101 protein-coding genes, 2 tRNA genes, 2 pseudogenes and 3 riboswitches (2 of these 108 cut by a window edge) are annotated in these 115,343 nt (G+C 45.0%); of the genes and pseudogenes, 22 read left to right on the plus strand and 83 right to left on the minus strand.

Features of this window, described 5'->3' with window-relative positions; all coding sequences use genetic code 11:
• The 7 genes and pseudogenes from purB to NC238_17055 form a co-directional block, all read right to left on the minus strand.
• Window positions 1-1,145 carry the 5' portion of an adenylosuccinate lyase gene (gene purB / locus NC238_17025; GenBank protein ID MCM1567614.1) on the minus strand. 154 nt of this gene lie to the left of the window's left edge, so only the first 1,145 of its 1,299 coding nucleotides appear in the window; the start codon lies at window positions 1,143-1,145; its stop codon lies off the left edge, out of view.
• 27 nt (window positions 1,146-1,172) lie between these two features.
• Complete coding sequence (purE, locus tag NC238_17030) at window positions 1,173-1,667, minus strand: 5-(carboxyamino)imidazole ribonucleotide mutase (protein ID MCM1567615.1); 495 nt, start codon at window positions 1,665-1,667, stop codon at window positions 1,173-1,175.
• A 294-nt stretch (window positions 1,668-1,961) separates the two neighbouring features.
• Window positions 1,962-3,029: an HD-GYP domain-containing protein gene (locus NC238_17035; GenBank protein MCM1567616.1), complete on the minus strand. Its 1,068-nt coding sequence runs from the start codon at window positions 3,027-3,029 to the stop codon at window positions 1,962-1,964.
• Window positions 3,030-3,319: 290 nt separating this feature from the next.
• On the minus strand, window positions 3,320-4,105 hold the full coding sequence (locus NC238_17040) for an ABC transporter ATP-binding protein (GenBank protein MCM1567617.1): 786 nt from the start codon (window positions 4,103-4,105) through the stop codon (window positions 3,320-3,322).
• Window positions 4,098-4,796 carry an ABC transporter ATP-binding protein gene (locus NC238_17045; protein MCM1567618.1) on the minus strand — a complete coding sequence of 233 codons (699 nt, stop codon included), beginning with the start codon at window positions 4,794-4,796 and terminating at the stop codon, window positions 4,098-4,100. The genes NC238_17040 and NC238_17045 overlap by 8 nt, the downstream gene beginning before the upstream one ends.
• On the minus strand, window positions 4,793-5,161 hold the full coding sequence (locus NC238_17050) for a GntR family transcriptional regulator (protein MCM1567619.1): 369 nt from the start codon (window positions 5,159-5,161) through the stop codon (window positions 4,793-4,795). Before NC238_17050 ends, NC238_17045 begins: the two co-directional genes overlap by 4 nt.
• 169 nt (window positions 5,162-5,330) lie before the next feature.
• Window positions 5,331-5,708: pseudogene (locus NC238_17055) on the minus strand (bacteriohemerythrin).
• Window positions 5,709-5,961: 253 nt separating this feature from the next.
• On the opposite strand from NC238_17055, the gene NC238_17060 reads away from it, so the two are divergent.
• On the plus strand, window positions 5,962-7,416 hold the full coding sequence (locus tag NC238_17060) for a M20/M25/M40 family metallo-hydrolase (GenBank protein ID MCM1567620.1): 1,455 nt from the start codon (window positions 5,962-5,964) through the stop codon (window positions 7,414-7,416).
• 11 nt (window positions 7,417-7,427) lie between these two features.
• Here NC238_17060 and NC238_17065 read toward each other — a convergent pair whose 3' ends face one another.
• From NC238_17065 to NC238_17095, 7 genes are all read right to left on the minus strand, one after another.
• Window positions 7,428-8,519, minus strand: a complete 1,092-nt coding sequence (locus tag NC238_17065) for a DUF4097 domain-containing protein (protein ID MCM1567621.1) — start codon at window positions 8,517-8,519, stop codon at window positions 7,428-7,430.
• Window positions 8,516-9,406 carry a hypothetical protein gene (locus NC238_17070; GenBank protein MCM1567622.1) on the minus strand — a complete coding sequence of 297 codons (891 nt, stop codon included), beginning with the start codon at window positions 9,404-9,406 and terminating at the stop codon, window positions 8,516-8,518. The genes NC238_17065 and NC238_17070 overlap by 4 nt, the downstream gene beginning before the upstream one ends.
• Window positions 9,407-9,410: 4 nt before the next feature.
• Window positions 9,411-9,965 (minus strand): zf-HC2 domain-containing protein, encoded by a 555-nt coding sequence (locus tag NC238_17075; protein ID MCM1567623.1) that lies wholly within the window; start codon window positions 9,963-9,965, stop codon window positions 9,411-9,413.
• Window positions 9,962-10,420, minus strand: coding sequence for an RNA polymerase sigma factor (locus NC238_17080; protein MCM1567624.1), 459 nt, complete (start codon window positions 10,418-10,420; stop codon window positions 9,962-9,964). The genes NC238_17075 and NC238_17080 overlap by 4 nt, the downstream gene beginning before the upstream one ends.
• Window positions 10,421-10,817: 397 nt before the next feature.
• The gene (locus tag NC238_17085) at window positions 10,818-11,528 is read right to left on the minus strand and encodes a 4Fe-4S binding protein (protein MCM1567625.1); all 711 of its coding nucleotides are present in this window, start codon (window positions 11,526-11,528) and stop codon (window positions 10,818-10,820) included.
• A gap of 165 nt (window positions 11,529-11,693) precedes the next feature.
• Window positions 11,694-12,122: an acyl-CoA thioesterase gene (locus NC238_17090; GenBank protein MCM1567626.1), complete on the minus strand. Its 429-nt coding sequence runs from the start codon at window positions 12,120-12,122 to the stop codon at window positions 11,694-11,696.
• 54 nt (window positions 12,123-12,176) lie between these two features.
• Window positions 12,177-12,635 (minus strand): YdeI/OmpD-associated family protein, encoded by a 459-nt coding sequence (locus NC238_17095; protein MCM1567627.1) that lies wholly within the window; start codon window positions 12,633-12,635, stop codon window positions 12,177-12,179.
• Between the two features lie 153 nt (window positions 12,636-12,788).
• On the opposite strand from NC238_17095, the gene NC238_17100 reads away from it, so the two are divergent.
• Complete coding sequence (locus NC238_17100) at window positions 12,789-14,948, plus strand: PepSY domain-containing protein (GenBank protein MCM1567628.1); 2,160 nt, start codon at window positions 12,789-12,791, stop codon at window positions 14,946-14,948.
• 48 nt (window positions 14,949-14,996) lie between these two features.
• Here the strand turns inward: NC238_17100 and NC238_17105 are convergent, their stop codons facing one another.
• Entirely contained in the window at window positions 14,997-15,323 is a 327-nt protein-coding gene (locus tag NC238_17105; GenBank protein ID MCM1567629.1) for a hypothetical protein, read from the minus strand.
• Between the two features lie 190 nt (window positions 15,324-15,513).
• Here NC238_17105 and NC238_17110 point away from each other — a divergent pair, with 190 nt between their 5' ends.
• Window positions 15,514-16,437 (plus strand): lytic transglycosylase domain-containing protein, encoded by a 924-nt coding sequence (locus NC238_17110; GenBank protein MCM1567630.1) that lies wholly within the window; start codon window positions 15,514-15,516, stop codon window positions 16,435-16,437.
• Between the two features lie 78 nt (window positions 16,438-16,515).
• On the opposite strand, the gene NC238_17115 is transcribed toward NC238_17110, so the two are convergent.
• From NC238_17115 to aroF, 6 genes are all read right to left on the minus strand, one after another.
• On the minus strand, window positions 16,516-16,863 hold the full coding sequence (locus NC238_17115) for a cupin domain-containing protein (GenBank protein MCM1567631.1): 348 nt from the start codon (window positions 16,861-16,863) through the stop codon (window positions 16,516-16,518).
• Between the two features lie 64 nt (window positions 16,864-16,927).
• Window positions 16,928-18,115: a prephenate dehydratase gene (pheA, locus tag NC238_17120; protein MCM1567632.1), complete on the minus strand. Its 1,188-nt coding sequence runs from the start codon at window positions 18,113-18,115 to the stop codon at window positions 16,928-16,930.
• Complete coding sequence (aroC, locus tag NC238_17125) at window positions 18,103-19,200, minus strand: chorismate synthase (protein ID MCM1567633.1); 1,098 nt, start codon at window positions 19,198-19,200, stop codon at window positions 18,103-18,105. The genes pheA and aroC overlap by 13 nt, the downstream gene beginning before the upstream one ends.
• Window positions 19,181-20,476: a 3-phosphoshikimate 1-carboxyvinyltransferase gene (aroA, locus tag NC238_17130; protein ID MCM1567634.1), complete on the minus strand. Its 1,296-nt coding sequence runs from the start codon at window positions 20,474-20,476 to the stop codon at window positions 19,181-19,183. Before aroA ends, aroC begins: the two co-directional genes overlap by 20 nt.
• A 12-nt stretch (window positions 20,477-20,488) precedes the next feature.
• Window positions 20,489-21,352: a prephenate dehydrogenase gene (locus NC238_17135; GenBank protein MCM1567635.1), complete on the minus strand. Its 864-nt coding sequence runs from the start codon at window positions 21,350-21,352 to the stop codon at window positions 20,489-20,491.
• 21 nt (window positions 21,353-21,373) lie between these two features.
• Entirely contained in the window at window positions 21,374-22,387 is a 1,014-nt protein-coding gene (aroF, locus tag NC238_17140; protein ID MCM1567636.1) for a 3-deoxy-7-phosphoheptulonate synthase, read from the minus strand.
• 757 nt (window positions 22,388-23,144) lie between these two features.
• On the opposite strand from aroF, the gene NC238_17145 reads away from it, so the two are divergent.
• Complete coding sequence (locus NC238_17145) at window positions 23,145-23,339, plus strand: hypothetical protein (GenBank protein MCM1567637.1); 195 nt, start codon at window positions 23,145-23,147, stop codon at window positions 23,337-23,339.
• A gap of 124 nt (window positions 23,340-23,463) precedes the next feature.
• Window positions 23,464-25,845: a histidine kinase gene (locus NC238_17150; protein MCM1567638.1), complete on the plus strand. Its 2,382-nt coding sequence runs from the start codon at window positions 23,464-23,466 to the stop codon at window positions 25,843-25,845.
• Between the two features lie 125 nt (window positions 25,846-25,970).
• Here the strand turns inward: NC238_17150 and NC238_17155 are convergent, their stop codons facing one another.
• From NC238_17155 to NC238_17170, 4 genes are all read right to left on the minus strand, one after another.
• Complete coding sequence (locus NC238_17155) at window positions 25,971-26,582, minus strand: FmdE family protein (GenBank protein MCM1567639.1); 612 nt, start codon at window positions 26,580-26,582, stop codon at window positions 25,971-25,973.
• A 323-nt stretch (window positions 26,583-26,905) separates the two neighbouring features.
• Window positions 26,906-27,748, minus strand: a complete 843-nt coding sequence (locus NC238_17160; GenBank protein ID MCM1567640.1) for a metal ABC transporter permease — start codon at window positions 27,746-27,748, stop codon at window positions 26,906-26,908.
• The gene (locus NC238_17165) at window positions 27,729-28,556 is read right to left on the minus strand and encodes a metal ABC transporter ATP-binding protein (GenBank protein ID MCM1567641.1); all 828 of its coding nucleotides are present in this window, start codon (window positions 28,554-28,556) and stop codon (window positions 27,729-27,731) included. Before NC238_17165 ends, NC238_17160 begins: the two co-directional genes overlap by 20 nt.
• Window positions 28,553-29,536, minus strand: coding sequence for a metal ABC transporter substrate-binding protein (locus NC238_17170; GenBank protein MCM1567642.1), 984 nt, complete (start codon window positions 29,534-29,536; stop codon window positions 28,553-28,555). Before NC238_17170 ends, NC238_17165 begins: the two co-directional genes overlap by 4 nt.
• A 297-nt stretch (window positions 29,537-29,833) precedes the next feature.
• Here NC238_17170 and NC238_17175 point away from each other — a divergent pair, with 297 nt between their 5' ends.
• Complete coding sequence (locus tag NC238_17175) at window positions 29,834-30,283, plus strand: transcriptional repressor (protein MCM1567643.1); 450 nt, start codon at window positions 29,834-29,836, stop codon at window positions 30,281-30,283.
• On the opposite strand, the gene NC238_17180 is transcribed toward NC238_17175, so the two are convergent.
• From NC238_17180 to recQ, 4 genes are all read right to left on the minus strand, one after another.
• Entirely contained in the window at window positions 30,247-34,329 is a 4,083-nt protein-coding gene (locus NC238_17180) for a UvrD-helicase domain-containing protein (GenBank protein ID MCM1567644.1), read from the minus strand. The two genes, NC238_17175 and NC238_17180, sit on opposite strands and share 37 nt — an antisense overlap.
• The gene (locus tag NC238_17185; GenBank protein MCM1567645.1) at window positions 34,322-37,885 is read right to left on the minus strand and encodes an exodeoxyribonuclease V subunit gamma; all 3,564 of its coding nucleotides are present in this window, start codon (window positions 37,883-37,885) and stop codon (window positions 34,322-34,324) included. Before NC238_17185 ends, NC238_17180 begins: the two co-directional genes overlap by 8 nt.
• A 68-nt stretch (window positions 37,886-37,953) precedes the next feature.
• Window positions 37,954-38,406, minus strand: coding sequence for a YaiI/YqxD family protein (locus tag NC238_17190; GenBank protein MCM1567646.1), 453 nt, complete (start codon window positions 38,404-38,406; stop codon window positions 37,954-37,956).
• Complete coding sequence (gene recQ, locus NC238_17195; GenBank protein ID MCM1567647.1) at window positions 38,390-40,180, minus strand: DNA helicase RecQ; 1,791 nt, start codon at window positions 40,178-40,180, stop codon at window positions 38,390-38,392. The genes NC238_17190 and recQ overlap by 17 nt, the downstream gene beginning before the upstream one ends.
• 173 nt (window positions 40,181-40,353) lie before the next feature.
• Here recQ and NC238_17200 point away from each other — a divergent pair, with 173 nt between their 5' ends.
• Window positions 40,354-40,554 (plus strand): hypothetical protein, encoded by a 201-nt coding sequence (locus NC238_17200; GenBank protein MCM1567648.1) that lies wholly within the window; start codon window positions 40,354-40,356, stop codon window positions 40,552-40,554.
• 147 nt (window positions 40,555-40,701) lie between these two features.
• Here the strand turns inward: NC238_17200 and NC238_17205 are convergent, their stop codons facing one another.
• The 9 genes from NC238_17205 to NC238_17245 form a co-directional block, all read right to left on the minus strand.
• Window positions 40,702-42,534, minus strand: coding sequence for a M56 family metallopeptidase (locus NC238_17205; GenBank protein MCM1567649.1), 1,833 nt, complete (start codon window positions 42,532-42,534; stop codon window positions 40,702-40,704).
• Window positions 42,531-42,890 carry a BlaI/MecI/CopY family transcriptional regulator gene (locus NC238_17210; GenBank protein ID MCM1567650.1) on the minus strand — a complete coding sequence of 120 codons (360 nt, stop codon included), beginning with the start codon at window positions 42,888-42,890 and terminating at the stop codon, window positions 42,531-42,533. Before NC238_17210 ends, NC238_17205 begins: the two co-directional genes overlap by 4 nt.
• Before the next feature lie 104 nt (window positions 42,891-42,994).
• Window positions 42,995-44,473: an ABC-F type ribosomal protection protein gene (gene abc-f / locus NC238_17215; protein MCM1567651.1), complete on the minus strand. Its 1,479-nt coding sequence runs from the start codon at window positions 44,471-44,473 to the stop codon at window positions 42,995-42,997.
• 411 nt (window positions 44,474-44,884) lie between these two features.
• On the minus strand, window positions 44,885-45,802 hold the full coding sequence (locus NC238_17220) for a SufD family Fe-S cluster assembly protein (protein MCM1567652.1): 918 nt from the start codon (window positions 45,800-45,802) through the stop codon (window positions 44,885-44,887).
• Window positions 45,796-46,545 (minus strand): ATP-binding cassette domain-containing protein, encoded by a 750-nt coding sequence (locus NC238_17225; protein MCM1567653.1) that lies wholly within the window; start codon window positions 46,543-46,545, stop codon window positions 45,796-45,798. Before NC238_17225 ends, NC238_17220 begins: the two co-directional genes overlap by 7 nt.
• 192 nt (window positions 46,546-46,737) lie before the next feature.
• The gene (locus tag NC238_17230) at window positions 46,738-47,268 is read right to left on the minus strand and encodes a DUF2284 domain-containing protein (protein MCM1567654.1); all 531 of its coding nucleotides are present in this window, start codon (window positions 47,266-47,268) and stop codon (window positions 46,738-46,740) included.
• 295 nt (window positions 47,269-47,563) lie between these two features.
• Window positions 47,564-47,755: a hypothetical protein gene (locus NC238_17235; protein MCM1567655.1), complete on the minus strand. Its 192-nt coding sequence runs from the start codon at window positions 47,753-47,755 to the stop codon at window positions 47,564-47,566.
• A gap of 247 nt (window positions 47,756-48,002) precedes the next feature.
• Window positions 48,003-48,079, minus strand: a tRNA-Val gene (locus NC238_17240).
• A 169-nt stretch (window positions 48,080-48,248) separates the two neighbouring features.
• Window positions 48,249-48,878, minus strand: a complete 630-nt coding sequence (locus NC238_17245; protein MCM1567656.1) for a site-2 protease family protein — start codon at window positions 48,876-48,878, stop codon at window positions 48,249-48,251.
• 188 nt (window positions 48,879-49,066) lie between these two features.
• On the opposite strand from NC238_17245, the gene NC238_17250 reads away from it, so the two are divergent.
• Complete coding sequence (locus NC238_17250; protein MCM1567657.1) at window positions 49,067-49,414, plus strand: cupin domain-containing protein; 348 nt, start codon at window positions 49,067-49,069, stop codon at window positions 49,412-49,414.
• A gap of 150 nt (window positions 49,415-49,564) precedes the next feature.
• Here NC238_17250 and NC238_17255 read toward each other — a convergent pair whose 3' ends face one another.
• From NC238_17255 to NC238_17275, 5 genes are all read right to left on the minus strand, one after another.
• Window positions 49,565-51,508, minus strand: a complete 1,944-nt coding sequence (locus NC238_17255; protein ID MCM1567658.1) for a carbohydrate-binding domain-containing protein — start codon at window positions 51,506-51,508, stop codon at window positions 49,565-49,567.
• A 247-nt stretch (window positions 51,509-51,755) separates the two neighbouring features.
• The gene (locus NC238_17260; protein MCM1567659.1) at window positions 51,756-52,643 is read right to left on the minus strand and encodes a cation diffusion facilitator family transporter; all 888 of its coding nucleotides are present in this window, start codon (window positions 52,641-52,643) and stop codon (window positions 51,756-51,758) included.
• Between the two features lie 361 nt (window positions 52,644-53,004).
• Window positions 53,005-53,433, minus strand: a complete 429-nt coding sequence (locus NC238_17265; protein MCM1567660.1) for a hypothetical protein — start codon at window positions 53,431-53,433, stop codon at window positions 53,005-53,007.
• Window positions 53,411-54,355 (minus strand): phosphodiester glycosidase family protein, encoded by a 945-nt coding sequence (locus NC238_17270; protein MCM1567661.1) that lies wholly within the window; start codon window positions 54,353-54,355, stop codon window positions 53,411-53,413. Before NC238_17270 ends, NC238_17265 begins: the two co-directional genes overlap by 23 nt.
• Window positions 54,356-54,455: 100 nt before the next feature.
• Window positions 54,456-57,002, minus strand: a complete 2,547-nt coding sequence (locus NC238_17275; GenBank protein MCM1567662.1) for a cation-translocating P-type ATPase — start codon at window positions 57,000-57,002, stop codon at window positions 54,456-54,458.
• Window positions 57,003-57,055: 53 nt separating this feature from the next.
• A riboswitch (NiCo riboswitch) is annotated at window positions 57,056-57,153 on the minus strand.
• 216 nt (window positions 57,154-57,369) lie between these two features.
• Here NC238_17275 and NC238_17280 point away from each other — a divergent pair.
• Window positions 57,370-57,861 carry a DUF2127 domain-containing protein gene (locus NC238_17280; GenBank protein ID MCM1567663.1) on the plus strand — a complete coding sequence of 164 codons (492 nt, stop codon included), beginning with the start codon at window positions 57,370-57,372 and terminating at the stop codon, window positions 57,859-57,861.
• Between the two features lie 24 nt (window positions 57,862-57,885).
• On the opposite strand, the gene NC238_17285 is transcribed toward NC238_17280, so the two are convergent.
• The 3 genes from NC238_17285 to NC238_17295 all read right to left on the minus strand — a co-directional run bounded on the left by NC238_17285 (window position 57,886) and on the right by NC238_17295 (window position 63,328).
• Window positions 57,886-59,712, minus strand: coding sequence for an APC family permease (locus NC238_17285; GenBank protein ID MCM1567664.1), 1,827 nt, complete (start codon window positions 59,710-59,712; stop codon window positions 57,886-57,888).
• 240 nt (window positions 59,713-59,952) lie between these two features.
• Window positions 59,953-60,654, minus strand: coding sequence for a response regulator transcription factor (locus NC238_17290; protein ID MCM1567665.1), 702 nt, complete (start codon window positions 60,652-60,654; stop codon window positions 59,953-59,955).
• Window positions 60,647-63,328, minus strand: coding sequence for a sensor histidine kinase KdpD (locus tag NC238_17295; protein ID MCM1567666.1), 2,682 nt, complete (start codon window positions 63,326-63,328; stop codon window positions 60,647-60,649). Before NC238_17295 ends, NC238_17290 begins: the two co-directional genes overlap by 8 nt.
• 97 nt (window positions 63,329-63,425) lie before the next feature.
• On the opposite strand from NC238_17295, the pseudogene NC238_17300 reads away from it, so the two are divergent.
• Window positions 63,426-63,596, plus strand: a pseudogene (locus NC238_17300) (ABC transporter permease).
• 193 nt (window positions 63,597-63,789) lie between these two features.
• Here the strand turns inward: NC238_17300 and NC238_17305 are convergent.
• Window positions 63,790-64,218 carry a DNA-binding protein gene (locus NC238_17305; GenBank protein ID MCM1567667.1) on the minus strand — a complete coding sequence of 143 codons (429 nt, stop codon included), beginning with the start codon at window positions 64,216-64,218 and terminating at the stop codon, window positions 63,790-63,792.
• Between the two features lie 196 nt (window positions 64,219-64,414).
• Between NC238_17305 and NC238_17310 the strand changes: the two genes are divergently transcribed.
• Entirely contained in the window at window positions 64,415-65,683 is a 1,269-nt protein-coding gene (locus tag NC238_17310) for an Nramp family divalent metal transporter (protein ID MCM1567668.1), read from the plus strand.
• A gap of 14 nt (window positions 65,684-65,697) precedes the next feature.
• On the opposite strand, the gene NC238_17315 is transcribed toward NC238_17310, so the two are convergent.
• Entirely contained in the window at window positions 65,698-66,897 is a 1,200-nt protein-coding gene (locus tag NC238_17315) for an MFS transporter (protein ID MCM1567669.1), read from the minus strand.
• Between the two features lie 258 nt (window positions 66,898-67,155).
• Here NC238_17315 and NC238_17320 point away from each other — a divergent pair, with 258 nt between their 5' ends.
• From NC238_17320 to NC238_17340, 5 genes are all read left to right on the plus strand, one after another.
• On the plus strand, window positions 67,156-68,754 hold the full coding sequence (locus NC238_17320; GenBank protein ID MCM1567670.1) for a spore germination protein: 1,599 nt from the start codon (window positions 67,156-67,158) through the stop codon (window positions 68,752-68,754).
• 36 nt (window positions 68,755-68,790) lie between these two features.
• Window positions 68,791-69,972, plus strand: a complete 1,182-nt coding sequence (locus NC238_17325) for a Ger(x)C family spore germination protein (protein ID MCM1567671.1) — start codon at window positions 68,791-68,793, stop codon at window positions 69,970-69,972.
• A 3-nt stretch (window positions 69,973-69,975) separates the two neighbouring features.
• Window positions 69,976-71,058, plus strand: coding sequence for an endospore germination permease (locus tag NC238_17330; protein MCM1567672.1), 1,083 nt, complete (start codon window positions 69,976-69,978; stop codon window positions 71,056-71,058).
• An 11-nt stretch (window positions 71,059-71,069) separates the two neighbouring features.
• Entirely contained in the window at window positions 71,070-71,291 is a 222-nt protein-coding gene (locus tag NC238_17335) for a hypothetical protein (GenBank protein MCM1567673.1), read from the plus strand.
• 192 nt (window positions 71,292-71,483) lie between these two features.
• Window positions 71,484-71,786 carry a zinc-ribbon domain containing protein gene (locus tag NC238_17340; protein ID MCM1567674.1) on the plus strand — a complete coding sequence of 101 codons (303 nt, stop codon included), beginning with the start codon at window positions 71,484-71,486 and terminating at the stop codon, window positions 71,784-71,786.
• A 105-nt stretch (window positions 71,787-71,891) separates the two neighbouring features.
• Here the strand turns inward: NC238_17340 and NC238_17345 are convergent, their stop codons facing one another.
• On the minus strand, window positions 71,892-72,761 hold the full coding sequence (locus tag NC238_17345; protein ID MCM1567675.1) for an IS3 family transposase: 870 nt from the start codon (window positions 72,759-72,761) through the stop codon (window positions 71,892-71,894).
• An 11-nt stretch (window positions 72,762-72,772) separates the two neighbouring features.
• Window positions 72,773-73,066, minus strand: coding sequence for a transposase (locus tag NC238_17350; GenBank protein ID MCM1567676.1), 294 nt, complete (start codon window positions 73,064-73,066; stop codon window positions 72,773-72,775).
• 300 nt (window positions 73,067-73,366) lie between these two features.
• On the opposite strand from NC238_17350, the gene NC238_17355 reads away from it, so the two are divergent.
• Together NC238_17355 and NC238_17360 are read left to right on the plus strand one after the other, a co-directional pair.
• Window positions 73,367-73,885 carry a CarD family transcriptional regulator gene (locus tag NC238_17355; protein MCM1567677.1) on the plus strand — a complete coding sequence of 173 codons (519 nt, stop codon included), beginning with the start codon at window positions 73,367-73,369 and terminating at the stop codon, window positions 73,883-73,885.
• Window position 73,886: 1 nt separating this feature from the next.
• Window positions 73,887-74,051: a hypothetical protein gene (locus NC238_17360; GenBank protein ID MCM1567678.1), complete on the plus strand. Its 165-nt coding sequence runs from the start codon at window positions 73,887-73,889 to the stop codon at window positions 74,049-74,051.
• 228 nt (window positions 74,052-74,279) lie between these two features.
• On the opposite strand, the gene NC238_17365 is transcribed toward NC238_17360, so the two are convergent.
• From NC238_17365 to NC238_17385, 5 genes are all read right to left on the minus strand, one after another.
• The gene (locus tag NC238_17365) at window positions 74,280-75,458 is read right to left on the minus strand and encodes an iron-containing alcohol dehydrogenase (GenBank protein MCM1567679.1); all 1,179 of its coding nucleotides are present in this window, start codon (window positions 75,456-75,458) and stop codon (window positions 74,280-74,282) included.
• Window positions 75,459-75,485: 27 nt separating this feature from the next.
• Entirely contained in the window at window positions 75,486-75,965 is a 480-nt protein-coding gene (locus NC238_17370) for a hypothetical protein (protein MCM1567680.1), read from the minus strand.
• Window positions 75,966-76,056: 91 nt separating this feature from the next.
• Window positions 76,057-76,824, minus strand: a complete 768-nt coding sequence (pflA, locus tag NC238_17375; protein MCM1567681.1) for a pyruvate formate-lyase-activating protein — start codon at window positions 76,822-76,824, stop codon at window positions 76,057-76,059.
• Between the two features lie 12 nt (window positions 76,825-76,836).
• Window positions 76,837-79,071: a formate C-acetyltransferase gene (gene pflB, locus NC238_17380; protein ID MCM1567682.1), complete on the minus strand. Its 2,235-nt coding sequence runs from the start codon at window positions 79,069-79,071 to the stop codon at window positions 76,837-76,839.
• Window positions 79,072-79,144: 73 nt separating this feature from the next.
• Window positions 79,145-79,227, minus strand: a riboswitch (ZMP/ZTP riboswitch).
• 83 nt (window positions 79,228-79,310) lie between these two features.
• Window positions 79,311-80,033 carry a DUF421 domain-containing protein gene (locus NC238_17385; protein MCM1567683.1) on the minus strand — a complete coding sequence of 241 codons (723 nt, stop codon included), beginning with the start codon at window positions 80,031-80,033 and terminating at the stop codon, window positions 79,311-79,313.
• 413 nt (window positions 80,034-80,446) lie between these two features.
• Window positions 80,447-80,529: riboswitch (ZMP/ZTP riboswitch) on the minus strand.
• A 313-nt stretch (window positions 80,530-80,842) separates the two neighbouring features.
• On the opposite strand from NC238_17385, the gene NC238_17390 reads away from it, so the two are divergent.
• The gene (locus NC238_17390; GenBank protein ID MCM1567684.1) at window positions 80,843-81,385 is read left to right on the plus strand and encodes a hypothetical protein; all 543 of its coding nucleotides are present in this window, start codon (window positions 80,843-80,845) and stop codon (window positions 81,383-81,385) included.
• A 184-nt stretch (window positions 81,386-81,569) separates the two neighbouring features.
• On the opposite strand, the gene NC238_17395 is transcribed toward NC238_17390, so the two are convergent.
• The 17 genes from NC238_17395 to NC238_17475 all read right to left on the minus strand — a co-directional run bounded on the left by NC238_17395 (window position 81,570) and on the right by NC238_17475 (window position 97,232).
• The gene (locus NC238_17395) at window positions 81,570-82,979 is read right to left on the minus strand and encodes a phosphoglucomutase/phosphomannomutase family protein (protein ID MCM1567685.1); all 1,410 of its coding nucleotides are present in this window, start codon (window positions 82,977-82,979) and stop codon (window positions 81,570-81,572) included.
• A gap of 11 nt (window positions 82,980-82,990) precedes the next feature.
• Window positions 82,991-84,241 carry a transaldolase gene (tal, locus tag NC238_17400; GenBank protein ID MCM1567686.1) on the minus strand — a complete coding sequence of 417 codons (1,251 nt, stop codon included), beginning with the start codon at window positions 84,239-84,241 and terminating at the stop codon, window positions 82,991-82,993.
• Window positions 84,242-84,249: 8 nt separating this feature from the next.
• Window positions 84,250-85,668: a mannose-1-phosphate guanylyltransferase/mannose-6-phosphate isomerase gene (locus NC238_17405; GenBank protein MCM1567687.1), complete on the minus strand. Its 1,419-nt coding sequence runs from the start codon at window positions 85,666-85,668 to the stop codon at window positions 84,250-84,252.
• On the minus strand, window positions 85,665-86,729 hold the full coding sequence (locus NC238_17410) for a glycosyltransferase (GenBank protein MCM1567688.1): 1,065 nt from the start codon (window positions 86,727-86,729) through the stop codon (window positions 85,665-85,667). Before NC238_17410 ends, NC238_17405 begins: the two co-directional genes overlap by 4 nt.
• Entirely contained in the window at window positions 86,730-87,938 is a 1,209-nt protein-coding gene (locus NC238_17415) for a glycosyltransferase family 4 protein (protein ID MCM1567689.1), read from the minus strand.
• A 95-nt stretch (window positions 87,939-88,033) separates the two neighbouring features.
• Complete coding sequence (locus NC238_17420) at window positions 88,034-89,044, minus strand: glycosidase (protein ID MCM1567690.1); 1,011 nt, start codon at window positions 89,042-89,044, stop codon at window positions 88,034-88,036.
• A 111-nt stretch (window positions 89,045-89,155) separates the two neighbouring features.
• Window positions 89,156-89,503 (minus strand): hypothetical protein, encoded by a 348-nt coding sequence (locus NC238_17425; protein ID MCM1567691.1) that lies wholly within the window; start codon window positions 89,501-89,503, stop codon window positions 89,156-89,158.
• 110 nt (window positions 89,504-89,613) lie between these two features.
• Window positions 89,614-90,132 (minus strand): class D sortase, encoded by a 519-nt coding sequence (locus NC238_17430; protein MCM1567692.1) that lies wholly within the window; start codon window positions 90,130-90,132, stop codon window positions 89,614-89,616.
• Between the two features lie 88 nt (window positions 90,133-90,220).
• On the minus strand, window positions 90,221-91,972 hold the full coding sequence (locus tag NC238_17435) for an ice-binding family protein (GenBank protein MCM1567693.1): 1,752 nt from the start codon (window positions 91,970-91,972) through the stop codon (window positions 90,221-90,223).
• A gap of 480 nt (window positions 91,973-92,452) precedes the next feature.
• Complete coding sequence (locus NC238_17440) at window positions 92,453-92,947, minus strand: hypothetical protein (GenBank protein ID MCM1567694.1); 495 nt, start codon at window positions 92,945-92,947, stop codon at window positions 92,453-92,455.
• 81 nt (window positions 92,948-93,028) lie between these two features.
• Window positions 93,029-93,388, minus strand: coding sequence for a YggT family protein (locus NC238_17445; GenBank protein ID MCM1567695.1), 360 nt, complete (start codon window positions 93,386-93,388; stop codon window positions 93,029-93,031).
• Window positions 93,389-93,560: 172 nt separating this feature from the next.
• Complete coding sequence (locus NC238_17450) at window positions 93,561-94,016, minus strand: hypothetical protein (protein ID MCM1567696.1); 456 nt, start codon at window positions 94,014-94,016, stop codon at window positions 93,561-93,563.
• Between the two features lie 10 nt (window positions 94,017-94,026).
• On the minus strand, window positions 94,027-94,203 hold the full coding sequence (locus NC238_17455) for a hypothetical protein (protein ID MCM1567697.1): 177 nt from the start codon (window positions 94,201-94,203) through the stop codon (window positions 94,027-94,029).
• 12 nt (window positions 94,204-94,215) lie between these two features.
• Window positions 94,216-94,431, minus strand: a complete 216-nt coding sequence (locus tag NC238_17460) for a YtxH domain-containing protein (protein MCM1567698.1) — start codon at window positions 94,429-94,431, stop codon at window positions 94,216-94,218.
• Window positions 94,432-94,722: 291 nt separating this feature from the next.
• Entirely contained in the window at window positions 94,723-95,007 is a 285-nt protein-coding gene (locus NC238_17465) for a hypothetical protein (protein ID MCM1567699.1), read from the minus strand.
• A gap of 496 nt (window positions 95,008-95,503) precedes the next feature.
• The gene (locus NC238_17470) at window positions 95,504-96,778 is read right to left on the minus strand and encodes a divalent metal cation transporter (protein MCM1567700.1); all 1,275 of its coding nucleotides are present in this window, start codon (window positions 96,776-96,778) and stop codon (window positions 95,504-95,506) included.
• Window positions 96,779-96,899: 121 nt separating this feature from the next.
• The gene (locus NC238_17475; protein ID MCM1567701.1) at window positions 96,900-97,232 is read right to left on the minus strand and encodes a hypothetical protein; all 333 of its coding nucleotides are present in this window, start codon (window positions 97,230-97,232) and stop codon (window positions 96,900-96,902) included.
• A gap of 567 nt (window positions 97,233-97,799) precedes the next feature.
• On the opposite strand from NC238_17475, the gene NC238_17480 reads away from it, so the two are divergent.
• Window positions 97,800-100,163: a Ryanodine receptor Ryr gene (locus NC238_17480; GenBank protein MCM1567702.1), complete on the plus strand. Its 2,364-nt coding sequence runs from the start codon at window positions 97,800-97,802 to the stop codon at window positions 100,161-100,163.
• Between the two features lie 593 nt (window positions 100,164-100,756).
• Entirely contained in the window at window positions 100,757-102,559 is a 1,803-nt protein-coding gene (locus NC238_17485; protein MCM1567703.1) for a multicopper oxidase, read from the plus strand.
• A 411-nt stretch (window positions 102,560-102,970) separates the two neighbouring features.
• Here NC238_17485 and NC238_17490 read toward each other — a convergent pair.
• Window positions 102,971-103,046, minus strand: a tRNA-Ala gene (locus NC238_17490).
• A 253-nt stretch (window positions 103,047-103,299) separates the two neighbouring features.
• Between NC238_17490 and NC238_17495 the strand changes: the two genes are divergently transcribed.
• Complete coding sequence (locus NC238_17495) at window positions 103,300-104,619, plus strand: ferric reductase-like transmembrane domain-containing protein (GenBank protein ID MCM1567704.1); 1,320 nt, start codon at window positions 103,300-103,302, stop codon at window positions 104,617-104,619.
• A 17-nt stretch (window positions 104,620-104,636) separates the two neighbouring features.
• Here the strand turns inward: NC238_17495 and NC238_17500 are convergent, their stop codons facing one another.
• The 10 genes from NC238_17500 to NC238_17545 all read right to left on the minus strand — a co-directional run.
• On the minus strand, window positions 104,637-105,458 hold the full coding sequence (locus NC238_17500; GenBank protein MCM1567705.1) for an aminotransferase class IV: 822 nt from the start codon (window positions 105,456-105,458) through the stop codon (window positions 104,637-104,639).
• The gene (gene pabB, locus NC238_17505; protein ID MCM1567706.1) at window positions 105,439-107,652 is read right to left on the minus strand and encodes an aminodeoxychorismate synthase component I; all 2,214 of its coding nucleotides are present in this window, start codon (window positions 107,650-107,652) and stop codon (window positions 105,439-105,441) included. The genes NC238_17500 and pabB overlap by 20 nt, the downstream gene beginning before the upstream one ends.
• A 284-nt stretch (window positions 107,653-107,936) precedes the next feature.
• Window positions 107,937-109,367 carry an NADH-quinone oxidoreductase subunit N gene (locus tag NC238_17510; protein ID MCM1567707.1) on the minus strand — a complete coding sequence of 477 codons (1,431 nt, stop codon included), beginning with the start codon at window positions 109,365-109,367 and terminating at the stop codon, window positions 107,937-107,939.
• The gene (locus NC238_17515) at window positions 109,367-110,905 is read right to left on the minus strand and encodes an NADH-quinone oxidoreductase subunit M (GenBank protein MCM1567708.1); all 1,539 of its coding nucleotides are present in this window, start codon (window positions 110,903-110,905) and stop codon (window positions 109,367-109,369) included. The genes NC238_17510 and NC238_17515 overlap by 1 nt, the downstream gene beginning before the upstream one ends.
• Window positions 110,905-112,878 (minus strand): NADH-quinone oxidoreductase subunit L, encoded by a 1,974-nt coding sequence (nuoL, locus tag NC238_17520; protein MCM1567709.1) that lies wholly within the window; start codon window positions 112,876-112,878, stop codon window positions 110,905-110,907. Before nuoL ends, NC238_17515 begins: the two co-directional genes overlap by 1 nt.
• A gap of 37 nt (window positions 112,879-112,915) precedes the next feature.
• Window positions 112,916-113,251 (minus strand): NADH-quinone oxidoreductase subunit NuoK, encoded by a 336-nt coding sequence (nuoK, locus tag NC238_17525; GenBank protein ID MCM1567710.1) that lies wholly within the window; start codon window positions 113,249-113,251, stop codon window positions 112,916-112,918.
• Window positions 113,248-113,748 (minus strand): NADH-quinone oxidoreductase subunit J, encoded by a 501-nt coding sequence (locus NC238_17530; protein MCM1567711.1) that lies wholly within the window; start codon window positions 113,746-113,748, stop codon window positions 113,248-113,250. The genes nuoK and NC238_17530 overlap by 4 nt, the downstream gene beginning before the upstream one ends.
• Window positions 113,749-114,162: an NADH-quinone oxidoreductase subunit I gene (locus NC238_17535; GenBank protein ID MCM1567712.1), complete on the minus strand. Its 414-nt coding sequence runs from the start codon at window positions 114,160-114,162 to the stop codon at window positions 113,749-113,751.
• Window positions 114,163-114,174: 12 nt separating this feature from the next.
• The gene (nuoH, locus tag NC238_17540) at window positions 114,175-115,221 is read right to left on the minus strand and encodes an NADH-quinone oxidoreductase subunit NuoH (protein ID MCM1567713.1); all 1,047 of its coding nucleotides are present in this window, start codon (window positions 115,219-115,221) and stop codon (window positions 114,175-114,177) included.
• Between the two features lie 36 nt (window positions 115,222-115,257).
• Window positions 115,258-115,343 carry the 3' portion of an NADH-quinone oxidoreductase subunit D gene (locus NC238_17545; GenBank protein ID MCM1567714.1) on the minus strand. It continues 1,024 nt past the right edge of the window, so the window shows 86 of its 1,110 coding nt (coding positions 1,025-1,110); its start codon lies off the right edge, out of view; it ends in the stop codon at window positions 115,258-115,260.

The raw sequence follows: 115,343 nt of genomic DNA on the forward strand, positions 1-115,343 counted from the left end.
GCTCTCATTGCGTTTTTCTGTACCAGCGCATAGGATATTTCCCTGCTCATACCCTTTTCAATCAGCGAAAGCAGAACCCTTTGGGAAAAGATCAAACCATAGACCTTTTCAATGTTTGCCATCATCTGTTCGGGGAACACTCTTAATCCTTCCAAAGTTTGGATCATCTTATGCAGCATATAATCCAGCGCAATCGTGCTGTCGGGAAGGATTACGCGTTCAGCTGAAGAATGGGAAATATCTCTCTCATGCCAGAGTGCGACATTTTCAAAAGCGACCTGGGCATTCCCGCGGATTAGACGGGCCATTCCGCAAATTCTTTCCGAAATAACCGGATTTTTCTTATGCGGCATCGCTGAAGAGCCTTTTTGTCCCTTGCCAAAAGGTTCTTCGACCTCATGGACGTCCGTCCGCTGCAGATTACGAATCTCCGTGGCAATTTTATCAAGTGAAGAAGCGATTCCGGCCAACACACCTACATAGAATGCGTGCCTGTCCCGCTGGATAATCTGGGTTGACACTGGAGCCGGCTTTAAACCCAGGCTCTCACAGACCCATTCTTCCACAGCAGGATCAACATTCGCAAACGTGCCGACTGGACCAGAAACCTGGCCTACCCGGATCTCTTCGCGCGCATATCTCAGCCGTTCCTTCTGCCGTTTCATTTCGTCATACCAAAGTGCGAATTTCAGGCCGAATGTAATCGGTTCGGCATGAATCCCGTGCGATCTTCCCATTTGCAGCGTATCTTTATATTCAATGGCTTTCCTGCCTAAAACATCAATCAGCTTATCCATCTTCTCGAGCAGGATATCGGAAGCCTCAACCAACTGCAGCGAGAGTGAAGTATCCAGCACATCGGAAGAAGTCAGTCCGTGATGGATATATCTGGCCTCATCGCCGACGTTCTCAGCGACATTGGTCAAAAAGGCCAGCACGTCATGCTGGGTGACTTCTTCAATTTCCTTGACCCTGTCCCAGGAAAAAGCGGCCTTCTGACGGATTACTTCGACAGCCTCTTGCGGGATCTTTCCTTTTTTCGCCCAACCTTCGCAGGCTGCAATTTCTATCTTCAGCCAGAGCGTTAGACGGTATTCATCTTGCCATATTCTCCCCATAGCGGGAAGCGTGTACCTTTCTATCACAGAAATTCTCCTTTATTTAAATATTTTCTAAGCTTTCAGCTTATCCTGAAGCGCACTATCCTTGGCTTCAACATCTGCCGCCATTTTTTGTCTAAAAGCTTTCAGCTGGTTCTGCAGTTCCGTATCAGCGATCGCCAGCATTTCCACAGCCAAGAGCGCTGCGTTGCGGGCACCGTTGATCCCGACCGTGGCGACCGGGATACCGGGAGGCATTTGTACAATCGCATAAAGCGCATCTACACCCTCCAAAGCGCCACTCTTGATCGGGACACCAATAACAGGGAGCGTCGTGGCTCCGGCAATCACACCTGGAAGATGCGCGGCCATACCAGCTCCGGCGATGATCACCTTTCCTCCCTGTTTCTCAAAACTTTCCACCCATTCCACGGTTCTTTTCAGCGTGCGGTGAGCAGAAGATATTTTCATTTCAAAGGGTACTGAGAATTGCTGCAGGATTTTTGCTGCTTCTTCCATGATGGAAAAATCAGAATCGCTACCCATGATTACACCAACAGAGATCATTCGTTCATTTCCTCCTTTAAATGTTTTTCTTATTTGTGAGCAGAAATAATCACAAATTCACCATATTATCTGCAATAAATTCTAAACATATTTTACCCGACAACAAATACAGGGTCAATCAGAATCCGAACATTATTTTGTTTTTTTGTTCTAATGTTCGGAATATAACCAATAATAAGGAGACCTCCCACAGCAATGCTACGAAAGGTCTCCTTATCGGTTCATACATTTAGGCCTTGGATATCCATATTCTTGCCGCCTTCGTTCCAATTTTCGTAGAGGAATAATACTTCATCAATGATCCACAATGCTGGTGATCATCGTAGATAAATGCTTGGATAAATCCAGGTCGTCCGGATTGTCCAGGGCCTGATCGCCTTGAGTGATTACCCTGACCACCGGTCTTGTTGGCAAAATAGGGTTTTGTTTGATAACAACACCGCGCAAACCATTGCTAAGCTCTATACCGGTCCCTGTCGGATACGGCGCCACAGACTGAGCAAAAATGCGGACAATTTCAGGATCAAACTGCAGCCCTGAATGAACAATGATATATTCGTATGCCAGATAAGGCGGCATTGCATCGCGATAAGGGCGCTTGCTGGTCAAGGCCTCATACACGTCGGCGACAGAGGCGATCCTAGCGTATTCATGAATTTCATTCTCTCTTAGTTCCCTGGGGTAGCCCCCGCCCTTCCATTTCTCATGATGCTGCAGCGCAACATGGGCAGACAGGATGCTGAAATCGCGATTGCCGCGGATATATTCATAACCATGCAACGGATGGGTCTTAATCTGCTCAAATTCTTCTTTTTCCAATTTACCTTTTTTGTTTAGAATTTCTTTCGATATTTTTGTTTTTCCGATGTCATGCATCAGAACTCCCATCCCGAGCTCCAAAAGCTGGTTTTGGGTAAAACCTTTGCCGATTCCGAGCATCAAAGCCAGGACTGTGGTATTGATCGAATGATGATACGTATATTCGTCGTAGCCGTTAATATCAGTCAGATTACTAAGGATATCAAAACTGTGCAACAAATCCTGAACAAGATTGAGAACCGCCAAACGGACTGAATCCGCATCTATCTTTGCCTCCGGATGTTTCTCGAGTTCATCGGTAACTCCCCGGACCGCATTATAGGCAATCTCTTTGGTCCTGTCGGTAATGGCATAACCGATTTCAACATCTTGAAACCGTTCATCTTGAATGAATACCATATCGTAGCCGATATCTTTAAGCTTTGCCAAATAGTTCTTATTAAGTACGACTCCTTCACCGAGAAGTATCCTGCCGTAGGAGTTTCTTATCGGTCTGGCCAGCACAGATCCTTCCTGAACATATTTGATATTGACTAACCTCATGTGAACTCCTTGTTATCAAGATTAAAGGTATTTTGACTGGTGTAATTATACCATTAAAATGCCATAATTTATATTGCATTTAAGCGGTTTATAGCGATTTTTATCATTTTATAAAGAAATATAAGACACTGATGTCCTCAGACTCTTCTGAATTGTTCTTTAATTATTGAGTCCCCTCCGGAAGTAGTATCGGCACTTGCCGAAGAAATGCCTATACCTAGAAAAAAGCTGCTGCAGACACCGGATCTTTGTCTGTAGCAGCTTTTTTTGTTATTCAGATATTTTTTTGATCACATATCCATTTTATTCTCAAGTAAATAGGCGGAGACACAGAAGAAAACGGCACCCAGCACCACCTGAATCAAAATTTGAATCAAAAGAAACGTATAGCTTGGCACCCCTGGACTGATCATCGAATTGGCACTAAAGATATCCGTTGTCAGCGTATTTGTTATGGCACTGTCAGCCCAGGCTAACAGCATAAAGATGATGAAGCTGATCAAACCGCCGAATTTTTTCTCAGCAAGGATACTCTTGCGAATGGATATGGCGGCATAGATCATTAAAAACAAGCCCACAATCGATACAAACATCATCAACAGACTCACTGTAAAATAGGAAATCAAATTAACCCCTTCCAGATGAACCTGATTGACGATCATTGAAAACAGATCACTTCCGACCAAAGCCCGAAGAGGTTCCCCGTAAAATCCCACAAAATTGACCGCAAGCAGCAGCAAGTAGACCATCAGAAACAGCAATCCTTCCAATATTGCAGTAATGACCTTGCTCCCAAGGATCTTGTAGCCACTGTTCGGCGTCAGCATAAACATATACCCCGTCTTATGGTCAAGATCGCGGCTGTACATCATTGTTACATCGATGATATATAGGATAAAAAAGATGCCAAGTATTCCCGAAAAAAATGCCCCCAGCACGATCATCTGTTCTTCGGTTGTATGCATACCAATTTGTAGCTTCACCAAAACAAATGCATTCAGGATCAGGACAATGGCCATAAAAATGCCCAACACCCTCCATTTTCGGATAAATTCATATTTAATCAGATTAACCATGGTAAACCTCCTTATACAGTGCCTCAATCGAGCAGGATTTCTCCAATCTGAATTTTTCCGCATCGCCGGCCAGTACAACCGTTCCGCGGTCCAGGAAAATTACTTCATCCAGAACCGTTTCCAATTCACTGACGAGATGGCTCGAAATAATCACTGCACAGTCATCGCGGAAAGCACCCATAATCATCTTTACAATTTTTTCCCTAGAAATCGGGTCAATCCCATTCAGAGGTTCGTCCAGAAGATAAAGCCTGGCCTTCCGGGCCATCGTTACGGCCAGTTTGAGCCTGGCTTTCATGCCCGTGGATAAACTGCTGACTTTCATATTTTCCTGTAATTCCATGAACGTTAAATATTCCAGTGCTTTATTTCGATCAAAATCCTCATACATGTCTGTGTAAAAACTGAGGATCCCGTCAATTTTCATCCAGCCGAACAGAAAATCATCCGTTGGCATAAAAGCCGTGAGTTTTTTGGTTTCTGCCCCGATGGGATAATCCATAACCGTCATTCTGCCAGAAGTTGGCTTAAAAAGGCCTGCGGCAATCTTAAAAAATGTAGTTTTTCCACTGCCGTTAGGACCGAGCAGTCCGTATACTTTGCCCTCTTCAATATGCAAATCCAGGTCGTGCAGTGCCTTGTTCCGGAAAAATCCTTTGCTGACATTTTCAGCAACTAATACAGATGTCATTGAACAGCCCCCTTATCCAGCCTGCTTTTTATCAGCGCAATCATTTCATTGGATGAGAATCCAAGTTCCTGCATCCCTTTGACAAAATTCCTAATCATCTCTTCGGCCATTTCCCTCTTCATATTTTCCACCTTTTCTTTGGATTCTGTGATAAATGTCCCGACTCCCCGCTTCGTAAATGTGATGCCTTCCCGTTCCAGCTCCCCAAAAACCCGTACCATGGTATTGGGATTCACATTCAGGTTCTGGGCATATTCCCTCGCAGAAAGCAGCTTCTCCCCTAAGTCCAGTTTGCCATGGATAATATCCTTTTTAATATGGTTCATGATCTGAACATAAATGGGTACATTGTTTTCAAAATTCATATGCTCACCTCTATTCACCGCCCTAGTTAACTATCTATATGGTACACTAGTGACGTGAACCTGTCAAGCGATTCTCTGCGAATGATTGAATGGCCGTCAAAAAGACCGATTACCATTGCTGAAGATCGGTCTTTCCAGATAAGATATAATTAAGATGTAGCTTATGAGCCTATTTAGCTTGCAGCTGCTTATCACTTTGCAAGATGTGGTTTAGAACCCAGTCGAAAATAAATATCATCAACTCCCGAATAAACTGATTTTGGTTTTCATCCATTTTATCGAGTTCAATACTTTCGATTTTATCGATAAAATCATCATGCTCAACTTTTTGGCTGAAATATCTTGGGTATTTAATTTCCAGCATATATTCTTCTTCACATTTAAAGTGATATATTGTATATTCTTTTAGTTGTAAGATGATTGAGGCAATTTTGTCGTATTAGTTTTCCAAAAGATCATAGATCTTGTTGCCAATCTTAAAAAGCTGCCGGTGCTGCTGATCAATGGTTTCTACACCAATTGAATATTCTTCTTTCCACTCTAACATTTTTCTCCACTCCTTTTTATGTTTAAACAACGCGTATAAAGATAATAATTCTTTATAATTGTCAAATCTCCTTCCATTTTATAAAGTAACTACAAATAAATAATCAATACAAATTATTTGGAAATTTTGCATGTCAGATTAAGGTATACGAAATCAGATCTTTTCAGAAAAGAGACCCGTATTCTGGAAACATGAAAACCAAGTCTAAAAATATTATAATTGAAATGATAAGAGAGCTATAGATAGGAGAATTATGGACAACCTTAAGCAGATTATCACGTCACAGCAAGAAGATATGATCAAATCCCTCCAGGAATGTCTCAGAATCAAAAGCATTACAGGCCAGCAGGATGGGGTCATCGAGGTTCTGGAATTTTATCTCGGTCTCGCTCAGAAAATGGGCTTTAAGGCCTCTAATTTGGATAACCTGGGCGGGATCATCGAATTCGGGCAGGGAGATAAGACCATTGGCATGATCGTCCATCTGGACACGGTTCCCGAGGGAACCGGCTGGAATCATCCCCCTTTTGAAGGAGAGCTTCAGGACGGGAAAATCTTTGGGCGGGGAGCGATTGATGATAAAGGGCCGGCGATCGCCGTCCTCTATGCGCTGAATGCAGTCAAAACGGCCGGAATCCATCCCTGCTGTAAAGTACAGATCATTATCGGTCTGGACGAGGAAAATGTCTGGAACACGACGCCTAAACTGCTCGAAAAAATTGAAGAACCGGATTTTTCTTTTGTGCCTGATTCCGTATTTCCGGTTGTTTGTGCCGAAAAAGGACTACTCTGGCTGGAGCTGAAAAAAGAATTCCGGAAAGATACGAATCAGCTGGACGGCCGGCAGGGCCATAAGGACCGGCAGTGTCGGCAGAATTACCAGAACCGACAAAACGGGCAGTCTTCTATGACAGTCAAACAGCTTTCCGGCGGAGCAGATTCCCTGAATATTGTCCCTGACTTTTGCGAGGCAGTCCTGACTGCTGATCTGAGTCAGGTTCAAAGTGTCCGCCAGGCGTTAAAAACTTTTCTTGCTGAGACCAAGTATGATCTTCAAGCTGAGGAGCAAGAGGAAGGGCTCAAGCTTATTTCCCGCGGCAAGTCCGTCCATGCCTTTAACTGTCAGGAAGGCAGCAATGCAATCTCCCAGCTCATCGTATTTCTCAGCAGGCTCCATATTGATGAAGATCAAAAAAACTTTATCAGGATCTATGCTGAGAAAATTGGTATGCAATGCTTTGGCGAAGCCCTGGGCCTTGATCTCGAGGATAAGCTGACCGGGAAGCTTACGTTAAGCCCCGGTTATATCCGGATGGATCAGGCTTCTGTCGACCTGAAAATGGATCTGCGCTTTCCGTCAGGCCATCACCTGAAGGAAGTCCGGTCTCTAGTAAAATCAGCATTCGCTGTTTTTCAGGCAGATCTTGCGGTTTTGGATGCACTCGAGTCTTTGAATTTCCCGGAGGATGACCCGCATATCCGTAAACTGATTCAGGTATACCAGGATCACACCGGAGACAAAGAAGCCCATCCCCTTGGGATGGGCGGCACTACCTTTGCCAAAGCATTTCAGCGGGCGGTTGCGTTTGGTCCTTCCTTCCCCGGAATGCCCAAAATTGAGCACCAGCCGAATGAATATATAGGAACGGATCATCTGATTAGCTGCACGGAGATTTATGCCCGGGCGATCGTCGAACTAACCCGGTGAACCAATGTATCTCAGCTTCCCTGCAGGTGAATGCTCCCCTGATTGGCATGCAGAGTAATTACTGGAGAATCCTTGCTGATCGTGCCTTCCAGCTGCTGTCCTGTATTTCCCGTATCAACCGCCAGACTTGACGCAAACCCTTCAAGGCTTATGTCGCCCAATTCTGTGTCCGCTTTAAACGTGCCCTGCTGACTGTCCGGAAGCTTCAGGTTTATAGTCCCCATCTCTGCCCGCAGGGTGATGTCCTGCTGGGCTTCCTGACTGGAACTGTAGGATATCTCCCCGCTTTGATTGATGATCTCCACCCGGCCGGCAATATCACTGGCAACGATTTCCCCGAATGAATTCCGGATGACTGCGTCCCCTGTAAGGCGAGCAACCTCAATCTTGCCAAATTCCCCTCGTAAATTGACATTGCCGTTCAAATCTCTCACTGTTATCTCCCCGAATGAATTATTAATCTCATAGGTGAGTTCTTTGGGTACCTTCACGGCATAGTCCACACTTACCTGATAATGATTATTCCCTTTCAGCACAGCGGCACCCCGGGTATTGACCGCAAGCGTTTCTCCCTCACTGATCTCAACCAGACTCTGGGCGAGCTTTTCAGCATCCTTTTCATCATTGTTTCGAATCGTAATTACGGCATCAATCAGAATTTTGTCACCATCTGTGCTTTCCACCAGAATTTTTCCCTGGCTGTTGCTGATCTTCAGTTTATCTACCCCGGTAGCGCTGATGTCATACGTTTGATTGACAACGGTCTCATTCTCGAAAAGCCCAAACTCATTCAGTACACCGCTGGAAAAACCGCTGTTTAAAAAGCTGCTGACAGCATAGACGCCTGAGCTAACTAGGATAATAAAAATAGTCAGGAAAATACTGAGTCCGTCAAACTTCAGTTTGGGCTGTTCTTCGCCGGAAAACTTGGCTGCCTTGAGATAGACAAGTATTTCGATACCGAGGATGATCAGGATCACCGGCCACCAGCGAAGGATCATTTTGGCCCCATCCAACCCCTTCAGTTCGCTGATTAGAAGCAGCAGGCCTGTCGCTATGAGCAAGATTCCCATTGAAACGGTTCCAACTCGCCACTTTCTCACTCCTGCTCAGCCTCCTTTGCAGCAAATTCCGTCTTTTCCATCGCCTCCATGGCATCCCTACTGCTATAAACTGCTTCGTCAGTGCTGCCGCCCAAAGCTTCCGGTCTCTCCTTATCCCGGCTGCCCATCATGATTCTGACTCCGCCGACGATAAACAGAACTGCAATAACCACCGTTTTTAGATACTCCAAAATTTGATCGCCCAGGAAGAAAACAATCGAGGGCATAACGATCTTATTCAAAACCATCAGACAGCCAACAACAATCAGCCCGATCCCAAGATACTTACCGGCTTTTTCCGATAACTGACTATCCCGAAAAATACCGTTGAAATAGGTAGGCGTTTGTTGTTTTCCCGGATGATTGACTTTATGCATCACATCAAAAATACTGTAAAACCATAGAAGAGGGGCTGCCATCAGCAGAAGAGACATGCTTAGAAAATCGCTCAGATAAAGTGTCAGGAAAAAAGCTGCCATGAGCTGAAGGCCTTTCTCCATCTGCCCGATATACATATGCCCCGCACCAGGAACAATTGAAAATGTCACTGCCAGAATCTTGCCGTTCTGGTCTTTCATTTCCTCTTCAATAAGCTGCAGCACCTGCGTGCTGTCCATACCTGCCGCGCCGTACTGGGCGAACTTCTGGTTGATCCTGTCGGCAAGGATAAGACTGTCTACGACCGCAGCCAGCCAGATAAATGGCAGGATCACAAAAGGCACACCGTCATAGAAGATATTCAGCATGGAACAAAACACACCGCTTAAGACTACAAATGCCGAGGCCAGCAGAAATACCAGGCCTCTTTGCAGCAGGCCCAGATAGATATGACCGAGTCCCGGCAAGCTGGAAAGTATAAACGTTAGAAATTTGCTCTTCCTTTTCATAAATTTACTCCTTCTTTTGAATAATATTCTCAATAATAGACGGACGCTTTTCCTGAATGACCTTTTTGGTCCATCCGGGCTGAATCAGACTGATTGACGGGTCAAGCCTGTCTTCCACAACCTCGGAAACATGACCATGATTCTTAACCAGACCTTCGTTTAAGGCATTGGAAAGACCGCTGATATAGCCCCCTGTCCAGAAAAAGAAGACAATGCTTGCCGCTGCACAGTACGAAATCAAAAGGTTGATCCTGCTGCCTGACTTGTCCCTGGCTTTTGGGACGGGCTGTTTGAACACTGGTACTAGTCGGGCCGGTGCAATTCCTGCCTGGCTCTTTTTTGATTGGGTCTGGTTCAGCACACGCGCAGTAAAATCTTCTCCGAGGAGGTATTCCTGACGGCCTTGCTCTTCCAGCAAGTTTAGATAGACTTGAAGACAGGTGTCACAGCTTAAGAGGTGCTCTTCCATCTCCAAACGTTCTTCCTCGGGCAAAGAACCAGCCAGATAAGAATGCCATTCATTTTCGATATAACATTGAATGCTTTCATTTTCATTCATGGATTACTCAACTCCTCAAAGCATTCTCTCAAAACTTTTTTCCCCCTGTAAAGCCTCGTTTCCACTGTTCTGACACTGATGTTTTCTTCCTGAGCAATCTGCCTTGAACTTTTATTTTCCTGATAGGTTTTCCTGATGACTGTCTCGTAGTGCTTCGGGATTCTCTTCAAGCATTGATCCAACAACACCTTCTCCTCTTCTTTGATGATCATATCCTGGACAGGGGCCCGCCCATCGGCTATGTTTTCGATTTCTGCCAAGCAGATATTTTCCCTCGCCTTCGTATGGACGGTTTTTCTCTTATAATCGATGGCCTTGTGAAGCGCTATCCTGCTCAGCCAGGTCTTAAATCCCCGGTATTCGTATGTAGAGAGGGATTTATAGACCTGAAGGAAAGTATCCTGGGTAAGATTCTCAGCTTCGAACGGATCGTGAATAACATTCAGGCAAATCATATAAATCAAATGCTTATATTCGTCTACCAGGGAACGGAAAGCATCCTGGTCTCCGCTGACTGCCCTTTGGACAATTGTCTCCTGATCGATCTTTTCCCCCTCCTTTCCCAGAAATATAGACGAGGCTCACGCAGAATATACGTCAATTTTTTTCTAATAATGTTCTGGGTATCTCATACAAAATCATTATACTGGGTTAAGTCTGTACGCCACAATATCCGTGTGCCATGGATGCACAATTCGAAGAATAACCGCGCTTCTTCCAACAGGTCAGCATGCCGGCATGTGACTCATATCACCAAAAAAGGCTGTCCTTATTTTGATGGACAACCTTCAATAATAATGCCTTTGTAGGAGATTACAATGACACATAAGCCGAAAGTGGAACTTTGGCAGATTACAGGATATTTCCCTGTGAATCGATAATGACTTCGTCGTACGGCACCGAGATGCCGGCCTGAACCATGGCTGTCTTTACAGCCCGTACAATCCCGGAACAACAAGGTACATCTATCCGGGCCACCTTGACACTCTGCGGATGATTGATTCTGATGATCTCCGTGATCTTTTCCGTGTAATAATCATTGTCATCCAGTTTGGGACAGCCGATCAGCGTAATTCTGTCCTTCATGAACTTCTCATGGAAAGAAGCATAGGCATAGGCGGTACAATCCGCCGCAATCAGCAGATCAGCATTTTGCAGGTAAGATGCCTGCGGGTTAATCAGATTCAGCTGAACCGGCCATTGCCTGAGTTCCGAAGGACGTTCAGCCCCGATGTTTCCGGAATCCTGTTTTTTCTGGTCAGCGGGTATTTCTTCGATCATTGTGGCCATGGTGCCTGGGCAGGAACAGCCGGATTTTTCTTTCTTTCGGGCGAGTTTCGCTTTCACCAGCTCTTCATTATAGTCTGCGGCTTCTCTTTTGATAATCTGAATTGCACCTGTCGGACATTCCGGCAGGCAGTCGCCAAGCCCGTCACAATATGCATCACTGACCAGAACGGCTTTACCATGAACAAGCTGCAGCGCGCCTTCACGACAGGCGTTTACACACAATCCGCAGCTATTGCATTTTTCCTGATCGATTTCGATGATCTTTCTAATCATTTTTATCACCTTTTTCCTTGATTTTCTGTTATTTGGCGTATCTTTACTCTAGAGCAATCATGATTAAAAATCGGTAACCTGCGTTACAACAACTCCGATAATAAACACCAAATAAAGACAAGAAAGTCAATTCAAAAAGGACCTGGCATTAAAAAATGGTCGTTATTACTTTTTTTTGATTTCTTCGTAACGGCGAAACCATTCAGGAAATGCTTTTTTGAATTGGACAGGCTTAAAATTGTCTTTCCGGACCAGAATATGTTTCGTGGTTCCTTCAGCGCAGACTTCACTGCTGCCGTTAACAACCTTATAGCCGTATACCGTCCACAAACCCTGATTTTCTTCGACCCAGGTTTTCACAAACACACGCTCACCGTAGTGTACCGCTTTTTTATAGGTTACTTCGACTTGATAGACCGGAGCATAATACCCGGCTTCTTCCATATCCAGATAATGATACCCGGCATCTTCGACCAGCTGGCATCTTCCGAGTTCAAACCATTTCAGATAGTTAGCGTGGTAGATTACGCCCATCATATCGGTATCGGCATAACTTAACTGTATTTCTTTCGTCGAGATCAAATATGGTTCCATTTCTCTCTCCTATTCTTAATTCTTCATTTTTGACAGCTAATCATTTGCTATCTCTTATTTACTTTTCTTTTTGGCCCCCAGCATTTCGACCGCCTTTTGAATCCGATCCATTCTGGTTTCCATTTTCTTGGCACTGGTGATCCACAGGACATAGTCTTTCTTGTGCGTATACGAGAGGCTTTCAAAGAATGTCAAAGCATTCGGGGCTTCCTGCAGCTGTGCCAGGAAGTCTTCCGGTACCTCGACCGTACGTTCCTGCTCGTCTTTTTCAACTTCGACATTTACCAAATCTCCGGGTTGTTTCCCAATCTTTCTGCGTATGGCCTGCGTTAAGCCAAGCAGGAAAATTCCATTCATTCTGACGATTGATCCCTGATATTCCATCTCATCAAAAGTAGCTTTTACTTTCACCCGTCTGGCACCAAATGCCGCCTCAACATCAAAAGGAATTTCGACATATGCCCCGTCAAGGCCTTCATGCTTTTTGATTTCCGCAATAAACTTCTGTTTCATCTGTCCACCCCGGTTCAAAATTTTATAGAGATCGGTCCGCGGGAAATCAGGAAATATTTTCTTCCAGATGCGTCATAATCGCTGCCTTATTACAGTCTATTTTAGCAAGAAAACGCATACAGATCAAAATGTTGTGAAAGGATGGTTGGAAAAATGAAACGTCATCGCTGGTTTATACTTCCTCTGGTTTTTGTTTTGATCTTCCAGCTGCCGGTACCGCTTTTGGGCGCTGATACCGTAACGCCTCAGACAGGTTCGGCGGAAACAAAAATCTCCCTGGAACAAGCCCTGCAGATTGTCAAACAAAATTTTAAAATTTCCAAAGAGCTGACCGAGTTCACTTCAAGCTTCAGCAATTATCAGTCCCGTCAGGTTTGGTCGCTGGACTGGAACACTTCCGGCAGCTCCGGCGGTAATTTTTCAGCGCAGGTTGACGCTGTCAGCGGAGAAATCTTGTCCATATATTCCTGGCAGTCTGTCCAGGAAGATCAGGCCTATACACTTCCACAGATAACCCCGGAACAGGCCAGGCAAATTGCGGAAAGTACTGTCCAAAAATTAACCGGGCCGAAATATGCCAAATTGAAATTCCTCGAGAATAAGGCAATTGTTCCGATCAATCTCTATGGAGAGACCGTTTACAGCTACAATTGGCAGCGGTTTGAAAACGGCATCCCGTTCCAGGGCAACCTGGTCAGTGTACAGGTGAGTGCTGCGAGCGGCAAGGTCACTGCTTATAACATCATCTGGAATGATCTTAAGATCCCTGAAGTGAATAATATCATCAATGCCGCGAAAGCAACTGAATACTTTAATACCGCTAAACTTCTGGAACTGCAATACTTTCTGGCACCGGCTTATAAGCCATTGACCACAGCACAAAATAGTGAGAAAGTCCAGCTGGTTTATACCCTGAAAAATGGTGGAACAATCGATGCATTCACCGGAAAACCCTTGGTCCTGAACTCCGGTCAATGGCTGTTTACGAATGACCGGGCGCTGGGTGGACTTGGCTCGGCTGAAAGTGCAGCCAAATCCGTTCCTTTAACGCCGCAGGAACAAAAGGAAATCGCCGAAAATGCGAAGCTTTTAACCAGGGAAAAAGCGATTGAGGCCGTCAAGCAGTGGGTGGAAATCCCTTCGAACGTTACGTTGAAAAGCATCAATCTTTACCAGGACTACAGTCTACGCGGCGGAAAGGTATGGTCCTTTGAATGGGGAACCCCAAGCGGGCCCGGAGCCCAAACGATTAATGCCAGGGTCAATGCAGCCAGTGGCGAATTAATCTCTTTCTCTGTTTACTCCTCTTCCGCAAACGCCGACGGAAGCCACAATGCGATTACAAGCGAACAGGCCCAGACCATTACGCAGGATTTTATCAGAAAAATCCAGCCGGCCAAATCTCAGCAGGTTAAACTCAATGCGAACAACACAGCCGATTCCGTCAAATCAGCAGAACTCACCAGCATCACGTTCAACTATGAACGGATCGTCAACGGCATTCTGTTCCCTTCCAATAACATCAGCATTACTGTTGATTTGCAGACGAAGAAAATCACTTCTTATTATCTGAATTGGTGGAATCTCGATTTCCCGCAATTGTCGGAAGCAATGTCTCCAGCCAAAGTCCAGGAAATACTCTTCCAGGCCAGACCTATGCAATTGACCTATGTTCTGTTGTACGACCAAGGAGAAGCCAAGGAAGTCCGGCTTGTCTATCAGCCTTCCTCAGAAAGCAGTCAAACCTCCGACCTGATGGATGCCAGAACCGGATCATTTTTGGATTCCCAGGGAAATTCCTTAAAAGAGCAGCCTCAGGCTCATATCTTCACGGATATTGCCGGAAACACTGCGGAAAAAGAAATCACCGTGCTGGGAATGGCTGGATTATTCGGTGAATACGGAAGCCAGTTCCGGCCGACCGAAAATATCACTGCCAGTGCCTTCCTGCGGGCTCTTTACACAATAAAAAACGGCTCGGAGAACAATCTTTCCGATACCGATGTCGTGAAAAAAGCTAAAGAAGAAGGATGGATTCAGGATAACCTGACCCCGTCCCAAATCGTTACCAAAGAACTGTGCAGCGAAATCATCGTCCGTTTTCTCGGACTTCAGAAAATCGCCGCGCTGAACCCAATATTCCAGACTTCCTTCGATGATGTCCCGATTAAAGAGCGCGGATACGCTTCACTCGCCACGGGTCTCGGCATTCTGAAAGCGGACAACGGCAAATTTTATCCGCTTCAGCCTATGACCCGCGCTGATGCAGCTTACGCCCTGATCAGAGCGTTTGAAACCGGGTTCAAATCTTAATTCCGTACGAAATCAGTAAGGAAATCCCTACTGGGCCCATGGACGAGACTAATAATAGACAGTAAAAATGTAACCGAGGGCTATCCCAAGGATGGCCAGTGTGAATCCACCAAATCTGAATCCTGTTTTAATCAGCGGGATTCTTTTTTGATTTCTGACTAAAAAATCTTCATTTTCTTTTTTCAGTACTTCCATCATTTTTTTCGGCTGCATAAAAGCAAAGAAGCCAAGGATGACATACGCGCCGAATCCCGCATAGACAAGGATATCCAGATCCACATTGCAGCCAACTAAGAATGCTATCAAACTTAATATAACCAAAGTTAAGAAAACTTTCTCAAATAGGGTCGTCGATCTTTCAAAAAGAGGTTTCACCTTTATTATCCCACCTGCTGCAGTTGTATTGTATAAGTACTCATCTATTATAAAACAAGTCCGCGGGAAATTGTCCAGGTAAATAAAGACAATCCCATGCTTGCTTTCAGCGTCTGTTCATCGCATAATAATAGTTAAGACAAGCAGTACGTTTCCATTTTTCTAAAAACAAGATTACCGGGGTGATCGTATGAAAATCGATGCTCAAAATGAACTGCTGCAGCTGCAGCTTCAAAATATGGTCCAGGCCCTGGAAGGCACTTCTGAAAACTCCGAAGCTTTTCAGATGGTTTATAAAATGCTGTTGGAGACCATGCAGGAAGACAGCAATGTCACGTCGGATCTGAACATCGGGGCTTTGGATAAAAACCTGACAGACAGTTCAGATTTGTCAAATCTGTCGGCGCTTTCAAATCTGACGGATCTGTCAAGGCAGATGGATCAAACGGATCCTTCCAACACGTCTGACCAGATGCAGATGCTCTATCTCTATAACCTTATCAATCTGCAGAATTCACTGCTCAACACAGGAGACGGGACCGAAAGCCTGACCAGAACCGGGGACTTCCTAGGAACAAATAACATGACCTCATCCGGGCAGACATACAACAGTGCTTACAGTGCTTACAACATGAATAACATGAACAACACGAATAATACAGACAGCTCTTTCAACGCGTCTTCGATTGATGCTTCAATTAAAGCTGCGATTACGGGAGCTTCGGAAAAATACGGTGTGGAAAAATCTTTGATATCAGCCGTCATTCGTCAGGAATCATCCTTTAACCCGAACGCGGTCTCTTCAGCAGGCGCAATCGGCCTGATGCAGCTGATGCCGGCAACAGCCTCAGGGCTGGGCGTAACCGACCCCTTTAATATTGAACAGAATGTTGACGGCGGAACGCGTTATTTGCGGCAGCTGATCGACCGTTACGGATCTACGGAGATGGCTCTGGCTGCCTATAATGCCGGATCAGGAACAATTCGGGCCAGAGGCGTCCAGGGGCCAGAGGACCTTGTGAAAATGCCTGCCGAAACAAGAAATTTTGTTCAAAACGTTATGAATTACTATACAGTATCGAAAGAGGCTGCCACTTATTCTGGCAGCCCCTAAATCTTTATTCGAACAAATTGAAAAATGAAGTGGTCTTGACAGTTCTCAATTGATAGTATCCAAGGATAAAGATAAAGGTTACTTATCTCCTTCTTCAGGTACAATGCATAGGAATGAAAATTCTTTCCGGGAGTCATTCTGAAATTGATGGAGCGCGCCTCCGGGAACATAGGCATACGCGCCTTCCTTCAGTACATAATCCTGACCATCTAAATGCAGTGTTCCTTCGCCTGAAACAATATAATTAATATGGGGCCAATCATGCGTATGTCTGGGTGTAAAGCCGCCTGGTTCAAGCGCAAAGAGCCGCATCGTCCAGCCATCCCAGCCTTCTTTGGGAGATATCAGCACTTTTTTGATGGCACCCTGTATTCCTGCTCCCTGCATAGGGATCCCTGCCAATTCGTTCACATGGCCAACGATCATCGTTTCGCCTCCGATCTCATTTCTCTATTTTGTTATTTCTCTATTTTGTTATTTCTCTATTTTATTACCTATTTTGTTTATCTGACGGATAATTTCCGAGCATCTGGAAGTAAGCGCTCTCTTTCTCTATCCCCTCAACTGCTTTCTTGACCACACGATTATTCAGATTACCCTCGAAATCAATATAGAAGAGATATTCCCAGGTCTTATCCGTCATCGGTCGGGATTCGATCTTCATCATATTCAGCCCGTTCCGTGCAAAGTGACTGAGGACCCTGTACAATGAACCTGGTTCGTGGGAAATGGCGACAACGAGACTGATCTTGTTACACGCACCTCTAAGCTCAGGTTTTCTGCCGATGATGATAAACCGGGTGAAGTTCGCCGGATTATTGTTGATCTTTTCGGCCAGAATGTCCAGGCCATAGAGCTCCGCCGCTCGCCTGCTCGCAATGGATACCAGGGCTTTCGAGCCTGCATCGGCAACTTTCTTGGCACTTACCGCGGTATTGCTGCAGGTCGCCTGGTTCCATTCGGGATGTTTTCTTAAAAAAATACTGGACTGCTGAAAACCCTGGGGATGGGAGCATACTTCCCTGATATCTTCGAGTTTTGCTCCTTTAACCGCCAACAGGTTATGATCGATCTGGATACATTTTTCACCGACGATATAAAACCCAAACTGACAAAGCAGGTCGTAGACGTCGGCAATACCGCCGGTAAACGAATTTTCCAGCGGAAGAACCCCGTAATCGATCTCTTCTGCAGCCAACGCCTGAAACACATCTTCAAAGTTCACATAATTCTTGGCATTCTTGCCTTCCCCAAAATATTCCTTAAGCGCCTGTTCACTATAGGAGCCCGGAATTCCCTGGAACCCGATCACATTTCCGGAAACACATTTCCCCAGTTCTCCGGTTTCCGACTCCTCTTCAATTTCCGAGATTTCCTGCCAGGAACCGGTTTCTGGCCTAAAAAAGCGTTCAGCCTGAACACCTTTACTAATACTCATGACGGCTTTGAGGAACTCTTCTGCAGTTTTAACCAGATCCTTGTTTTTGACCTGCTCAATTTTTTGCAGGACTTTATTCTCCCTGGATTCATCTAAGATATTAATGCTGTTCAAAATCTTATATTCAGCTACCTCAATGACGGTCTCCATTCTTGCTTCAAAAAGACGAAGCAGCTCGGTATCAATTTCATCTATCTTAGACCTGAGGTCCTGTAGTCTCCGATTTTTTAGTTCATCCACGTTACCCCATCCTTTTCTATCATCAAGTCCAATAAGGCCAGTGCAGCGGCGCTTTCTACGACAGGAACCGCCCGGGGGACGATGCAAGGGTCGTGTCTTCCCTGAACTGTGATTTGCGTCTCTTCCCTGGCGGCCATATTCACCGTCTGCTGCACTTTGCCGATCGAAGGCGTCGGTTTCACGGCAGCCCGGAATATCAAAGGCATGCCATTCGTGATCCCTCCAAGGATTCCGCCATTGTAATTGGAAAGCGTCACCACTTTATCTGTGAAAGCGAATGGATCATTAGCTTCAGACCCTTTCATCTGCACAATTGCAAACCCAGCGCCGAATTCGACTCCCTTCACCGCCGGAACAGCAAACAGCAGATGGGCAATTTTGCTTTCAGCTGAATCAAAGAATGGCGACCCCAAGCCGACAGGCAAACCTGCTACCGCTGTTTCAATCACGCCGCCGACAGAGTCCTCCTCGGCTTTGGCCTGAAGAATTTTCTGTTTCATCCGGGTACCCGCTTCTTCGGACAAAACTGGGAATTCTTGTTCTGTCAGTTCCCGGAGTAGACCTGAATCAATTCGAAGGTCATCAAAACGATCCTCTCCAATACCACCGATATTTAAAATATGGCTGCCAATCACAATGCCCTTCTTTTCCAGGATTTGTTTGGCAATGGCTCCAGCCAGCACCAATGGTGCAGTTAGTCTGCCGGAAAAATGGCCTCCACCCCGGTAATCGTTGAAGCCCCTGTGTTTTACCATCGCGGTATAATCCGCATGGCCGGGCCGCACCGTGTCTTTCAATTCGCAATAATCCCCGGAGTGCTGATCCTTATTCCAGATCACACAGCAGAGCGGGGCTCCGGTCGTAAATCCATGAAAGAAACCACTCAGGATTTCAAATTCGTCTTTTTCTTGCCGCGGGGTTGAAAGCGCGTTCTTCCCCGGTGCCCTTCTGGCCAGTTCCCGGCTGATGAAGGGCAAATCGAGCTTTAATCCCGCCGGCAGACCATCGAGTACGATCCCGATGCATTTTCCGTGTGATTCCCCAAACAGCGATAGTTTAAGGGTTTCACCCCATGTTCCACTCATCAGCTCTACCTCCCAATTTGCAAAAATCCTGCCAGAAATGCGGATATGATTTTTTGACGGCTTCGGCTCCGGTCAGAAACACAGGCTCTGTACACCTGATGGAGGCCACAGCCATAGCCATCGCGATCCGGTGATCGTTCCAGCTGTCGACGGTTCCGCCATGCAGGGTTTCTACCCCTTCGATGAGGAGCCCTTCCTGCAGTTCCTGAATCCTGGCCCCAAGCTTGTTCAGCTCTGATGCCGTTGCTTTGAGTCTGTCCGATTCTTTGATCCGGAGTCTTCCAGCATTAATGATTCTGGTTGTGCCTTTGCTTAAAGAAGCCAGGACTGCAAGCACAGGTACCAGATCCGGACACTGTCCGGCATCAATTACCATTCCCTCAGTCGGACCACCCAGCACTTCTAGATTGTCATCTATCCAATAAATTCGGGCACCCATCCCCAGCATCATATCGAGAATCGCCCTGTCCCCCTGCAGGGACCGAGCATTTAGATCCAGACATTTCAGACCGGACCCCAGTGTACCTGCCACCAGCCAGAACGCAGCCTGGGAGTAGTCTCCTTCAATGCGGCAATTAATTGCCTTATACCGCTGCTTTCCTGGAATAAGAAATTCCCGGTAGGCGTTGTTTTGTACGGTTATTCCCGACTTTTCCAGCGCATTAATAGTCAGGTCAACATAACCGCGGGATTCTAGTTCCGTTGTAACGACAATTCTGGAATCTCCGTCCAAGAGCGGCAGCAAAAACATAAGTCCTGTAATAAATTGAGAGCTGACATTGCCTTTCAGTTTATACTCACCCGGTGAAAATCTCCCTTTGATCGTCAAGGGCAAATATCCGTCCCGGGTCTGATATTCAATTCCGTGCAGTTGAAACAGCTCATAATATGCGTCCAGGGGGCGCTCCACCAGCTTGCCGGCACCGGTAAAGGTCACCGGGCCTCCTGTCAGTGTGGCCAGCGGTATCAGAAATCTCAGCGTAGATCCGGATTCCCGGCAGTTGATTGTTTCCTGCGCGATTTGAAGCTTCGGGTTCCCTTCCAGCCAAAGCGCGCCTGGTTCACCAGGGTTCGCCGAGACTTCCCCGACGGTTGTACCCAGAGACACCAGCCCGTCCAAGGTTGCAGAAATATCTTCAGAAAAAACAAGATTGTCAATGCTGCTGGTCCCTTCAGCCAGCGCGGCGCAGATGACTGCCCGGTGACTGATGCTTTTGGAAGGAGGTATCCTGATCTCCCCTGTTAAGGTTGAAGGTTGCAAGCGTAAGCACGTCAAGAAAATCTCTCCTTAAAACTTTTCTCTGCCCCGGCCGGCATTCTCAAGCATTTGTTTCAGCGAATCCCGATCCTTTTCTGCGACCGCCGTTCGGATCATCCGGACGTTTTCGATGAACACGTCAATTTGTTCTAAAATATTGTCTTTATTTTCGAGTAGAAGTTCACTCCAGAGCTCGGCATTCATTCTCGCGACCCGTGTTGCATCGCGGAAGCTGCCTCCGACAAAGCTGCCGGTATCCTCAGCACAGGAACTGTTCATCAGGGCGGCCGCAATGACATGCGGAAGTTGACTTGTCAGCGCAATTATTTCGTCATGTTTATGCGGTTCCATTCGGATCGGCTGTCTGCAGCCGAGACCAAGAATCAACCTTTCCACCAGTCTCAAGCTTTCATTCTTCGTGCCGTCGATTGGGGTAATTAGATAGTTGGCCCCCCGGAAAATCTCTTCAGAAGCATAGGCAAATCCGCTGGATTCTTTGCCAGCCAGCGGATGTCCCCCGACGAAGCTCAAATCTTCCCTTAAGACTGAACTAATCTCCTGAACGACTTGTTCTTTGAGTCCTGCTGTATCCGTAATCAGGGCACCGTGTTTAAAATAGGCCAGGTTGTCTTTCACAAACTGAACGGCAAGCTCCGGATAGATGCAGATCACAACAATATCCGAGCTTTGCAGCGGAATGCTTGCCTCCGTGAATCCTTTGCTGATCACACCCGTTTTTTCTGCTTGTTCCAGTACGCTGCTGTTAACATCGACTGCCCAGATTTTCTTTGGTTTTAGTTTATTCAAAGCCATGGCGAATGATCCGCCAATAAGTCCCAGACCCACTACCGTAATTTCCATACTACCAAAGCCCGGTTCTTCCAAGAAATCCACCTCCAGGGATCATCTCATTGATTAAATAATCTTGTTCTGTATAACCGCCAGCTGTCTCAGCGAGTCCATTAAAGCCTGGAATTTCTCCGGTTTGATAGACTGCTGCCCGTCACATTTGGCATTGGCCGGGTCGTTGTGCACTTCGATCATGACACCGTCGGCACCTACGACCATCGCTGCTTTAGCCATCGGTTCGACAAGCCACCACAGCCCTGCCGCGTGGCTTGGATCAACAATAACCGGAAGATGACTCAGTTTCTTGATCACCGGCACAGCAGTCAGGTCAAGCGTATTTCGGGTGTAATTTTCGAAAGTCCGGATGCCTCTTTCACAGAAAATAACATTCTCGTTGCCATGCGCCAGAATATATTCCGCAGCGAGTAATAATTCCTCAATGGTCGAGGATAACCCTCTTTTTAGAATCACCGGTTTTTGAATTTTTCCGACTTCTTTTAAGAGTTCAAAGTTCTGCATATTGCGGGCGCCGATCTGAATAATATCCACATCTTCAACGAATCTCTCCAGATATTCGGTCGACATTAATTCCGACACGATTGGCAGTCCTGTCTTTGCCCTGGCTATTTTCAAAAGTTCCAGGCCATCCTCTCTTAAACCCTGAAAGCTGTACGGTGAGGAACGCGGCTTAAAAGCGCCGCCTCTTAAAAAAGCAGCTCCGGATTCCTTAACCGCTTCGGCAATGCCGACAATTTGCGTTTCACTTTCTACCGAACACGGACCGGCAATCACAGCAAAGGTATCGCCGCCGATTTTTCTGTCCCCGACACTGATGACCGTATCTTCCGGGTGGAATAAACGGTTAACCTTTTTAAAAGGCTCCTGAACATGAATGACTTTTTCAACATAATCATTTGCATGCAGCGTGTCCGGGTCAATGCTGCTGGTATTCCCGATCAATCCAAGAATATGGTAGTTCACGCCTAAAGACTCATGAACCTCACATCCCAGGTCCAATATCTTCTGTTTCATCTTCGCGATCTCCTCTGGTGGCGTCTTCGGCCTCATTACAATAATCATTTTTCCTACCTCCTTAAACTGTCCTACTTACTTACATGATACTACTCAAGCTTGAATAAAAACAGAAGGCTCATTATTTCTAATGAGCCTTCTTTAACAGTATCGTATTTCAACTTCGGTTTCTCTCGACCGGGGTCAGGCCGCAAGGCAATTTCCCGCCGGATGCTCATTAGTGAAGAGAGAAAGTATTCTATTGTAGAACAACCAAAAATAACCGGTGCTAAAATAAAAGTAATAATAGCACTGGCTAAAGCTTCTAAACACAAAAGTATTGATTTGTTCTAACATTCTCTTACCGCTAAGCATTTTACATTCTCCAAAAAGTTACTTTCGAGTTCTGTCCATTATACCGTATAGATTCTTTGGCTGTCAAACGAAAATTATTGTATGCCTTTCTTTTTCTGCATTAGCTTTACTGGTATTTGGAGGATAATTATTGGCTTTCTTTTCTTATCATCCGCACAAGCATGAACAAATCTGCAAATTTGGAAGTATTTGTTAAATAAGAACATTGAAAATAAACCCGCTAAACTTGCTTTTTTATTTAGCGGAGCCAGAAAATAGCGCCTCTCTATAGGCATTCGTAATTCATCCATTTTTTTGAATACGTTTTCAAATATATAACATGTTTCAGGAGGAAATATACATTTTGTGGCGAATTTTACATAAAATTGGTTAAGCTGAAAGTTTCCCATGTCAAAATATCTTAGCAAAGAACACCGCAGATGACTTGTGTTTAAAAAGGGGGGTTTTCTCGATGAACTACGACAGTATTGCTAATTTGGTTCATGATTGTGTTAGAAATCCCAAGATGTTGTTGGCACAAAACAGCAAACACGGTAACATGGTTAAGCCCACTGAGTTCACTACAATTCAGAACGTTTTATCCGACTACAGAGTTTCTGGCGGCACTATTAGTATGACCGTATCTCCACTGGACAGTTGGCAATAAATTAATCACTTATAACTTTCGGCTTGATTCAAATTGTGTTTCAAATGGAACATAAACAATACTGCCAGGCACGATCGTAAAGAAATGCCTGGCAGTATACATCATTAGGGAAGTAGTTTGAGAAATGAATATTTTACGGGAAAAAATTCAAAAAAAACAAATTTATTATCTTGCCAGCCTAATATTTATTTTAATCGGGCTCGTTTACTTCTTTTCCTGCTTTCAGCGCCCTTTTGTCGGTTTAGATATGAAGAACTCCAGCGGTCAGTGGTATGTGGTTAGTGCCAATCAAAATGGAGAAGGGTATCAATTGGGTATCCGGGTTGGTGATCAGATCCTTAAAATCAATTCGCAGGATGCGGGAGACTATCACCTGTTAAAGAAATGGGGGCTGGCCGAAGGCGCTCATAGTATCAGTTTTTCTGCTAACAATAATACAACAGTACAGACTTTTACTATAGAAATTCTGCCTGCTTACCAAACGATATTTATACTTCCATATTTCATACTTGGGTTTATTTTCTGGTTCCTGGGATTTATAGCCTGGTTGAAACGTCCTTTTTTAGTACAGGCCCGTGCTTTATTTTGGTTAAATTATTTCATTGGTTTAGCCATTCTTCTATCTCAAGCTTCCAGCCGCGCGTTGTTTCTAGGTAAAGAATTGCAGTACATCGCTTTTTTACTGACCGCAGTAGCCTTAGTTTATTTTTTCTCAATTTTTTCGGAAGGAAATAACACGAAGGTTAATCAATTAGGCTGCAAACTTGTAACAGTTCTTGCCGTAGTATTTTTTATACTACTCGGTATACATGCCATATGCTTTTTCAGTCTTTCAAGTTATTTGGTTAAACTGGCATTATTTACGATGATTATCAGTATTTTATTTGTTGTGGTTAACCTGATTCTATTAAAATCGTCAAAAGATCAAGCAGCGAAAAATGAAGCAAATATTATTCTCTTAGGGTTACTGATTGGCTTCTTGCCTTTTTTTCTTTTTACAGCGCTGCCTGCTCTTTTTGATTTTAAGCAATTGGTTTATAGTTATGTAGATTCATTTTTTGCCCATTTATTGATTTCAGCTGTACCCTTCTCTCTCTACTTTGTAGTTGTTAATAAATATCTCCCGGATTACCGCCGGATTTACGAAAGATTCATTATTTGTATTATCTCGTCGGTTTCTCTTAGCTTTATCTCGTTGTTAATCTTTTATATTTTAAAAATTGTGCCTTCTATCACGTTTGAAGTCTATATAGAAATGTTTTTCTTAATTTTTATCCTGATTGTTTGTTCATATTATCTCCAGATTATTTTAAGTAAACTATTTAAAAAATCAGGTTTTCTTCAGGAAAAGCAGAGCTTCAAACAAAGGATTGAGGAATTAAACGAGAATCTGACATCCCTGATTGCCGATGATCAAATACTCATAGAAATGGCCCAAAATCTTGAAATTGACGGGATTTTCCTTGTTACTGATAATGTCCATTTTCGTGGTCTCAATAAAGCTGTTGGCCGTTTCCAAGAGAATCTTGTTGAACGTGAAATATTGGAAGAATATTTTAACAACCATAACAAACTTGATATGGAAACGAAAGTACTTGCGGATGATTTTCCCGCTGAAGTTTTTGTTCCTTTTTCGTCTCATAATTCAGCCTGCGGCGTTTTTTTCGGCCACCGCTTTTCAAGAATTAAGTTTATCCAGTCAGAATTATCTTTTCTGACGCTTCTTGCGGGTCAGCTGGTTTATCAATTGCTGATATTAATTGTGATCAATGGCCTTAATAAAGAATTAATTGTGTTAAATGAACGTATAAACGATACCAAAACAATAAGCGAAACAGAAATAGAAAATACTATTCCCCCAAATTTTGTATATTCACTTTTTGCAAATATGAATAATCAAGATAGTCTGATTCCGAAATTATTAACCGGTCCGTACCACTATGTTCTCGATCAATACAGTTGGCTGGACTACTTGCAAAGAAAGAATTTACCGGAGAGTGTAAAACAGCAAACGATGCTGAAAATTGGGGAAATCGACCGAGATATTAAGTTTGAAATTTTAGCAAAAATTGATAAGCGCAACCCTCCGCTGTTAGATAAGTCGGGGCTATTACCGACTATTGAATTGTGGATTCAGGATTTCATGCGTGAAGAATTGGCTTTAATAATTTTAAATACTTTTGGGATAGAAAATAACAATCGTTTTGATAAGCAAATTGAAACTGTAGCCTTTCGCTTTATCGAAAAAGGAATCATTAACGCCCTGCGGTATTCAGAGTCCTATGTATTTAAGGTTGATATTATTCTCATAAAGAATATTTTGGAGATCATAATCAGCGATAATGGTAAAGGATTTGATGTAAATGAACTGGAAACTTGGCTTATTTCCGGTGCTCATTCGGGTTTGGCTGTCATGAAGGAACGTATTGAAAGTGTTGGCGGACAATTGAAAATTACTTCACAAATAAATAAAGGGACAACACTAAAAGCAATTTTTCAAGTATGATTTAAGTACATAAAAGAAAAATGCCTTTATTACGACCTCTTAAATCTTCCCTTTTAAAAAGGCTTTTTCAGTGGCCTTATATTAATAAGGACTCCGGCTGTTTTTCATAATCAGAGCCGTCCCCGTTAACGCCATCCCCTGGTATAAGTCTCATTGCAGTCGGAACAGATAATTTTCCCTTCGACAAGATGTGCTTTGACTTCTGCAAATGGCTCCCTGCATTGGGAACATACAACTGTCTGAAAAATTCTGGCCGATTCAATCCGGGGCATAGTGACTTCGGTAACCGTAAATAATCCATCAGCAGGCGCGGACAGAAATTTTTCAATTCTGTCCTTCTGCAGCGTCCCCCAGACTGCCTTTTCCTGATCACTGGCCGACCCGGCTGATATTTTTGCCTTCAATTCAGTATATTGTTCATCATCCGGTTTGTTGCCGAGTTTTCTTAATATCCTGACCGCTTTGCCGGATTTGCGGTTGGCTAACGTAACCGCCTGTTTGCCGGAATCCTTATAAATCAGATTGCCCTTTCCAAGCGTACAACCGGTAAGTACCTGAATCGCATCGACACCGCAGGCATCGTTTTCGACGACCGCAAACAGTTCTTCATCTGCGGCTCTCATTACACCAAGCGTATCGAGTCCGATAAACGCCTGTCTGAAGCCAATTGCAAGTCCCATGCATTGATGTCCATGAAATTCAACACATTTTTCCCAGGGTGTTTTTTCTCTGCACATGATTGGTCAGTCCTTTCTTAAATAACGCGGTAAGCTCATTCAATCGTCTTATTGAGGCAGTGTAAATTGAGATAATAATTTATTTTTTGGGGATAGTCGTGGGCCACAATACTGCTTTCCGGCCATTGTGCCATCCATGGCACAAAAGGCCGCGCTGCGCACTCCATGCTCCGCTTACAGCAGAACTGTGTCCCCCAGACTGATCATAAGGTTACTTATGTAAGTCTGTAAGTCTATAAGTTTGTAAGTCTGCATGCCATAGACAGCTCATTATCTATGTGGTTACTTTAAGAACTTTTTTACTAGAATGGTCATCGTAGATCCTATCTTGTTGAAACTTTCCAGATAAATGTCCCGGCAAAGAATAGCGCAAGCACCAAAACAATGGTGGCGCCTGTTGCTGTTCCCCAAAAGTACGACAGGATGAGTCCTGCCAGACCTGAAATCAAGGCGATGATCACGGCAAAGACATGATACTGCCTTGTATTTGCCGCGATATTCCGGGAAGCGGCTGCAGGCAGGACAAGCAGGGAACTGATAATCAGAATGCCTACCCAGCGGATCGCGAACGTTACCACAACGGCGATCACGATGGCAAATACAAATTCATAAAAGCGGACATGAATTCCCCGGCTTTTGGCCAGGGATTGATTGACACTTACCAGAAGCAGCTTGTTGAACCAGCCTGCCCAAAACACCAGCACCAGCACAAAAATCAGGGCTAAAATTCCCAGCTCTGAAGGGGTTATGCTTAACAGATCACCGATCAAATACACGGAGTACTTGCTAAAGCCGCCGTTGCGTGACAGGAGCACGATACCCAATGCAACTGCCGTTGAGGAAAATACGCCGATGATCGTATCCGTCGATGCCGTATTGGCATTTTTAACACTAATCACCGCAACCGCAAACAACACCGAAAAAACCAGCAAAGCCCAAAAAGGGCTTTGAATCCCGAGTACAACTCCCGCCGCAACGCCTGTCAACGCCGAATGTCCCAACGCATCTGAGAAAAAGGCCATCCGGTTATTCACGATCATTGTGCCTAGGATACCTAGAATGGGCGTCACCAGAAGAACAGCCAGCAGGGCGTTCTTCATAAAATCATATTCCAGCCAGGCCAGAGGAAGCAAGGCATCCAGCAGTCTATACCATTGTTCGATCATTGGTTTGTTCTTCCTCTTTTCTTTTAGATTCAGCGTTTCCTTTCGCCCACCCCATACCAAATGTTTCAATCACTTTCTCGTTATCGAAGACTTCAGCAGCGGTTCCACAGCATTCGATGGTTGCATGATTCAGCAGTATCACGCGGTCCGCATATTTGGCCACGAGATTCAAATCGTGCGAAACAAGAATAATCGATAAGTCATAGTCCTGACGCAGCCTGGAGACAATATCATAGAACAGTTCCAACCCTTTCTGGTCGATACCCGACACCGGTTCATCAAGAAACAAGAGATTTGGGACGGGGTCAAGCGCCAGCGCGAGTAATACTCTTTGCAACTCCCCTCCGGATAGCGCACCCAGTCTTCTGTTAAGCAGATGTTCAGCCTGCACAAGCGTCAAATTCTTTTGAACGCGTTTTTTTGTTTTTTGAGAAGAACCGAGCCAGACGGGAAAACGGTTGTAAGTCGCCGTAAACAAGTCCAGCACAGTGACCGGCGAACTGTTGTCAAAATCAAGTTTCTGCGGGACATAGCCGATGAGCGGACGGCCCTTTTGGTTATCTTTAGGATCAAGAAATTCAATCGTTCCCGTGTGTGGAATTTCACCGAGGATGGCTTTAAACAAGGTTGTCTTACCAGCTCCGTTCGGTCCGATCACCGCAGTCAAATCGCCGCAGTATATTTCAAGATTGATATCCCGCAGTATTTCTTTGTTATTCAGCGTCACCCCAAGGTGGTTGATCCGCGTACGGCATAAGCCGCATCCGCATTCTTCATATGATTCATGATTGCAGCATTTATTTTTCATTGGAGGGCCTCCTGCAGTGTCTGCAGATTTTTATCCATCAAATCAATATAAGCATCCATTTTCAGTGGGCCCGTGACGATCGGGTCAAGGTAATAGACACGGGCACCTGTTTCGTTCGCGATTGTCTCTGCCGTATCCGCAGAATACTGAGGCTCGGCAAACAAAGCCTTGACGTTTAATGCTTTGATTTTTTCGATCGTTTCAGTCAGTTCTATTGGGCTGGGTTCTGATCCGGGCTCCCGCTCGATCACAGCTGCCACATTCAAATGAAATTCTTCGGCAAAATACGGGAATGCCTCATGAAAAGTCACGATATCCCGGTTCTTTACCCCATCCAGGGCCTGGTGCATTTTATTTTTTTCCTGTTCGAGCTTCGCAATATATTCTGCAGTATTTTCCTGATATTTTTCAGCATTTTCGGGATCAAGGGCCGCCAGCTTATAGCCAATGTTTTGAACCTGTCTGATCGCTTTAGATATACTCAGCCACACATGCGGATTTTTCCCTGTCTCATCCTGAATCAGGGTAATCCCTTCACTGGCGTCGATGATCTCCAAATCCGGCATCTGCCCTGTAACCTTAGCGAGGAATGATTCCATTCCCGCGCCGTTGATCACCAGAACCTTGGCATCTTCCAGGCTTTTCAGATCTTCAGTCGTCAGGGCATAATCGTGGAGACAGCCGGTTGTCGGTTTGGTCATATTGACGACGGTCACGTTCGAGATACCCTTCGTGATGTTTAAAGTAAATAGATAGATCGGATAAAACGAAGTCGCAATTTTCAGCGATCCTCGACTGTCATCCGTATTCACCGCGGCGCTCTCCTTCGCGCCGCACCCGCTTAAGGTTACCATGATTGCCAGCAAAGCCGCGCAAAAAGGTTTCGCCCACTTAAAAAACATTTTTGTCCTATTGGTCCTATTTGTCCTATTCATTGCCGTTTTATCAATCATAGCCGTCTTTGCGATCTTAGCAGTCATCAACTAATTTCCCCTAAAATTTGCAAATGGTTCTCATTTGCATTAATATATAAATTGATTATACTACAAAAGTATGCATTTTATTCCCCTTGATTAGAAATTATTCCAAATATTTTTTGGCAAAGTCATTAATGCTTTGTGAAGCTGTGTAAAAGTATTACAATAGAGTCAGAGTCAGATATATTAGGTTGAAATCATTAAAAATCTTCTGGAGCGACTGACAAAAACAACCTCATGATCAATTCGGAGGGCACTGTTCCGTTGTGAGCAAAAATTTGACTAAAAGGACTGAATTCTTTGCCTGAAAACCAGCAAGACCCATTAAAAGAAATCATGAAAAAAGCAGGGATCAAGAATACCAAGCATAGGAACTTGATATTTGACCTGCTTCAGAATGCGGAAGAACCTCTGACGGCTGAGGAGATTTTTATTTCTCTAAAAGATAAAAGCTTGTCCATTTGCCTTTCTACCGTCTATCGTACGCTGGAAAAGCTGATGTCGGGCAATCTGCTTCTCAAAACGAATATCTCTGATGACGGCAAAGCCAGATATGAACTGAATCATGACCAGCATAAACACTATCTGATTTGTATGAAGTGCAACAAACGGATCTCGATTGCGGACTGCCCAATGAAAGAATTCGAAAAGGCCCTGAAAGACCAGGCCGATTTCGATGTGATCCAGCACAAATTGGAAATCTACGGTTACTGTCAGGACTGCAAGACCTCGCCGCAGCCAAAAAGATAAAAATACTTTTCTTTGACTTTTTTCCCTGTCAGCATTTCCAGCGCCCTGGCGTAATAGAGAATCTGCTGGCGGTACCTTTCCAGAATAATGCGGGATCCGCCTTCCGGAATCCGGTCCGTCTTATAGTCAACCAGAACAATCCCGTCCTCTTCCTCAAAATAACAGTCAATAATGCCCTGCAGCAAGACGACCTCCTGCCCGCAGGCACCTGCCGCCATGTCAGGGAATACTTCCCGGCATGGTATTTCTATATTAAAACGGACTTCACGGTTTACACTGCCTGAAGCCTTCATTCTGCGTCCGAGCGGGGACTCGAGAAAAAACATTATCTTTTCCGGATCGACGCTTTCAGCCTGCTGCTCTGTGAGCAGTTCTTTTTTGACCATTTCCTGAATCTGATTCGGAATGTCATTGCGCTGAACATCCAGGTGCTGCATGACAAAATGCAGAATTGTTCCCACTTCTGCCGCATTTAGCCCTTTCTTTTCTTCGAGAAACAACGGCTTTTTGATCAGCTGCGGCAGGGAAGCCGATCCGTTTGCAAGCCCCAGCCCTGTCTCTTCCGAAAGCTCCGCTTCCAGCCGTCTCTTCAGTTCGGTGACAGAGACTTTGGGCGGGATTCGGGTACTGGCAGTGAAAGTATACTCCCAGCCAAGCCTTCGCGCAATCTCTTTCTTTACATCTCTGCGGTGGAGTCGATCACTGTCGCTGTCATTATTATCACTATTATCTCTACTATCGTTATTATCGTTATTATCATCATTAACTTCGGTATCACCGTGATCTTCGGTCTCCTGATGTAAACTAGCCAGCCATCGGATGAATGTTTCTTCTTCCTTTTCCTGAACGGCTGATCTGCCAAGAAGCTCATTTTTTGTCCACATGCGGATCTGCCATTCGGACGGATCGTCAAGCAGACCGTTTCCCGATGCTCCCTCTGTTACATCGGTAGGATACCCGAGCCAGCCGGCCCGAGTGGCAGTGCTGCAGCCCCGGTACTTTATGAGTGCCGGCCCGATCCAGTCCAGATATTTTTCTCCTTTGAATACTTCGTATGCAGGCAGCTTTTCCGGATCACCTGCAGCAGCTTTAGACCATTTATTCAACGCCTTCCGAGCATTGGAAACTGCTCCGGAGATAATCAGCTTTTCCCTGGCTCTGGTCAAGGCCACATAGAGAATCCGCATTTCTTCCGACAGGGTCTCCATCCTGATTTGTTCCCGAATTGCATATTTAGGAACAGACGGATACGCTATCCTGAGCCTCGGATCCGCAACGTCAGGACCGAGTCCAAGCTCCTGATGAAATAAAATACTCCTGTTTAAATCATGAAAGTTAAATTTCTTGCCGCATCCGGCCAAAATAACGACCGGGAATTCCAGCCCTTTGCTTTTATGAATACTCATAATCCGGACGACATTATCATTTTCACCAAGGATTTTGGCATTGCCAAAATCACCCTGGTTGCTTTTAAGCTTGTCAATGAAATTAATAAAATTGAACAGCCCTTTAAAACTCGTTTCCTCATATTGTCTGGCCCGTTCAAATAGAATCCGGAGATTGGCCTGACGCTGCACGCCCCCAGGCATCGCTCCGACAATCCCATAATAGCCTGTCTCGGTATAAAGCTGCCAGAGCAGCCCGTCGGCAGACAGATATTGAGCGGTGTCCCGCCATCTGTGAAGGTTGCTCAGGAACATTGCTGCTTTCTTTTTCAGCGTTTCTTTTCCAGGTGTTTCGTTCTTCATTTTTCCTATCTCAGATTTTCCGTCCGCGAGTTGATTCTGAAATTTGATTCCCGGCTTACTGCTCTCTAATTCGTTATCAGGCTTTCCGCTCTCCGGTTCAGGAGTATCCTCTTCTGCCGTCTCTTCCACCAACTGTTTAAGCGCCTCATAGATCGGCACATGCCGTCTGGTAAGCCGCAGCCCGGCGAGTTCATCAGATGAGAAAGCGGCCAGCGGCGATCTCAGAACGGCCAATAACGGAATATCCTGCAACGGATTATCAATGATCTGGAGCAGTGACAGGATCACCTGTACCTCGGAAGACTTGAAAAATCCTGTGCCGGTATCAGCAAAGGCAGGGATGCCAGCCGCCGTCAGTTCCTCTGTGAATACCTCGGACCAGTTCCGGGTGGTCCGGAGAAGAATGACAATGTCGCTGCAGCGCAGCTCTCGGTACGCTTTGCTTTCCTTATCATAAACTGCCGCCCGTCTGCCCTGTTCGTCCGGCTGGAATAGTTCCTCTATCCTTCGAACCGTAAAGCGGGCTTCGCACTGGATCGCATCCAGCATCCCCGGGTCAATCTGTTCCGTTTCATCAGAGAGGCCATTTGAGGCGTCCGCAAACTCCGTCAATTCCTGTTCTTCCTGACCTGAACTGTCAGAAAATCCGTTTTCCTGATCCAACCGCTCCGGATCACCTGTTTGAATAAGATGAAATTCTACGGATCCGCCAACAGTCAGCTGTTCCTGGTCATTTTCGGCAAAGACGGCTCCCGGATTCAAAGCCTCGTTGTCATTGTAGTCCAGTTCCCCGACCTGAACCGACATGATCTGCCTGAAAATGTAGTTAACAGCATCAACCACTTCCCGGCGGCTGCGGAAATTCTTATACAGGCAAATTTTTCGATGGCTGGCGCCTTGTTCCGGAGAGTAACTGTGATACTTCTCCAGAAACAGTTCCGGTTTAGCCTGTCTGAATCTGTAAATACTCTGTTTGACATCTCCGACCATAAAGACATTCGGTCTGGCTGATCCTGTCCGGGAAATCATCTGAAGCAAAATCTCCTGGACCAGATTGCTGTCCTGGTACTCATCGACCAGAATTTCCGCGAAACGTTCCTGATAGCGTTTGGCTGCTTCAGACGGCACATACGCTCCCGTTTCATCCTGCACCGTCAGAATTTCGAGGCAAAAATGTTCCAGGTCATTAAAATCCACCAGAGACTTGCCATTCTTTTTCAGCGCATATCTGCGTTCAAATTCAACAACCAGTCTGCTTAGACACTGCATCAGCGGCCGGAGGGTCTGCAAATCTGCTCTGATATCTGCCGAATCAGCTGCCAGGGCCCGTTCTTTCAGTTTACCAATCTTCTTTTTGACCTGATCCCGGATTTCTTTGACCTGCTCTTGAACAGCTTTATCCGCATCTTTGCCGGCTGACGGCAGTCTTTGAAACGGGTAGTTCCGGGCTGTTTGGGCAAGGTCATCCCACCTGGCATTACGCTCTTCCAGACAAAGCTCCCGGATATGCTGCAGAAAGCAGTATTCTTCCTCGAAGATAGGACGGTATTTATCCAGTCCTGTACCAGGCTGCAGAAGCGCAACTGCGGCCTGCATATTCTGTATCAGTCCCTCAATTTCAAGTCCGATACTTTTAAGCAGGATTTTTCCCCAGCTGGTCTGACTGAAATCCGTCCCTTCGGACATGCCGAAACGTCCGGTCATCTCCGCAAGCCATTTTTCCGGCCAGGGACTGCTTTGTATAAACGTATGCAGATTCAGCACCATGTCCTGTAAGGCCTGATCGTCCCTGTTACCGCCATAACACTCTAATAGTTCAAGAAAATCGTGATTCTCGGCATTCTCTTCATACATTTCATCAAACAGGTCATTGAGTACTTCCATTTTCATCAGCATCGTTTCCGTCTCATCGGCAATCCGGAAAGACGGATCAATATTTATGGCCTGGAAGTTACTACGGATGACCTCAAGACAAAACGAGTGAATGGTTGTAATACTGGCTTTGCTTAACAGCGTCAGCTGTTTTTGCATATTGGAAGACCCCGGGTTGCTTTCCAATACTACAGCGAGAGCTTCGGCAATCCTTTCCCTCATCTCTGCCGCAGCTGCATTGGTAAACGTCACCACGAGCAGCCGGTCAATGTCCACAGGGTCATCGTTATCCGTAATTCTTTGGATGATCCGCTCCACGAGTACGGCCGTCTTACCGGCCCCGGCAGCCGCTGCAACCAGCAGGTTGCAGTCCTTGGCTGTAATTGCTTCCCATTGTTCATTCGTCCATTTCGTCTGATCAGTCATGATTTTGTTCCGCCTTCATGATATGGTTCCAGATTTCCTCATCTCCGTGGGCGGTCAGCAACCGGAAGCTATTTTCCTTTCTGGCCGGATCAAATTGGCAGACTGCTGCGTAGCAGCAGTAGGTACACGAGGTTATCCGCTTTTTCTTGTACGGCGTGATCGAAACACTGCCGCCCATCATTTCCTCACATAAGTCTTTCAGAAGGTTCCGGACATATTTTCTGAGGATTTCAAATTGTTCCAGGGTAGCTGCCGAGGATTTGCCCAGAAGGTCTCCCTTATTGATCCTAGCCGGAATAATTAGCGAAGTGCCGTCGATGGTCCGGTCCATTTCCTTAATCAATTTGACATCCGCGAGCAGCAGGCCCTTCATTTTCAGTTGTTTCATAATGTCCAGCTCGATCTCTTCCTCCGTAAGCCTGCCATCAGCTCTGACGATAGGATCATCGATCCGGAAATACAGGATGCCTCCCGGCAGGACTGGTTTTTCCGTCTCCAGCCCACTGTTCTGCCAGAGGGCATCGAGATACGTGAATAACTGGATCTGCAGTCCGTAATAAACGTCGGCCAGTTTGAAATCCTTGCTCCCAGATTTATAATCCACGATTCTGAGGTAGGTCCCTTCTTCAGCTTCCAACGCATCGACCCTGTCAATCCTTCCGCTTAAAGACACCTTCCGGCCTGAATCAAGTTCAATCACAATCGGCGGGAACTTTTCCCGCTCGCCAAATCCAAGCTCATAACCCAACGGCTCAAAGCCACTGCGCTTGAGGTGCTCCGCAATCATCCAGACCGCACGCGTGATGACCCTTTTCAGTCTCAAGGCAAGTGAAGTATACCGTTGGGAGGACGTGAGGCCGGACCCCTGCATTTTTCGAAGCATTTCATCCACAATCTCCGAGACTTTCTCCCGGCACCACGGTCTTTCCATCTCTCGCCAAGAGATTTGCTGCTGCGCCGCCTCCAGCGAAAATCTTTCGAGAACGGCATGCATAAACGTCCCGACATCCGGCGGACTGAACTGATAAATCTTTCTCTCTTTGGCTTCAAGTCCATATTGAAGATAAAATGCAAACTGACAGGACGCATATTTTTCGAGCCTCGATGCACTGGCATGAGCCGATGCGCCATACAATGCCGTTATTTTTGCTGAGCTGACCGGCTCGGCAATATTTCTGGCTGAGAATGCTGTCTGAAGTGCCTCACAGCGCGGTTTCCATTCTTCCAGCCCATTGTACCAGCGATAGACATCCCGCCACCAGCCGTTGATTTCCAGCCCTTCTGCCTTGCGGCGGAAAGCTGCAACCATTTGTTTGAAAGAAGGAGATTTTCCGGTCAGCTGTTCCAATTCAGCACTTTCTAGCCAGGTATTTTCTGTGCCGGCATTCACCACTTCTGTATTCTTCGTCTCTGTATTCTCTGTCCCTATATTCTCCGTCTCAGCATTTTCTTTACCAGCAGCAAACCTGGATAGCGCTGGAATCAGCGTGCTGTTTTCCAAAATTTCCGGGAACAGCTTCCTCAGCCGGTAAATCACCAACGAAGGCCGCAAGCTTCGGCCTTCCTGGTCGGCGATCGGCCAGCTCAGGCGAAGATAAGCAGATGCGGTCGTTAAAGACCGGTAAATCAGATACTGGGCCTGAAAGGCCTGCGTGCGGGTATCATTAGCCAGTTCAATCCCAACCGTATTCAGCGCGGCACGGTCCGCATCGGCCAGGATACCTTCCGTCTGCGCAGTGGAAGGGAACACCCCGTCATTGACCCCTAAAATAAAAAGTGCTTTGATCTGATGGCTTCGGAACCTCTCGATGCTGCCGATCAGAACTTGATCCAGCGAAGCCGGTATCAACCCGATCTGATATTCGGCGAAGCCGATTTTCAGGGTGTCCGTAAAGCTTTCCAAACTCAAAGGCTCCTCGCCCATCGTCTCCACGGTCTGATCCAGGACGTTCATCAGGATATTCCAGACCTGGCCGTATTCATTGGCCAGATTCAGCATACCCTGCCGCCTGAATTCTTCCATGATCCTTTCCAACCTGGCCGGGACGCCTATCCCGCCAAGAAAATCATACAGGGCTTCGCAGATTTCCGAAGCCTTTTTTCTGTTTTTGGTTTTGGCGCGAAATTGAAGAAGCGGGACTGCAATTTCACGTCTGGTCTGATTGATCTCCTTCAGCTCTATTTTGGCCTTTTCCACATCTTGGGGCCGCTGATTCTCTTCCGGCAGCAAACCCGGATGCATCGTCCAGTCTTCATTTTTCGTCCAGCGGCTTCCGCGGACTCCGCAGGCCAGTACATAATTTTCGATGCGGTCCATACGCTCCCTGTCCAGACCGGTCAATCCGGTTTTCAGATACGCAAATACCGCTTCATAAGACCAGTGGTCGTTAAATATATCGAGCATCGCCAGAATCATTCTGACCAGCGGCTGATCTGTGATCTCGGTCTTACTGTCCAAAAAATATGGAATTTCATACTCAGCAAAAACAGTTTCCAGGAAACTCCGGTAGCCGTCCAGATTTCCGGTGACTACGGCGATATCTCTGTATCTGAGCCCTCGATCCCGGCAAAGCCTGACGATGTCTGCCGCTGTAGCTTCAATCTCCGCATAGATATTTACCGAAGCATGCAGGGAGATATCCCTGGTTGCTTCTGGATATACCCGGTACGGATAGGCATCATAATACCGTTCGAGGTGGGACAACTCCGTACTGCAGCGAAACCTGGGCAGAGGAACTTCCGCCAAATGAACCGACGGCTCAATCTCCAAGCCCGCCTCCTGGCAGATTTTCTTGAACTTACGGTACACGCCTTTGACTTCAGAGAATACATCGGTTTCCATCAGACCTTCTTCATCAAGACAGTCCGTACACAGACAAATGTTCACCCTGTTCACCTTAAGCAGCAGCCTTGTGATGACTTTGTATTCCTGCGGTGTAAATCCGGCAAAACCATCAACCCAGATTTCTGCGCCGTCAAAAATGTTTGTGGATTCCAGCTTGGCTGCCGCCAGGGTAAGATCATCGTCACTATCCCGATATCTTTGCCGGATCAGTTCCTCGAACCCGGAATAGACGGCATTCAGTTCAGCCAGTTTGTCCCTGAGCGGCTGGTCCGCCATATCGGCAATGACGTTCTGCAGATCTTCCGGCGTAACATTATACCGTTTCAGCTCTGTGATTAGCCCTGAAAGCGAACTGACAAACCCTTTGCGGTCGGCTGATCTCGTATAGACCTTCAGTTCGTCTTTAATCTGCGTAAGGACACGGTAGATCAACATGCTCTTGCCTGCCGGGTGGATATGCGGGTACGTGATTCCGCCCGCCTCGTTAAATACCCTGAATGCCAGGCGGCGGAAACTTAATACTTCCGTCTTTAGAATCCCGCCGGTCTTCAGCACATTAATCAAGTCCCTCTCCGCCTGCAGCGTATACTGTTCCGGCACAAGCAGCACCAAAGGATGATCCGCTCCGTTTTTGACGCGTTCCTTTATTTCATTCAGGCAATAGGTGGACTTGCCGCTGCCGGACCGTCCGTAAATAAACCTAAGACTCATCCTGTTCTCCGTTCCTCTGAGAATTATCCAACTAAGTACTCGTAATTCTGTGTTTTTTCATTCTTGAGTTATTCAAACGTACGGTCTTTGGTTTCTTCAATCAGCCTAATAAAAGCCGCTTGAAACCGCTCATTGTCTTCTTTGGTTCTTTTCTTAACATGGGTGGTTCTTCCTCCCCCGCGCCGTACCTTTTGTCCGACGTGACGTTCAAAAAGGAGGCGTTCAATATTGTTGTCGGTATAAATAAGACCATTTTGATTAATGGCCCTGGCGCCTTTCCCCAGAACAAGCGCCGCCAGTCCGTAATCCTGCGTGACAACAATATCCTCCCTGTCCAACCGCTTCATCAGTGCAAAATCCACACTGTCCCGGTCCTGGTCCACGGTGATCACCGTACTGTAGTCGTCCTTCAGTTCATGGGAAGTATCGATGATCATGATGACCGGAAGTTCAAATTGTTTCGCGCAGCTCACAATGAGCTCCTTCACCGGACAGGCATCCGCGTCAACCAATATTTTCATGTCCTTGCAGGGCCTCCTTGATCTCGGTTAAAAATAAATCCCCGTATTTCTGCAGTTTCCTTTCGCCAACGCCATTTACCCGGATCAGCGCATTTCTGTCCTGCGGACAGTTTTTGGCCATTTCCCTGAGCGTGCTGTCCGGAAAAATCATGTACGGAGGTAATCCCTCCTGCTGGGCAATCTGTTTGCGCAAGGCCCGCAGTCTTTCAAATATTTGTTCAGCGGCGGTGAGCGATACTTCTTCCCGCTGCACCTGAATCTGATACACTTTTTCCTCACTCTTAAGCACAGCCGTCGCTTTCGGCGCAAGCTTCACTACCGGATACTGACCGCCTGCAACCATAAGATAACCTTCGGCTGCCAGGAAACTGATCCTGTCCTTAATCTCCTGCAGCGGTGTGTCCTTCATGATCCCATGGGTAGATAGTCTGTCCAGCCCAAACTGCAGAACTTTTTTGTTCTGGGAGCCTTTGAGTACCTCGGCTACCAACGCCGAACCAAAACGTTCCTTCATCCGGTAAACACAGGACAGGATTTTTTGGGCATCCAGAGTTACATCAACCTTTTTCCGGTCATCGTCACAGTTGCTACAGTTCCAGCATTTATCCGGACTTTCTGTTTCTCCGAAATACTCCAGAATGGTCTGCCTTAAACATCTCGATGTATGGCAGTAATCGACCATGGCCTGCAGTTTTTTATACTCATTGGCCACACGCTGTTCCTGAAATATGGTTTCTTCAATCATCATTTTCTGAATCTGCACGTCCTGGGGACCAAAAAGCAAAAAACACTCTGCCGGCTCACCGTCACGGCCCGCCCTACCAGCTTCCTGATAATAGGATTCAATGTTTTTGGGCATGTTGTAATGGATCACAAACCGGACATTGGATTTATCGATTCCCATGCCGAAAGCGTTTGTTGCCACCATCACAGCAATCTCGTCATAGATAAACTTTTCCTGATTGCGCTTTCGTTCGTGATCGGGCAAACCGGCATGGTAACAGCCGACTGAGAATCCCTGTCCTTTCAGCAATTTATAGAGTCTGTCGACATCTTTGCGCGTTGCGGCATAGATAATTCCTGAATCATCGCGGTTATTTTTCAGACGATTCTGAACAAATATCTTCTTGTTTTCACCGCGAAGAACGGAAAACTTCAGGTTCGGCCTGTCAAATCCCGTGATAAAGCAATTGGGTTTCCTAAGGCCCAGCATGCGGATAATATCCTGCCTGACTTCCTCGGTGGCCGTAGCCGTAAAAGCCCCGACCAAAGGCCTTGCGGGCAGGGATTGAAGAAACTTGCTGATCCGCAAATAGCTCGGACGAAAGTCATGGCCCCACTGGGAAACACAGTGCGCTTCGTCTACAGCCACAAAATGGATTGGCAGTCCATTCAGCCTGGCAAGGAACTCTTCGGACTCCAGACGCTCCGGAGCCAGATAGACCAGTTTATACTCTCCCCGCTGCATCCTGTCAATGCGCGACCAGGTCTCTTTCGGAGAAATAGAGCTGTTGATAAACGTAGCCGGAATGCCGGTTTGGCCGAGACTGTCCACCTGATCTTTCATTAGAGAGATCAAAGGAGAAATAACCAGCGTAACCCCTTCAAACAAAACCGCCGGAATTTGGTACGCAATCGATTTGCCTGCCCCTGTAGGCATAATGGCTAACGTATCCTGCCTCTGAAGCAGGCTTTCAATGACTTGTTCCTGCCCTCCTCTGAATTCCCGATAACCGAAATACTTGAGCAGGGCTTCTTTTGCTTTCGCAATCATATCGAATATCTCCCATCCGTCGGGATTATAGAAAAATAACCATAGAGCAGAATCTATGGCTGATTTTATGTATTAGAGTTCGCCGGAAAAAAGTCATTTCCTTTATTAATTTCAGGATTTTTGTTACAATTCTAATCAGATTGCTTCTGCAATTATTTTCAGGAGGTGTTTCTGTGAACAAGAAACCGAAAACAAAATATCCGCGCGCTTTCTTTAAAGTCAAAATGGGCACTCAAATTATCCAGCCCCGGAAAGGTGCCGGAGCAAAAGACTCAAATCCTTACAACCGCAAAGCCAAACACAAAAAAACCATCGCGTTCGAGCACTTCGATCCGGTGGTTTTTTTGTGGTATTCGTTTGGATGGATATCTTGAAAATTTGCCGTTTTTGAAGTTTACTACACTAGTATAGTAGATTTCAAAAACGGCAAATTTTCAATGTAGGTTGTCCCATTCTGAATATATAAATGAGCATCATCCCTTTTCTAAAGAAAAGGTTGTTTGGAACAAGACCAAAATTAGTTAATTCTGTTCTCCCCCAAAAATAAGTACACCTTTCGGATAATGATCCTGCACCCAGACCAAACTATTTTTGTCTGTTATCTCCTGGATATGTTTCTTATAGGCATCATACCAGTCCTGATGATTCGTACTGGCATATTTGATATCCTCACTGCCGAGGATCTTCCGGCATAGGATCTCCATCAGACTTCCCTTTAAGCCTGTCTGTCCGCCTTTTGCAAATTCGGAGAATAGGTAAGGCAGTGCTTTTTCATCCATGGCAATAATTGTTTCAACCTCTGTCGGATGCGCATTCAAATAATCATAGGGATTTGAGGAATCCATTGGTGATGTCATGATCTTCTCCAGACAATTTTTAACCTGATCCGCATTATTGGCTACTATATTCCCATCTGTATATCCATAACTGGCATAGACGCTGTTCAAGCGGTCAATCATTTCCTTCAGCTTTCCGATATTGTCGGAATAAAGACGTACATCTCCTTGCATGACCTGCTCAATCCGGCTCCTTGACTTTGACCAGCTATACCCTTCCAATTGCCCAGTACTGTCGGCAAATCGAATGTTAATGATTTGGACGTTATCCACCAAAGCAAAGAGCAAAATGGCATTGCGATCAAACACATTTCCGATGATTCCGTCTTCTGCCGTAATCGCCGAAGCGTTATTAATCCGATAATTAATGGTTATGCCATATGGCTCAGCGGACGTCTGCAACTCGACTTTATCCCGGACAACCCCTTCTGGCAAAGGCATCGCGTCAATCAGCGCGATAACCTTGCTCGCATTGCCTACATACGGTGTTTTGTTGGCCAGTAATTTATCGACCGCGTAGCCTGAGTACGTTTTCTGCCCTGTAGCCGCCCCATTTATCGGGTTTGCTATGAATCCAATCATCAACGCCGCGATCACGATAATTATAGCCGTGCCAACCCAAAAACGAGGCTTTCTGTAATGGATCACATTTTTTATTCTCTCTTTAATATTGTTTTCACCGAAAGCTAAAGGGGTAGCCTGCCAGAAGCTGTTCTTCTGAACTGCCAACGCCAGCAGGGAATTGGCATAATCCGCTTTGATCCCTTGCCCCTTGTTTCTGATAACCGTTTCATCGCAGGACATTTCCATGTCCTTAACCATCAGCGTAAAGCAGAGCCACATCAACGGATTAAACCAATGGATGATCAGAACCAAAAATGCCGCCGGTTTGATCAGATAATCACTTCTCTGAATATGTACCGTTTCATGCGCCAGTACATAGGGTAATTCCCGGGACGAAATGCCTGCAGGCAAATAAATTCTCGGTCTCCTAAAGCCAAAAACAAACGGTGTGCTGATTTGATCTGTCTCATAAATATGCGATAAAGAAGCATCCAGCAGCGTAGCCGTTTTTATCTTTCCTGCAATTTTAAAATAGGAAAGAATATTCCAAATCAGCAGAACCATAACTCCGGCCATCCAGACCATACTGCCAAGCAACATCAGCATAGAAAGCGGACTTACACCCATTGCTGCGACCAGAGGCAGCGTACTGCCAACTGAGCTGTTTACTGTACCGTTTATTGCATAATTTATGTTCTCAAGGCCTGTCATCACCAGCGTCTCAGGCAAAGCATCAGGCTGCATGGCGGGTTTGACAACGTTTAGGAAACTAAAAACCGAGGTAAATGAACCAGGACAGGTCAGTCTGAAAAAAACCGCCAGCCACAACAGATAAGAAAAGACTTTCGGTGCCCTTTTCAGAAGCAGTCGAATCAGGATCACACCGAGAGCCACATAGGAAGCTGTCATGCTCATATCGACAACAGTGCTGAAAACTGTCATCAAGCTGTTCATTGTATCGCCTCCTCAATAATTCGTTTCAGTTCTTCAGCTTCCTTGGCTGTGAGCGTTTTCCGATCGAGGAATGCTGTTAAAAATTGCGGCAGAGAACCGTCAAAGTTTTTTTCGATCAAAGATTGGCTTTCATATTTCTGCACTTCTTCCTTTTTAACAAGTGAAGTGACGACTGCATCAGCATTGTCTAAAATGCCCCGTTCACATAGTTTTCGCAAAACCGTGTAAGTGGTTGACTTCTTCCAGCCCAGTCTTTCCAAAGAAAGCCGTGCAAGCTCAGTCGAATTCACCGGTTCTTTTTCCCAGACGATACTGACAAATCTATACTCCGCATCAAATAATTTATAGTTTTCCATGATACCCCCAAGGTTTATCTTAATAGACCTACTTATAAGTCTATCCCAATAGACCTCACTTGTCAACATAAATCCGCGGTGAAATTTTTTTCGAGGGCAACAGATCAAAGCCTGATATATTTTGTTGCCACTGATTGCACAAACGCACTGTCATGCTCCACAAACAGCAGGGTTGGCCGGCATCTTACAATGAGGTCCTCAATCTGCATCCGGGACAGAACGTCAATATAGTTCAGCGGCTCATCCCAGATATACAGATGGGCCTGCTCGCAGAGACTTTTGGCCAGGAGCACCTTTTTCTTCTGCCCTGCGCTGAACATACGCATATCTTTTTCGAACTGAACGCCTGAGAAATCGAGCTTGTGCAGAATGGTCAGAAAACGGCTTTCCTCAATCTGGTACTGCTCCGCAAAACTGCGCAGACTGCCCTGCAAGTAAGCGGTATCCTGCGAAATATAGGAGATTCTTAGATTACTTCCAATATTGACCTTGCCGCTGGAGGCAAGATCTTCTCCAATCAGCAGCTTTAAAACACTGGATTTGCCGCTGCCATTCCTGCCACTTAAGGCCACCCGCTCTCCTCTCTCTACAGTAAAATGAACATTCTCGCAGACCTTCCTGTCCGCATAATAGATTGCCAGGTCACGTAATTCCACAAGTGTATTTTTCGGGTGTGAAAGAGGTCTCATACTCAGGCTGTCGGCCAGCTCGATATTTTTTAAAAGTTTTTCTTTCGTCTGGATGTTCTTTTGCTGCCGAGCTTCGATCACTTTGGACCGTTTCATCATTTTTGCCGCCTGGTGGCCGATATAGCCTTTATCCGGCTTGATGCCGGAGTTCAGCGTTCCCTTCTTGGTCTTCTCAATTTTATCCGACCAGCCGGCCGTCCGCCTGGCTGCTGCCGATAATTGTTTGATCTCTTTCTGCAGCCTGTCATTCTCTGCTGTTTCAAACGAATCCGTTCTCTCTTTATTGACCCACCACGTTGAAAAATTGCCTTTTTGAAGTTCAATATTGGTTTTATTGATGGTCAGGATATGGTCGATACAACGGTCCAGAAAAAACCTGTCATGCGAAACCAGGATAAAGCCGGTTTTCCTGTTCAGATATTTCCCGACAACGCGCCTGCCCTCTATGTCCAGATGATTGGTCGGTTCATCGATCAAAAGAAAGTTGTGGGGTTTAATAAACAGTGCCGCAAGCAAAACCTTGGTCTGCTCCCCTTGGCTTAAGGCTGCAAAAGGCAGCTCCAGGACATCCTCTGCAACTTCGAGCAATGACAATTCTTTCTGAAGTTCCCAATGTTCAAAAGCAGGGCAGATACTTGCCACTACCTCAATGACATTTTGACTGGGATCGGTAACCTGAAAAGGAAAATAATCAAAAGACACGGGGGATTCAATTGTTCCAAGGTACTCGTATTTCCCGCACAGCAGCTGCAAAAAGGTCGTTTTACCGCGCCCGTTCCGGCCAGTGAACCCAAGTTTCCAGTCCGTATCGATCTGAAAAGATACATTTTCAAAAATATTGTCATAACTGCCGTCATAGCAAAACGTTAAATGGTCGATGTTAATCAACGCCATCGCGATCACCTCACAGTGTAAAAATAATAAGGCTGCAAGAAAGTTTATTCTTGCAGCTTCAAAATATCCTTGAACACAGTTGATGTGCAGAAAAAATGTTAACATAATGCACATTCCAAAACGCTGTCGGTCCAATGTGATCTTTGATTACTTTAAAAGATTGTAACTTTCTTGCTCCGTGGGCTTACTGCTCCTTGCCATCCTTGGCACCGCGGCATTAGCCCGTGGGCGTCACAAGGCCAGCAGCACTTGCTGCTTACTCCGTAACGCTCTTTTCACTTCACATTTAGCAAGAAAGTTTGCGCATCTTCCCATCTCCGATCAAGTTTATCTATTAACAAAAATTCCAAATCAACCTATTAATACATTACTTAACCTTAGTATTATATCAGATAACCCTATCATTCGATACTAGGCTAGAAAACCCTGCAGAATCATATCTTCAGCTTCTTTTTCCGTGAGGCCAAGCGTCATCAGCTTGATCAGCTGATCGTTTGCAATCCTGCCGATCGCCGCCTCATGGATCAGCTGAGCATCCGAATGGAAGGCCGAAATTTCCGGAATAGAAGAAACTTTCGCTTGATCCATAATAATGGAATCACATTGAATATGTCCGCGGCATTGGGCATAGCCGCGCATATTCAAATGAAAAACTTGAGTGGAATTATCCTGCGCCACGGAACGGGAAATGATTTGGGCGGCAGCATCTTCTCCTATCAGCTCAACTGTAATATCGGATTCGGCATTCTGGTTGGTGGTAGTCAGCAGTCTTTCCATGACAATCAGACGCGCGTTCTTGTGCAGGCGCACTTCCGTATCCCTTTTGGTTTGGTCGACACCTCTAATCTGAACCATTTCCAGCTCAGCCACGCCGCCCTCTTCGACTTCAATAATCGTCTTCGGATTCAAAATCCTTTCCCCGCTGCCATCGCCTTCGCCGTAGTGTTTTTCCACATACTTCATCTTGGCGCCCTTACGGACAAAAAATTCGTGAACGCCATCATGCTGGGCTTTCTTGCTTCCCGGGTTATGAATCCCGCAGCCGGCCACAATCAGAACGTCCGAGTCGGCGCCGATTTCAAATGTATTGTAAACGAGGTCATCCATCCCTTCAGACAGAATAACCGGAATATGCACGCTTTCTCCTTTGGTTCCGGGTTTCACAATGATATCAATGCCAGGCTTGTCCTGCTTGGTGATAATATCAATATTTGCAGTCGTATTTCGTCCTGCTTTCTCGCCATTTTTACGGATATTATAGGCTCCATGCGGGATTTCATGCAAATCAGCCACTTCAGCCAGAATTTTTTTATCGATCGCATTCAACATTGGGCTTTTCCTCCTACAATGGTACAGTTATTTCTGCATTCGCAGTTGGAATCCAGCAGCTCGATTTCACCCAGAATTTTAGCCTTGGTGGTCACTTCGCTGATTTTTCCGTCGGACACTAAAACAACCTGGTCGGCCAGACGGAGAATCCTCTCCTGGTGAGAGATAATCACAATCGTCGTGTCATACTTTTTATTTAAATTTTGGAACGTCTCAGTCAGCTTCTGGAAGCTCCACAGGTCAATCCCTGCTTCCGGTTCATCAAAGACAGCCACTTTCAGGTTGCGTGCCAAAATACTGGCAATTTCAACTCTCTTTAATTCCCCGCCCGAAAAGCTCGCATTGATTTCCCTGTCCAAATAATCCTGCGCGCATAAACCCACATCATAAAGCAAATCACAGGAATTCACCTCTTTATCCGGACCGGCAGCCAGCTTTAAAATATCGCGGACTTTCATTCCTTTAAAACGGGGCGGTGACTGAAACGCATAGCCGATACCCAGCCGTGCTCTTTCCGTAATTCCCATCTGGGTAATATCCGTTCCGTCCAATAATATTTTCCCTGCCGTAGGCTGGTAAATACCCATAATCACTTTGGCGATTGAGGATTTTCCTCCCCCGTTCGGACCTGTCATGACGTAAATCTTTTTCTTATCCAGGGTGAGACTGACGTTCTCAAGGATTTCCACATCTGTTCCCTGGTCATCGTCTAACGTCAGGCCGACATTTATCAATTCCAACATCTCAATACCACCTTTTAAGCATTTTCCGATTTAAAAATTTTTGCAACATCTTCCATCATTATCTCTTGATAGATATTTCTTCGGATATTATAGCATCCCAAATTAAATAAAGGAAATCCCAGTATCCTTTAAGTGCTTAATGACTTATTAACGTCAAAAATCAAATAAAATCATGAAGGGCAAATGCTTTCTTTAACGGTTATAAAGCACAAGCGTAAAAAAACCGACTTTTCCCATTCCTGCGTTATACGTCATCTTCTGGTCCATGGACATCCGGACGACATCGATTCCGCTGCCTTCCATCGAATATTGCTTTTTGTCCGGGAAGCGGCAGGGCTCTTCCTCAAGGGCCGAGCATTTCTCACACAATGTGCAAGGACCTGCGCCCATGATCAGAACATCATCCGCAGTGAATTCTTTCCGCAGCGCTTTGTTCAGATTATCCAGAATCTCAATCGACTCCTTCATTTCTTTTGTGGAACGGATTGAGATAATTTTGCAGAGAATGAAAGCCTGACCGTATTTCTGGACCCTGGCTTTTCTTTCCTCCTCCGTCCCTGCTCCGGGCGGACAGGCATGGTTCTTTCCAAAATTTCCGCAGGTATTTCTGGCGCACTGATCGAATACATCCTGTGAAAAAACAATGTTATCAACTTTGATTTCTCTGTATTCGTCAAATCCCAATTTTGTGAAGATTTCGATTAACCGCTCTCTTAGATCCATTTTCTTTGGCCCCTTTTTTCTTCATTTCTAGCACGCAGGAAGCTTGGAACCCTACATATGGAATACTATACAAACTGATCAATTAATTCAAGGGTAAAAGGTCAAACCGTGGATATTAAAACGGATAACCCGGCAAACTGAATACTCGCTATGTCCAGGTTTTGATGTACGGCATAACCCTCAATCAATTACAGGAGTATCCTGCTTCCGAAACTCCTAATGCTTTTAAGATGCTTAAACAAAAAACCAAGAAGAAAGTGATTTTTTGAGGCAAAAGAAAAAACTAAAGAGCTATTTATAAAGCCTTTAGTTTTGTAATATCCTCAGTATTTTTCGCCGTTGCTGAAATTATTGTATCAAGTTTCCGGTGGATTTCTTTGTGTTCTGCTTGGTTTTTCTTTTCCATTGCTTCCAGTTTATCATCAATAGAATTGATTCTGTTATCAATGGATGATAATTTTTCTAGGATAATATCAAGTTTATCCATTTGAAAACATCTCCTTTGTTATAAGTATAAATAGATCGAAGTCTTAAGTAAATAAAAATAATGTTGCGTCAGTTCCATCAAGAAAACTTACAAAAAAGAACAATAAAACGGCACTTTTGAATAACTGATCTTTTATATATGAAAAGAGAGCTAATTCAGCTCTCTTGGTATGTTCTAATTTTTAATTTTAACTAGGATTAGACTAGGTCTTTGACTAGGAACTTAGGGTAACTAAAAGATATTAAAATGGTGGGTTTGATAGGATTCGAACCTACGACCCCCGCGATGTGAACACGGTGCTCTAACCGGCTGAGCTACAAACCCACAATGGCATGCACATGGTTTATTATAGCGCTATTATCTGGGAAATGCTACCCTAAAAGCTCTAAAAAGCAACAATCATTCCTTTTTTACTGGCCTAGGTCGCAATGGTCGCTCCCATCTTTCCCCGACCCATTCGATCAGCCTGCTCAGAGACTTGTTTCGATCTATATCAGAGCAAAGGACTGATTAGAAACTGGTAGATATGCTCAATCGGCCACCCTATTACGATATTGATCACATTTGTAATAATCAGAATCAGTAAGATAAACGTACTCATCTGATAAATCTGGCTGTACAGACTGCTGTCTTTCAAACCGAGCAAACCAAAGACAACATGGGAACCGTCGAGCGGCGGGATTGGCAGAAGGTTAAAAACAAACAAGACGACATTCATCCAGACCGCATTAACAAAGATCGTTTGCAGAATATTCAGCGTATTGTTATCGAGGATACTTTCTGGAATATAACCGATGGCCCATATCAGGACCACGAAACATACCGCAAGCAACAAGTTCATCACCGGTCCGGCCAGGGATACCAGGATGTCATCTCTTTTTCTGTTTTTAAAATTACGGGGGTCAACCTGAACAGGCTTGGCCCAGCCAAAATGAGCGATAACCAACATCAGAAATCCAATAATATCGAGATGAACCAACGGGTTAAGCGACGTCCTGCCCTGCAGTCTGGGCGTATCATCACCAAACCAAACTGCAGTCTGGGCGTGGGCAAATTCATGAAAGGTAAGACCAATAATGATTCCGGGCAACATATATAGGGTTTGAACAATATCAAAATTCATGCTTTACTTCCTTTCGGGTAATACTTTGTTCTCTTAACTTTTGAGAGGTCGCCACATCAAGGGGATAAAATCCTATAATCCTAATAATACATAATTCCGGCCCATTTGACAAAGGAATACTTCAGATACAATATAAGATACAGGATAAAGCTTAAGAATATGTGAATAAAGAAAAGGAAGTGATCCTTATGGAAAAACATTTTCTTAAAAACATTGATTTTGGTAAAGTTCTGGATATGGCTTCTTTGGTAGATTACCAGAACGGTCAGGTCGTCAGCAGAACGCTGGCCCAGAGCAAAGCCTTAAGTCTGACACTTTTTGCGTTTGATCTGGGAGAAGAGATCAGCTCCCACTCCTCTGGCGGAGATGCGATGGTCTACATCCTTGATGGCAGTGCCCGGATCACGATCGGATCTCAGGACTATGTGCTGGAAAAAGGCCAGACCATCGTCATGCCTGCAGCTATCCCGCACGCAATATTTGCTGCCGCGAAATTCAAAATGCTATTGATCGTTGTATTCAATATTGACTCATAATAGACTTTGCTTACACAAGAACCCCCCTGCAATCGGGAGGTTTCTTGCTTCTGATGATCTTCGGCTTTTCTAATATTTTACTGCCTTATTTTAATCGGATATTTTTGGTTCAATATTCTATCTACGCTATCAGCTTATCTGTATACCTTCCTATCGTTTGAAGCCTCTTCCGCCTCCCGGCCCGCCGCCGGATCCGGACTGAGTGGTTCCGGCTCTGCCGCCCATTCCTCCGCTATAGGAACCGACATTCGTAACCTTCTCTGAAATCGCAACCTCTTCGTAGCATGTTCCAGCCGTATAGGTCCCACCTGAATAGAGACCGTTTGCAGAGGTGCCTGTTGAACTCCCTCCATAATAAATCTTGTAGGTTGTGCCTTTGGTTAATTCTGATGAACATACGACCAGGTTCCGGAACGTTTTGGTCGGCGCAAAAGTAAGCACTTCTTTTCCATCTGCATTTTCGATCCTGACGATCGTACCGGCCTGCTGATCAGACGGCAGGTTAATGTTCAAAGAGTAGAAAGATGAATTCGTATCCGGAGCCTCTGCCATGCCTGCGCTGCCTGCCGCTACCAGGAACCCGCCGGTTACGGTGAATGATCCGGTATAATCCAGAGCACCGTTACCGTTGTCCGTTGGTCCGTTGACAATCACTTTTCCATCGGTCATGGTGACCGATCCGTTGATATCAATTCCATCACCACCTGAATCAACAACGATGGTACCACCATTGATGCTCATACTGCAGTCACCCGAAGACGCAAAATTATTTTGACCCGGCCGGCCATTCACCGAGGAAGAATCTGTGCCGCCTGCACCGTTGATACCATCGTCGCTTGACTTCACGTTCATATCCCCGCCATGGATATTGATCACAGTACTTTCAATTCCTTCATAAGATTTCGCAATCGTAACCTCCCCGGCGTTAATATCCAGCGTTGCATCAGAATGCATCCCGTCATCACCGGCTGTAATATTAATCTTTCCGCCGCTTACCGTTAAACTGTCGTTGGAATGGATCGCATCGTCCGCCGAGTCAATGCTGATCGTACCACCTTCAATCGTAATTGCCAAACCGGCCTTGAACCCTTTCATACTGGCAGTTGACGTACTGTCATCGGTCGAAGTTGCTTTGGCCGCGGCACCGCCGGGTCTCATCATACTTGAATTTGTGTTTATATTAATGCTGTTGGCGCTGCCCCCGCCGGACGTAATATCAATCGTTCCGTCTGTACACCAAATGCTTGTTTCAGCCTGCATCCCGTCTTCACCGGCGGTAATATGGATTGTTCCTGCTTCGATCAGGATAAAGCCTTTAGCAACATCCGTATCATTAGAAGATTTAAACCCGTCATCTCCTGCATTCACCGTGATACTGCCATCTTTAACGGCGATGAAATCACGGCCAATGATCCCGTTATTCACGGCATCGACGGAAATGTTGCCGCTCACGATTCTAAGTTCATCTTTACTCGTTATACCATTTTTGAAGTTAGCTTTGACATTCAATGATCCGCTGCCATTGATCGTCAGGTCACTTTTGTTGAAGATCACTGCATTCGGTTCCTCTTCTTTAGGATCCGAGTAAGTGTAGGATGAGCCGTCCTTCAGCGTATTTTTCGTGCCGTCCGCCAGGGTAATGACGGTCTTCTCAGATTTCAGCACATAAATAGGTGCACTGGTTGAACAGGTCATATCGACACCATTCAGGATCAGTCTGACGGTTTTGCTGTCCTCGGTGTAGACGATAATCTGAGCATCGGCAATTGTGCCGCTGACAACATACGTACCTGCAGATAGAATGGTTACAACATTATCGGCAACGCTGACTCCGTTTCCCTCTGTCTTCATGGAGTCCCCTGAAAAAGTAATATGCGAGGCTTTGGTATCATCCCATTCCGCATAGGTATCTTCGTCGTCATAATCAACGGAAATACGGTTCTCAGTACTGTCCAGGACGGCACCGGAGCTGTCCAATTCCGCTGTCTTCTGTGAAGAACAAGCTGTTAACGTTAAAAGGGATACGCATAATATGGCAATCATGCCAATGGAAATTATTTTTTTCTTGGGGATCTTGGGGGTCTTAGGGCCCATCAATCTTCATCCTTTCCAGGAATCTTTTTTTTGTGATTGTACAACAGGTTTGTGACTACGAGGTGTAAGCAATGTGACAAAATGATGAAAACATTCAACAAACAACAATTAAAAGCCAGTTCAGATCGAACCGGCCTTATACTAGGTATCCTATACTATTGTAATTCTCTTTCATCTGTCCATTGTCACAAAAAAATTCTCATAACAGATTTGTCATGCTGTCTTGTGGTAGCTTTTACGTATGTTTTTACTTGTCTATCTCTTTATCTTTCTGATCTTGATAAGGGTCAAGATGGATATTCACACGGGTGTTTTTCAACTTGTCACTCATGTCCTTTTTCAGGATTCCGATAATATCATGCGCTTCCTTGACGGTAACGTTGTGATCAATCGTAATATGAAAATCAATGTGTTTCATATTTCCTGATTTTCTTGTTTTAAGCTTGTGATAATCTCTGAATTGATGACTGTGCTCAGAAATGATCTTTTCAATCTCAGCTTCTTCTTCATCAGAGAGCTTCGAGTCGAGAAGAAAGTTAAAGGCTGTTTTGCATAAGTGAAACGCTTCTTTGATGATCAGCAAAGCCACGATAACCGCGACAACAGAGTCCAGCACCGCAAATCCGGTGAGTTTAATCAGCAGGATTCCAACGCCGACGCCTAACGACGTATAAACATCGGTTTTTAGGTGAAGCGCATCTGCTTCCAAGGCCATCGATTCCTCTTCTTTGGCCACCTGATATAATTTTCTTGATACAACCAAATTGACAAGTGCCGATACAAACATTACCCCGATGGCAACAGCCGCCTGTTCAATCTCGGCAGGTTCAAATATTTTCTTAATAGCTTCAATAATAATCAGCGCCGCTGCGACAAAAATCAGAAGCCCTTCGACAAGTCCCGAAATATTTTCGATCTTTCCATGTCCGTAGGGATGATCCTTATCTGCCGGCTTCGTTGACTGTCTCACCGAGAAAAAGGCGACAATCGATGCGGCAAGGTCCATGCTTGAGTGGATCGCCTCGGAAATAATACTGACGGAACCACTCAAAATGCCCGCTATGATCTTAAATATGATCAGCGCAGTATTCGAAATAATGGATAACAATGCAAACTTGACTCTTCTGTCAGCCACAGCTTTTCTTCCTCCCAAAATCACCAAAAATATCAATTTCTTAAAATTCAACCTAGTACCTTGTCGACTCTGAAATGATAATATAATGGCGAGCAGATTTCTTAAAAGACAAGGCAAATGATTGAGAAACCCCTTCTTATATAAAAAAACTGCGGAACTATAGTTGTTGGAAATATAGTCCCACAGGGTTTGTCTCCTGCTGCCGTATACCGGCCCAGCCTTATACACCCAAATCAAATGTTAAGTGTATCGGCCTGATCGATGCGCAATATTTTTTGATAAATCAAAAACTAGTATATTTGAAAACAACCTCTACTGTCAATATCGTTTTGCCTAAAACTTGAGTAGCTCTACCTTAAATTTAGGATAGCTCCCTGCGTTTAAATACCATTGCAATCAAGCACACCAATCCTGCTGCCGTCCCGGCCCAGCCGGCCACTTGGAACAGCTGAACGTAGCCGGATGCAGTCCCGGCAATATCGAGTATCCCCTTCAGCAAACTGCCTACGGTTAATACCGCAATGCCGGAATTATAGATATTGTAAAACAAACGATAGTTTCTGCGATCGCTGATCCGGGGAACGATCAGCCCCAGAGTAAAATAGAACAATGCGCCGCCCAGAAGCGGATACAGAAACATCAGGGTCATTGCCGCCGAACGAACCCCATGACCGAACTGTGCATAGATATTATTGACAGCAATAGATACCGCTGTGAGTATCAGATAGACAATCACTGTTTTACGGATCTGCCGTGATCCTTCCCTACTATTCATTACCGATATAGACAATGTCGCTCACCTCTCTCTGCTGAGAACTCCTGCCATCGGTCGGATGATTGACGATTTCTCCGTTAAAGTACATGGTCGAAGAGCCTCCTCCATCCAAATTATACGCAACCGTACATCCTCTCTCGGCAAACTCCTGCGCAAGCTCCAGCAAAGAAAGTCCTGCGCTCTCTTCCGTCCGGCCGTCAGAGACAATTACGATATAATGCAGACCGGAGACCTGACCGATCGCGGTCCTCGGATTGCTATTTTTGGACTGGGATACCTCACTGGTACTGTCCACCACAATTTTCCCATTTTCGATCAGGGCCGGTCCAAATGAAAGCACCTGCCAGGTATTTGTCAGGGAATCAGCACTAACCGCATTTTCATTAATAATTGAGAAGTTCCCGACGTCGTCAATCACCAAGGCTTCATCGTTTCCGGCCTCCCGGGCCGTATCCCTGTACAAGACGCCATTGCGTAAAACATAACCGTTATTTCTGAATCCATAGTAGTCGCCATTGATCGCGAAAACTGCCTGATGTTCTTCGGCCATATCCGAGGTTGTTTCCTTGAGATTGCGCCCAAAGCTGTTTTCAGCCAACGCCGTTTTCAGGTAAGACGCATCGCTAAGCTGGATATCGGCGACATAAATGGTTGTGTCATACGCCTGCACCGCATCAATTGTTATTTTGATATTTTTATCCTGATAAGAATGATCGGTAACCGCAGCTTTAGTCTCCGACCCGGACTCGGTCGGATCCTCTGCTGCACTTTGCTGCTCAGAGGATGTATTTTGCTGTTCGGCAGCCTCACGCTGCTTGACTTCGGTCACGTTCTTTGGAATTACAAAGGTATCCAGCAGAACAAAAACAAAAGAAAATGTCAGTAAAACAGCTAAGACGGCCGCCCAACGGTAGGGTTTGGCTAAGAATTTTTTCATGTTGCCAATGAACACTCCTGTCTTCTGTCATCGATTTCTGTTTTATATTAAATGACCCATGTGACAGTTTGATGAACTATTGATGAGCATTCATTGAATATTATGTTCTTTTCCAGCGCTTAAACCCTTTGACAACCTCATACCATCCGACAGATACGACGGCCAAAGCAGCGGCCAGGATAAGCTGTTTCCAGGACAACGGCGCGAGCTTCAATAAGTGATTCAGCGGCGTATAGATAATAAGAAGCAATCCTGCTATTGTCCCAATATTTACCATCCACATAACCTTATCTCTGATCAGTTTCGCAAAAGACCGAAAAGCAGAATCCGTATTGGAGCTGTTCACCTGAACCAGCACTAGGTTTGCCAGCAAAATAATCGCTAGTGCCATGGTCCTGGCCAGAGAAGCCTGATCAGGATGGTTGTTTAAAATAGTGAAATAGGTTACGAATGATGCACCAAAGATCACGAGACCCTGTAGGACACTTTTAGTCAGTATTTTTGCAGTGAGCAGCTTTTCGTCGGGACTGCGCGGAGGCTGATCCATGATATCCCGTTCGGCCGGCTGCCGCTCCAGCACAATTGAACAGGTGGGGTCAATAACAACTTCAAGCAGTACCACGTGCAGCGGCAACAGCAAAAGACTCGCCGGACTGATTCCCAGGAAGGGTGCAAGTAAAGAGGCAAATGCGATCGGGATATGAATCGTGAAGACATAGCCAACGGCTTTTCTGATGTTATCATAGATTCTTCGGCCATCCTTAATGGTATCAACAATGGTTGAAAAGTTGTCATCCAGCAGGACCAAATCGGCAGCCTCACGAGAAACCTCAGAACCGCGCTTGCCCATCGCAATCCCAATATCGGCATATTTCAAGGCTGGCGCATCATTGACGCCGTCTCCGGTCATCGCGACGATCTCGCCGTTATCTTTAAAAGCTTTGACAATTCTCATTTTGTGTTCCGGAATTACCCTGGAAAAGATACTGACATCCTTGACTTTCTCACGCAATTCTTCCTCGCTCATTTGATTCAGCTCATCGCCGGTGATAATCTTATCGCAGTTCGGCATGTTAATCTGCCTGGCAATCGTGCTTGCGGTAATCCCGTTATCTCCGGTGATCATAACGACCCGGACCCCGGCTTTGTTGCAGATTTGAATATCCTGCTTAACAGATTCCCGCGGCGGGTCGGCAAGACCCACCATGCCACAAAGCTGCAGCCGGCATTCCGGCAGGGTGTCCGGGACTTCCTCTTTGCCGGCCAGTACCATTTGGCCAACGGCAATCACCCGCAGACCCTGCTGCGACATTTCTCTGATTTTGTGCTCGGCAACTTTTCTCTCCTGATCCGTCAGACTGCATACGTCCAGAATACGTTCAGGCGAGCCTTTGGCTGCAACCACAAGCTCATTTTCATTTTGCCAGACGTGTCCCATCATCTTGGTCTGGTCCGTGAACGCATATTCTTTGATCAGCTCTCCGCCAAAAAGGAGCTCTCTGCCTATCCCTTGCACTTCACAGTAAGCAATCATAGCCTTCTCCATCGGGTCATAGGCATCCGGCTCGCAGCCCATGCCCATAATCCGGATCAACCCTTCGCCATCGTCGTTCAGACTCCAGGTATCCCGGACCGTCATTTGGTTCATGGTAATGGTACCTGTTTTATCGACGCAAAGAACGGATACAGCCCCGAGCGTTTCTACGGACGACAATCTTCTGACCAATGACTGCTTTTTAGCCAGCCGCCAGGCACCCATCGATAGAAACACGGTCAAAATAACAGGAAACTCCTCCGGGATCATGGCCATGGCCAGGGTGATCCCAGACAAAATGCTTTCAATGACCCGTTCACTGCCAACATGGTCCGGCAGATTGAAATAGGTCACGACTCCGACCAGTGCGAATAAGACTGCGGCAATCCCCGCGCACAGCTTGACCAGTTTTCCGGTTTGTTTTTCCAACGGGGTCGGACGGTCAGGCGCGGCGGCTATTTCCTGCCCGATTTTTCCGTATTCGGTAGCCGGGCCGATTTTATCGACCCTGATCGCTCCGGTGCCCTGGGTAACCAGCGTCCCGGCGTAGCAATAGTCCCGTCGCCAGTATTCTTTGCTGTCGAGGGACAATTCCCCATCGGCAGCCTTATCTCCGTAGACAGCTTTCCAGACACCTGCCGATTCGCCGGTCAGCGAGGATTCATCGACACAGAGTGTACTCGCTTTTAAAACTGTGCCATCCGCCGGCACTTTGACGCCTTCAGCAATAAACATGATGTCGCCGGGCACCAGGTCCGAACTGTTGATGATTTGTGTCATTCCATCGCGCAGCACGGAAATCTTCGGCGTGGATAAATCCTTCAAAGCCCTAAGTGTTTGATCGGTTTTCCATTCCTGGATGACTTCTATGCTGATAATCCCGACAACAAAAACAAGCATGATGGCGCCGTCCCGAGGTTCTCCGAGGATAAAATAGATCACAGCCGCAATGAGCAGCAGCAAAAACATTGGTTCACTGATCACCTGCAGGATCTTGTGCAGAAAGCTTTCTTTTTTTTCAGGTACCAGCTCATTCTTCCCGAACCTTTCCTGAAGCTGTCTGGCTTCGAAACTTGAGAGTCCCTGCAGTTCCCTGATTTGTTGTTCTGTCATACAGATGCCTCCATTATTGTCTTGAAGGATATAAAAATACCTGTAGAACATTTTACTGTCCCACAGGTATATGTATATCATCACCTGCTGCCCATCGGGCCCAGCCCCATGAACTTGTTTCCAAGTTCATCGCCTGCTCAGTTTGTACTGTAGATTGATATGCAGTGCAAAGAGATAGTTGAATTTTACCATATTGTTTTTTTTAAAGCAATATTTTATGAAAATTTTATTTAGACGATTTGATTTAGATATTTTAAGGCATCCGCTTTTTTAAATGAATAATTAATTGAATTTTAGTGGACATTTAATAAATATCGTATACGATTGAAAAGGGATCAATTTTTAGTATTACGCAAAGGACATATGAATGACAACACCTAAGACAAATAAACAGAAAGATATTTTCCATATCGGCTTTGAAATCGGTTTGCTGATGAAAGGCATTGACGGTCTACTAGAAATTATCGGCAGTATCTTGCTGCTGTTTCTGACGCCGGACCGGTACAACTGGCTGATACGCCTTTTGACGCAGCATGAATTATCTGAAGACCCGCAAGACTTGTTTGCCAATTACCTGATCCATTCCAGCCCCAGCTTTTCCTTCAGCACGCAGCATTTTGTGGTATTCTACCTGCTGTCACACGGGATCATCAAATGCATTCTCGTCCTTCTGTTATGGCGCCAAAAACTGTGGGCTTACCCATTGGCCATTCTGTCCTTAATCTTGTTTGTCGTTTACCAGCTTTACCGCTATACGTTCACACATTCCGCATTTTTGATTCTGCTTACGATCTTCGACGTGCTCATGATTTTCCTGACTTACAAAGAATCGAAACAAGTAAGATCTAAGGCTATGTGATTCTGTCTGATCGGTCATTTAGTTTCATTTTTGTAAATGGTACGGTATCGTAGCCACGCACACATTTCTCCGATATAACAAATGTGTACGGATTAGTAAGCTCGACTGGTTATGCAGAATATGGTGCCATCCTTTTTTCGGAATAAATTCCGGGATCAGAACCATGATCTGATAATTCTGATCGGCTGCTTTGTGTTCGATCATATCGATAAATTTGGTCAGCGGATGGATAATGCTCCGGTGTAGAGAATTCAACGTTACCAAACGGACGTCGGGATTCCATTTCTCCCACTTTTCCTCGAGCTTTTTCTCTTCCTCCTTATCAAAGCAAACACTTACCGCAATGATCTGGTTTGCCGACAGCGATTTCGCATAGTTTAACGCATTTTCCACTACGCGCGTGATGCTTGCGACAGGAATAATGATAATATTTCCTTTAATCGGTACTGTTGGTTCAGCCGCCGATACCCGAAGCTGCTCTGCGACGTCCATATAATGCTTATGGATTCTGTGGAAAAGCAGAATAATCAACGGCAGGAAGATTAAAATCGGCCAAACCTGTGTGAACTTGGTCAACAGGAACATCATGACAACGATGAAGCTGATCAGCGCCCCGAGCGAATTAACAATCAGCTTTGGCATCCAGCCTTTCGGCTTTTCGCGGAACCATTTCACGATCATTCCGGTCTGAGCCAGGGTGAACGGAATAAACACACCAATCGCATAAAGCGGAATCAGGCGCTCCGTTTGCCCTTTAAAAGCTACAATTAAGAGGATCGATAAAAAGCCAAGGATAAGGATTCCATTGGAGAATCCAAGACGGTCTCCGCGGATCGTGAACATCCTTGGAATAAATTTGTCTTTGGCAAGATTCACAGCCAGCAAAGGGAAAGCCGAGTATCCGGTATTTGCGGCCAGAATCAAAATTAACGCGGTTGTGCCCTGAATAAAGTAGTAGATAAAATTACGTCCGAATATTCCTTCAGCCATTTGGGAAACAACCGTTTCCTGTGGGTTCGGGGCTATTCCATAATAAAAGGCCAGAAACACAATCCCCGAAAATAATATCGCGAGCAAACTACCCATCGCCATTAATGTTTTGGCCGCATTATTCGGAGCGGGCTCTTTAAAATTCGGGATCGCGTTAGAAATAGCTTCAACGCCAGTCAAAGCCGAACAGCCGGAGGCAAAGGCCTTGAGCAGAATAAACAGGCTTATCCCTGCGACAGGTGTGCCTACAGCCGCATGCAGTTCAGCCGGTACCTGACCAGTTAAGACATTGTACAGACCGGCACCAATTAAAATAAACAGGGCCGCCACAAACAAATAGACAGGATAGGCCAGGATAGAAGCGGATTCTCTTATCCCGCGCAGATTAAGGACCGTAATCAAGAGAACAAAAAACACAGCGATACCTACCGTATGGGCATGCAAGGCCGGGAAAGCTGAGGTAAGCGCATCGGTTCCTGCAGACACACTAACCGCTACAGTCAGAATGTAGTCGACCAGCAGGGAGCCTCCGGCGATTAAGCCTGAATTCATGCCGAGGTTGTTCTTCGATACGACATATGCTCCGCCGCCGTGCGGATAAGCAAAAATGATCTGCCGGTACGACAGGATTAAAGCGATTAAGAGAACCAAAACGCCGATCGCGATCGGAACAGAATACCAGAATGCTGCCGCTCCGACCGTAAAGAGAACGATTAGGATTTGTTCCGGGCCGTACGCAACTGAGGATAAAGCGTCGGAAGAAAGAATCGCAAGGGCTTTCTTCTTGTTCAGCTTCTGTTCGCCGAGCTCCGTTGATTTTAAGGGACGCCCGATTAAGAAGCGTTTAAGGGAAGATACCATGAAATGTTTCACCATCCAATTAAAATAGTTGCGTTCCTTGCCATCCATGGCCGTTGGCAGCCTTTGCTGCACTTAGATATATTATGAAGTACTTATACTTCATGATATACCAAAAAAGGTTAATTTCATTCGCACACCTATTTATAACACCGATGGCATAAAGAAAGAATTCAGATATATGCCCTTCATGTAAAGAATGTATAAAGATTATGCCAAATAAAAAAAGCCCGTTTGTACGGGCTAAATCTCCTCAACCATCCGATATCCTACCCCAACCTCGGTCAGAATATACCTGGGTTCTGCAGGGTTGATTTCCAGCTTTCTGCGGATATTGGCCATATTGACCCTGAGAGCTTGAATCTCATTGGTGTAAGGTCCCCATATTTCCTTCATGATGAAATCGTGGGTCAGTACTTTCCCGATGTTTTTGGAAAGCAACACAATGATCTTGTATTCAATCGGTGTAAGGTGGATTTCTTTTCCGGCCATGGCTACAAGTCTTTTCTGATAGTTTATCTCGAGATCGCCGACTGTGATCTTCTCTGATTCGGGGAAACTGACACTGACATTCTTTTGACTGTGACGGATCCCGGTTCTTATCCTGGCCAGCAGCTCGGAAGTACCAAACGGTTTGGTCAGATAATCGTCCGCACCAAGATCCAGGGCTTCAACTTTTTCCCGTTCCTGTCCGCGGGCCGACACAACAATGATCGGAATTCCGCTCCACTGCCTGATCGTACGCAGCACTTCGACGCCGTCCATATCCGGCAAACCGAGATCCAGCAAGATCAAATCGGGCGAATAGGATGCCGCCATTGAGACAGCCTCTTTCCCCCGGGCTGTCCGGATAATCTGATAATCATTGGAAGTCAGGATCGCCGAAATAAAGTTGCAGATTTTTTCATCATCCTCGACAATCAGGAGCAAAGGTTTGTTACTCATAAATGTTCTCCTCCAGAGGCAGTGTGAACCGGAATACGGCGCCGCCCTGCTCTTTGTTGGCAGCCTCCATTTTCCCATTGTGAGCCTTGATAATCGACATGCATATTGACAGACCGATTCCCATTCCACGGGCTGAATCCGAACTGCGTTTGCCGCAGGGCACATAACTTTCAAATAAATACGGGAAATCCTCTTCGGTAATTCCTGGTCCGTTGTCACTAACCTCAAAGACAGCCTGAGCTCCGGTTTTTGTCACCCGCACCGCGGTCACGGTGTCATCCGGCGAATGCTTGACCGCATTTTCGAGCAGATTGATCAAAACCTGCTCAATCAGCTTTCCATCCATCGGCACCAGCAAAAGGTCTTCAGGCACCTGCACCGCTATTTTACTGTTCGGGTAACGATGACGGGTTCTACTGATCGCTTCGGCCACGATCTCCTCAGCGGCCTCAAATGTTTTGGCGACATTCATGGTTCCTTCCTTAATCCGGGTCACGGACAATAAGTTTTCGACCATGCGTATCAGCCATTGCGAATCTTCTTTGATGTCCGAGACCAGTTGGATATGGGTCTCTTTATCCAGATGATCACCATTTTCAAGGATTGCTGAGCTTGCCCCGAGAATGCCGGTCAGCGGGGTCCTCAGATCGTGTGAAATTGCGCGCAGCAGATTGCTTCGCATTTTTTCTTTTTCTGATTCGATTAATATTTGCCGCTGTTCATCAGACAGGTACTGCCGTTCCAAAGCCATGGCGACTTGGGAAATAATCATTTTTAGCAGCAGACGGTTATTACGGTTTAACCTGCCTTTGAGACATGAAATTCCAATCACGCCAAGCACATCGCCCTGGGAAATGATCGGCATATAATAAGCGCCTGCTCCTGTATGCGTATCTGTTCCTGCACCGGCCTGTTTTTGATTGGCAAATACCCATTGAGCAACCTTGCTTTCGCGCTCCGACAGCAGAAATGAAGCATCAGGTTCTGCGGAGGATTGCGTCAGAATACCTGATGAATCCTGATGATTGGATGAACGATGCAGGTTTGCCGGTCCATACTGATCCCGGGTGTAAAAAACCGCTGAGCATTTAAAAAGCTTCACAATGTATTCGTTCGTTAGCGTAACAATATGTTGAAGTCCTCTGGTTGTTAAAAGCCTTTTATTAATCTCATACAATAGCTCAGTGCGCCCTTCTCTTTCCGCAGCCAGCCGTGCTTGGGTCTGAATGCGGACAGTCGTTGTACTTGTGATCAAAGCCACAATCAGCATAATCACAAAAGTGACCGGATAGCCTGTCTGGATGGCATAAAACGTGAAAAGCGGCGAAACAAAAAAGAAGTTAAAAACAAGTACACTTAAGACTGAGGCCGTAATGCCGTACACATACCCCATGGTGAGTCTGGAAATAAAAAACACAGACAAGATATAGACCATGATAATATTTTGATTGCCAAATTCCAGTGCCCGAAGGCCAAAGGATAGCAAGGTCGCCCCAGTCAGAACCCCTATCGTTTTCCAGATATCCGGCCAGGATAAAAACAGGTCTTGGCTGATCCGCTTCCTTCGCGGTTCGCGATAGGATCTTTGAGGCCAGCTGCTTGGGATGATATGAATTTCAATGTTTGGCAGCAGCCCGATGAGCTTATCCTCAAGTGCCGGATCAAATAATGTTTTCAGCGTCTTTTTATTTCTGCTTTTTCCAATGACAATATTTGTGATGCCCGTAAGCTTGGCATATTCCGAAATAATGGAAGCCAGACCATGTCCGTTCAGCGTCACAATTTTGGCGCCTAAGAGCTCGGCCAGATCCAGATTCTCCTGGACGTTTTTCTTTTCTTCTTCCGTAAAATACCTGCTTTCCATATCTTCGATATACAAAGCAGTCCACGGGGCATGGAAGGCCTCTGCCGATCTGGCCGTCCAGCGGATGCATTTAGCGGCCGACGGCGAAGAACTGATACAGACTAATAGCTTAATTCCGGCTGTTTTTACGGATAAGAGCTGTTCATTTTGATTCTCGTTGACAATCCGGTCCGCAACCTTGCGCATAGCGGTCTCCCGCAGGAGGCGCAGGCTTTCAAGACTTAAAGGACATTTCTTTTCCCCGCAGCGTTTCATCAGTTCGTCCGGCTCGATATCGATCAGCTCAACTTTATCGGCGCTGTCAAACATATAGTCTGGAATCGTGTCCCGCTCATTAACCTTCGTGATATCCTGCATTAGATCTCTCAGGCTTTCGATGTGCTGCACATTGACTGTGGTGTAGACGTCAATTCCGGCATTCAGCAGCTCTTCGATATCCTGGTAGCGTTTTTTGTTCCGCATGCCGTCCGCATTACTATGGGCCAGCACATCAACCAGCAGGAGCTCGGGTTTTCTTTGCAAAGCGGCGTCCAGATCAAATTCTTTGCGGTAACGGTTTTTATGGTTAACAGTCTTCGGCGGCAAAGTCGGCAGTCCGTCCAGCAGCTGAATGGTTTCGGGACTTGTATGCGGCTCCAGATAACCTACGACAACATCTACCCCGCTTTTCAGCCGGCTGCGGGCATCATCAAGCATCGCATAGGTTTTTCCTACACCCGGGGCATAGCCAAAGAAGATTTTTAGTTTTCCGGTTTTGTTTGCAGCCCTGGCGCGAATATCCTGCACGCCGCCACCACCCTGACTCTTCATTCGTTTAACTCTTCATTGTTTAGCTATTATAGCGCTCTATAGAACATTATCATACGCCCGATAGGATGATTTAGCAAGAACGTTCAACCCACCTTGTGTCCACATCCTCGCCGCTTTTAAAATGATCACTAAGCTGCTCGTAGTGTTCAATCTTACAAATATCCCGCTGTTCATCGGGTGTACAATCGGTACCATCCTGGTTTTCAGCTTGATTTACGGGGTCGTCTATGCGTTGACGGCCCGGGTGTATTACAGGATTGTCAGTTAGGAATTGCCTTCCTCAGCAATTAGATGTTGATGAGTCCCGTAAAAAAGCCTGCCCAACAAATGTTGTGGCAGGCTTACCTTTATTCTGTAACACTTTTTTCTATCTAAACATATCCTGATTTTAGAATCACTCCTTAGAGTTAGCTAAGGCTAACCTATCGAAATAATCTACAGTAACTCCCGAACTATAGTGCCTACAGTAAATTCTCCTTCGAACGAATCTGAACAAAATCATCAAACTCTTTTTTCCAGGACGGATGGCTCTTGATAAATTCCACCAGTGTTTTAATCGCATCAATGGTTGCCGCTGAGAGGTAGTGTTCCATCGCCTCGGCCTCAGCAGCAAAATTGCACTTGCTACATATCAGAGCAAGAAATTCCTGAAGCAATTGATTCCTGGTTACCAGATAAAACCCGTACTCTTTTCCTTTATCCGTGAGCTTGATCTCGCCATACGGTTCGTACTTAATATATTCATAGTCCCGCAATTTATAGAGAGCTTTCGTCACAGATGGCAAAGCGACTTGAAGTCTATGACTTATGTCCGTAACACGAACTGTATCAAGTGACAGCGAAAAGCGATAAATTTCCTCCAAGTAATCTTCCAGGCTCGGTGAAAGCATCTTCCCCACTCCTCTCGCTTCACCTGAAGTTACTGATATTTGTTAGCATCCATCTAAATGCTTATCGCTATTTAAGAAAGAATGATTCAGCCGTATCACAGTAGATTCACATCTATGTGTACTGCTTCGTTCTATACCTATATCATTTTCTTGCCTCATATGACAGTTCATTAGAAATAAGCGGAGGGTTATAACAATGAGCAAAGAAATCAACCTTGTTCAAACTTCATTAACATTACCTTTGCCTAAAAATACCTGGCTGGAAAAGATCAAAGACACACTGAGATATCTGGGCCCGGCCTTCATCGTGAGTGTCGCCTATATTGACCCCGGCAACTTTGCCACCAACATCAGCGCAGGTTCCAATTTCAATTACAATCTTGTTTGGGTTGTCTTATGGAGCAACCTGATGGCGATTTTCTTGCAAACACTGTCGGCGAAGCTCGGCATTGTCACCGGTGTTGATCTGGCTACGCAGTGCGGGCGTGTTTTCTCCAGGCCGGTAAATCTTTTACTTTGGATCATCATGCTGTTTGCCGTTATCGCAACGTATATGGCAGAATTCTTGGGCTCGACGCTTGGCCTGTACCTACTTTTCGGCATACCGCTCGTGGCAGCAGGTCTGATAACCATATGTCTGACCTTCGTCATTGTATATTTGCGGCGTTTCGGCCAGCATATGGTTGAAAGAATTATCATCAGTCTGGTGGCTGTCATCGGGGCCTCATATTGTCTCGAGCTGTTCCTGGCTGAACCGGATTGGTCAGCGGTCGCTTTGCACACCTTAGTTCCTAGCCTAGGTCCCGAAAGCATTCTGGTTGCCGTCGGTATGTTGGGCGCGACCGTTATGCCTCACGTCATTTATCTCCATTCGGACTTGATGAAAGCAAGACGTACTTCCGATGATTTGGCCGAAGCAAAAAAGCATTTCCGAATGGAATGCTTCGATATCGCCTTTGCTATGAACATCGCGTTTCTGGTCAACGCTGCAATGGTTATTATCGCTGCAGCCGTTTTTTTTAACCAGGGACCGGTCGATTCCATCGAACAGGCGCACAAGTCCCTGGCGCCGCTGCTTGGCAGTTTATCCAGCGGTGCTTTTGGCCTGGCGCTGCTTGCTTCAGGCCTTTCCTCATCCACCGTTGGCGCTATGGCCGGAGAATGTATGCTGAAAGGGTTCATCGGTCTGGATATTCCGGTCAATATCCGGCGGGCAATTACTATGATTCCAGCCATCATTCTCCTGTGGCTTGGCTTTAACCCGATGAGGATGCTGATTATGAGCCAGGTTACCTTAAGCTTTGCGCTGCCGGCAGCGGTCATTCCGCTGCTTCTGATCACCAAACGCCGGGACATTATGGGTGAAATGGCAAACCGTAAAATCACCAATGCTGCCGGTGTGGTAATCGTAAGTCTTATTGTCTCACTGAATGTTGTTCTGTTATATTTAACTTTTTCCGCTTAAGTTAGAACTAAACATCAGTTTTCAAGATGCCTTAACCCTTTCCGATAAAAGATAATCATGAACAGCGCAGCAATCAGAGCCATCACAGAACCATAGTAAAATGGCACGCTGTAATTGACATGATCATAAAGCAAACCTGCTATGACACTGGCCGGAAGAAGCGTAATACCCACAAGGCTGTTATAGATGCCCAGTCCTGTTCCCCGTTTGTCTTTGTCAATCAAATCAGACACCAATGCCTTCTGTACGCCGTCAGTGGCTGCGCTGTAAAGTCCGTACAACGCAAAAAGCAATACCACTACAGTTCCGCTGTTTGTTCTGCCAAACCCGAAATATAGGATTGAATACAGCAGATAGCCAAAAATAATCAGTCTTTCTCTGCCGATTTTATCTGACAGCATGCCGGCTGGTACGGAGAAGAGCGCTGACACTGCGTAAAAGATCAGATAGATCATCGGAATCAAGGAGTCTTTGATCCCAATATCACTGGCTTTGACCAAAAGAAGCGCATCGGTTGAATTTCCCATCGTAAAGATAAAGATGATTCCAAGAAAGGCATAGTACTTTTTCGGGAAGTCCTTCAATGTAACTTTCCCAAGCGGTTCCATCTTTTCCGATTTTGCTTCCTTCACAAAGCATATAATGTTTATCAGTCCCAGCAAACCTGGGATGGCTGCTATAAGAAATACCAGCCGGTAATCATTTGGAAACAGCAGCAGGATACCTGCTGCCAGGAGCGGCCCAACGATCGCCCCGCTGTTATCCATCGCTTTGTGAAAGCCAAAGTTTTTGCCTTTGCTGCCGTCTTCGGAGGACGCGGCGATCAGGCTGTCTCTTGGCGCTGTCCGGATACCCTTGCCAACCCGCTCGGTAAATCTGATAAGCAGAACCTGCAGCGGCGAGGTTACCAACGAAAACATGGGTGAAAGAACTGCCGTGAAAGCATACCCGATGACCATGAATGGCTTATTCTTTCTGATCTTGTCACTCCACCAGCCGGATAACGCTTTGAGTACGGATGCCGTACTCTCCGCAATCCCTTCAATCAAAGAGAGCTCCGTTTTAGTTGCTCCCAAGGACATTAAAAATAACGGCATCACAGAATAAATCATTTTTGTCGTCGTATCCGTTAAAAAGCTTGTCAGGCCTACAAAAAAAATGTTCTTCTCTATGCCCAAGATCTTCTTTTCCCGGATCTTATTGTTATTGTTCATTTCTTTTCTCATTAAAAAGAGCGATCTCCATCGCCCCAGCTCCCTTTGTCATATCCCTTACGTCAATGCTAACACATTGTAATATCGGTTACAAGTGGGGGATAACAAATATCGCCGTTTCATCCCATTCCATATCCCAGTTCACAAATCTTACGTGCTCAGCCAATCTTTAAATCCAAAACAGTATTCATAAATAACTTCATTCCTAACGGGAAATAATAGGTAAGGTTAGGTTCAAAGTGGAAGGATGAGAGCAGTATGTTCCGCTACATTCATTCTAAACTGCGTTTTTGGCAGTTAGCAAATCATAACGGCGCTGACGCCAATCATTTAAGGAATTCGAACTCTAACCTTTCCGATAATCTGAACAAAAACCTTACTGCTCTAAAAGGTGTGTTCGGAAATAGCTATGATGTTAATGTGCGGGAATTTAACTTTGGTGATCAGGGACTTACACGTGGTGCGATCATCTTCTTATCCGGGATGACGGATACAGTCACAATTAACGAAAGTATTATAAAACCATTAATGTACGACATCCGATTAAGCTCCAAACAAGAAACCTCACCAATGAATAATATGAGTATCATTCAGGCAACGCTGCTTACGGTGGGAATGGTTCAAAAAGTTTCTACGATCAATGAAGTCGTAGACGGCTGTTTGTCCGGAAAAACAATTCTACTGATGGATGGCTCAAAAGAAGCTTTAGTCATTGGCACCGAAGGTTGGGAAACCCGTGGCGTGGACGAACCCAAAACAGAATCCGTTGTCCGGGGCCCGAGGGAAGGCTTTACTGAAAATTTGCTTACCAATACAACCCTGTTGCGTCGTAAAATAAGAAACCCGAATTTAACCCTGGAAACCATGAAAATAGGTGAACAAACCAAGACCACCATTTGTGTTGCCTATTTAAAAGATCTCGCTAATCCACAGCTCATCAAAGAAATTCAACGGCGTCTTCAAAGAATTAAGACAGATGCAATTCTGGAATCAGGGTATATCGAGCAGTTCATTGAGGATGCTCCTTTTTCTATTTTCTCCACAGTTGCTAACAGTGAAAAACCGGATCTTGTGGCAGCAAAAATCTTAGAGGGAAGGGCGGCCATTTTTGTTGACGGAACTCCCTTTGTGCTTACCGTCCCAATGGTTTTTATTGAAAGTTTTCAAAGCGCTGAAGATTACTATTCCCGGCCTTATTTTGCAAGCGTGGTTAGACTCCTCAGGCTTTTAGCTTTTCTGATTAGCATTACGGCTCCGGCAATCTATGTTGCTTTAACAACTTTTCACCAAGAATTGATTCCTACTTCCTTACTTTTTACCATGGCTGCATCCGAGGAGGGCGTCCCTTTCCCTGCGATGGCAGAAGCGCTCATTATGGGAACAACATTTGAAATCCTCAGGGAGGCCGGGGTTCGCTTGCCCCGTCCTATCGGTCAAGCGGTCAGTATTGTGGGAGCTTTGGTTATTGGCGAGGCTGCTGTAGGTGCCGGAATAATCGGAGAGCCTATGGTTATCGTGATAGCTTTGACAGCAATTTGCAGTTTTGTGGTTCCTTCCCAAACAGATTCCGGTAGTATCTTACGATTAATTCTTGTTCTCCTAGCCGGGGCAATGGGAGGGTTTGGGATTGCACTTGGATTAATGGGGACATTTATTCACCTGGCTTCCTTAAGATCTTTTGGCACCCCGTATTTATCACCTTTCGCTCCTCTCAGTACGCAAGACTTGAAAGATACATTCATCAGGGCGCCTGTTTGGGCAATGTTTACCCGCCCTAGAACTATAGGCTGGCATGACCCTGAGCGCCAGGAGTTCAGATTAAAACCCAGCCATCCTTCAGAAGAAGACAAGAGTTAGACCGGCTTGAATAACATTAAAAACAAGAGGCAATTGATGAAAAATCAAATTGGTTTCATTATGAAAGTCATGGTATGTTTCATGTTAATTTTACCCCTAAGTGGTTGCTGGAGCCGCCATGAGTTAAATTCTTTATCGTTTGTCGTAGGCGTAGGTTTAGATAAAGCCGAGGAGCCCGGAGAAATACAATTGACAACGCAAGTTGTGAAACCGGGTGAACTAAAATCTGCTTCTGTTAAAAATAAGAGCGGTGCGGGCGGGACAAACGCCTACTGGAACATAAAAAGAACGGGATATGTTGCCTCTGAAATTATCAGAGATTTTAGTCATGAATCCAGTCACAGGTTATATTTTCCGCATAATCAGGTTCTGATATTTGAGAGAAAGTTGGCTGAGGAAGGAATACAACCATATATAGATACTTTTATACGGGATAGTGAGACTCGTTTTAATGTTTTGCTCGTGGTCTCCGAAGACCAAGCAAGTGAGGTACTTGATGTTTCGCCTGAATTGGAGAAGTTGCCTGCAATTAACATTGCCAAATTAGTTGAAACTCAAAAGATAACGTCTGAATCGCCAACAGTTAGGTTAATCGATTTTATTAATCGTTTAATGAGCAAGAGCACAGCCCCCATCGCCCCTTTGATTAGAGTGACCGGCCAAGGGAATGAAAAAACAGTGGAAGTCTTTGGAACAGCAGTTTTTAAGCATGATAAATTGGTTGGCGAACTGAATGAACGTGAAACGCGCGGACTGCTTTGGGTTATCAACGAAGTAAAAAGCGGGATGATTAATGTTGCTGGTCCTAGCGGTGATGGTGAAGTGAGCTTGGAAATCACGCTTGCGAAAAGTAAAATGACACCTGTCATCCAAGATGATACGATTCTGATAAAGCTCGATATCAAAGCAGAAGGGATCGTCAATAGCCAGAGTGGTTCAGAAAACCTAGCATCACCAATCATTGTTGCCTCTCTGGAAAAAGAACTATCCGCTGAAATCAGAAAAGAAATCATAGCTGCTTTAAAAACGGCCAAGGATCTCAATTCAGATATATTTGGTTTTGGTGATTCAATCTATTGGAAATACCCCTCAGAGTGGCATGAACTGGAATCTAAATGGGACAAGGTCTTTCCGGACGTTGAAGTAGCGTTAAATATCAATACTAAGCTACGCAGTACAGGCAATATCAGCGCTCCTGCCGTACCTGCTAAGGAGTAATTCATGAGGCTTGAAAGAGGAATCATATCAAGTTCACAGTTGATGTTTTTAGTTGCAGGATATGTTCAGGGTTCTGTTTTGGTGGCTGCATTTTCGAATACAGTTACCAAGCAGTATACTTGGCTGGTTGTTTTATCCGGATTGGCTGCAAGCATTCCCCTTGCCATGGCTTATGTTGCCTTAGCGAGGAAATTCCCCGGCAAGGACCTGGTACAAATCAATCGTATTGTCTATGGTCCCTATTTAAGTAAACTGGTTTCCGCCTTATACATTTGGTTTTTTTGCACGATTGCAGGTTTCATGTTAGCATATCTCGGCCAAATCATAAGGAATTACATGATGCCGGAAACTCCTATGTTCGCAATTTGTATTCTATTTGCTTGCATCTGCGCCTGGGCAGTGCGCAACGGAATAGAGGTCCTCGCCCGGACCAGTGTTATATTTGTCATAATCATCATAATTGTAATCCTAATAACTTTCGTTCTACTGCTGAAAGACATGGAACTAACGAATTTCCTGCCGTTTTTTGATCTTCCCCTGAAGGATTTTATTCAGGGTACACATTTTATGTTGACCCTTCCCTTTTGTGAAATCTTGGTGTTTCTCATGCTATTCCCCTATGTAAACAAGGGAGTAGAAGCAAAAAAATCTGTTATTTTAGGATTAATCATCGGAGGGATCAGCATATTAATTGATACGGTTCGTAATACAGCTGTGCTGGGAGCAGCAGCGGTGATCATGGTTTCCCCTTCGATTGAATCCGTGCGCCTGATAGATCTGGCAGAAATCATAACCAGGCTGGAAATGCTTGTTATTACTATATTATTAATTGCAATGTTCATAAAAGTAAATGTTATGTATTATGGCGCAGTATTAGGGATAGCCCGATTATGTAATTTACGGTCCTATAGGCCACTGGTACTTCCGATTGGAAGTATCATTGTTAGTTTATCCATTATGACATTTGATACTCTGGCACAAAGCAATGATTTCGCAACTAGGACAGGGCCTATTTTCACCCTTGTGTTTGAGTTTTCGCCTGTAATAACCTTACTTGTAGCAAAAATACGAAAGTTACCAAAATAACAGGAAAGGAAATGGCCGTGATTTTTTTATTAACGATAGCTTTTGTCGCCATAGGATTATTTGAAGTCCCTGCTCTTGTCAAAAACAAGCACTGGCGGGAACTTACCGTCTTTTCGGTCTTATTTCTGTTAGCGTTTATACTGGCTCTATTACAAGCAGCAGATGTCAAAATACCCAGTCCAGTCAAAGGCGTGGAATATTTGATTAAGGATATATTAAAAATTAGTTATTGATACTAGAAATCAAAGAAACTCCACCAAAATTTGCTATATTTGAAATATTCCTTTGACATATACTTTCATTCCAGTTATACTAAAGCAGCTCGTTCATTTTGTGGATTTACTAATAACCTCTCCATTGCCTAAAGCTCTGGGAAGCTATGAATTCTTCCCATAAAGCGGGTAATATATTTTGGAGGTTTTTTTATGTTTGAAGACAAAGTTTTAACCTGTAAGGACTGTGGAAATGAGTTTTCCTTCTCCGTTTCCGAACAAGAATTCTACGCAGAAAAGGGATTTACCAATGAACCTGGCAGATGTCCGGAATGCCGCTCTGCGAGAAAGGCACAGGGTAGATCCAACAACCAATACGGTCGTCCGCAACGAGAAATGTTCCCAGCCGTCTGTGCTACTTGTGGAAAAGAAACTCAAGTCCCTTTCCAACCCTCAGGTGACAAACCGGTTTATTGTCGTGATTGTTATCAACCACGCACACGAAATAATTGGTAAGTATTTGAAAGAAGCCTTCCTAGTACACACACTAGGGAGGCTTTTTTATTTCGGGTCTTCTTATACCATAAGCAGCCCATAAGGATATTTTTGCGCTATATTGGCTCATGCGGACACTTTAAATGGTTGTATTCTTGATAATTCATAGAATAGTGGCGATTTATAACCCAATGCTGAATGAAGCCTTCGGCAATTGTAGTAAATATTAATCCATTGCTTAAGTCCAATCTGAGCTTGCTCAATACTCTGAAAGTATCGCTTGTAAACAAATTCTGTCTTCAAGGTTTGAAAGAATGATTCCATTGGAGCATTGTCATAAGGATTCCCTTTACGGCTCATACTGCCGAGAATTTTGTGCTTATCCAGTAACTCCCGGAATGCCTTGCTAGTATACTGACTGCCACGATCTGAATGATGAATAAGTCCTGGAGCAGGCCGCTCCTTGGCAATTGCCAAGGAAAGAGCCCGACAAACCAATTTGGCATTTGGCTTCGTTCCAAGTGCCCAACCTACTATTTTTCTACGGCACAAATCCATGACAGCTGCGAGATAAGACCATTTTCCGTTTGTTCTGATGTAGGTAATGTCGGCTAGCCAAACTTTATTAATCTCTGTAACTTTAAACTCTTGGCCCAGCAGATTGGGAAATGCCTGTTCATTGGGATCAGCCTTCGTGGTTTGCGGCTTGTACTTGCTCTTGATCTTCGCTTTAATGCCATTCTGATGCATAATCCTTTGAACTTTGCTCCGGCCGCACTTGACGTTATGTTCCTTGTTCAGAGATTCATAAACGCGCTTGACACCGTAGTTATGATCATTATCCCGTTCAATCTTTCTGATCTTGGCAAGGACCACGGCGTCTTTATCCTGGTGACTCGGACAGCCGGAAGCCACCCACTGATAATATCCGCTTCGGGAAACTTCTATGACTTGGCATAACTTCTTAACAGCATATTTGAAGCGGTATTTATAAATAAAGGCGTATTTTACTTGCTGTTCTTTGCGAAGTATGCCGTGGCTTTTTTTAGGATCTCGACCTCTTCTTCAAGTTCTTTAATACGTCTTTGGGCTTTCTTTAACTCAGCGTCTTCAGGTTTGAGGTTCCCTGATCCAGGGAAGGCATTTTCAGGATCTGTTTTGAATTGTTCAGCCCATTTATATATGGTATTAACATGCAATCCCAGTTCTTCTGCTAGGCTTGTAGCTGTTCTTCTTCCTTCAAGATAGACCTGGGTAATTTCTCTCTTGAATTCCGGATCAAAATTCTTTCTTGTACTCATTTTCTGACACCTCTCTGGCTTTATTATACTAGCCATTTGCGGTGTCCACAAAATCCATTACGGGGCATTTGGAACGTATAATTTTTTTCAACCTTTTACCATTTTATAAAAATGTTTATGGATATTAATTATAGCTTTATTTTACAAATGAAGCTTATTAGAAGCTTATTAATTTATTAACCATTAATTCATTGACATTAATCATTGACATACATTTTTATAAATGATAAAATAATTGATTTGCTATATATCACTTTCTATGATATGCTTAATTAGCTACTGACTCAGGGAGGTGAATATATGTTCCAAGTTGGTGATCAGATTGTCTATCCTATGCATGGAGTGGGAACTATTGAAGCTATTGAAGAAAAAGAAATCTTGGGGAAAAAAAGAATTTACTATATTGTCAACGTACCCCAAACCAGGATGCAAATGATGATTCCCCAGGATAAAGCTGAAAGCTTTGGCATCCGGAAGCTGGTTGAATCCTCTATCTTTGAGGAGATTCTGGAAAATTTTAATGAGGGAATTACTGATCCCCTGCTTTATAAAAACCAGAAATACTGCACTGATTTAAATACGAAAAAGATGAGAAGCGGCGATATTTTCAAAGGGACAGAAATAATCCGTGATTTAACGCGAAAAAACCTCCTTGGTAAATTGGGAAAAGAAGATTCCAAAATGTTGGAGGGCGCCCGTAATATATTTATCAGTGAACTGATGCAAGTAAGATGTATGACTAAAGAGAAAGCAACAGATTTATTAGATTCAGTGTTAGCAGCCAACGTATTAGATGTAGAATTTCAGGAGGTAAAATAATTTGAAACCATATACTTGGTATGATTTTAGTTATTTATCGAAAAAACAAAAACTTCAGTTTCTGATCGACATAAAACCATCAGCAGAAAAAAATGGCAGATTTGATCTAATCTTATACAACAAATACGCAGAGCAGTTTGGTTTAGACAAAACCAAAGAAGCTTAAATTATACCACACCACCAGCGATTTTAAGTATATTCATAGCTCTTTTCCCAAGACCCTGGGTTTAAAATCCAGGATCTTTTTTAATAGGGGCTGATAGAGGGTGTCTTAGCCCTAAGTCTGGACCATATTAACCCCTGAAAACAATAACCTAAAAGAAAAATAAACCCCTTAGAAGGCCGTTGAAAAGCTTAAGAAACTGTATTTTTCGGCAAAAAGAGTTAAGGAGCTTTATAATGCAGCTTGGTAGATATTAATGATATCTTCAACCGATCCCTGCCTGGGGTTTGTTAACGTGCAAATATCTTTTATCGCATTATTGGCCAGTTTTTCAATATCACCTTCCTTAAGACCCATCATAGATAGTTTTTCGGAAATACCAATTACAGAAGACAAATGTTTAATCGATTCGATAATAATATTTATTGCTTGCTCCTTACGATGTGTAACCGTCCCCATAGCTTCGCATAATTTCAGAATCCGATGCTCCGGTATCGCCGTAGAATTGAATCTAAAAACATGAGGCAGTAGAGCAGCATTATTGAATCCATGAGCCCCATTATAAAAACCGCCCAGCTGATGCGCCATTGCATGCACATAGCCCAGACCGGCGCTATTAAAGGCAAGTCCTGCCATAATATTTGCATACATCATTTTTTCTCTGGCTTCCAAATCATTGCCGTTCTCATAGGCTCTCGGTAAGTACTCAAATGACAACCTCAGTGCATCCAAAGCCAAAACATCTGTAATCGGAAATGCTTCTGTCGAAACAAACGCTTCTATCGCATGCGAGACAACATCAATTCCAGAACTAGATGTTACTTCCTTCGGCATCGTGGTCATAAAAATTGGATCGTTTACGGATATAAACGGTGTCAATAAAGCTGAAGTGATTACCATTTTCACCTTTCTTGTATTGTCCGTGACGATTGCGGTATGTGTTACTTCTGCTGCGGAACCAGCCGTTGTGTTGATTGTAATAAGAGGGATCATCGGTTTGGTTATTTTGTTATATCCTTCATAGTCTGTAATGGAGCCACCGTTTACAGCGACTGCAGCAATCGCTTTTGCACAATCATGATTTGTGCCGCCGCCGATAGAAATGATTAATTTATAGTCTCGTTTAAAGACATTCCAGCCGTGCTTAAAATATCTTAATCCGTCCTCAACAAAAGGTACTGTCGGATTGGGATGTAAAATCCCGTCAAAAATATCGTAGGAAATAAATAGACTCTTCAGTATCTTTTCAATATTTTCAACATACCCAAGTTTGATCATATTCTTATCAGTCACAATCAACGCTTTACTTAATTTCCAGGACAATAATTGATTAGGAAGATCCTTAATTGCCCCAACGCCGATTAAATTGGTTTTAGGGATAAAAAAATTATGGGTATTTTCCAAGGCCAACCACCTTATACTTTGCAAAATAAATTATTAGGGAACCATTTTCTCTCTGCTTTTACCATCGACGAAATGGTTCCATTTTAAAAATGCCCAGGTAGCAACCGAAAACCAGACCGTAAAACCAATCAGCGGCAGAATTAATCTGCTGAAAGCTTCGAAAATCCCTATATCAAGCAATAGATTATAGTATAAGATCGAAGCAAACACTCCTGCTGCGATAGAAATATAATAAAACGGCTTTTGTCTTGGTAAATAATAAAAATAGATGATGAAAAACGCCGTCCAGGCAATGTTGGCAAAAAGATGAACACCGATGAAGCCAAAAGGACCAAAATTCGTCCAATAAAATAATCCAGTAAAATACCCGAAAGCGTGGACAATAGAATCCATCATTCCACCTAAAACGACACCAAACAAAGATAATCGTCGAATATCTTTTTTAGGTACAATGACGATTAAGAGCAAAGTAAAAGTCACAGCATAAAACGGATGCAACAAAAAAATTGGCATTACTGCAATCCCCTTTATATTATATGCAAGCTTAGGATATCCATTAAGGCATTTAATTATTCGGATATTAGAAGAGCTCCGTTTAACGTTTTCATTTTTTAATAGCCCGGAACAGTTCCGGCAGTTCTTCCAAACAATACTCCAGCAGCTTGGCAAGTCTTCCTTCTCCGAGTTCCTGAACCTCGGCTAGCCGGTATGACAGTCCCAGTAGCTTATATTTTTCAATACCCATCTTGTGATAAGGTAGCAGTTCCATTCGTTCCACAGCTACTCCGCTATCATAAATAAGACTGCACAGGCTGACGATATCATCTTTCTTGTCGTTGATGCCCGGTACTACCACATGCCGTATCCATATCCGGCAGCCTGCCGCCGAAGCCGCATGCAGAAAATTCATTGTCGTACTTAGACTGCCTCCGATATATTGATCATACCGCTCTTGATCCGGCATTTTGATATCCAGCAGAACCGTGTCGGTATTTGCCAGCACCTTGGCTACATCCTCCGACGGTATTGTGCCGGCAGTATCCAGAGCCGTGTTGATATCAGCCTTTTTAAGCTGTTTGAACAGTTCTGCCGCAAAAAGGGGCTGCATAAGCGGCTCTCCGCCGGAAAGCGTGACACCGCCTTCCCGGCCAAAGTAAGTGCGGTAATGCATCGCTTTTTGCACCAAAGCTTCCGCAGTGAACTCCCTCCCCCCATTCCTATCCCAAGTATCGGGATTATGGCAATAGATACAGCGCAATGGACATCCCTGCATGAAAATAACCATTCTCAATCCAGGTCCATCCGCTCCTCCAAGGGTCTCAATGGAGTGTATCCTTCCCGTCTTTTCTATTTCTTCCGTCTTGCCGCTCATCTGCTTACTGCCTCATAGCCTTTCATGGTAGGTCCTGTTGATGACCTCCTGCTGCTGCTGGCGGCTTAGCTTGTTGAAGTTGACTGCATAACCCGATACGCGTATCGTCAGGTTAGGATAACGTTCCGGATGCTCCATAGCGTCAATCAGTTGTTCACGGTTCAAAACGTTAACATTGATGTGATGGGCCTTCATATCAAAATAACCGTCTAAGACCGCTACCAGGTTGCTCTTCTGTTCCTCACAGTTCTTGCCGATGGTGGAAGGAGTTATGGAAAAAGTACAGGATATCCCGTCCCGGCAGGCTTCATACGGAAGCTTTGAAACAGAATTCAACGATGCAAGCGCCCCGTTTGCCTCTCTGTTATGCATCGGATTAGCACCGGGAGCAAACGCTTCGCCCTTTTTCCTTCCGTCCGGGGTTGCACCTGTCTTTTTACCGTAGACCACATTGGAGGTAATTGTCAACACCGAAAGGGTGTGCACGGCGTTCCTGTAAGCAGACGTCTTTCTCAGCTCCCCGATAAAATCCTCTGTCAGCTCTGCAGCAATCAAGTCCACACGGTCGTCATCATTGCCGAACCGTGGGTATTCTCCATCTATTTCAAAGTCCTGGATCAGGCCTTTTTCGTTTCTGACTGCCCGGACCTTGGCATATCTAATCGCACTCAAAGAATCCGCAACCACGGAAAGTCCGGCGATTCCGAAAGCCATGAAGCGTTCGACATCCGTGTCATGCAATGCCATCTGCAGCTTTTCGTAGGCATACTGGTCATGCATATAATGGATGACATTCATGGTATTAACATACAGCCTGGTGAGCCATCCCTGATAAAAAGCGAACCGCTTCATGACATCCCCGTATTCCAGTAAACCGGCCTTAACCCCTTCGGATACAGGCCCGACCTGTTTGCCGGTGATTTCATCCCTTCCGCCGTTTAAAGCCATAAGCAACATCTTTGGCAGGTTGCAGCGTGCTCCGAAATACTGCATTTGCTTGCCTATCTTCATCGCCGATACGCAACAGGCGATCCCATAGTCATCCCTATATAAAGTGCGCATTACATCGTCGTTCTCATACTGTATAGAGTCGGTATCGATAGACACCTTGGCGCAATAACGTTTAAAAGCCTCCGGCAGCGCCGCGGACCACAGCACAGTTAGGTTAGGCTCGGGTGCCAGTCCTAGATTATATAGCGTATGCAAGAAACGGTAGGACATTTTAGTAACCAGCGTCCTTCCGTCCTCGCCCATACCTCCGATAGCCTCCGTGATCCACATGGGATCCCCGGCAAAAAGCTCATTGTATTCTGGTGTCCGAAGATGCCGGGCCATTCTCAGTTTAATGATGAAATCGTCTATGATCTCCTGGACCTGCCGTTCAGTCAATCTTTGCTGATCAATATCCCGCTGAGCATAGATATCCAGAAATGTGCTAACCCTTCCCAGGGACATGGCGGCACCGTTCTGCTCCTTAATCGCGCCAAGATAGCCAAAATATAACCACTGAACCGCCTCTTTAAAATCTACGGCCGGTTGGGATATATCGAAACCGTAAAGCTCCGCCATCTTTTTAAGCTTTTCTAAAAAATCGATCTGCTTGTACAATTCCTCGCTTACTTTGATATTCTCCATGTCCATCAGCAACTGACCCTTTTTACGCTTATCTTCTTTTTTCCCTGCAATCAGCCTGTCAACGCCATATAGTGCTACACGCCTGTAGTCGCCGATGATCCTTCCGCGTCCATAGGCATCCGGCAGTCCAGTAATTATTCCGCTCCTGCGGGCTTCCTTCATTTCATCGGTGTAGACACGGAAAACACCGTCATTGTGCGTCGTCTTGTAAAAGAACTCTCTTTCGATTTTCTCATCCATGGTATAACCATAGGCCTTGCAGGCCTTCCTGGCCATATTGATCCCGCCAAAAGGATTGACTCCTCTTTTTAACGGCCTGTTGGTCTGAATGCCAACGATGAGTTCCTTTTCCTTGTCCAGATAGCCCGGGGCATAGCTTAGCAATGAAGAAACCGTTGAGGTATCGATATCCAGCACGCCGCCGAATTCCTTCTCAAGCTTTTGCAGCCTTGAAAGTTTCTCTAGAATATGCTGAGTCCGGTTCGTTACCTCCGTTAAAAAAGTTTCATCTCCTTCATAAGGCTGGTAATTTGCTTGTATGAAATCCCTGACATCAATTTCCTGCTGCCATCTGCCGTCTTTGAAGTTTTCCCATCCTGTATTATTCATCATTTTAACCCCCCTAATTTGCCAGATTCTGAATTTTATGAGGGTGACTCAGAAAATAAAAAAACCTGGACAATATTTATACTGCCCAGGCGGTCGACGTTTGAATTCTTCCAATCCCTTATGGTTAAACCCATATGTCCGCCAGTCTTGGAAGCTTACCGATATTCTATTACGGATGTAATGACTTTGTCAATTACCCGTTTATATGGAGCTATGTTTATTCAAAGTGCGAACAGAATACGCTATTCAAGTACGTCAAAAGGGACTGGATCATTGTTTTTTAGGTCTATATGTAATGTGCCGTCATAATCAAGAGACCCCAGTAATACTTCTTGCGCCGAATTAACCTTTTGTTTCTTCAATTCATGAGTTAACCACTTTTCATCCCGGTTCACAAGGCTGAGATGTTTTTTTAAGACTGTTCCGTCAATAATCAGGTTGGCAGCAATGCCTTTAGCGGAAGTATTTATATTCATATCTTCAGGTGTTATAGGTTGTCTTTGTGCTTTAAGTTGAATACTGACTTGGCCGCTTGTCTCAAGGATTGCGTTTTCTACATCGCTAATACTAAATGCACCTTTGTTCCTGCATTCCTCCATTACTTCATTGATATGAAATCTGGCTTTCTTTAAGTTTTGTTCGATCAATTTGCCATTCTGTATTAAAATTGTCGGCACTCCACATAAAAACTTTCTGGCACGGATACTTCTCCGGGATACATAAGAAGACAGTAATACAAAGCTACCATAAATAAGAATTCCGAGTATTCCATGTAAATAAGGAATTTCATTATCGATTGCTAAAGATGCAGCAATAGAACCAATAGAAATGCCTATTGTGTAATCAAAAAAACTTAATTGAGAGAGTTGTTTTTTTCCCAATAAGTGAGTTAACAAAAATAAGATAATAACTGAAAGTATGCTTCTGAGCACAATATCTAAAATACCGATGATATTATCGTTCATAGTAGCCGCCCCCTGTATAACTCGACCCAATTATTATGCGTATTATACATTCAAAGACAGAGAATTATACACCAAATGCCTTATCAATCCACCTTTTATTTTTTTCACCTGTTGCTTCAATGTACAAACGGCAGTAAAACAGAACGCTTACAATGCTTTCAAGCTTCTTAAACGGCAAACCAGGAAAAAGGTAGTTTTACATATTCGTGACGATATCCCGACCCAAAAGCTCCGCTTATGTCTGTCCGAACATCCTTTTGGCACTTCTGTTGATGCGCTTCTACACACAGATTTCTCTCTACTCAGGCATCCTAGCTACGGGGCGCCCTGGCGCTTACCCCGACTGGACTTTCACCAGCTAGATAATGCGTGCTTAGCTGGGCACGCCAGAAAATAAAAAACCTGGACAATATTTATATTGCCCAGGCGGTCGACATTTTAACTCTTCCAATCCCTTATGGTTAAACCTATATGTCCGCCAGTCTTGAAAGCTTAGAGATATTCTATATGGTTGTAATGGCTTTGTCAACTACCATTTTATGTAAGCTGTATTTATTCTGTGATATTTTTTAGTTTCATCTTTGATGAAGCTTTTTTCCATTATGGTCAGACTGTCCGAAAAGTCAAGTAAAATAGCTTAAAACAAAGCCCTTAAAATCCATATAATGGTATAAAACGCTACCAACATCAACCGAAAAGCATATTTTTATCTTGTTTTTTTATTTATTGTTGGTATCAATCTACAATGAATAAATTATTTTCCATGATTAATTTGTCTTCATTAATCAGAGAATATTTAGAAAAGGAGGATGATTACTTTGCTGAAAATAAAAGATCGGGAAACACTTGCAATTGTTTCAGGCATTATTGGTTTGGTAGGAATGACTCTTGTTGATGGAATTTCCAGGCGAGCACGAATATCTAAACGATCATATCGGGAAGCTGCGGCAGGAATGTTTTTATCGAAGAGTCAAGCAAAAAGCGTGAAAGGACAGGCTCTTGGCTTAATTATGAACTCTGCCGTTAGCATCATCGGAGCTAATTACATTATTAAGCGTTTGACCCAAAGCGGTCGCGACAAACTTGTGACTAAAGGAATCGTATCTGGGACTGCTATCGGCGCAATCGCTACGGCCATTCCAAATGTTGTTCCCAAGAATCGTGTTAAACCTAAAGATGCGGCAAGCAATCTATCCTATGTTGCTAGTAATATTGTGTACGGAATGCTTGCCACTATCGCAGCTGCTATATTTGGACATGATTCATTATTCGATGCTCCCCCTCAAAATGACTACTTAAAACCGACTGACAAGACGAGTGAGCAAGTGAAATTAGCTGGTGTAGTAGGCTAAACTTCTATTCGAGTATAGGAATTCTCTCCTAAATTTTGAGGAATTCCTATACTCTTTAAAATCTCTGTGTAAACCTTTGACATTTCTATTACAAAAACTCTATCACCCATTTTTAACAAATCTATTCTGAATGGTAATCGACTTTTACCTAGTAATAACCATTTGTACGTGGAGTTTGAGAACTCTAATTGCACCCGTTTCTGGCATAGTCAATTCCTTTATTTAGTAGTTCCTGCAACCGCTGGGGATTATTAGACTCTGCGTAGATACGTACAACAGGCTCTGTTCCTGATGCTCGAAACATCACCCAGCTGTCCTCCAAATAAAGCTTGCATCCATCCGAACTATTGCTTGCCAAGACTTCCAGCCCATCCAGCGTCTTCGGTGGATTATCAGCCAGCTCCTTCATCAGCCGTACCTTTTTATCTGTTTCCAGGTGCAGGTCTTCGCGGTCATAATAGCACCAACCCAGTTCCTCCATCATCTCATTAAGCAGTTGCCCCAATGTCTTGCCATAAGCAGCCACTATCTCAATCAAAAGAAATCCCAACAGTAATCCATCCCGTTCGGGGATATAATTTTTTAATCCTATACCGCCCGACTCCTCACCACCGATTAGAATATCTTCGTTCAGCATCAATGTCGTGATGTACTTAAAGCCAACCGGTGTTTCGTAAAGTTTCAGACCGTGCTTTTTGGCCATTCGCTTCACCAGTTCGGATACCGTCAGCGTCTGCGCCACACCGCCGTTCCATCCACGCTTCTCGACAAGATATTTTATCAAGAGGGCCATAATTTGATGGGGATTGATGAAGCGGCCATCAGCATCCATTGCTCCGATACGATCACCGTCGCCGTCGGTCGCCAGGCCGATACTGGCCTTATGTTCTTTCATCGCCTGCCTCAGGGCATCCAGGTTCTTCTCTATGGGCTCCGGGTTTATACCGCCAAAGGAAGGATTGAACTCGCTGTGCACCTCGACCATATTCAGCCCGTAGCTTTTTGCCAGTTCGTTCGGATAACCCATTGCGGCACCATGCATGACGTCGAAGACAATTTTCCCTTTAAAGCCGGCCATCATCTTTGGGTTCAGCATGGCCTTAACATGTTCCAGATAGGACTCCCAGGGTGAGAAATATTCCACATCTGACGACAAGGCAACCTTGGAAAATGTTTGTCCGCCAGCTTCCAGTTGGCGGATACACTTTTCAATCTCCATGATGATTTCAGGAGAAGCAGAACCGCCATAAGAAGCCTTGAATTTGAGACCGTTATACTCCCCTGGATTATGACTGGCAGTTATCATCACCCCACCGGCAGCTGCACAATCTTTGACCTTCCAACTTAGCGCCGGCGTCGGCAGGATACTGTCGGCTAGCCAGACCTTAACCCCTTTGCTGGCCAGCACAGCCGCACAGTCACCCGCATACTCCGCTGACAAAAAACGCGCATCATATCCAACAACGATGCCTTTGCCCGCTTCTTCACGACCGTTCACATAGTTTGCTATTCCTTCGGCGACCAGGCGCACATTATTAAAGGTAAAATCTTCGCTTATAATCCCCCGCCAACCGTCTGTTCCAAATCGTATCATTCCAAACCCCCTCATTTTATACAAGCACTTTTCCCGGTCACTACTTTTTCTTTAGGTACTTTCCTCGATTCATTGGCTTGGAAGCTGGCTGCAAAACCGTGCTGGTTACAGAGAGCATACCTGCCCAAATTCTGTGAACACTTCTTTGCTAAAACCTCAATCATCTCGTCAAACGGATGGTTGAATTTTTGGACGCCTTCTTGCTCGAGTTGCTGGGTTACCTTTTCGATGTTGATGCCGAGCGCCGACAATCGCAGCAAAACCCTATTGGCTCCCTTGATATCTTGTTCGAGGCGGGCTTTTGGTTCGCCGTGGTCGCGGTAGGCATCGAAGGTTTCGACCGGGATCGTGTCCACCGTGTTTGCTCCTATGAGCGCCTCAACATATTTAACATCGCTGTATTCCGGGTTCTTCGTACCGGTGCTGGCCCAGATCAACCGCTGCACACCGGCACCCTGGTCAGCCAATCTTTTAAAACGATTACTACCGAAGGTTTCCTTATAGATTTGATAGGCAGCCTTGGCGCTGGCAATGGCAACTTGCCCGTGAACCTGCTTCGCAAGCTGCGTCTTATCGCCCCCTTGCGCAATTATTTCTTCCAGCAGCGGATCCACCAGTGTATCAATTCGACTTACAAAGAAACTTGCCACAGAGGCCACACGCTTCACAGCCTTTCCCTGGGCCAGACGCGCTTCAAGGCCGGCGATGTAAGCTTCGGCAGCCTGTCGATAGCGAGGCAATCCAAAGAGCAACGTCACGTTGATGTTGATTCCCTCGCTAATGAGTTGTTGGATCGCTTGCAGCCCTTCTGTCGTTGCCGGGACTTTGATGAAGACGTTAGGGCGATTCAAGGCAGCCCATAAACGGCGAGCTTCAGTAATTGTGCCGTTAGTATTGTATGCCAGATGCGGATTGACCTCCAAGCTGACATATCCATCTTTGCCGTTAGTCTCGTCGTACACAGTCCGAAACTCAGCGGCTGCACTCTGCACATCACACCGGCTGAGAGCTTCATAAATTTCCATGCTGTCTTTTTCATCTAGAGCCATGCTCCTAATGTCCTCATCGTAATCATGGCTGCCCGTAATCGCCTTTGCAAAAATAGCTGGATTCGAGGTCATCCCCCGCAACCCATCTTCTTCAATCAGGCACCGAAGCTCACCGCCGGTGATCAGATCGCGGCGGATATCATCCAGCCAGATGGGCTGGCCGAGCATTCCCACTTGTTTTAAATGATTTTCTTTAATAAGACTAGTCATCATTTTTCTCCTTATACCCCTACGGAAATTTCTACGGCCCGATCCGCATCCTCTCGGCCATAGATATCTTCAAACCGTACAATATCATCCTCTTCCAGGTAACCGCCATTCTGTAGTTCAATAATTTCCAGCAATAACTTCCCAGGATTTTCTAGACGATGCTTTGTCGTTTGCGGAATAAACACGCTTTCATTCTCATGTACCATCTGTTCTGTTTCCCCAATGGTCACCTTCGCGGTGCCACCGACGACGATCCAATGTTCACTGCGATGGTAATGCATCTGTAAACTGAGTATCTGCCCCGGGTTGACAGCAATTTTTTTCATTTGATATCCTCGTCCGCCGGACAGCAAAGAATATTGTCCCCAAGGCCGAAATACTGTGGTATGTTCGTCAGCTATCGTCCGGCCATCTGCCTTGATCTGGTTCACCAGATCCTTTACCTTCTGCGACTCACCCTTTTTGGCTACCAGAATCACATCGTCCGTCTCTATTACCAGCAAATCTTCCAGTCCGATGCCGGCAATCAGACGACTTTGTCCCATCATCAATGTATTCTTACAATCAAGTGAAATACAGTCCCCTTCAAAGGCATTACCATCCGTATCTTTATCCAAAATGTCATAGATCGCATCCCAAGACCCGATGTCGCTCCATTTCGCACAGAGTGGCAGCAATACCACCTGCTTGGATTTCTCGATCACTGCATAATCAATCGAAATATTGGGCATTTCTTCAAAATTTTCTAGTATTTCATTCAGGCTCTTGTCAGCAAGATCATAAATATCCGGCTGATGAATCCGCAGTTCGTTCATCATACAATTGATGGTGAAGGCAAACATGCCTGAGTTCCAATAGTAATTACCGGCTGCAAGGTATCCTTCTGCGGTGATCTTATCCGGTTTTTCATGGAAGGAATTTACTGCAAAGCCACTGCCAAAGGGCGGCCCGACCTGAATATAGCCATAACCTGTTTCTGGACAATGAGGTTCTACCCCAAAGGTCACAATCCTATCCTGGTTTGCCATGCCCTCCGCCAAATGCGCAGTAGAAGCAAAGGCCTCTACCGGACTGATGACATGGTCTGAGGGCGTTACTAACATCACCTCATCCAATCCGCATCCCAGCCGGTCAACACAATACCGAAGTGCCAAGGCAATAGCCGGCGCAGTGTTCCGTGCCAAAGGCTCTAAAAGAATATGCGCCTGACCCGCCTGGGCGGCGACCAGCTCAGCTCTTACGTGGTAAGCATATTCTTGATTGGTAACGATAACCATATCCGCCGGTTGAACCAGTACCAGAAACCGCTCTATGGTCTGTGTTAGAAGAGATTTGCCGCCATTAAAGTTTAGAAACTGCTTAGGGAATTTTGTCCGCGATAGGGGGAATAGACGGTTTCCCCCGCCACCCGCAAGGATAATTACCTTCATCTGAGAATCACTTTCCTTTCCAAACCGACGAAATCTGTTTTATATTTTGCCAAGGCCAGATTGGCGATACAGTACCCAATGATACTTTCGGCCCCCTGGTTAAAGTTGAAGCCTTTAGCGGTGATGCCATCAAGACATCCTCCGGTCTCCCCATCAATCAGGCCTTCGTTTTGAGAGTTATTTCCCAGATACCAGGCAAAACTCTGTTGGGCCAGTTCCAACATCCTCTGCTCGCCGGTGGCTTCATAGGCGGCCAAATGAGCCAAAGCAGCGGTGCTTGCCTCGAGAGGCTGCTCGTCATACAATGTCGGTTTCGAACCTCGCAGCAGCCATCCTTTGCAGCCAACCGCCCGAAAATAACCGTCACGAAATGAAATCTTATCAAAAAACTGTAAACTCTCTTGCGCTACACGAAGCATATGCGCTTGTCGAAGCCGCCTGTAAGCTACAAACAATGCCCACGGTAACACCGCATTGTCATAAGTAAGGCTGTTCTCAAACCATTGCCAATCCTTATCTCCGGCATCGTGTTCAAAACGACTGATCAGGGAATCAGCTAATCCTGTCAGGAGAATCTCGGCTTGGGAACCTTCAATATGGCCAAGACCTATCATCGCATAGGCTTGGCCGCGCAGTCCGAAAAGGTTATTGATATTGGGCAGGGCCTTAAGTATTGCAGCGGCACAGGCTTCTTTAATGCCATGAGGCATTACTGACGAGGCTTGTGTAAAACTGAGAGCCCATAAACAGCGGCCAAAACAATCCTCAGATCCTTCCTTTTCCGTGAATTGACGACCGTATGTCATAAAATTCCTGAATACTCCGTTTTCATTCTGAGCATGCAGTATGAATGCCAGATAGCGGTAGACAAGCGCCAGGTAAGTGGTTTTCTTGCCTTGCTCATAGAGCATCACCGCCATGATCAGTGCCCGGGCATTATCGTCCGTGGTGTATCCCTCCGTTAGGTTGGGCAGGCTAAACCGCGCATGTTGGAACATACCTGTGTCATCGGTCATTCTGAAAATATGTGCATCATTCAACGTGATTGCAAATTGATCCATTTATCCTACCAGCACTCCTCGCCCCATCGGTTGATCCATCGTTTGATCTATCTTTGTCTCCATCGCTGCCTCCATCATGTTGAAAGCCAGCTTCGTATAGCGCCCGGCAACCTTAGCCCAAGTCATCGTCTGTCCGACCGCAAAGGTCTTTCTTTCCATTTCTTTCTTTCGCAGGGGACTCTCAAGTACATCTCGGATGCATGACGCCAGAGAGTCGGAATCACTAAATTCGGCGAGCATTCCCCGGCCATTTCCAAGCAACTCCTGGGCATACCGGTACGGAGTCGATACGACAACCCGCCCGCACCCCACGGCATACGCCAATGTCCCGCTGACTGCCTGCTCTTTAGACAGATACGGCGTCATATAGATGTCCGACAGTTTGAGGTAAGTCATGACTTCTTCTTTCGTTAGATACTTATCAATAAACCGTATATTATTCCCTACACCCAGGCGCTGTGCCAAAGTAATCAGACTTTCCCGATAACTTTCGCCATTTTGCGCCTTGACGCAGGGATGCGTTTTACCCAGAACAAGGTACACCAGGCTTTCATGTTCCGACACAACTTTGGCAACAGCTTCTATCCCATATTCAAGCCCCTTCGCCGGGCTTAGGAGACCGAAACTGCTGATGACCTGTTTGTTTTCTAAGCCATGCCTAACTTTTAGCTCTTCCCGCGACTTAATAATCAGGCTTGGAACTCCGTGGGCAATGACCGTTATTTTACTCGGCTCGATGCCGTACGTTCTTATCAACAACGGGACCGCGCTTTCTGCCATCGTCACCACCATCGCGCTGAGTCGACCAAGCTCATGCAAAACTATCCGTTGTTTTGGGGATGGGTTCGTCAGTACAGTGTGTGTCGTGATGATAAAAGGTATTGTCAAATTCTTGGCTAGATCCAGAATGTATTCGCCACACTCCCCGCCAAATATGCCATATTCATGCTCAATAACCAGCAATCCGGTATGCGTGTTTGCCCAGCGGGCAGTCTGGAAATAGCTGGCGCGGTCGTGTTGACTCAGTTTGGCTGCCACCCGCGAATCCTCATATTCTTCCGTATTCGTGACCGCAATCACGTTCGGTCTGAATGAGCCTATTTTATCGATTTCGTTCATCAAGTCCTCCGTAAATGTGGCCAACCCACATTCTCGCGGCGGATATGTGCTTAAAAATGTCAACTTCCTTGTTTGGTATGTCTTTTCCATCTTCATGATCTCCCTTTTTTCTTTTTTTGTTATCATTCATATCATTTTTGCCGGTAATTCTATCCTCTTACATCATTTCCTCAAAGCATGTCTTCTCAACAAATATCCATTTCCCTCGATTCCGGACATTTTCGAATGTATTCCAGTATGTCGTTGATAGATGCCGTAGCCAAAGCAATGCATGTGTCCGCCCCCCCGTAGTACATTTTTAGCAGTCCTGTCTTATCGTCCAACACCCATCCACCCGCAAAGACCACATCGGCTACATCTCCCTGCCGTTCATACTCCTCTACCGGGCCAAAGACCCATTCATCGCTCCGATGCAACACTTTAAACGGATCGTCTAAGTCGAGCAGGGCCAAGCCAAGCCGGTAAATTGCCCCGGCAGCGGTCTGGCGCACCCCATGGTATAACATAAGCCAGCCTTCAGCTGTTTCCAAAGGCGTAGCACTAAGACCAATTTTACTGCCATCCCACCAGCTGCCTCGGCGGGCGTACATCAGCACGCGGCTATTGCTCCAATGAACCAGATCGTCGGAATACGACAGCCAGATGTGCGCCCCTGGTACGTAGTCAGTGACAATCGGCCGGTGAATAAGCGCCCATTTCCCGTCTACCTTGCGCGGAAAAAGTGCGGCATCTTTGTCTTCCGGCGGCATCACCGATCCAAGCCGCTCGAAATGAATAAAGTCGTCCGTTAGCGCCATCGCCACGAGGGGCCCACCACGGGAAAATGCAGTATAGGTAATAGCCCATTTGCCTAATTCATCGAGCCTAGTAATCCGCGGATCTTCAATCCCCCACAGTTCTTCAGGATGGTTGTCCGGTTCCGGCTCCAGCGTCGGTATGTCGTCAATTTGCCAGTTTCTAACCCCGTCTTCGCTGATGGCCTTGGTAAAGTGAGAAAACCCCCGTCTATCCTCCACTCGGGCAAGCAGCAAAATTTTGCCCTGAAAATGAGTTACCCCTGGATTGAACACTGTATTTACGGGATATGGCCAGCTCTTGGCTGTTAATATCGGGTTGTTCGGATTCCGTTGGAAAAGCTCTTTATAGGTATTGTCCTGACTTTTTAGCTTAGTCACAAATTTATTATTATTATTGATAATAAGCCTCCTAAGTGATTAATCGGCGCTGCCGACCGGTGCGTTTGAATACTAATTCCGGTGAATAGGAAGCAGCAGAATCCCTGATGCAATTCCTATTCCACATGTTCTTCACTCTGCAGATTTATTAAATTCTTTAGAAATATTTTTGGTAGTTTTATGAATATCCTTTGTGATTTCCTGGTATCCGCTCTTAAAGTCCTTTTTTACACTTTCCGCTTTTCCATGAAAGTCTTTAATGACATGAATTACTTCCTGTGCAGCATGAGCCGCAGAATCCTTTACTAGCTCTACCTCCTTCTGGGCAATATCCATATTTGTTTCGGCAGTTTTATGAATTTTCTGTGTTACATCATGATAACCGTCCTGAATATCATTTTTTACATCTTCCGTTGTTTCATGAACGTCTTTGATGACATTACGTACTTCCTGCGCAGAATGAGCTGCGGAATCCTTCACCAACTCTACCTTCTTCTGGAGCGTATCCTTGATATTTTCTACAGTCTTAACAACATTTTTTTCATATTTTCACGTGTTTCCTTTCCTGATTTTGGAGCAAATAGAATGGTTTATTCACTTTTTACTAAAGCCGCTGAGACGATATAGCGATCTGGAAAATAGCCAGGAGTATTGAATGGATAACATGTGGTCATCGTCAGCACGGCATGGTCGGTAGGTACGATCACTGTTTTGTCGTCTTCATGGACGATTCGCGTGTCATTCACCTCATAGGTAAATGTACCGGCCGAAGTTTGCACAATTAGCTGATCCCCAATCTTCAGCCGGCCTATTTGTCTGAAGACCGTTTCTCGATGTCCGGAAAGAACACAATTATCTTTTTCCCCAGGAAGTACGCTTTGAATGAAGTGTCCAACGCCTTTTTCCAATTCCTTCACATCAGTACCTTGGTAGATGGGCCATTTCAGCTTTAAGGTCGGAATCGTCAGGATCCCAATATTGTCACCCTCCGCAGGATATACAGGGTAAAGGATTTTATCTGGTGCAAGCAGGACGAGGGAAGGAGCCGTTTCCACCGGTGCCACCGAGGCCACGGCATAAGAATTGGATGGTACCCACATACGAAACATTGCCCAAAAGATACTTCCTATCCCCAAACCCATAAATCCTATGGATAGAGCGGTAACCAAGATAAAATTGCTCCGTGATCGTTTTACATTATTCATAACGCTTTCTGTTTCTCCAGCAAATGTCTCCGACCAGCGTTAGAACAGCGCCGATAATAAGCACCTCATACAAAGGAGTGGACGTTTTCGGGAGCTGCCCGCCGGTAACAGTATTGGTGACCGTTACTATGACCGTTGCGAACGCGACATCGGTTGCCGTCATACCATTTGCGCTGCCTTTGACAGTGGCAGTGTTCATCGTGGTTGCACTGAGATTCATCTTGCTGGTGTAGATCCATGTCTCATTGGCTTGAAGCAGGTTGTCATTGTTGACGTCACCGGAAACATAGTTCACGGGACTGACCATATCATCGCTGACACTAACTTCACTTAATGCAGCTGTGCCGGGGTTGGTTACTTTATAGGTGTATGTGACCGAGCCCTGTCCCGAAGTCAATGCCAGCGGTTCTGGTGTCTTTACTACGTTGATTAATGGCGGAACAGTTGGTGTGCCGGATACAACAACTGTTACTATCGCGATATCGGTTGCTGACATACCATTTGCGTTGCCTATGGCCGTGGCGGTGTTTGTCGTGGTTGCGCCGAGATTCGTCTTGCTGGTGTAGATCCATGTCTCATTGGCTTGAAGCAGGTTGTCATTGTTGACGTCACCGGAAACATAATTCACAGGACTCACTTTATCATCGGCGACACTAACCGCACTTAATGCGACTGTGCCGGGGTTGGTTACTTTATAGGTATATGTGACCGAGCCCTGTCCCGAAGTCAATGCCAGCGGTTCCGGCGTTTTTACTACGTTGATCAATGGTGGGTAGACCTGAACCGATTCGTCGCCCCCCGATCCGCCCCCGTTACTGCTAGGCGTATAGGTATTCGTAATGGCAGCTGTTGCCGTAGCTCCGTCTAAGACAGGAATCGTTGTTGTCGGGAGAATTTGATTCGTCCAACCAAGTCCGAGATTATCCTCGGTGATGGTATAATTACCAGTGGGAAGGTTCTCCCAAGTCTGAGTCCAGCCATTGACTGCATTGAAGGTTTTGGGGGATTGACCGTTGATTCTAATTACGACGGGAGAAGGAGTCGTCGATGCACTAAAGACCTTGGTAACTCTCAGCGCCCCACAAAACCCATTTGTAATGGTATTGCTGTCTAGCGTGACTGCGCCATTTCGTGCTAACAACTGCCCTTGCACCGTTGCACCGGTATTCGCTGTGATGGATGTCAAAGCGAAGATGTGTCCCACGAAATGAGAGGTCGTTCCTAATGTCGCGGAGCTTCCGATCTGCCAAAAGGTTCGGCAGTAACGAGCACCGTTGATGAGGTTAATATCACTGCCTGATGCTGTGATAAGCGTGGCGCCCACCTTAAATATGAATACGGGATCGGTTTCACCCAGGCCGTCGAGAGTAAGCGTTCCCGTCAACTGAGCCGATGTGCTAAATGAGTAGACACCAGGGGTGAGTGTTAATCCGCCTAGATCCTGACCAGTCAAGTCCACATCGACCGGCCTACCGAAGGCGTCATTATATGCGGTTGTCAGGGCGTCCTGAGCCCCACTTGCTAAAGCATCAGCCGCATGTATTGCCCCATTTGACACTATCCCAGGCGGAAATCCAGTGACTGCAGAGCCCGGAGACAGCCCAATATTTCCACCTGTATTGGTGATAACATCTCCGTTGATTGTGGTCGATCCGGTATTGCTGATTCCTGAGCCGGCTAAAACCGCAAAACTGGAGGCATTTCCAAGATTCACTGTCAGCGGAGTAGGGGCTGCTATACTCATTATAGGTACCGCCATCATCACTACGAGTAATAGCGCAAGTACGAATGGTATCAATCGCATTTTATTAAATATTCTCATCAATTTCTTTAATCCTCTCTATTCTCAACTTTTCATGAACGTGCACCATTCATGCTCATTATAATCTTTTTGCTTTTTTAAAATATGATTGATGATCGCTGATTAATTGGGCGCCCTAGACACTTTTTATAATAAACGGCTTTCCGTGTTGTTTTTAATGTCCTTTGTGCAGCGGGTTGTTCGGATTCCGTTGAAAAAGTTCTTTATTATTGCAGATAAAAAAAATCTCCTAAGTGATTAATCGGCGCTGCCGACCGGTGCGTTTGAATTCGCACCTGACTTTGAGATCTCGCAACAGTATGTTTTTTTGTCAGCGCTCCTCTCAAGTTAGCGCTAGCGGCTTGTGCCATTATTGTAATCCGCTTTGTGTCCTTAATTATTCGTTGGCTAAGTGCTCCAAATTTACATATTTATATTGTCACTATCAATTTTTTCAAGATAGTATTTATATTCAGTAACTTTTTGAACATAGTTATCACTCTCATAAGTGTCACTATTTTCCATAAAAACTTTGCAGCCTTCAATTCCTCTTTGTTTGGACAGCAACATTAGATTAAAAACAATCTCATCAGGAAATCCTTGCTCCGTCCAATAATCTCTATAATAAGCCAGTTTTTCAATGACTGCTTTGATGCTGTCAATTTGCATATTATTGTCGCCTTCTATTTGGAAAACTGCCAAAACCAACTCATACGACAGTTTATTCTTCTCACATAATTTCCAAATATCACGCTGTGTGTTTTCTGGAATAGGTATATTATAAACAGGTACTTCATAACCGATAGCAGAGCTTTCCGCTGCCTTTGGAACGACGAGAGGACAAATAATCAATATGAGGATAACAAGTGTAATAAGGGATAATAATAGATACTTAACCAATCCTCTTTTAATCTGCATAATTCTCGCCCCTTGTCTATCAATTTAACAATGATTTCCTCTGCATATGGTATATACGCTAACTTAACTAGGTATCACGCATTACACTTGATCCTTATTCTGACTTCTCGTAAAGATAATAATTAGTTTAACTATTCCCCAAGCTACCAGGGCATAAACAATCATTGCAATCACTGTACTTGGTTCTAATACTGCATTGGTCTCAATGCCTTGCGTTGCCGCCGATCTAAAAATAGCTGTAAACGGAACTAAAAACACCTGTGAAAGCGAATAAATGAAAGATACAAAACCACTATTCGGGTTAGCCCCTAGAATCTTAAACACCAAGCGAAAAGCAAGCAAAATTTCTAAAATACCCAAGATATAATAAACTATTCTTCTTGCTGTTAAGCTTTCTTTACTTTTTCCTCTATTGGGTCTATTGATGATGTCAACACTCATTTTTTCAATCCTCCATAAATTTCTAAAGTATTTTACTAAATCCATTCTTGAAAGTTACTGTGATTTCAGCTTTGGTAGAGCTTAATTATTACTTGCTGAACATCGGCTGCTGTCGCATCCGTTAATCCGAATCCTACGGTATATCCTTTTACTATACCTAAATTTACAATTTCTATTTGCTGGACGAAAGAGAGCGACTGATTATTCGAATTACTTCTTCCAGTATATGTAAATAATTTGCGATACTGGATGTTTCCTTCTGGTATGTTGCTAACGTTTCATTTATTCCGGAACCAATATTTTCTATCACGACATTTGTTGTTTCAAAGCTTCCTCTGGCCGCATGAGTAGCCTGCTCGACTTCTTGTAGAATCACCGGAACCGAGATTTTGAGCTTATCAGTCGTATCTCGGGCATTATTACTTATTTGTTCCGCATTCTCCAGTATTCCCGGCATTGTTCCGATACTCTGATTGATAAACTCCTGATTGGTTTCAAGCAGAGAGCGTAAGACACCCACCGCCTTTTTGATGTCCCTGAGAATAGGAAGCAGCAGGATCCCTGCTGCAATGCCTATTCCACAAACCAAAAAAATAATTAGGTTCTGTAAAGAGAATTGAATGATCATCGTATGTTCCTCACTCTACCTTTTTATTAAGTTCATCCGAAATATTTTCGGCAGTTTTACGAATATCCTGAGTGATTTCATGGGAACCATCTTTAATGTCCTTTTTTATATTTTCATTTTTCTCTTGAACGTCTTTGATAACATTCCGTAATTCTTGTGCAGCATGCGCGGTGGAATCCTTCACCATCTCGACCTTCTTCTAAACCGTATCCTTGATGCTTTCTACAGCGTTAATCGCATTATTTTTTATATTCCTACGTGTTTCCTTTCCCGATTTTGGAGCAAAAAGAATTCCTGTTGCAACACCTACAGCAACGGCTGCACCCATTCCGACAGCGATCTTCTGTGCCGCCTTTACTCTCTCTCTCTCTCTCTTCTCTTTGTTAACCAATAATAGTAAATCTTTAAAAATCATTTTTACCTCCATATTATTTTTAATTTAATTGTTTATATTATTTAGAATATTATGAATATTTAAGATAAATTTCTTGGTAGAAACTGGAGCGTCTTTAAATGTCACATATCCATATTTAAAAAATGGCGACTCAAAATTCATTTTTTGAGTCGCCATCTCATCCTATGAACTTGATTCTCCCATAACTACCATTACCTGTATCATTCTTTAATCAACCCTGAATTTTATTTGCTTATCCCAAATCTGCGGCGAGGATATTCTAGAGCATACTTAACGATAATATCTATTGGTTCATTCTTCCAGATCATTCTTTAAATTACTCATGGAGTACATTTTCCTAACTCCCTCTTTTGGCAAAAAATCAATAACTTTAGAAATATCTTTTTCTTCAAGACTTTCCATGTACTCAATGAGTATTGATAGCCTTTGATATTCCGTGATAGAAAACAATACTGCATCGGGCTGATTGTTTTTTAAAACAAATACTTTACCTAAATTTTCTGCTTTTTCTCTGCAACTTTTATAATTCTTTATCATTTCAGAGTTGGATACAATTGCTTTTGCTGGAATATTCATACGGGTTACTACTTACCCCCTAGCTTTTTTTATGCGTTTAGCTCACCTTGAGTATATATCAATTAGTGTTATTTGTCAATAAATAATTCTAATAATATTTATAATAATTTTTATAATTTATTGTCTGATGCTTAACAAAAACTTCTGTAGCTTTACCATCAGGATTCTCTATATTCTCCACATTACGTGAATTGCCAAAATGTTCCAGTACTGTTTCATTATAGAAAACGGCATATTACACCCCTCCTGTTTTTCCTAAAGGACTGATTCTTCTCGAGTTCCTCTATGACCTTGGCTAAAGTATCCACAACATGGCTGATTTCTTCCATTGTATTATAACGGCCAAAGGTTTCTCGAATCTGGAATCCCTTTGGAAACATTTCTTATCATTATTTGACTGATAAATCCTGCAGCACCTCCTTATCCAATTTCAAAAGAATAACAACGTCTATTATTCAACAGTTATTGCACTTACCGTTGTGTTCGTCAGTCCTGCTTATAGAACTCCCTTTAACAAATCAATAATAAGCAAAATCCCTGCTATGGCCATGACTAGAACGATGACCCATCCTAAGATATTACTTATTCTCTTGTTTACATACTTACCCATAATCTTGTTATTATTAGCAATCAATATGATCAGTGTCATCAATGGTGGTGCTGCTAAACCATTTAAAACCGCTGAATAATATAGCGCCTTAATCGGGTCAATCCCCAACCAACTAATCACCATGCCAATGAGTGTAGAGACCACAATAACCCCATAGAATCCCGGGGCAAGTCCGGCTTTTTTACTTAACCCCTCTTTCAAGCCAATCGTCTCAGCAACGGCATAAGCCGAAGAACCGGCTAATATCGGAACTGCCAGCAATCCTGTACCAATAATTCCAACAGCAAACAACAGATAAGCAAAATCACCGGCTAATGGCCTCAATGCCTCAGCTGCTTGTGTTGCCGTTCCAATATTGGTAATACCACTGGCATGTAGCGTTGCTGCCGTGGTAATGATGATAAAAAACATGATTGCCTGAGAAAAAAACATCCCTACGATGGTATCCAAATCCATATTATTAACGTTTATCCTGGACACCACAGGTTCTTCAACGCCCATATCTGAAATTGTACCGTCAAAGATTTCCTCCTCAACCTCTTCTGATGCCTGCCAAAAAAATAAATACGGGGATATCGTGGTTCCTAAAATTGCCACAATATTGAGCAGATATTCTCTTGAAAAATGAAATTTTGGGAACACCGTGTTTTGTATTATGAGTCCCCAATCCAGTTTAATGATTAAGGCTGTCAAGACGTATGCCAACAGTGTCAAGGCCAGATACTTCAAAACTTTAGAATAGGTTTTGTAGGTTACAAAAATCTCCAAAACAATGATCAATCCTGTCATGATGCATAGCCAAAAAAGGATAGGCAATCCCAGCAGCATTTGCGCCGCAGAAGCCATCGCTCCCAGATCCGCGCCAATATTAATTGTATTCGCAATCACTAACAAAGAAACCGATAAATATAACACCGGTTTAGAGTAATGGGCCAGAATTACACCGGCCAGCCCTTTTCCGGTTACCATTCCGATACGGCCGCACATTTGCTGAATAACAACCATAAAAGGGAAAGAAAATAATGCCAGCCAAAGCTGGCTGAATCCGAATATCGCGCCTGTCTGTGAATAGGTAGCAATTCCGGAGGGGTCGTCATCAGCCGCGCCGGTGATAAAGCCAGGGCCAATTTTTTTAAATAACCTTTTCAGGTAGTTCAACATATGTACCACCTATAATTAATAATAGAGAGTGACGTACCTTAGCTAGATACTCACCCCGACATTTGACACGGCTCCATAATAAACTACCAAGTATTAGTATCTAGTTAAAGTATTTCCACTCTCATAAGTCATTCTTCTCCCATTCCGCAATGAATTTAGCAAGCTCCTTTTTCATTACAGGTATACGGCTGCCAGCCACGCCGCAGTTCAAACATATGTTATTTTTAAACCCTTGTGCGGTGCATTTATTAGAGACTTCCTGAGCACATCCATAGTTAGCGCACTCTTTGCACTTGAAAATAGGGTTTTTACAGAGATGTTCAGATTTTTCGCCCGAACATCTTGCAACATTATATTTTTCTTCTTCAGACATTTGAATCGGACGTTTTTGATTTAGATAGCCGCCTCTCGCCCAATAGATGTTTTGATTTGGAACTACTCTTTGCCCTTCCATAATAAACTCTCCTCTGTAAAAGTTTCATTTCCCTTTATTTCTTTTATCACTGTATGTTAAATTGTCGTGAGCATATTACACAAAACCTAATTTGTTGATTTGAGTCCATTCAAATCTTATTTTTTTACAAACATGAGTTATATTTACTTATTACATCTTAATCTTATATCTATAAAAATTATTTGTCAACTAATTGTTCTAATTATATTTTGAATTATTTTTTTAATAATTTTCAACATTTTGTTTCAATTTAACAGCTTACGTGATATGATGAGCACCCTAGGAGGAAAACGATTTCAATTGAAAATAATGAATTGTAGCTACTTTTTATACTCAAGGGTTGGGCAGATCTGCGTATGAGTCTGTTCAGCAATGGAAGCTAAACAGCGCAAAAATAAGGAGGTTATCAATATAAAAAATCAAGACACCAAAATTTTAGTTACAGGCGATATATGTATCAACACACTGTTGTGGAGTACATCTCCACAGGAAAATGATGGTTTGAACCGGCAAAATAATAATCTTCATAGTATATCAAAGCCAGGAGAAGCATTGCTTTTGGCCGAAATGACCACTTTAGCGACAGGAAAGCAAATTATTTCTCCATCTATTCCCAAGGACATCGGCTCTTTTACGAATCAGTTTTTACACTCATTTGTTGAGATCGAGCCTTTCCCCTCTTCTGCCGGCAGTAAAGAGGCTAAGGTCTACAGAGTGAGCAGATTTATGGGGTTTGCTGGCAAGGAAAGTGAAAAGCCGGTGCTGCTCCCTATTGATACCTCAGATGCCCAAACCGTTATTATAGATGACGAAGACAATGGTTTCAACAATGATGACAGCTACTGGCCGTTAGTGATTAAAGACACGGGAAAAACACCTATTATTCTTTATAAAATGAATAATCCAATTGGAGGAAGCGCACTTTGGCAGCACTTAGAACAGCATCAATTTGACAGGACTATCGTCATCATTAATGCCGACAACCTCCGTTCAAAAGGTGTCAATATCAGCAAAAGCCTATCTTGGGAAAAAACGGCGCTTGATTTTGTCTGGCAGCTTAGCAATAACCCAAACCTGTCCTTTTTGTCAACATGCAGACACCTTGTTGTCCTCTTTGGACTGGAAGGCGTTATTTATTATAAAAACGACGGTATCCCCGAAGCCTACTTATACTTTTTGCCTTACGAGTGCGAGGGGGATTTTATGCGCAACAACCTTGGGAAAATGTTCGGGATTACTTCCGTTTTTGTCGCGGGGCTTTCGGCAGTCATTGCAGGTGGAGAAGCGACTGAGCTTTCAACCCTCATTTCCCAAGGCATTCACGAAGGGATGATTGCAATCAGAAAATACTTTGATTTTGGTTTCGGGGAAAATCCGGATTGTTGTCTTTTTCCAAATCCTTTAATATTTGAGCGAAACTCAAACGATACGACTCTTCTGGAATATGTTCAGGATGTAAAGATTCCCAATATTTTAAACAGAGACCATCAGGACAGCTGGTTCATCTTACAGGGAAAAAGCTCGGCGAGTATTGCGCAAATGGCCTTTGACCTGGTTAAAAACGGAGAGGAAAACGTCCTTAAGCATATACCTACCGCTAGATTTGGCAAGCTGAAGACAGTCGACAGGACCGAAATTGAGAGCTATCGGACAATACACAATTTGATTTCGGAATACATCTCATCCAAGAATGTCACCCGCCCCCTTTCCATCGCTGTTTTTGGAACGCCCGGTTCGGGGAAATCCTTCGGACTTACAGAAATGGCCACCAGCACCTTCCCCGAAGACATTCAAAAGATAAATTATAACCTTTCCCAATTTCAATCACCGCTTGAACTGCAAAAGACATTCCACAAAATCAGCGATATAAATCTTCTTGGAAAAATTCCGCTGATTGTATTTGATGAATTCGACTCTTTCTTTGGAGGAAACCTCGGATGGCTCAAACATTTTCTGTCGCCTATGCAGGATGGTGTTTACAGAGCTGAAGAAACCTTTCATCCGATCGGAAGGGCGATTTTCGTTTTTGCCGGTGGAACCAGCAGCTCCTTTTCTGAATTCTGCGGAGAGAAAATCGAAGACGAAGATGAAAAGCGGGTATTTTTAAAAGAGTTTAGGTCTACTAAGGGGCCTGATTTTGTTATCCGTTTGAGGGGTTATATCAATATACTCGGTCCCAATCAGAGCGATGATAACGACCAACTCTTCATGATTAGAAGGGCTATGCTGATGCGTTCATTAATTGAACAAAAGCTTCCTCACTTAATCAACGAAAATGGAGAGGCACAAATAGACAACGATGTTCTTCGGGCAATGCTCAAAATACCAAGGTACAAGCATGAGTCAAGATCGTTGGAAGTAATTATGGATATGAGCATTCTGACGCATGCAAAAAAATGGGTGCAATCATTTTTACCTCCAAAGGAACAGCTCAAGCTTCATCTTGATGAAAAATTGTTCTTGAGGTATATGATGCACGATGCTATTTTTGGTGAAAAAATCGATACGATTGCTCAACTTATAAGAGGAAAATTCAATGTTCTGGAAGGTGCTGTTTCTGTTAACGGTGACGATATTTCCTTGCCATGGAAGAAGCTTTGCGAACCGCAAAAAAACTTTTATAGGGATCACATTAAAAATATCCCTGAGGCACTTTTGCTAATACAATACGACGTCATGTATGTTGATGATAAAACAGAGAATTTGGTTTTTTCGGAAGATGAACTTAAAGTACTTACCCAATTTGAGTATAAACGCTGCAAAAATTATATACAGGCAAAAGATATAAGCTCCGGACATGCCTGTGTACTCTCCACAGAGGAAGCCAAAACACAGATTTATCAGATGATCAGTCTCTGGTCCGCTGCTCTTGCCGAGTCAAATTTCAAGTTGGAAAAGCTCAAATTTGTAAACCAGTGCAATATGTTATAAAACAAACCTTTTCAAAGTCAGTACTGTTTTCATTTTTATAAGGCTCAATATCCCGAATATTTCAAAGTACATCAGAACTACACTCTCTACGTGCCTTGAGGATACAAAATTGATGTCGCTTAATGCTGTTGGCCCCTTGGCGGAAGCATGATTCTTTTAGATTTTTAATTGAAATACACTTTTATTCTCTATCTATTGTTCATTTCTCCATCTATTGTTCATTTGTGATATGCAGAATTTTTCAAATCATCATTACAGAATTTTTTTGTCAATATTCCCGAATCGTCTTCATAATCAACTTTCGATATAGGCTATTCCTATTTTGCATAATAGAAATTGTTCTTGATTAGCTCAAAATAACTGTCAAACTCTTTTGCATACTACATCTGCGTCAAGTACATCCCGGTTTTTCAAAATCGCTGCTGGCCACAGGAGGGATATACAAAGTGGCTTAGCTGAGTCGCAAGGATATTTCTTGATATTTTAAGTGTATAACAGTTTAGGATAAGGTCATTTTTCTTAGACATGTTTTCACCTCCCCTATGACTTATCCATAAAATATTGCGAGATATATTTTAGAAAGGAGAATCATTTTGGCAAATCCACTTGATCCAAACACGATACCCAAATTTGTAAATCAATTGGTTGTTCCCCCGGTCTACGAACCAACTGTGGTTAAATGCCCTAAAACCGGGAAAATTATAAGTCATGATTATACCGTAACAGTCAGCCAGTTTAATCAGCAAATATTACCGCAGGGTTTCCCGGAAACCACTGTGTGGGGTTACGGCGGTCAGGTTAAAGACCCTCAAACAGGCGAAATTATTCCCGATTTCCGCTTCTCTCCCGGTGCTACGTTTGAAGCGGTGCGCGACATTCCTGTGAATGTACAATGGGTAAACAATCTTACCGGTCCCCATTTGCTTCCGGTTGATCCGACCCTGCATTGGGCCGATCCCAATGGTATGGGTATGCCTATGCCCCCATTTCCACCCTTCCCTCCCGGTTTTCCTTTGGCCCAAAGTCCTGTTCCCATTGTTACCCACCTGCATGAAGGCGAAACCGAATCAGCTTCAGACGGTCATCCAGACGCATGGTTTACAGCAGGAGAGGTGATAAAAGGGCCCGCCTTTGTCAAATCCCTTTACCACTATTTCAACACTCAACCACCTACAACATTATGGTACCACGACCATGCTCTGGGCATAACCCGTCTCAATGTTCTTATGGGACTTGCAGGTTTCTACCTGTTACGTGATCCTCATAATCCCCTCGATAAACACAGGTCAGTTTTACCGAAAGGCAAATTTGAAATCCCAATAGCCATTCAGGACAGGTCATTTAACACCGACGGATCACTTAATTACCCCAATGTCGGTGTCAACCCTGATATTCATCCCTATTGGGTACCGGAGTTTTTCGGTGATACAATTATGGTTAATGGCAAAGTCTGGCCTAACCTGGATGTGGAGCCAAGACAATACCGCTTTAGAGTTCTAAACGGTTCTAACGCCCGGTTCTACAACCTGACGTTTTCCAACGGGATGCCGTTTGTTCAAATCGGCACTGACGCTGGCTATCTGCCAAGGCCCGTTCAATTATCCTCTTTGCTGATTGCCCCAGGCGAGAGAGCGGATATACTTGTGGACTTTTCATCATTATTACCTGGTACGAAACTAATTCTAGGCAACGACGCTCCAACACCCTTCCCAACAGGGGATCTGCCCGATCCTCTTACTACAGGGCAGGTAATGCAGTTTACAGTTCTCGCCAAACCTGTTGTTGTTCCTCCCCGACTTCCGCGTCGCCTGAATTTTATAACGCCTTTGTTCCCAAACGCCAAAAAGCGAACGCTTGTGCTGGTTGAAGTTATGGGGCCAAACGGTCCTGTAGAAGTACTATTAGACGGCCAAAGATGGAGCGCTCCTATTTCCGAGCTCCCATTAGTCGGATCGACAGAAGATTGGGAATTGGTTAATCTTACAGCAGACACTCATCCTATTCATTTGCACCTGGTCTCATTCCAGTTAGTAAGTCGTCAAGCGTTCCTTGCTACTCAGTATACGAACGATTGGATAGCTCTAAATGGTATGCCGCCGCTCGATCACCCAACCAAGGTACTGCCGGTAAAACCTTATCTACTGCAAGGTCCTGTTGGTCCTCCTGCAAATGAGAAAGGTTGGAAAGATACAATCAGGGCTAACCCTGGCGAAGTAACCACTATCCGGGTTCGGTTTGCTCCCCAAGATGCTTCGATATTTACTTTTCCCGGGCTCAATCTTTATCCGTTTAACCCTTCAAAAGGACCCGGATATGTTTGGCACTGTCATATTCTTGAACACGAAGATAATGAGATGATGCGGCCATTGAAGGTCAGAACAATCTTTCCATTTTAACCATAAACACTTAGGTAACGTTATCATTGCTTTAACAATTATGCACCTCCTCTTTTAGCAAGGGGGTGCTATTTTTTTCTTTGATAATACTTCAGCAGCGGTATGGGGGTCTATTTTCTTTCCATGTGGTTTTATAGCAACAATTCGGAGAAGGTTTAGGTTTTCACTCTCATCCGGGATTTATCTATGTCTATACAATACGCTTAGTCGTTTTTCGACAAAAGTACGCAAATTTCGACATGTTGCGTTTGAGAAAACATATCGACGGCTCGATTCTCTTAATAAATCAATATCAAGAATGTGATTCGGTTAATACTTTGGTGTATTTACACAAAAAACTTGTTGAAAAATAGTGTAAAACGCATATAAAAACAGTAAGCCCGCATGAATAGCGGGCTTTTAGACGAATTTTGGTGGAGATGATGGGATTCGAACCCACGACCTCTTACATGCGAAGCAAGCGCTCCCCCAGCTGAGCTACATCCCCACTGTTTTAAAATGAAAAACAATTATTCAATTCACACGACTATTATTATACTGAATAATCCTAATTTTCGCTAGAGTTAGATAAATAAAAATTATGATTCCGGAACTGTTTTTTGATAAACACTTGATTCTGACGAGAAACGCAGATGTACTGAACTGTATCCGGCAACATTTAAAGGAAAACAGCAGGTCAGCGTGGAATATATTACCTCTTCAATGCTATAACTATTCTATTACACTCGGAGGATGAAAACATGCGTAAACGTCAAGGCCCCTTGTTCATTCTGCTTACTTTGATCCTGACCTTTATCTTTTGGTCAGTCAGCGAACCATTAAAGGATGTTACCCCAGTCAGACAATACTCCGAGATGGCTGCTTCGCTCATGCTGGTTTGCTTTGCCTGGGTCAATTTTATTTCAACCCGTCATCCGCTGCTGGACTCCCTGTTCCATGGCCTGGACAAAAGCTACCTTTACCATAAAGTTTTAAGTATCACAAGTGTTCTTTTGATCTTTGTGCATCGATTCATGCTCGACGCAGGTAAGGGAAATCATTATGGGGAGAACAGGGCGAATTTAGGACCGGGTCCAAATGGTCTGAATGGTCCGCCACCGGGGGCGGACCATGGTCCGGAGCTTTTTTCCGGCATCGCTAACCTGAGCATGCTGCTTTTTATCGTCTTAATCCTGCTTGCCCTGTTCACCTGGAAAATGAATTATGAGAAATGGAAAAACATCCACAAGCTCTTTTTTATTCCTTATATGATCGGAATCATTCATTATTACGGCAGTTCGGACTATGCCGTTACAGGCTTAAGCGCCCTGGGGCTGTGGCTGAATCTGGTCAATCTGGTCGGTCTGACTTCGGCAATCTACAGTATAGGATTTTACGAAAGAACAGCATTTCAGTTCGGCTATGTGGTAACGAACATCCGCACGGTCGCCAAAGATACCCTTGAGATCACCGGCAAAGCCTTTAAAAAAGGAATCCGCTATAAGGAAGGACAATTTACTTTTATCAAGTTTACCGAGGAAGGCAAGCAGTTTCCTTCTCATCCGTTCACGATAAGCCAGTCTTTCCGAAAGAATGAGATACAGTTTGCGATCAAGGCTTTGGGAGATCACACCTCTGCTTTACTGGAAAACGTTCAGGAGGGAGATACTTTTGCCGTAACCTCCCCCCATGGCCGCTTCGATTATAAGGCCGGATCAAACCGACAGGTCTGGCTGGCGGGCGGAATCGGCATTACGCCATTCCGCAGTTTTTACCAGTCTGCGATCCCTCCGCAATATTCCATTGACCTGTTTTACTGTTATAACAACGAGGCCGAAGGACCCTATTTGGATGAAATAAAAACCCTTGCAGCCGGAAGCGGTATTCGCGTGCATCTGCACGATCTTCAGACGAAAGGGTTTCTGAATGCCGAAGATATTTGCGAAGCGGTGCCCAAGACCGAAACTGTTGATGTCTATTTCTGCGGTCCGGAACCGATGAGGATCAAGCTGGAAAGAGAATTAAAGACCTGCGGCCTGTGTATCGGACATTTTCACTACGAGTTTTTTCAGTTCAAATAGGCGAGGAGCAGCGACGATCATGGATGATCTAATGCTGCGATGCCATGGATGGCTAGGAGCAGCCGACGCCCAAGTGTTCCATCAAGCCGAAAAATTTTCCCTTCCATTTTGCTTACCGGCATGACTTCCATCAGGGAATTGGTAAGGAAAATTTCATCAGCATTCAATAAGTCTTCAGGATAATAAACGCCTTCACTGAACGGTATAGCCAGCTCAATGGCTTTTTCTATCACAATCCTTCTTCTGATACCGGCCAGGCAGCCGCTTTCCAGGGAAGGCGTATAAAGATGCCCATTCTTTACAAAGAAAACATTGCTTCTAGTCCCCTCAATTATCTGGCCCCTGCTGTTCAACCAAATCCCTTCAAACGCACCACCGCCCTGCACCGCGCGCAGGGCAGCGGCAGTATCCAGAAGATCTGCAGATTTAATGTAGTTGAGCGGTATAGGGTCAACCCGGTGCTCTGGCATAAACAGGACCCGGACACCCTCTTCATATTGTTCACGAGTATAGGAAACTGCTCTAGTGCTGAAAAGCCACTGGTTATTGTGATTATGATTTTGGCTTTGATCGGAAATCAGACTCGGATCTTTCCTGATTTCTGCTCTCAAAGCAAAAGGCCGCTGCTCAATTTTAGTTTCTTTTAGGTAAGTTTCGATCTTGTTCAGCCATTCATCATAAGCGGGAATGGTGATTCCAAGAAGCTTACCGCCCTTGCTCATCCTCTCCCAATGCAATCCAGGTACGGCGATCCCGTCGGCAGTAACCTTTATCGTTTCAAAAATACCGACAGGCTCAATTTTACCGAAGCTTCTGTTTTTACTTTTCTGATTTCCCATCAAGCTTAACCCCCAAAACTTCCAGAAGCCTTCCCGCTTTATGGATCGTTTCTTCATATTCTTTTTTGGGGATCGAATCGGCAACAATCCCTCCCCCGGCATGAAGATACGCCGTTTTCTCTTTCAGCAGAATGGTCCGGATCACAATATTCAAATCCCAGGCCCCATCGAAGCCTATATAGCCGATACTCCCAGTGTAAATACCCCTATTGTACGGTTCAAGCTCATCGATGATTTCCATCGCTCTGATTTTGGGCGCACCGGTGATCGAGCCGCCCGGGAAAATGGCTTTGATCAGTTCTTCCGGTTTTAAGGATTTCTTGAGTTTCCCAACGACTGTGGCAACAAGGTGCCAAACAGTCGGATATTTTTCCAGAGTCAGCAGTTCTGTGGTAAGCACTGATCCAAACTCACAGATCCTTCCAAGGTCATTGCGTTCGAGATCGATGATCATGGTAAGTTCAGCCCTGTCTTTTTCACTATTAACCAGCTTATCTGCAAGTTTCTGGTCTTCCTCCGGAGTTTCCCCCCTTGGCCGGGTTCCCTTGATTGGACGCGTTTCAATATTTCCGTCCGGTGTAATCTGAATAAACCGTTCGGGAGAGGATGACAGGATTTGAAAATCGGGATACGGCAAGAACGCAGCAAACGGAGCAGAATTCTTGCGATGAAGCTGTTCATACAAATCCCAGGGATCTCCTTCATACCTGACACTGAACACCTGAGTCAGATTCGCCTGATAAATATCACCGGCATAAATGTAATCAATGACCCGCTGCAGATCCCTGTAATATTGTTCCTGGGAGACAGCTTTATGGATTTCGGCAAAGGAAATACCGGAAACAGCTAATTCATTTCCCGCACAGGAGAGCTCCGCTGAACTATTAGCCAAATATTTTTCCTCTACATAATGCTGGAGAAGCTTCTCCAGTTTATCAAGTCTTTCCCGAGCAAGAGAGGGGTCGCAGCAGCCCTGATCCGTCATGCCGCAGGCCGTCAGACTGTAAGTCTCCGTTGCGTGTTCGTAGACAACAATCCCATCATACCAGGCCAGCCGCCAGAGCGGCATTCCAAGGTCATCTTTGACCCGAACAGGCAATTCTTCAATTTCATTTTTCAGATCGTAGCTGAAGTATCCGACAGCCCCTCCGGCAAACGGAAAAGGTGCCGCGGAAGGAGCCTGATATTTCAAGACATAGTCGTTCAAAGTTGTAAGGCTGTACTGCCCTGCAGAATAAGTGATCAGTTCCTCATGTTTACAGTTCTTTGCGATAGCATACCGGTCTTTATAAGCACTGATCTTTATAAAAGGATCCGCCCCGAAATAAGAATACTTCCCCAGCTCGGCATAACCGTCCCCGCTGTCCAAGAAGAAAGGATCTCTGGCATTTTTAAACACCTGAAGCATCTCGAACGGCTTTAGATTCGTAATAAAAGGTCTAACCTGCCAGATATTCTGCTTGGTTTTATCTTTATCAGGCGTTCCCTGTGTTTCTGATATTTCTAATCCTAGTGTTTCCAATGACTTTACTGATTCCGGTATTCCTGGTTCCTGAATTGTTTGTAGCATTACTGATGGTTTTGATGCTTGAATCATCTTTAATTCGCCGTGTTCACTGAGCCACCTGCGGGCATCCTGTACTGCGTTCCGCAGCATTTGATGACCGTTTTCTGTAAGAATAGCCTCCGGATGGAACTGTACTCCTTCAATCGGCAAATAGCGGTGACGGATCCCCATCACCTGACCGTCTTCTGTTTCCGCGGAAATAATAAAGTCAGCAGGTATACTGTTTCTGCGCAGGGCCAGAGAATGGTAGCGGGTTACCGTAAACGGGCTGGCAATATCTCGGAATACGCCGGACCGGTCATGCGTGATGCTCGATACTTTGCCGTGAACCGGCGTCTTGGCTCGGACAACTTCAGCCTCAAAAACCTGCCCGATCGCCTGATGGCCAAGACAAATGCCCAGCAGCGGAATTTTTCCCTGAAAATGCCGGATGATTTCCAGCGCAAAGACCGCTTCATTCGGTGAGCAGGGACCCGGAGAAATCACAATAAGCTCCGGTTCCTGCTGTTGGATCCAGGCAATCGTACACTCCTCAGGACGCCGAGCAAGTACTTCCTCGCCGAGATCTCCGAAATACTGATACAGATTATATGTGAATGAATCATAATTATCCAAGATGAATATCACCTATAATTCTCCTTTGCTGATTGTCAATAAATAGTTAAATTATGCCGAAATAACACATTATTCAGGTAGAGATAATATATCACAGATTCCGTGGTTTTACAGCCTTACTCTAAAAAATTATTAATTAAGACACACCTAGGAATAGCTGTACTCGTAGAACGCTCTTCGAATAACCACACAAATAATAAGACTAGCCCAAAGACAACTCTAGGATAAGAAAAGACGTCTCATATATGACCTGAGACGCCTTTTGATTATCTAAAAAATTTTACTTAACACTTACATTAGAAAGGAAAAATCGCATTTCCAGCCATATTCGCCAGCACTGACAGTGGTTCGGCATAGATACCGAGAACCAGCGTGAGGACCAGAATCAGCAGCAGGGTAACATTGGTTCCGACTGGAACCTTGATCGGCGTGCCGGAGACAGGATCGTTCATATACATGGCTTTAACCACAAGCAAATAGTAATAGACGGAAACCATGCTCATAACCAGACCGAGAATGACAAGCCATAAATAGCCCTGGTTGACGATCGAAGAGAACAAATAAAGTTTGCCGACAAAACCGGCGAGAGGCGGTATCCCTGCCATCGACAGAAGACATACCGTCAGCACGGCGGCCATAAACGGTGAACGCTGGGCAAGCCCTGCATAATCTTTAATCTCTTCACTTCCCGTATTCTGGGAGAATGTGATGACAACCGCAAAGGCACCGATCGTCGCGAGGACATACACCATCGAATAGAATGCAACTGCTTTGATCCCAGCGGAACTCACGGCGATAATCCCCGTGATGATATAGCCGGCCTGCGCAATACTCGAGTACGCAAGCATTCTCTTTATATTGGTCTGCGGAATGGCAGCAATATTTCCGATGACCATCGTCATCGCAGCCATAAACGCTAGGATAAACGTCCATTGTTCGCTGTAGCCGGGCAGCGCTTCAATCAGAATGCGGGCCAGAGCTGCAAACGAAGCCGCTTTTGAACCGGTAGCCAGGAAAGTGGTGACAGGGGTCGGGGCACCTTCGTAGACATCAGGTGACCACATATGGAAAGGCACCAGTGACACTTTAAAGCCAAGCCCCGACAGCAGGAAAATGATTCCGACAAGGATCGCCGGTGACAGTCCGTCCATCTGCCTTATGCTTTCGGCAATATCACGGATCACAAAGGTACCGGTCATGCCATAGACCAGGCTTAAGCCATACAGAAGAATTCCGGAAGAAACGGCACCGAGAACCAGGTATTTGATCCCAGCTTCAGAGGACTTGAGATCCGTCTTGTAGCCTGACAGAATATAAAACGAAATCGTCATGGTTTCCAAGGCTACATAAAGCGTCAGCAGATCTCCGGCGGAAGCCAGCACCATCATGCCGAGTGCAGCAACGAGCGTAATGACGTAGAACTCATAGTTACCGCCCATTTTTTTGACATAGACGGTCGAGGTCAGGATGACCAGAATGGCGGCTACCATAAAGAGCTGTTTAAAGAATACGGCGAAATCATCGATGATAAACATACCGTCCATCACACTGGTATTCTGTCCGTAGCTTCCGAAGCTGTATACGAAGATCACAGCAAGCCCCACGGCAATGACGTAACCAAGCCTATGCCGTTTTTCTTTGGTCAGGAACAAGCCGACAGCCAGGACCACCAGTCCAAGGAGTACAGTTGCAATTTCAGTGGTAAATAAAGACACGTTAATATTCATTACAGCGTACCTCCTATCTGGGAACCGGCCTCGACCAGTTTTTCAGCAATAGGCTCTATTCCTGAATTGACCATATCCATCAATAACGATGGGAACAAACCGAAGATTACGGTGAATGCGACCAGAACGATGACCGGAATCATATAGGAGCCTTTGATATCCATTTTTCCGTCCCATTCTGTCTTGCGTGGTCCAAACAGTACATTGGCTGCCATTCTCAGGACATAGACGGCTCCAATAATAATTCCCGTCAGGGCCAGAATCGCAGGAATCCTGATGGCAGGTTCGCTGAAAGCGCCCATAAATACGGTGAACTCAGGAACGAACGTGATTAAGCCCGGCAGTCCGGCCGAAGCCATCGTCGCTACTAGGAACACACCGGCTAGACGGGGCATCTGATGTGCAATCCCTCCGAGATCAGGGATATGTCTGGTTTTCGTTTCAGCATAGATATAGCCGACGACCGAGAAGAACAGCGCTGCCATTACACCATGCGCGAACATATTGGCAACCGCACCGTTCAAACCGATCACATTAAGCGATGCGATACCGATCAGTACGAAACCCATATGGCTCACGCTGGAATATCCGACGACATATTTCATGTCTTTTTGGGCCAGGCTGATGAACGCCGCGTAAAGCACGTTGCAGACAGCCAGGATCGCAATCAGCGGTGCCCAGAATTTAGCACCAAGCGGGAAGATAAAGATACCGATCCGGATAAGACCATAGCCGCCAATCTTTTTCAGAACACCGGCGTGAATCATGGAAACCGCAGTCGGCGCACCGGCATATCCGTCCGGGGACCATGAGTGGAACGGGAACATCGAGATCAGGGACGTAAAGCCCAGCGCCATCAAGCCAAAGATCGCAATCTGAAGATTTCTAGAGAAGTTCAGTGTCGCGAGCTTTTCAATATCAAAGGTCGGCGTTCCGAGCATATTGCCGGCCAATACATACATCCAAATCAGTCCGGCCAGAAGAAAGGCGCTTCCGATCAGTAGATAGATCGTCAGTTTCATACCGGCGTATTCTTTATTGACATCTTTGGTTTTGCTGCCGCTTCCCCAGATGATCACCATGATGTAAATCGGAATGACCACCACTTCATAGAACAAGAAGAAGATAAACAGGTCTCTGGCAATAAAAGTTCCCATGACACCGGCAATCAGGATCAGCAGCAGGATATAGAACTCTTTGGCTCTTTTCTCGATACTCCACGAACGGGAAAACACTGCTGAAAAGCCAATAACGTTGGTCAACAGCAGGAGCGGCAGGCTCAGGCCGTCGACCCCGAGCGAGTAGACAACGCCCAAATCCGTAATGAATGGAATGTCTTCTGTAAATGCAAATCCGCCGACAGCCAGGTTCTGCGTGTAGTAAATGTAATACACGAAAATGGATAGTGCCAGGGAAATGAACGTGGTGATACCGGCAACAGCTTTAATCGCATCGGATTTTTCTTTCGGAATAAAGACACTGATCAGCGCACCAATGATGGGTGCCAGTAAAATGGTGGTTAAGACAGGAAAATTCATTACTTGACACCTCCCAGCAGCCCAATATTTAGTTGACTGAAGTCTGCAGTCGTTAAAATCATGATCAGGACAATCACACCGACAAAGAAGACCATCGCATAGTGCTGAAGGTTTCCTGTATTAACTCTGCGGACAGCGTCACCCGAATCCCGGGTAAGACGTGCCAGACCATTGACAATGCCGTCGACGACAACCACATCGACCCACCACAAAATCCGGCCAAATCCATCGATGATGTGATGAATAACCCAGAGGTAAAACTCATCAATATAGTACTTATTCAGCGAAAGCTTGTACAGGAACGGTATCTTTTGGGCTACGGCTTCGGCTGAGAATGCCTTCTTCAGATAGAACAGTGCAGCCGTTCCAATTCCGATCAACGCCAACGCTGTCGACAGGATAATCAGGAACCAGTTGGCCTCCACCTCGTGGAAATGACCCAACCGGACGAAATAACCGAAAGCCTGCCCTTCTCCAAGTCCCGGCCAGCCTACCCAGCCACCGGCCAGAGAAAATACGGCAAGAATGATCAGTGGGATCGTCATGGTCTTCGGTGCTTCATGTGGATGGGCCTCGTGGCTTCTCAGTTCGCCATGGAAGCAGATGAAGAACATTCTGAACATATAAAATGCCGTCAGTAGGGCCGTCAACGCTGCCAGAATAAACAGGACCGTGTAGACGCCCTGGAACGGACCGGCAGCATGTCCCGATAACGACGAAGCAGCATAGGTGACTTCCAGGATCAGGTCCTTACTGAAGAAGCCGGCAAACGGAAAGATACCGGAAATGGCCAGGCAGCCAACCAGCATGGTCCAGTAAGTAACCGGCATGTATTTTTTCAAACCGCCGTATTTCGCAATGCTGGCTTCGTTGTGCATTGCATGAAGCACAGCGCCTGCGCACAGGAAGAGCAGCGCTTTGAAGAAAGCGTGGGTGAACAAATGAAACATACTGGCGGTAAGGCTTCCTGCTCCGAGGGCCAGCATCATATAGCCAAGCTGGGAAACCGTCGAGTAAGCCAGGATCTTTTTCATCTCGGTCTGCGTTAACGCAATGGTGGCAGCAAAGATAGCGGTAAAGCCACCGATAATCGCCACAAAGACCATTGCCGTAGGAAGCGTAATGAACAGCGTAAGCGTTCTGCCAACCAGATAGACCCCTGCGACAACCATAGTTGCCGCATGGATCAAAGCACTGACAGGTGTAGGGCCTTCCATGGCGTCGGGAAGCCAAACATGGAACGGGAACTGACCGGATTTGGCCATAGGTCCGAGGAACAGCACGATCGCGATTGCCGTCATCGCACCAGCCGAAAGGGTCGTGTACTGCGCAAAATTCGGGATCATTTCAGCGAGTTCCTGCAGATCAAGCGTTCCAAAGTTCACCTGAAGTAAAATAATGCCCAGCAGCAGGCCAAAGTCACCTGCCCGGCAGGTAATGAAAGCTTTTTTCGCTGCTTCACGCGCTGAATTTCTTTCGTACCAGAAACCAATCAGCAGATACGAACACAGGCCAACAAGTTCCCAGAATACAAACATTTGCAGAAGATTCGGTGCAATGACCAGCCCCAGCATCGAGGCGGCAAAGAGCGAAAGATAGGAATAAAAACGGGAAAACCCAGGATCTCCGTACATATAGCCAAGAGAGTAAATCTGAACTAAAGATGCGACCAGCGTCACCACGAAAAGCATCATGGCCGAGGTCGGATCGATCTGTGTTCCTACGTCGATCGCCAGTCCATGCATACTGAACCAGGTAACAACGACTTTTAAAGGATGTTCTATTAAGAATTCGCCGCGTTGAAATACGCCTATTCCAATAGCAACCGACAGTACAAACGATACAAGGATGCCCAGAATGGAAATGAAAGCGCTTAGCTTTTGCGAGGGTTTCGTCACAAAGACGATCAGAGCAAAGGCCAACGCCGGCAACAACGGAATCAACCAGGCGTTATTCAGAGCAAAATCAATCATTATAGTAAATTACACCTGCCTTTATCTTGAATTAAGACTACCATTTCATCGAATCGATATCATCCGCTTCAACCGACTTGTGCTGGCGGTAGACAGAAATAATCAAGGCCAAGCCTACCGATACTTCCGCCGCTGCCAAGGCGATCACAAAGAGTGCAAAGACGTGGCCGTGCAGAGCCGGAGCGGTGGTATATCTGTTGAAAGCAACAAGATTGATGTTGACTGAACTCAGCATGATTTCCATTCCCATGAGGATCGCAATCAGGTTTCTTTTGGCCAGAACACTGAAAAGTCCGATGAAGAAAAGAGTTCCGCTAAGAATCAGAAAATGCGGCAATCCAATATTGAATAAAAAATGGATGATACTACTCATGAGGACTTTTTCACCTCTTTCACAATAACAATCGCGCCGAGCATGGCCACCAGCAACAGTACTGCGGTCACTTCAAACGCAACGACGTATTTTGTCAGCATCAGATTGGCAATTTCCTTCGCTGTTGACTCCGGAGCTGTCATAGTCTTCAACGGCCACTTCGTTGTCAGGACCATGACTGCATTCACAACAATCATGATCAGCGAGAGCAGCGCTCCCGGAACCAGGTTCCTGGAGAACAAGTTTGTCGATTTCATATCCCCGCGTATGGTAAACATGATCGCAAAGACAACAAATATCGTGATCGCCCCGGCATAAATCAGAACCTGGGTGGCGGCCAGAAAATCAGCATGCAGCAGAACAAAAACCCCTGCAATACCCAAAAATGCTACCAGCATTAAAAGCGCACTGTGAAAGATATTTTTGCTGATGACCATCATAAGTGCCGAACCGAGGGTAACGATGGCAATTACGTAAAACATCACTGTAAAGCCCATCTACGCTTCACTCCTTTCAGCCTGAACCGACTGAGGCTCGGCTTTATAGAGGATTCTGTTAAGATCTTCCCGGAAGAAGACCGTCTGTTCAAAAGCTTGCGTATTGTACAAAGCATCTTGAGGACAGGCCTCAACACAAAATCCGCAGAAAATACAGCTTTCCATCAGCATACGATACTGAGCCAGCTTTCTTTTGTTGTTCTCATCCTTATAGCTTTCAATCGAGATAATCCCGTTGGGACAGGCGTTGACGCAAAGTCCGCATGCCGTACATTTATCCGGGGTCAGTTCAAACCATCCCCGGGAACGCTTCGGCAGGTTAGGCTTTTGCTCCGGGTACATCTCCGTGACTTTCTTTTTGAAAAAGTGTCTGATTGATATGCTTAAGCCTTTTAAAAGTCCTTGTCCGTACACGATTTCACCACCTTAACCTGCAATCATCCGGTAGACGTAAACGCCAATGCCGGTGATCACAATATTAAATAAAGTAAGCGGGATCAGGAATTTCCAGCCGATATGCATCAAATGCTCGACTTTTACCCTGACAAATGTCCATCTGACCCACATGAACAGGAAAATCATCAAGTAAATTTTAATCATCATCCAGATGAATCCCGGTATGAAGGTCAAGCCAAACGGTGCATTCCAGCCGCCGAGGAACACAACGGCTGCAATCGCCGAGACCGCAACCAGATGGGTATATTCAGCGACCATAAACAACGCATAGCGGATACCCGAATACTCGACGAAGTATCCCGCAACCAACTCCTGCTCCCCTTCCGCCAAGTCGAACGGTCCACGGTTTGTTTCCGCGATGGAACAAACAAAATAAGCGAAGAAGGCAAGAATCTGCGGAAAGACAAACCAGACGTTTTTCTGGGCATCGACAATCTCGGTAAGGCTTAAGCTTCCGGTGATCATGACGATGCCGAGCAAAGAAAAGGCCAGCGGAATTTCATAGCTGATCATCTGAGCAGCCGTTCTCATCCCGCCGAGCAGCGCGTATTTATTATTCGAAGCAAAACCGGCCATGACAAAGGCAATCGTTCCTGTAGAACCAATCGCAATAAAGTACAGTAGTCCGACATTCAAATCTTCCAGGATCATGCCTTTGCCAAGAGGAATAACGGCCCAGCCCATAATTGCCGTAAGGAATGCGCAGATACTGGCAATCTTAAATACCGGTCTGTCCACGTTTTCGGGAATGATATCCTCTTTCCCGAGCATTTTGACAATATCAACCGGGAACTGCAGAAAACCTGCAGGTCCAAGGCGGTTAGGGCCGACGCGGTCAGCGTAAAAAGCAGCAAACTTACGTTCCAGCCAGACCAGAACAATTAGGTTCGTTAGCACAAAGATAATGACAATTAAAACCAGAATGGTTTTAATCAATATTTCAGCAGGCAATGCCGGTATTCCAATCCCAACAAGCCACTGTCTGAACATATCGACCCAAACAAGAAATAGTACCATATTTTCCTCCATCTTCTGAATTCTTGTTTCTGTCTGTTAGCGGTCAATTTCTCCCAACACAATGTCTAAGGAAGCAAAAGCAACCACTGCATCCTGCAGATGCAAACCGACAGCCATTTCTT

Origin of the sequence: Dehalobacter sp. (genome assembly GCA_023667845.1) — a bacterium.
In the GTDB taxonomy this organism is placed as follows: Bacteria; Bacillota; Desulfitobacteriia; order Desulfitobacteriales; family Syntrophobotulaceae; genus Dehalobacter.

What these genes read in the sequence shown, in the direction of transcription:
- purE (MCM1567615.1), bottom strand. Translation starts at nt 1,667, where the DNA reads ATGATCTCTGTTGGTGTAATCATGGGTAGCGATTCTGATTTTTCCATC.
- NC238_17035 (MCM1567616.1), bottom strand. Translation starts at nt 3,029, where the DNA reads ATGAGGTTAGTCAATATCAAATATGTTCAGGAAGGATCTGTGCTGGCC.
- NC238_17040 (MCM1567617.1), bottom strand. Translation starts at nt 4,105, where the DNA reads ATGGTTAATCTGATTAAATATGAATTTATCCGAAAATGGAGGGTGTTG.
- NC238_17045 (MCM1567618.1), bottom strand. Translation starts at nt 4,796, where the DNA reads ATGACATCTGTATTAGTTGCTGAAAATGTCAGCAAAGGATTTTTCCGG.
- NC238_17050 (MCM1567619.1), bottom strand. Translation starts at nt 5,161, where the DNA reads ATGAATTTTGAAAACAATGTACCCATTTATGTTCAGATCATGAACCAT.
- NC238_17060 (MCM1567620.1), top strand. Translation starts at nt 5,962, where the DNA reads ATGGACAACCTTAAGCAGATTATCACGTCACAGCAAGAAGATATGATC.
- NC238_17070 (MCM1567622.1), bottom strand. Translation starts at nt 9,406, where the DNA reads ATGAAAAGGAAGAGCAAATTTCTAACGTTTATACTTTCCAGCTTGCCG.
- NC238_17075 (MCM1567623.1), bottom strand. Translation starts at nt 9,965, where the DNA reads ATGAATGAAAATGAAAGCATTCAATGTTATATCGAAAATGAATGGCAT.
- NC238_17080 (MCM1567624.1), bottom strand. Translation starts at nt 10,420, where the DNA reads ATGATTTGCCTGAATGTTATTCACGATCCGTTCGAAGCTGAGAATCTT.
- NC238_17085 (MCM1567625.1), bottom strand. Translation starts at nt 11,528, where the DNA reads ATGATTAGAAAGATCATCGAAATCGATCAGGAAAAATGCAATAGCTGC.
- NC238_17090 (MCM1567626.1), bottom strand. Translation starts at nt 12,122, where the DNA reads ATGGAACCATATTTGATCTCGACGAAAGAAATACAGTTAAGTTATGCC.
- NC238_17095 (MCM1567627.1), bottom strand. Translation starts at nt 12,635, where the DNA reads ATGAAACAGAAGTTTATTGCGGAAATCAAAAAGCATGAAGGCCTTGAC.
- NC238_17100 (MCM1567628.1), top strand. Translation starts at nt 12,789, where the DNA reads ATGAAACGTCATCGCTGGTTTATACTTCCTCTGGTTTTTGTTTTGATC.
- NC238_17110 (MCM1567630.1), top strand. Translation starts at nt 15,514, where the DNA reads ATGAAAATCGATGCTCAAAATGAACTGCTGCAGCTGCAGCTTCAAAAT.
- NC238_17115 (MCM1567631.1), bottom strand. Translation starts at nt 16,863, where the DNA reads ATGATCGTTGGCCATGTGAACGAATTGGCAGGGATCCCTATGCAGGGA.
- aroC (MCM1567633.1), bottom strand. Translation starts at nt 19,200, where the DNA reads ATGAGTGGAACATGGGGTGAAACCCTTAAACTATCGCTGTTTGGGGAA.
- aroF (MCM1567636.1), bottom strand. Translation starts at nt 22,387, where the DNA reads ATGATTATTGTAATGAGGCCGAAGACGCCACCAGAGGAGATCGCGAAG.
- NC238_17145 (MCM1567637.1), top strand. Translation starts at nt 23,145, where the DNA reads ATGAACTACGACAGTATTGCTAATTTGGTTCATGATTGTGTTAGAAAT.
- NC238_17150 (MCM1567638.1), top strand. Translation starts at nt 23,464, where the DNA reads ATGAATATTTTACGGGAAAAAATTCAAAAAAAACAAATTTATTATCTT.
- NC238_17155 (MCM1567639.1), bottom strand. Translation starts at nt 26,582, where the DNA reads ATGTGCAGAGAAAAAACACCCTGGGAAAAATGTGTTGAATTTCATGGA.
- NC238_17160 (MCM1567640.1), bottom strand. Translation starts at nt 27,748, where the DNA reads ATGATCGAACAATGGTATAGACTGCTGGATGCCTTGCTTCCTCTGGCC.
- NC238_17165 (MCM1567641.1), bottom strand. Translation starts at nt 28,556, where the DNA reads ATGAAAAATAAATGCTGCAATCATGAATCATATGAAGAATGCGGATGC.
- NC238_17170 (MCM1567642.1), bottom strand. Translation starts at nt 29,536, where the DNA reads ATGACTGCTAAGATCGCAAAGACGGCTATGATTGATAAAACGGCAATG.
- NC238_17180 (MCM1567644.1), bottom strand. Translation starts at nt 34,329, where the DNA reads ATGACTGATCAGACGAAATGGACGAATGAACAATGGGAAGCAATTACA.
- NC238_17185 (MCM1567645.1), bottom strand. Translation starts at nt 37,885, where the DNA reads ATGAGTCTTAGGTTTATTTACGGACGGTCCGGCAGCGGCAAGTCCACC.
- NC238_17190 (MCM1567646.1), bottom strand. Translation starts at nt 38,406, where the DNA reads ATGAAAATATTGGTTGACGCGGATGCCTGTCCGGTGAAGGAGCTCATT.
- recQ (MCM1567647.1), bottom strand. Translation starts at nt 40,180, where the DNA reads ATGATTGCGAAAGCAAAAGAAGCCCTGCTCAAGTATTTCGGTTATCGG.
- NC238_17205 (MCM1567649.1), bottom strand. Translation starts at nt 42,534, where the DNA reads ATGAACAGCTTGATGACAGTTTTCAGCACTGTTGTCGATATGAGCATG.
- NC238_17210 (MCM1567650.1), bottom strand. Translation starts at nt 42,890, where the DNA reads ATGGAAAACTATAAATTATTTGATGCGGAGTATAGATTTGTCAGTATC.
- abc-f (MCM1567651.1), bottom strand. Translation starts at nt 44,473, where the DNA reads ATGGCGTTGATTAACATCGACCATTTAACGTTTTGCTATGACGGCAGT.
- NC238_17220 (MCM1567652.1), bottom strand. Translation starts at nt 45,802, where the DNA reads ATGTTGAATGCGATCGATAAAAAAATTCTGGCTGAAGTGGCTGATTTG.
- NC238_17225 (MCM1567653.1), bottom strand. Translation starts at nt 46,545, where the DNA reads ATGTTGGAATTGATAAATGTCGGCCTGACGTTAGACGATGACCAGGGA.
- NC238_17230 (MCM1567654.1), bottom strand. Translation starts at nt 47,268, where the DNA reads ATGGATCTAAGAGAGCGGTTAATCGAAATCTTCACAAAATTGGGATTT.
- NC238_17235 (MCM1567655.1), bottom strand. Translation starts at nt 47,755, where the DNA reads ATGGATAAACTTGATATTATCCTAGAAAAATTATCATCCATTGATAAC.
- NC238_17245 (MCM1567656.1), bottom strand. Translation starts at nt 48,878, where the DNA reads ATGAATTTTGATATTGTTCAAACCCTATATATGTTGCCCGGAATCATT.
- NC238_17250 (MCM1567657.1), top strand. Translation starts at nt 49,067, where the DNA reads ATGGAAAAACATTTTCTTAAAAACATTGATTTTGGTAAAGTTCTGGAT.
- NC238_17255 (MCM1567658.1), bottom strand. Translation starts at nt 51,508, where the DNA reads ATGGGCCCTAAGACCCCCAAGATCCCCAAGAAAAAAATAATTTCCATT.
- NC238_17270 (MCM1567661.1), bottom strand. Translation starts at nt 54,355, where the DNA reads ATGAAAAAATTCTTAGCCAAACCCTACCGTTGGGCGGCCGTCTTAGCT.
- NC238_17275 (MCM1567662.1), bottom strand. Translation starts at nt 57,002, where the DNA reads ATGACAGAACAACAAATCAGGGAACTGCAGGGACTCTCAAGTTTCGAA.
- NC238_17280 (MCM1567663.1), top strand. Translation starts at nt 57,370, where the DNA reads ATGACAACACCTAAGACAAATAAACAGAAAGATATTTTCCATATCGGC.
- NC238_17285 (MCM1567664.1), bottom strand. Translation starts at nt 59,712, where the DNA reads ATGGTATCTTCCCTTAAACGCTTCTTAATCGGGCGTCCCTTAAAATCA.
- NC238_17290 (MCM1567665.1), bottom strand. Translation starts at nt 60,654, where the DNA reads ATGAGTAACAAACCTTTGCTCCTGATTGTCGAGGATGATGAAAAAATC.
- NC238_17295 (MCM1567666.1), bottom strand. Translation starts at nt 63,328, where the DNA reads ATGAAGAGTCAGGGTGGTGGCGGCGTGCAGGATATTCGCGCCAGGGCT.
- NC238_17305 (MCM1567667.1), bottom strand. Translation starts at nt 64,218, where the DNA reads ATGCTTTCACCGAGCCTGGAAGATTACTTGGAGGAAATTTATCGCTTT.
- NC238_17310 (MCM1567668.1), top strand. Translation starts at nt 64,415, where the DNA reads ATGAGCAAAGAAATCAACCTTGTTCAAACTTCATTAACATTACCTTTG.
- NC238_17315 (MCM1567669.1), bottom strand. Translation starts at nt 66,897, where the DNA reads ATGAACAATAACAATAAGATCCGGGAAAAGAAGATCTTGGGCATAGAG.
- NC238_17320 (MCM1567670.1), top strand. Translation starts at nt 67,156, where the DNA reads ATGTTCCGCTACATTCATTCTAAACTGCGTTTTTGGCAGTTAGCAAAT.
- NC238_17325 (MCM1567671.1), top strand. Translation starts at nt 68,791, where the DNA reads ATGAAAAATCAAATTGGTTTCATTATGAAAGTCATGGTATGTTTCATG.
- NC238_17330 (MCM1567672.1), top strand. Translation starts at nt 69,976, where the DNA reads ATGAGGCTTGAAAGAGGAATCATATCAAGTTCACAGTTGATGTTTTTA.
- NC238_17335 (MCM1567673.1), top strand. Translation starts at nt 71,070, where the DNA reads ATGGCCGTGATTTTTTTATTAACGATAGCTTTTGTCGCCATAGGATTA.
- NC238_17340 (MCM1567674.1), top strand. Translation starts at nt 71,484, where the DNA reads ATGTTTGAAGACAAAGTTTTAACCTGTAAGGACTGTGGAAATGAGTTT.
- NC238_17350 (MCM1567676.1), bottom strand. Translation starts at nt 73,066, where the DNA reads ATGAGTACAAGAAAGAATTTTGATCCGGAATTCAAGAGAGAAATTACC.
- NC238_17355 (MCM1567677.1), top strand. Translation starts at nt 73,367, where the DNA reads ATGTTCCAAGTTGGTGATCAGATTGTCTATCCTATGCATGGAGTGGGA.
- NC238_17370 (MCM1567680.1), bottom strand. Translation starts at nt 75,965, where the DNA reads ATGCCAATTTTTTTGTTGCATCCGTTTTATGCTGTGACTTTTACTTTG.
- pflA (MCM1567681.1), bottom strand. Translation starts at nt 76,824, where the DNA reads ATGAGCGGCAAGACGGAAGAAATAGAAAAGACGGGAAGGATACACTCC.
- pflB (MCM1567682.1), bottom strand. Translation starts at nt 79,071, where the DNA reads ATGATGAATAATACAGGATGGGAAAACTTCAAAGACGGCAGATGGCAG.
- NC238_17385 (MCM1567683.1), bottom strand. Translation starts at nt 80,033, where the DNA reads ATGAACGATAATATCATCGGTATTTTAGATATTGTGCTCAGAAGCATA.
- NC238_17390 (MCM1567684.1), top strand. Translation starts at nt 80,843, where the DNA reads ATGATTACTTTGCTGAAAATAAAAGATCGGGAAACACTTGCAATTGTT.
- NC238_17395 (MCM1567685.1), bottom strand. Translation starts at nt 82,979, where the DNA reads ATGATACGATTTGGAACAGACGGTTGGCGGGGGATTATAAGCGAAGAT.
- tal (MCM1567686.1), bottom strand. Translation starts at nt 84,241, where the DNA reads ATGATGACTAGTCTTATTAAAGAAAATCATTTAAAACAAGTGGGAATG.
- NC238_17405 (MCM1567687.1), bottom strand. Translation starts at nt 85,668, where the DNA reads ATGAAGGTAATTATCCTTGCGGGTGGCGGGGGAAACCGTCTATTCCCC.
- NC238_17410 (MCM1567688.1), bottom strand. Translation starts at nt 86,729, where the DNA reads ATGGATCAATTTGCAATCACGTTGAATGATGCACATATTTTCAGAATG.
- NC238_17415 (MCM1567689.1), bottom strand. Translation starts at nt 87,938, where the DNA reads ATGGAAAAGACATACCAAACAAGGAAGTTGACATTTTTAAGCACATAT.
- NC238_17430 (MCM1567692.1), bottom strand. Translation starts at nt 90,132, where the DNA reads ATGTTTCGTATGTGGGTACCATCCAATTCTTATGCCGTGGCCTCGGTG.
- NC238_17435 (MCM1567693.1), bottom strand. Translation starts at nt 91,972, where the DNA reads ATGAGTATAGCAGCCCCTACTCCGCTGACAGTGAATCTTGGAAATGCC.
- NC238_17440 (MCM1567694.1), bottom strand. Translation starts at nt 92,947, where the DNA reads ATGCAGATTAAAAGAGGATTGGTTAAGTATCTATTATTATCCCTTATT.
- NC238_17445 (MCM1567695.1), bottom strand. Translation starts at nt 93,388, where the DNA reads ATGAGTGTTGACATCATCAATAGACCCAATAGAGGAAAAAGTAAAGAA.
- NC238_17450 (MCM1567696.1), bottom strand. Translation starts at nt 94,016, where the DNA reads ATGATCATTCAATTCTCTTTACAGAACCTAATTATTTTTTTGGTTTGT.
- NC238_17455 (MCM1567697.1), bottom strand. Translation starts at nt 94,203, where the DNA reads ATGGTGAAGGATTCCACCGCGCATGCTGCACAAGAATTACGGAATGTT.
- NC238_17460 (MCM1567698.1), bottom strand. Translation starts at nt 94,431, where the DNA reads ATGATTTTTAAAGATTTACTATTATTGGTTAACAAAGAGAAGAGAGAG.
- NC238_17465 (MCM1567699.1), bottom strand. Translation starts at nt 95,007, where the DNA reads ATGAATATTCCAGCAAAAGCAATTGTATCCAACTCTGAAATGATAAAG.
- NC238_17470 (MCM1567700.1), bottom strand. Translation starts at nt 96,778, where the DNA reads ATGTTGAACTACCTGAAAAGGTTATTTAAAAAAATTGGCCCTGGCTTT.
- NC238_17475 (MCM1567701.1), bottom strand. Translation starts at nt 97,232, where the DNA reads ATGGAAGGGCAAAGAGTAGTTCCAAATCAAAACATCTATTGGGCGAGA.
- NC238_17480 (MCM1567702.1), top strand. Translation starts at nt 97,800, where the DNA reads ATGACCACTTTAGCGACAGGAAAGCAAATTATTTCTCCATCTATTCCC.
- NC238_17495 (MCM1567704.1), top strand. Translation starts at nt 103,300, where the DNA reads ATGCGTAAACGTCAAGGCCCCTTGTTCATTCTGCTTACTTTGATCCTG.
- NC238_17500 (MCM1567705.1), bottom strand. Translation starts at nt 105,458, where the DNA reads ATGGGAAATCAGAAAAGTAAAAACAGAAGCTTCGGTAAAATTGAGCCT.
- NC238_17510 (MCM1567707.1), bottom strand. Translation starts at nt 109,367, where the DNA reads ATGAATATTAACGTGTCTTTATTTACCACTGAAATTGCAACTGTACTC.
- NC238_17515 (MCM1567708.1), bottom strand. Translation starts at nt 110,905, where the DNA reads ATGAATTTTCCTGTCTTAACCACCATTTTACTGGCACCCATCATTGGT.
- nuoL (MCM1567709.1), bottom strand. Translation starts at nt 112,878, where the DNA reads ATGATTGATTTTGCTCTGAATAACGCCTGGTTGATTCCGTTGTTGCCG.
- nuoK (MCM1567710.1), bottom strand. Translation starts at nt 113,251, where the DNA reads ATGAGTAGTATCATCCATTTTTTATTCAATATTGGATTGCCGCATTTT.
- NC238_17530 (MCM1567711.1), bottom strand. Translation starts at nt 113,748, where the DNA reads ATGGGCTTTACAGTGATGTTTTACGTAATTGCCATCGTTACCCTCGGT.
- nuoH (MCM1567713.1), bottom strand. Translation starts at nt 115,221, where the DNA reads ATGGTACTATTTCTTGTTTGGGTCGATATGTTCAGACAGTGGCTTGTT.